The organism is Leptobacterium flavescens, assembly GCF_010671605.1.
Lineage (GTDB): Bacteria > Bacteroidota > Bacteroidia > Flavobacteriales > Flavobacteriaceae > Leptobacterium > Leptobacterium flavescens.
The window spans coordinates 1-115,343 of the sequence record NZ_JAABOO010000004.1; the positions used below are offsets into that span (position 1 = coordinate 1).

Annotated in this window: 124 protein-coding genes, 1 tRNA gene, 1 rRNA gene and 1 pseudogene (1 of these 127 running past the window's edge); 33 read left to right on the forward strand and 94 right to left on the reverse strand. The window is 39.7% G+C overall.

All coding sequences use genetic code 11. The features are described from left to right. Positions 1-13 precede the first annotated feature (13 nt). The 4 genes from rrf (at position 14) to GWK08_RS16090 (ending at position 3,622) form a co-directional block, all read left to right on the forward strand. Positions 14-121, forward strand: a 5S ribosomal RNA gene (gene rrf, locus GWK08_RS16075). Positions 122-264: 143 nt separating this feature from the next. Next, complete coding sequence (locus GWK08_RS16080; RefSeq protein ID WP_163608280.1) at positions 265-1,632, forward strand: Gfo/Idh/MocA family protein; 1,368 nt, start codon at positions 265-267, stop codon at positions 1,630-1,632. Positions 1,633-1,655: 23 nt separating this feature from the next. Continuing rightward, the gene (locus GWK08_RS16085; RefSeq protein ID WP_163608281.1) at positions 1,656-2,744 is read left to right on the forward strand and encodes a mevalonate kinase family protein; all 1,089 of its coding nucleotides are present in this window, start codon (positions 1,656-1,658) and stop codon (positions 2,742-2,744) included. A gap of 5 nt (positions 2,745-2,749) precedes the next feature. Next, complete coding sequence (locus GWK08_RS16090; RefSeq protein ID WP_163608282.1) at positions 2,750-3,622, forward strand: sugar phosphate nucleotidyltransferase; 873 nt, start codon at positions 2,750-2,752, stop codon at positions 3,620-3,622. Here the strand turns inward: GWK08_RS16090 and GWK08_RS16095 are convergent, their stop codons facing one another. The 3 genes from GWK08_RS16095 to GWK08_RS16105 all read right to left on the reverse strand — a co-directional run bounded on the left by GWK08_RS16095 (position 3,623) and on the right by GWK08_RS16105 (position 11,089). Next, complete coding sequence (locus GWK08_RS16095; protein ID WP_163608283.1) at positions 3,623-5,080, reverse strand: glutamate synthase subunit beta; 1,458 nt, start codon at positions 5,078-5,080, stop codon at positions 3,623-3,625. 3 nt (positions 5,081-5,083) lie between these two features. Beyond that, positions 5,084-9,607, reverse strand: a complete 4,524-nt coding sequence (gene gltB, locus GWK08_RS16100; protein ID WP_163608284.1) for a glutamate synthase large subunit — start codon at positions 9,605-9,607, stop codon at positions 5,084-5,086. Between the two features lie 339 nt (positions 9,608-9,946). Continuing rightward, positions 9,947-11,089 carry an acyl-CoA dehydrogenase gene (locus GWK08_RS16105; protein ID WP_163608285.1) on the reverse strand — a complete coding sequence of 381 codons (1,143 nt, stop codon included), beginning with the start codon at positions 11,087-11,089 and terminating at the stop codon, positions 9,947-9,949. 234 nt (positions 11,090-11,323) lie between these two features. On the opposite strand from GWK08_RS16105, the gene GWK08_RS16110 reads away from it, so the two are divergent. From GWK08_RS16110 to GWK08_RS16200, 19 genes are all read left to right on the forward strand, one after another. Beyond that, positions 11,324-12,550, forward strand: a complete 1,227-nt coding sequence (locus tag GWK08_RS16110; protein ID WP_163608286.1) for a Glu/Leu/Phe/Val dehydrogenase dimerization domain-containing protein — start codon at positions 11,324-11,326, stop codon at positions 12,548-12,550. Positions 12,551-12,575: 25 nt separating this feature from the next. Next, positions 12,576-13,907, forward strand: coding sequence for a sodium:proton antiporter NhaD (gene nhaD / locus GWK08_RS16115; protein ID WP_163608287.1), 1,332 nt, complete (start codon positions 12,576-12,578; stop codon positions 13,905-13,907). Positions 13,908-13,954: 47 nt separating this feature from the next. Beyond that, on the forward strand, positions 13,955-14,641 hold the full coding sequence (locus tag GWK08_RS16120) for a MotA/TolQ/ExbB proton channel family protein (RefSeq protein WP_163608288.1): 687 nt from the start codon (positions 13,955-13,957) through the stop codon (positions 14,639-14,641). A 9-nt stretch (positions 14,642-14,650) separates the two neighbouring features. Next, a complete protein-coding gene (locus GWK08_RS16125; RefSeq protein ID WP_163608289.1) occupies positions 14,651-15,037 on the forward strand; it encodes an ExbD/TolR family protein in 387 nt (128 codons plus the stop codon). Beyond that, complete coding sequence (locus tag GWK08_RS16130; protein ID WP_163608290.1) at positions 15,038-15,940, forward strand: energy transducer TonB; 903 nt, start codon at positions 15,038-15,040, stop codon at positions 15,938-15,940. A 14-nt stretch (positions 15,941-15,954) separates the two neighbouring features. Continuing rightward, positions 15,955-17,166, forward strand: a complete 1,212-nt coding sequence (locus GWK08_RS16135) for a bifunctional folylpolyglutamate synthase/dihydrofolate synthase (RefSeq protein WP_163608291.1) — start codon at positions 15,955-15,957, stop codon at positions 17,164-17,166. Between the two features lie 68 nt (positions 17,167-17,234). Then, positions 17,235-17,309: transfer RNA gene (locus GWK08_RS16140), tRNA-Val, on the forward strand. A 292-nt stretch (positions 17,310-17,601) separates the two neighbouring features. Beyond that, on the forward strand, positions 17,602-18,318 hold the full coding sequence (locus tag GWK08_RS16145; protein ID WP_239524941.1) for a hypothetical protein: 717 nt from the start codon (positions 17,602-17,604) through the stop codon (positions 18,316-18,318). A gap of 109 nt (positions 18,319-18,427) precedes the next feature. Beyond that, a complete protein-coding gene (locus GWK08_RS16150) occupies positions 18,428-19,879 on the forward strand; it encodes a serine hydrolase (RefSeq protein WP_163608292.1) in 1,452 nt (483 codons plus the stop codon). 197 nt (positions 19,880-20,076) lie between these two features. Beyond that, positions 20,077-20,577: a Crp/Fnr family transcriptional regulator gene (locus GWK08_RS16155; protein ID WP_204336087.1), complete on the forward strand. Its 501-nt coding sequence runs from the start codon at positions 20,077-20,079 to the stop codon at positions 20,575-20,577. A gap of 76 nt (positions 20,578-20,653) precedes the next feature. Then, complete coding sequence (locus GWK08_RS16160) at positions 20,654-20,947, forward strand: DUF1330 domain-containing protein (RefSeq protein WP_163608293.1); 294 nt, start codon at positions 20,654-20,656, stop codon at positions 20,945-20,947. A 368-nt stretch (positions 20,948-21,315) separates the two neighbouring features. Next, positions 21,316-22,080: a subclass B1 metallo-beta-lactamase gene (gene bla, locus GWK08_RS16165; RefSeq protein WP_163608294.1), complete on the forward strand. Its 765-nt coding sequence runs from the start codon at positions 21,316-21,318 to the stop codon at positions 22,078-22,080. A gap of 153 nt (positions 22,081-22,233) precedes the next feature. After that, entirely contained in the window at positions 22,234-22,674 is a 441-nt protein-coding gene (locus GWK08_RS16170) for a MarR family winged helix-turn-helix transcriptional regulator (RefSeq protein WP_163608295.1), read from the forward strand. 1 nt (position 22,675) lies between these two features. Next, positions 22,676-24,007: a S41 family peptidase gene (locus GWK08_RS16175; RefSeq protein ID WP_163608296.1), complete on the forward strand. Its 1,332-nt coding sequence runs from the start codon at positions 22,676-22,678 to the stop codon at positions 24,005-24,007. A gap of 121 nt (positions 24,008-24,128) precedes the next feature. Beyond that, entirely contained in the window at positions 24,129-24,620 is a 492-nt protein-coding gene (locus GWK08_RS16180; protein ID WP_163608297.1) for a class I SAM-dependent methyltransferase, read from the forward strand. 122 nt (positions 24,621-24,742) lie between these two features. Continuing rightward, positions 24,743-25,984 carry a peptidase U32 family protein gene (locus GWK08_RS16185; protein WP_163608298.1) on the forward strand — a complete coding sequence of 414 codons (1,242 nt, stop codon included), beginning with the start codon at positions 24,743-24,745 and terminating at the stop codon, positions 25,982-25,984. Then, a complete protein-coding gene (locus tag GWK08_RS16190) occupies positions 25,984-26,214 on the forward strand; it encodes a ferredoxin (protein WP_163608299.1) in 231 nt (76 codons plus the stop codon). The genes GWK08_RS16185 and GWK08_RS16190 overlap by 1 nt, the downstream gene beginning before the upstream one ends. 123 nt (positions 26,215-26,337) lie before the next feature. Then, entirely contained in the window at positions 26,338-27,624 is a 1,287-nt protein-coding gene (locus GWK08_RS16195) for a dicarboxylate/amino acid:cation symporter (RefSeq protein ID WP_163608300.1), read from the forward strand. 10 nt (positions 27,625-27,634) lie between these two features. Beyond that, positions 27,635-28,198 carry an HD domain-containing protein gene (locus GWK08_RS16200; protein ID WP_163608301.1) on the forward strand — a complete coding sequence of 188 codons (564 nt, stop codon included), beginning with the start codon at positions 27,635-27,637 and terminating at the stop codon, positions 28,196-28,198. A 20-nt stretch (positions 28,199-28,218) separates the two neighbouring features. Here GWK08_RS16200 and GWK08_RS16205 read toward each other — a convergent pair whose 3' ends face one another. Both GWK08_RS16205 and gldJ read right to left on the reverse strand, forming a co-directional pair. After that, the gene (locus GWK08_RS16205) at positions 28,219-29,493 is read right to left on the reverse strand and encodes a UDP-N-acetylmuramoyl-tripeptide--D-alanyl-D-alanine ligase (protein WP_163608302.1); all 1,275 of its coding nucleotides are present in this window, start codon (positions 29,491-29,493) and stop codon (positions 28,219-28,221) included. 65 nt (positions 29,494-29,558) lie between these two features. Further along, on the reverse strand, positions 29,559-31,214 hold the full coding sequence (gene gldJ, locus GWK08_RS16210; protein ID WP_163608303.1) for a gliding motility lipoprotein GldJ: 1,656 nt from the start codon (positions 31,212-31,214) through the stop codon (positions 29,559-29,561). Between the two features lie 424 nt (positions 31,215-31,638). On the opposite strand from gldJ, the gene porV reads away from it, so the two are divergent. The 9 genes from porV to GWK08_RS16255 all read left to right on the forward strand — a co-directional run bounded on the left by porV (position 31,639) and on the right by GWK08_RS16255 (position 41,142). Further along, positions 31,639-32,790 (forward strand): type IX secretion system outer membrane channel protein PorV, encoded by a 1,152-nt coding sequence (gene porV, locus GWK08_RS16215; RefSeq protein ID WP_163608304.1) that lies wholly within the window; start codon positions 31,639-31,641, stop codon positions 32,788-32,790. Positions 32,791-32,798: 8 nt separating this feature from the next. Next, positions 32,799-33,281 (forward strand): cytidine deaminase, encoded by a 483-nt coding sequence (gene cdd, locus GWK08_RS16220; RefSeq protein ID WP_163608305.1) that lies wholly within the window; start codon positions 32,799-32,801, stop codon positions 33,279-33,281. Between the two features lie 234 nt (positions 33,282-33,515). Next, a complete protein-coding gene (gene pdhA, locus GWK08_RS16225; RefSeq protein WP_163608306.1) occupies positions 33,516-34,514 on the forward strand; it encodes a pyruvate dehydrogenase (acetyl-transferring) E1 component subunit alpha in 999 nt (332 codons plus the stop codon). Positions 34,515-34,519: 5 nt separating this feature from the next. Next, complete coding sequence (locus GWK08_RS16230) at positions 34,520-36,175, forward strand: pyruvate dehydrogenase complex dihydrolipoamide acetyltransferase (protein WP_163608307.1); 1,656 nt, start codon at positions 34,520-34,522, stop codon at positions 36,173-36,175. 98 nt (positions 36,176-36,273) lie between these two features. Then, positions 36,274-37,257, forward strand: a complete 984-nt coding sequence (locus tag GWK08_RS16235; protein ID WP_163608308.1) for a M28 family metallopeptidase — start codon at positions 36,274-36,276, stop codon at positions 37,255-37,257. Between the two features lie 13 nt (positions 37,258-37,270). After that, positions 37,271-37,951 carry an SDR family NAD(P)-dependent oxidoreductase gene (locus tag GWK08_RS16240; RefSeq protein WP_163608309.1) on the forward strand — a complete coding sequence of 227 codons (681 nt, stop codon included), beginning with the start codon at positions 37,271-37,273 and terminating at the stop codon, positions 37,949-37,951. Positions 37,952-37,963: 12 nt separating this feature from the next. Continuing rightward, positions 37,964-38,572, forward strand: a complete 609-nt coding sequence (locus GWK08_RS16245; RefSeq protein ID WP_163608310.1) for a SprT-like domain-containing protein — start codon at positions 37,964-37,966, stop codon at positions 38,570-38,572. A 30-nt stretch (positions 38,573-38,602) separates the two neighbouring features. Next, entirely contained in the window at positions 38,603-39,682 is a 1,080-nt protein-coding gene (locus tag GWK08_RS16250) for a mannose-1-phosphate guanylyltransferase (RefSeq protein ID WP_163608311.1), read from the forward strand. A 5-nt stretch (positions 39,683-39,687) separates the two neighbouring features. Beyond that, a complete protein-coding gene (locus GWK08_RS16255; RefSeq protein ID WP_163608312.1) occupies positions 39,688-41,142 on the forward strand; it encodes a DUF389 domain-containing protein in 1,455 nt (484 codons plus the stop codon). On the opposite strand, the gene GWK08_RS16260 is transcribed toward GWK08_RS16255, so the two are convergent. Beyond that, positions 41,139-41,909 carry an ABC transporter ATP-binding protein gene (locus tag GWK08_RS16260; protein WP_163608313.1) on the reverse strand — a complete coding sequence of 257 codons (771 nt, stop codon included), beginning with the start codon at positions 41,907-41,909 and terminating at the stop codon, positions 41,139-41,141. The genes GWK08_RS16255 and GWK08_RS16260 overlap by 4 nt on opposite strands. Beyond that, complete coding sequence (locus tag GWK08_RS16265; RefSeq protein WP_163608314.1) at positions 41,909-42,646, reverse strand: MlaE family ABC transporter permease; 738 nt, start codon at positions 42,644-42,646, stop codon at positions 41,909-41,911. The genes GWK08_RS16260 and GWK08_RS16265 overlap by 1 nt, the downstream gene beginning before the upstream one ends. 163 nt (positions 42,647-42,809) lie before the next feature. Between GWK08_RS16265 and pafA the strand changes: the two genes are divergently transcribed. Further along, a complete protein-coding gene (pafA, locus tag GWK08_RS16270) occupies positions 42,810-44,504 on the forward strand; it encodes an alkaline phosphatase PafA (RefSeq protein WP_163608315.1) in 1,695 nt (564 codons plus the stop codon). 67 nt (positions 44,505-44,571) lie between these two features. On the opposite strand, the gene GWK08_RS16275 is transcribed toward pafA, so the two are convergent. The 87 genes and pseudogenes from GWK08_RS16275 to GWK08_RS16705 form a co-directional block, all read right to left on the reverse strand. After that, positions 44,572-45,006, reverse strand: coding sequence for a VOC family protein (locus GWK08_RS16275; RefSeq protein ID WP_163608316.1), 435 nt, complete (start codon positions 45,004-45,006; stop codon positions 44,572-44,574). A gap of 56 nt (positions 45,007-45,062) precedes the next feature. Further along, positions 45,063-45,482 (reverse strand): VOC family protein, encoded by a 420-nt coding sequence (locus GWK08_RS16280; RefSeq protein WP_163608317.1) that lies wholly within the window; start codon positions 45,480-45,482, stop codon positions 45,063-45,065. A gap of 25 nt (positions 45,483-45,507) precedes the next feature. After that, positions 45,508-45,966 carry a GNAT family N-acetyltransferase gene (locus GWK08_RS16285; RefSeq protein WP_163608318.1) on the reverse strand — a complete coding sequence of 153 codons (459 nt, stop codon included), beginning with the start codon at positions 45,964-45,966 and terminating at the stop codon, positions 45,508-45,510. A 6-nt stretch (positions 45,967-45,972) separates the two neighbouring features. Continuing rightward, complete coding sequence (locus GWK08_RS16290) at positions 45,973-47,403, reverse strand: formylglycine-generating enzyme family protein (RefSeq protein WP_163608319.1); 1,431 nt, start codon at positions 47,401-47,403, stop codon at positions 45,973-45,975. A 126-nt stretch (positions 47,404-47,529) separates the two neighbouring features. Further along, complete coding sequence (locus tag GWK08_RS16295; RefSeq protein ID WP_163608320.1) at positions 47,530-48,453, reverse strand: alpha/beta fold hydrolase; 924 nt, start codon at positions 48,451-48,453, stop codon at positions 47,530-47,532. Positions 48,454-48,456: 3 nt separating this feature from the next. Next, positions 48,457-48,966 (reverse strand): DinB family protein, encoded by a 510-nt coding sequence (locus tag GWK08_RS16300; protein WP_163608321.1) that lies wholly within the window; start codon positions 48,964-48,966, stop codon positions 48,457-48,459. 25 nt (positions 48,967-48,991) lie between these two features. Next, on the reverse strand, positions 48,992-49,183 hold the full coding sequence (locus GWK08_RS16305) for a hypothetical protein (RefSeq protein ID WP_163608322.1): 192 nt from the start codon (positions 49,181-49,183) through the stop codon (positions 48,992-48,994). A gap of 13 nt (positions 49,184-49,196) precedes the next feature. Then, positions 49,197-50,114, reverse strand: coding sequence for a DUF4350 domain-containing protein (locus GWK08_RS16310; protein WP_163608323.1), 918 nt, complete (start codon positions 50,112-50,114; stop codon positions 49,197-49,199). 33 nt (positions 50,115-50,147) lie between these two features. After that, positions 50,148-51,563: an ADP-ribosylglycohydrolase family protein gene (locus GWK08_RS16315; protein WP_239524943.1), complete on the reverse strand. Its 1,416-nt coding sequence runs from the start codon at positions 51,561-51,563 to the stop codon at positions 50,148-50,150. A 23-nt stretch (positions 51,564-51,586) separates the two neighbouring features. Beyond that, positions 51,587-52,414, reverse strand: coding sequence for a cyclase family protein (locus GWK08_RS16320; protein ID WP_163608324.1), 828 nt, complete (start codon positions 52,412-52,414; stop codon positions 51,587-51,589). Positions 52,415-52,608: 194 nt separating this feature from the next. Continuing rightward, positions 52,609-53,451 carry a hypothetical protein gene (locus GWK08_RS16325; protein ID WP_163608325.1) on the reverse strand — a complete coding sequence of 281 codons (843 nt, stop codon included), beginning with the start codon at positions 53,449-53,451 and terminating at the stop codon, positions 52,609-52,611. Between the two features lie 28 nt (positions 53,452-53,479). Further along, positions 53,480-54,259, reverse strand: a complete 780-nt coding sequence (locus tag GWK08_RS16330) for an alpha/beta hydrolase family protein (RefSeq protein ID WP_163608326.1) — start codon at positions 54,257-54,259, stop codon at positions 53,480-53,482. Positions 54,260-54,262: 3 nt separating this feature from the next. After that, positions 54,263-55,285, reverse strand: coding sequence for an NHL repeat-containing protein (locus GWK08_RS16335; RefSeq protein WP_163608327.1), 1,023 nt, complete (start codon positions 55,283-55,285; stop codon positions 54,263-54,265). A gap of 40 nt (positions 55,286-55,325) precedes the next feature. Continuing rightward, a complete protein-coding gene (locus GWK08_RS16340) occupies positions 55,326-56,195 on the reverse strand; it encodes a DPP IV N-terminal domain-containing protein (RefSeq protein WP_163608328.1) in 870 nt (289 codons plus the stop codon). Positions 56,196-56,368: 173 nt separating this feature from the next. Next, positions 56,369-56,803: an SRPBCC family protein gene (locus tag GWK08_RS16345; RefSeq protein ID WP_163608329.1), complete on the reverse strand. Its 435-nt coding sequence runs from the start codon at positions 56,801-56,803 to the stop codon at positions 56,369-56,371. 130 nt (positions 56,804-56,933) lie between these two features. After that, on the reverse strand, positions 56,934-57,617 hold the full coding sequence (locus GWK08_RS16350) for a LytR/AlgR family response regulator transcription factor (protein ID WP_163608330.1): 684 nt from the start codon (positions 57,615-57,617) through the stop codon (positions 56,934-56,936). Beyond that, on the reverse strand, positions 57,614-58,654 hold the full coding sequence (locus tag GWK08_RS16355) for a sensor histidine kinase (protein WP_163608331.1): 1,041 nt from the start codon (positions 58,652-58,654) through the stop codon (positions 57,614-57,616). Before GWK08_RS16355 ends, GWK08_RS16350 begins: the two co-directional genes overlap by 4 nt. After that, positions 58,635-60,947: an outer membrane beta-barrel family protein gene (locus GWK08_RS16360; protein WP_163608332.1), complete on the reverse strand. Its 2,313-nt coding sequence runs from the start codon at positions 60,945-60,947 to the stop codon at positions 58,635-58,637. Before GWK08_RS16360 ends, GWK08_RS16355 begins: the two co-directional genes overlap by 20 nt. A gap of 130 nt (positions 60,948-61,077) precedes the next feature. Then, positions 61,078-61,479 (reverse strand): hypothetical protein, encoded by a 402-nt coding sequence (locus GWK08_RS16365; RefSeq protein ID WP_163608333.1) that lies wholly within the window; start codon positions 61,477-61,479, stop codon positions 61,078-61,080. 36 nt (positions 61,480-61,515) lie between these two features. Further along, positions 61,516-62,217: a YEATS-associated helix-containing protein gene (locus GWK08_RS16370; protein WP_163608334.1), complete on the reverse strand. Its 702-nt coding sequence runs from the start codon at positions 62,215-62,217 to the stop codon at positions 61,516-61,518. A 44-nt stretch (positions 62,218-62,261) separates the two neighbouring features. Next, positions 62,262-63,005, reverse strand: coding sequence for a hypothetical protein (locus GWK08_RS16375; RefSeq protein WP_163608335.1), 744 nt, complete (start codon positions 63,003-63,005; stop codon positions 62,262-62,264). Positions 63,006-63,040: 35 nt separating this feature from the next. Beyond that, entirely contained in the window at positions 63,041-63,511 is a 471-nt protein-coding gene (locus tag GWK08_RS16380) for a DinB family protein (protein WP_163608336.1), read from the reverse strand. A 9-nt stretch (positions 63,512-63,520) separates the two neighbouring features. Beyond that, entirely contained in the window at positions 63,521-64,489 is a 969-nt protein-coding gene (locus tag GWK08_RS16385; protein WP_163608337.1) for a YitT family protein, read from the reverse strand. 145 nt (positions 64,490-64,634) lie between these two features. Next, positions 64,635-65,267: an NAD(P)-dependent oxidoreductase gene (locus GWK08_RS16390; protein ID WP_163608338.1), complete on the reverse strand. Its 633-nt coding sequence runs from the start codon at positions 65,265-65,267 to the stop codon at positions 64,635-64,637. 160 nt (positions 65,268-65,427) lie between these two features. Beyond that, positions 65,428-68,154: a DEAD/DEAH box helicase family protein gene (locus GWK08_RS16395; RefSeq protein ID WP_163608339.1), complete on the reverse strand. Its 2,727-nt coding sequence runs from the start codon at positions 68,152-68,154 to the stop codon at positions 65,428-65,430. A gap of 14 nt (positions 68,155-68,168) precedes the next feature. Further along, a complete protein-coding gene (locus tag GWK08_RS16400; RefSeq protein ID WP_163608340.1) occupies positions 68,169-68,558 on the reverse strand; it encodes a hypothetical protein in 390 nt (129 codons plus the stop codon). After that, positions 68,552-69,223: an SDR family NAD(P)-dependent oxidoreductase gene (locus tag GWK08_RS16405; protein ID WP_163608341.1), complete on the reverse strand. Its 672-nt coding sequence runs from the start codon at positions 69,221-69,223 to the stop codon at positions 68,552-68,554. Before GWK08_RS16405 ends, GWK08_RS16400 begins: the two co-directional genes overlap by 7 nt. Next, positions 69,220-70,203, reverse strand: a complete 984-nt coding sequence (locus tag GWK08_RS16410) for an NAD(P)-dependent alcohol dehydrogenase (protein ID WP_163608342.1) — start codon at positions 70,201-70,203, stop codon at positions 69,220-69,222. Before GWK08_RS16410 ends, GWK08_RS16405 begins: the two co-directional genes overlap by 4 nt. A gap of 200 nt (positions 70,204-70,403) precedes the next feature. After that, positions 70,404-70,769: a nuclear transport factor 2 family protein gene (locus tag GWK08_RS16415; RefSeq protein WP_163608343.1), complete on the reverse strand. Its 366-nt coding sequence runs from the start codon at positions 70,767-70,769 to the stop codon at positions 70,404-70,406. Between the two features lie 85 nt (positions 70,770-70,854). Beyond that, entirely contained in the window at positions 70,855-71,664 is an 810-nt protein-coding gene (locus GWK08_RS16420; protein ID WP_163608344.1) for a formylglycine-generating enzyme family protein, read from the reverse strand. Positions 71,665-71,806: 142 nt separating this feature from the next. Next, positions 71,807-72,397: a hypothetical protein gene (locus tag GWK08_RS16425; RefSeq protein ID WP_163608345.1), complete on the reverse strand. Its 591-nt coding sequence runs from the start codon at positions 72,395-72,397 to the stop codon at positions 71,807-71,809. A 2-nt stretch (positions 72,398-72,399) separates the two neighbouring features. Then, positions 72,400-72,906 carry an RNA polymerase sigma factor gene (locus GWK08_RS16430; protein WP_239524944.1) on the reverse strand — a complete coding sequence of 169 codons (507 nt, stop codon included), beginning with the start codon at positions 72,904-72,906 and terminating at the stop codon, positions 72,400-72,402. 425 nt (positions 72,907-73,331) lie between these two features. Then, positions 73,332-73,769, reverse strand: coding sequence for a carboxymuconolactone decarboxylase family protein (locus GWK08_RS16435; RefSeq protein WP_163608346.1), 438 nt, complete (start codon positions 73,767-73,769; stop codon positions 73,332-73,334). A gap of 63 nt (positions 73,770-73,832) precedes the next feature. Next, a complete protein-coding gene (locus tag GWK08_RS16440; RefSeq protein WP_163608347.1) occupies positions 73,833-74,408 on the reverse strand; it encodes a Crp/Fnr family transcriptional regulator in 576 nt (191 codons plus the stop codon). A 107-nt stretch (positions 74,409-74,515) separates the two neighbouring features. Next, complete coding sequence (locus GWK08_RS16445) at positions 74,516-75,238, reverse strand: class I SAM-dependent methyltransferase (RefSeq protein WP_163608348.1); 723 nt, start codon at positions 75,236-75,238, stop codon at positions 74,516-74,518. A gap of 1 nt (position 75,239) precedes the next feature. Continuing rightward, a complete protein-coding gene (locus tag GWK08_RS16450) occupies positions 75,240-75,872 on the reverse strand; it encodes a hypothetical protein (protein ID WP_163608349.1) in 633 nt (210 codons plus the stop codon). A 77-nt stretch (positions 75,873-75,949) separates the two neighbouring features. Beyond that, on the reverse strand, positions 75,950-76,519 hold the full coding sequence (locus GWK08_RS16455) for a Crp/Fnr family transcriptional regulator (RefSeq protein WP_163608350.1): 570 nt from the start codon (positions 76,517-76,519) through the stop codon (positions 75,950-75,952). A 14-nt stretch (positions 76,520-76,533) separates the two neighbouring features. After that, complete coding sequence (locus GWK08_RS16460) at positions 76,534-77,976, reverse strand: pyridoxal phosphate-dependent decarboxylase family protein (RefSeq protein WP_204336088.1); 1,443 nt, start codon at positions 77,974-77,976, stop codon at positions 76,534-76,536. A gap of 65 nt (positions 77,977-78,041) precedes the next feature. Further along, positions 78,042-78,953 carry a phosphate/phosphite/phosphonate ABC transporter substrate-binding protein gene (locus GWK08_RS16465; protein WP_163608351.1) on the reverse strand — a complete coding sequence of 304 codons (912 nt, stop codon included), beginning with the start codon at positions 78,951-78,953 and terminating at the stop codon, positions 78,042-78,044. Between the two features lie 113 nt (positions 78,954-79,066). Further along, complete coding sequence (locus tag GWK08_RS16470) at positions 79,067-79,429, reverse strand: DUF1801 domain-containing protein (RefSeq protein ID WP_239524945.1); 363 nt, start codon at positions 79,427-79,429, stop codon at positions 79,067-79,069. 60 nt (positions 79,430-79,489) lie between these two features. Further along, positions 79,490-80,254 carry a hypothetical protein gene (locus tag GWK08_RS16475; protein ID WP_163608352.1) on the reverse strand — a complete coding sequence of 255 codons (765 nt, stop codon included), beginning with the start codon at positions 80,252-80,254 and terminating at the stop codon, positions 79,490-79,492. Then, the gene (locus GWK08_RS16480; RefSeq protein WP_163608353.1) at positions 80,247-80,942 is read right to left on the reverse strand and encodes a hypothetical protein; all 696 of its coding nucleotides are present in this window, start codon (positions 80,940-80,942) and stop codon (positions 80,247-80,249) included. The genes GWK08_RS16475 and GWK08_RS16480 overlap by 8 nt, the downstream gene beginning before the upstream one ends. A gap of 220 nt (positions 80,943-81,162) precedes the next feature. Next, complete coding sequence (locus GWK08_RS16485; RefSeq protein WP_163608354.1) at positions 81,163-81,519, reverse strand: hypothetical protein; 357 nt, start codon at positions 81,517-81,519, stop codon at positions 81,163-81,165. A gap of 53 nt (positions 81,520-81,572) precedes the next feature. Beyond that, positions 81,573-81,926: a SnoaL-like domain-containing protein gene (locus tag GWK08_RS16490; protein WP_163608355.1), complete on the reverse strand. Its 354-nt coding sequence runs from the start codon at positions 81,924-81,926 to the stop codon at positions 81,573-81,575. 73 nt (positions 81,927-81,999) lie between these two features. Beyond that, the gene (locus GWK08_RS16495; RefSeq protein WP_163608356.1) at positions 82,000-83,046 is read right to left on the reverse strand and encodes a helix-turn-helix domain-containing protein; all 1,047 of its coding nucleotides are present in this window, start codon (positions 83,044-83,046) and stop codon (positions 82,000-82,002) included. A 14-nt stretch (positions 83,047-83,060) separates the two neighbouring features. Continuing rightward, complete coding sequence (locus GWK08_RS16500; protein ID WP_163608357.1) at positions 83,061-84,518, reverse strand: amidohydrolase family protein; 1,458 nt, start codon at positions 84,516-84,518, stop codon at positions 83,061-83,063. Between the two features lie 68 nt (positions 84,519-84,586). Continuing rightward, a complete protein-coding gene (locus tag GWK08_RS16505) occupies positions 84,587-85,072 on the reverse strand; it encodes a hypothetical protein (RefSeq protein ID WP_163608358.1) in 486 nt (161 codons plus the stop codon). A 21-nt stretch (positions 85,073-85,093) separates the two neighbouring features. Continuing rightward, positions 85,094-85,648, reverse strand: a complete 555-nt coding sequence (locus GWK08_RS16510; protein WP_204336089.1) for a dihydrofolate reductase family protein — start codon at positions 85,646-85,648, stop codon at positions 85,094-85,096. Positions 85,649-85,650: 2 nt separating this feature from the next. Beyond that, the gene (locus tag GWK08_RS16515; protein ID WP_163608359.1) at positions 85,651-86,517 is read right to left on the reverse strand and encodes a YihY/virulence factor BrkB family protein; all 867 of its coding nucleotides are present in this window, start codon (positions 86,515-86,517) and stop codon (positions 85,651-85,653) included. Positions 86,518-86,570: 53 nt separating this feature from the next. Further along, positions 86,571-86,885 (reverse strand): annotated as a pseudogene (locus tag GWK08_RS19430) (CPCC family cysteine-rich protein); the annotation flags it as partial. 103 nt (positions 86,886-86,988) lie between these two features. Next, positions 86,989-87,489 (reverse strand): hypothetical protein, encoded by a 501-nt coding sequence (locus GWK08_RS16525; RefSeq protein ID WP_163608360.1) that lies wholly within the window; start codon positions 87,487-87,489, stop codon positions 86,989-86,991. Positions 87,490-87,504: 15 nt separating this feature from the next. Next, positions 87,505-88,245 (reverse strand): DUF6090 family protein, encoded by a 741-nt coding sequence (locus tag GWK08_RS16530; protein ID WP_163608361.1) that lies wholly within the window; start codon positions 88,243-88,245, stop codon positions 87,505-87,507. A 160-nt stretch (positions 88,246-88,405) separates the two neighbouring features. Next, positions 88,406-89,866 carry a TlpA family protein disulfide reductase gene (locus GWK08_RS16535; protein ID WP_163608362.1) on the reverse strand — a complete coding sequence of 487 codons (1,461 nt, stop codon included), beginning with the start codon at positions 89,864-89,866 and terminating at the stop codon, positions 88,406-88,408. A gap of 40 nt (positions 89,867-89,906) precedes the next feature. Next, the gene (locus GWK08_RS16540) at positions 89,907-90,596 is read right to left on the reverse strand and encodes a DUF6304 family protein (protein WP_163608363.1); all 690 of its coding nucleotides are present in this window, start codon (positions 90,594-90,596) and stop codon (positions 89,907-89,909) included. 54 nt (positions 90,597-90,650) lie between these two features. Beyond that, the gene (locus GWK08_RS16545; protein ID WP_163608364.1) at positions 90,651-91,094 is read right to left on the reverse strand and encodes a GNAT family N-acetyltransferase; all 444 of its coding nucleotides are present in this window, start codon (positions 91,092-91,094) and stop codon (positions 90,651-90,653) included. A gap of 86 nt (positions 91,095-91,180) precedes the next feature. Further along, positions 91,181-91,762 (reverse strand): GrpB family protein, encoded by a 582-nt coding sequence (locus GWK08_RS16550; protein WP_163608365.1) that lies wholly within the window; start codon positions 91,760-91,762, stop codon positions 91,181-91,183. Positions 91,763-91,792: 30 nt separating this feature from the next. Further along, on the reverse strand, positions 91,793-92,566 hold the full coding sequence (locus GWK08_RS16555) for an alpha/beta fold hydrolase (protein ID WP_163608366.1): 774 nt from the start codon (positions 92,564-92,566) through the stop codon (positions 91,793-91,795). A gap of 52 nt (positions 92,567-92,618) precedes the next feature. Beyond that, positions 92,619-93,335: a DoxX family protein gene (locus GWK08_RS16560; protein ID WP_163608367.1), complete on the reverse strand. Its 717-nt coding sequence runs from the start codon at positions 93,333-93,335 to the stop codon at positions 92,619-92,621. A 14-nt stretch (positions 93,336-93,349) separates the two neighbouring features. Next, positions 93,350-94,168 carry an alpha/beta hydrolase gene (locus tag GWK08_RS16565; protein WP_163608368.1) on the reverse strand — a complete coding sequence of 273 codons (819 nt, stop codon included), beginning with the start codon at positions 94,166-94,168 and terminating at the stop codon, positions 93,350-93,352. Between the two features lie 72 nt (positions 94,169-94,240). Then, a complete protein-coding gene (locus GWK08_RS16570) occupies positions 94,241-94,816 on the reverse strand; it encodes a helix-turn-helix domain-containing protein (RefSeq protein ID WP_163608369.1) in 576 nt (191 codons plus the stop codon). Between the two features lie 15 nt (positions 94,817-94,831). After that, a complete protein-coding gene (locus GWK08_RS16575) occupies positions 94,832-95,299 on the reverse strand; it encodes a hypothetical protein (RefSeq protein WP_163608370.1) in 468 nt (155 codons plus the stop codon). Between the two features lie 172 nt (positions 95,300-95,471). After that, the gene (locus GWK08_RS16580) at positions 95,472-95,795 is read right to left on the reverse strand and encodes a hypothetical protein (RefSeq protein WP_163608371.1); all 324 of its coding nucleotides are present in this window, start codon (positions 95,793-95,795) and stop codon (positions 95,472-95,474) included. Between the two features lie 16 nt (positions 95,796-95,811). Next, positions 95,812-96,171: a VOC family protein gene (locus tag GWK08_RS16585; RefSeq protein WP_163608372.1), complete on the reverse strand. Its 360-nt coding sequence runs from the start codon at positions 96,169-96,171 to the stop codon at positions 95,812-95,814. Between the two features lie 305 nt (positions 96,172-96,476). Beyond that, positions 96,477-96,971: a VOC family protein gene (locus tag GWK08_RS16590; protein ID WP_239524946.1), complete on the reverse strand. Its 495-nt coding sequence runs from the start codon at positions 96,969-96,971 to the stop codon at positions 96,477-96,479. Positions 96,972-97,048: 77 nt separating this feature from the next. Continuing rightward, positions 97,049-97,864: an AraC family transcriptional regulator gene (locus GWK08_RS16595; protein ID WP_163608373.1), complete on the reverse strand. Its 816-nt coding sequence runs from the start codon at positions 97,862-97,864 to the stop codon at positions 97,049-97,051. 213 nt (positions 97,865-98,077) lie between these two features. Continuing rightward, positions 98,078-98,740: a DUF6090 family protein gene (locus tag GWK08_RS16600; RefSeq protein ID WP_163608374.1), complete on the reverse strand. Its 663-nt coding sequence runs from the start codon at positions 98,738-98,740 to the stop codon at positions 98,078-98,080. A 12-nt stretch (positions 98,741-98,752) separates the two neighbouring features. After that, on the reverse strand, positions 98,753-99,685 hold the full coding sequence (locus tag GWK08_RS16605) for a cupin domain-containing protein (protein WP_163608375.1): 933 nt from the start codon (positions 99,683-99,685) through the stop codon (positions 98,753-98,755). Positions 99,686-99,814: 129 nt separating this feature from the next. After that, positions 99,815-100,582, reverse strand: a complete 768-nt coding sequence (locus GWK08_RS16610) for a LytTR family DNA-binding domain-containing protein (protein WP_163608376.1) — start codon at positions 100,580-100,582, stop codon at positions 99,815-99,817. 219 nt (positions 100,583-100,801) lie between these two features. Further along, positions 100,802-102,454 carry a serine hydrolase gene (locus GWK08_RS16615; protein ID WP_163608377.1) on the reverse strand — a complete coding sequence of 551 codons (1,653 nt, stop codon included), beginning with the start codon at positions 102,452-102,454 and terminating at the stop codon, positions 100,802-100,804. An 89-nt stretch (positions 102,455-102,543) separates the two neighbouring features. Then, positions 102,544-103,644 (reverse strand): helix-turn-helix domain-containing protein, encoded by a 1,101-nt coding sequence (locus GWK08_RS16620; RefSeq protein WP_163608378.1) that lies wholly within the window; start codon positions 103,642-103,644, stop codon positions 102,544-102,546. A 115-nt stretch (positions 103,645-103,759) separates the two neighbouring features. Next, positions 103,760-104,653 (reverse strand): sugar phosphate isomerase/epimerase family protein, encoded by an 894-nt coding sequence (locus GWK08_RS16625; RefSeq protein ID WP_163608379.1) that lies wholly within the window; start codon positions 104,651-104,653, stop codon positions 103,760-103,762. Positions 104,654-104,785: 132 nt separating this feature from the next. Next, on the reverse strand, positions 104,786-105,427 hold the full coding sequence (locus GWK08_RS16630) for an HAD family hydrolase (RefSeq protein WP_163608380.1): 642 nt from the start codon (positions 105,425-105,427) through the stop codon (positions 104,786-104,788). A gap of 193 nt (positions 105,428-105,620) precedes the next feature. After that, positions 105,621-106,493, reverse strand: coding sequence for a carboxypeptidase-like regulatory domain-containing protein (locus tag GWK08_RS16635; protein ID WP_204336090.1), 873 nt, complete (start codon positions 106,491-106,493; stop codon positions 105,621-105,623). A gap of 309 nt (positions 106,494-106,802) precedes the next feature. After that, the gene (locus GWK08_RS16640; RefSeq protein WP_163608382.1) at positions 106,803-107,258 is read right to left on the reverse strand and encodes an SMI1/KNR4 family protein; all 456 of its coding nucleotides are present in this window, start codon (positions 107,256-107,258) and stop codon (positions 106,803-106,805) included. A gap of 50 nt (positions 107,259-107,308) precedes the next feature. Then, positions 107,309-108,535, reverse strand: a complete 1,227-nt coding sequence (locus GWK08_RS16645; RefSeq protein ID WP_163608383.1) for a POT-type proton-dependent oligopeptide transporter — start codon at positions 108,533-108,535, stop codon at positions 107,309-107,311. A gap of 25 nt (positions 108,536-108,560) precedes the next feature. Then, the gene (locus GWK08_RS16650) at positions 108,561-109,241 is read right to left on the reverse strand and encodes a hypothetical protein (RefSeq protein ID WP_163608384.1); all 681 of its coding nucleotides are present in this window, start codon (positions 109,239-109,241) and stop codon (positions 108,561-108,563) included. Positions 109,242-109,272: 31 nt separating this feature from the next. Further along, positions 109,273-109,932 carry a helix-turn-helix domain-containing protein gene (locus GWK08_RS16655; protein WP_163608385.1) on the reverse strand — a complete coding sequence of 220 codons (660 nt, stop codon included), beginning with the start codon at positions 109,930-109,932 and terminating at the stop codon, positions 109,273-109,275. Positions 109,933-110,093: 161 nt separating this feature from the next. Then, the gene (locus tag GWK08_RS16660) at positions 110,094-110,525 is read right to left on the reverse strand and encodes a hypothetical protein (RefSeq protein WP_163608386.1); all 432 of its coding nucleotides are present in this window, start codon (positions 110,523-110,525) and stop codon (positions 110,094-110,096) included. Positions 110,526-110,561: 36 nt separating this feature from the next. Beyond that, a complete protein-coding gene (locus GWK08_RS16665) occupies positions 110,562-111,062 on the reverse strand; it encodes a hypothetical protein (protein ID WP_163608387.1) in 501 nt (166 codons plus the stop codon). Beyond that, the gene (locus GWK08_RS16670; RefSeq protein ID WP_163608388.1) at positions 111,059-112,018 is read right to left on the reverse strand and encodes an ADP-ribosylglycohydrolase family protein; all 960 of its coding nucleotides are present in this window, start codon (positions 112,016-112,018) and stop codon (positions 111,059-111,061) included. The genes GWK08_RS16665 and GWK08_RS16670 overlap by 4 nt, the downstream gene beginning before the upstream one ends. Then, positions 112,005-112,454: a hypothetical protein gene (locus GWK08_RS16675; protein WP_163608389.1), complete on the reverse strand. Its 450-nt coding sequence runs from the start codon at positions 112,452-112,454 to the stop codon at positions 112,005-112,007. Before GWK08_RS16675 ends, GWK08_RS16670 begins: the two co-directional genes overlap by 14 nt. 78 nt (positions 112,455-112,532) lie before the next feature. Continuing rightward, on the reverse strand, positions 112,533-113,123 hold the full coding sequence (locus GWK08_RS16680; protein ID WP_163608390.1) for a DUF6985 domain-containing protein: 591 nt from the start codon (positions 113,121-113,123) through the stop codon (positions 112,533-112,535). Positions 113,124-113,218: 95 nt separating this feature from the next. After that, a complete protein-coding gene (locus tag GWK08_RS16685) occupies positions 113,219-113,650 on the reverse strand; it encodes a hypothetical protein (protein WP_163608391.1) in 432 nt (143 codons plus the stop codon). A gap of 12 nt (positions 113,651-113,662) precedes the next feature. Next, the gene (locus GWK08_RS16690) at positions 113,663-114,007 is read right to left on the reverse strand and encodes a hypothetical protein (protein ID WP_163608392.1); all 345 of its coding nucleotides are present in this window, start codon (positions 114,005-114,007) and stop codon (positions 113,663-113,665) included. Then, on the reverse strand, positions 114,004-114,552 hold the full coding sequence (locus GWK08_RS16695) for a TPM domain-containing protein (protein ID WP_163608393.1): 549 nt from the start codon (positions 114,550-114,552) through the stop codon (positions 114,004-114,006). Before GWK08_RS16695 ends, GWK08_RS16690 begins: the two co-directional genes overlap by 4 nt. Before the next feature lie 21 nt (positions 114,553-114,573). Beyond that, a complete protein-coding gene (locus GWK08_RS16700) occupies positions 114,574-115,113 on the reverse strand; it encodes a hypothetical protein (RefSeq protein ID WP_163608394.1) in 540 nt (179 codons plus the stop codon). Between the two features lie 14 nt (positions 115,114-115,127). After that, positions 115,128-115,343, reverse strand: the 3' end of a protein-coding gene (locus tag GWK08_RS16705) for a hypothetical protein (protein ID WP_163608395.1). The gene runs 318 nt beyond the window's last position; 216 of the gene's 534 nt are visible here — the last part of the coding sequence; its start codon lies beyond the right edge, outside the window; its stop codon occupies positions 115,128-115,130.

Genomic DNA, 115,343 nt, shown 5'->3' on the forward strand with positions numbered 1-115,343 from the left:
GCAACAGACGATTTAAGGTGGTTATAGCGATGGGGCTCACCTCTTACCATTCCGAACAGAGTAGTTAAGCCCATCAGCGCAGATGGTACTGGGCAACCGGGAGAGTATGTCGCCGCCTTCTTTGAAAAGCGTTTATCTTTGGATAGACGCTTTTTTTTTGGATAAAATTAAGCTTTCCGACCTATCCCGAAAACTTTCCTTCCTATATTTTCAAAACTTTATATTTTAGATCATATTTTTATATGAAATCTAAAAACCACCGGAATGAACACAAAAAAATCCAGGCGAAACTTTATTAAGAGATCTGCCATAGTGGGAGCAGGGATATCCGTAGCTCCAAGCCTGACCTTTGGAAATATCAATAGTAATAAGAAGGATAAGCTCAAACTGGGGCTGATAGGCGTAGGACTAAGAGGGACTAATCATTTAAAGAATGTCCTTTTAAGAGATGATGTCCTGGTAACAGCCATCTGCGATATAGATCCTGCAAGAATAGATATCTCTCTCAAGGCTATTAAAGAAGCCGGAGAACCGAAACCGGAAGTATTCGGGAAGGATGAATACGATTACAGGAATCTTCTGGAGCTGAAAGATGTGGATGCGGTTATTATATCTACTCCCTGGTTGTGGCATGCCCGTATGGCTAAAGATGCAATGGAAGCAGGTAAATACACCGGCCTGGAAGTTTCTGCCGCTAATACATTGGAAGAATGCTGGGACCTGGTGAACGTTCATGAGAAAACAGGAACTCATCTGATGATCCTGGAAAATGTGAATTACAGGAGAGATATCATGGCGGTCCTCAATATGGTAAGACAGAATGTTTTCGGAGAACTGGTACATTTCAGGTGCGGATATCAGCATGATTTAAGATTTGTAAAGCTCAACGACGGAAAAACAGCCTATGGAAAGGGTGTGGAATTCGGGGAAAAGGGAATTTCCGAATCAAAATGGAGAACACAGCATTCCGTATCCAGAAATGCCGATGTTTATCCTACTCACGGCGTGGGGCCGATCGCTACCATGTGCGATATTAACAGAGGGAACCGTTTCCTGTCGCTTACCTCTAATGCCACCAAGAGCATAGGCCTTCATAATTATATTGTAAAGCACGGAGGAAAAGATCACCCCAATGCCAAAGTAAAATTCAAGCAGGGAGATGTTATTACTTCTACCATAGAGACCGCTACGGGAGAGACCATTATCGTGACCCACGATTGTAACCTCCCGCGCCCGTATTCACTCGGATTCAGGGTTCAGGGAGCAAACGGACTCTGGGAGGTTGATGGAAACCGGATATATATAGAGGGGAAATCTGAGCCTCACAGATGGGATGCAGCAGACGAATGGCTCAAGAAATATGACCATCCTTTATGGCAGAAATATGGAGAGCATGCTACCGGTGCCGGACACGGAGGAATGGATTTCTTTGTGATCCATGCTTTTGTCGAATCTGCAAAACAGAATATTGCACCACCTCTGGATGTATACGATGCAGCAGCCTGGAGTGCTATAACACCGTTGTCGGAACTCTCTATCGAAAATAATGGAGAACCTCAGGACTTCCCCGATTTTACAAGGGGACTATGGATAAAACGCAAACCGTATAACTGGATCAAAGACACTTATTAAAAGTGTAAATTTTACAACTGCCCATGAATAACAAAAGCCGTATACAGGTCCTGGCTCCCGGAAGAACCTGTTTGTTCGGAGATCATCAGGACTATCTGGGGTTACCGGTTATAGCTTGCGCTATCGATAAATACATCAGCTTAAAAGCAGAAGAGAATGAAACATCCCGGTTCAGATTGGACCTGCCGGATATCAACAAAAAAAGAGAGATCGATATAGATCAGACCTTTGAGGTTTTGGAGCATCGCGATTATTTTGCTTCTGCCCTCAAAGTACTCAGAAGGTACGGTTGTATTCCGGATAAAGGCTATGATATTGAGATAAAAGGAGACTTGCCTATCAATGCAGGAGTATCCAGTTCCTCTGCAGTGGTCATGGCCTGGATAGCTTTTCTACTGGAAGCTTTTGGAGCTGATAGGGAAATTACTCCATCATTAACAGCAAGAATTGCCTATGAAGCCGAAGTTCTGGAACACGGAGAACCGGGAGGCCTGATGGACCAATATGCCATTGGTTTAGGACATGTGCTGTTTATCAATACCGGAAAAGAAGCTTCTTTTGAAATTATCGGCGATAGTATGGGCGGTCTTATAATAGGAGAGTCAGGGGTTAAAAAAGAAACTATAGGAACTTTAGGAAACCTGAAATCCCTGGCGTTAAAGGCAATTGATCATATTAAACAGAAAAAAACAGGATTTGAGATCATTAATTCGGATTTCAAACAGTACGAAGAACTTTCCCAATATGTTCCGGACGATCTGAAGCCCTATTTGTTTGCGGCCTTGAAAAATTATTCGATCACAAAAGAAGCCCTGGAAGTATTCGAAACCGATAAACCGGATATGAAAAATATAGGTCGCCTTATGAATGAACATCATGCCATATTAAAGGATATATTGAAAGTAACGGTGCCGCGTATAGATAAAATGGTTGAGAATGCCTTGAAAGCAGGGGCATACGGAGTAAAAATAGTTGGTTCCGGAGGTGGAGGGAGTATTGTTGCTCTGGCTGCTGAAGATAAGCAGGAAAAAGTTATACGAGCCATAATGGATGCCGGAGCCAGGGCGGCATATAAGGTTAATGTAGACCCGGGGGTAAGAATTTTAAAATAAGAAAAATGCATCAGGATCTGATAATACTCGCGGGAGGAGCATCTTCCAGAATGAAGAAAAGCAATATGTCTGCACCCGATGAGAAACTGGCGGCCCAGGCCAACAGCAGGAGCAAAGGTTTAATCAGTATTGACCCGGATGGCAGACCGTTAATGGATTACCTTCTGTACAATGCTAAACGGGCAGGTTATACCGATGTTTATATTGTTATAGGGGGAAAAGAACAACTAATACAGGAGTTCTACGGTGAAAAGAAAAAAGCCAATAATTTTCACGGACTAACCATTAACTATGCTGTTCAGTATATTCCGGAAGGAAGGGAAAAACCCTTTGGAACTGCCGATGCGGTGAGTCAGGCTGTTTCCCAATATCCTGAGCTGAATAACAGGACGTATACGGTTTGCAACAGCGATAATTTGTATTCGGAATCTGTACTTAAGGCGCTGAGAATGACACAAAGCCCGAATGCCTTTATTGCATACGACAGGGATGCTCTTTTATTCAGTACGGAGCGGATAGCGCAATTTGCACTTGCTTCGTTGGATAAAGATGGTTTTCTGGTAGATATTATTGAAAAGCCTGATCCGCAGAAAAGCAAATTGTATAAGGATGATACGGGAAAGATCAGGGTGAGTATGAATATTTTTAAATTTTCAGGACCCATGTTCAATACCTATGTAATCAACTGTCCCGTCAACAAAAAACGCAATGAAAAGGAATTGCCGACCGCACTGCTGAATATGGTGCAAGACCACCCTTCTTCGGTTAAAGGAGTCCCGGCATCAGAGCATGTTCCGGACCTGACCTCTAAAGACGATATCGAACGAATGAAAAATTATATCGATACGCATTACTCCGGATTAAAATGGGATGAATGATCAGGCAGCCGGAAGATCTCCTTCCCCTTTTAGCGGAAGCTCTGAAGTTCCCATCAGATAACGATCTACATAATGAGCTGCTTCCCTGCCTTCGGAGATGGCCCAGACAATCAGGGATTGCCCTCTTCTCATATCGCCTGCTGTAAAGATATTCGGAATATTGGTTTGATAATTATTGCTGTTTACATTACTTCTGTTATCTGTATTTAACCCTAATTGTTCCACCAGTGTTTTTTCAGGTCCTGTAAAACCCAATGCCAGGAGAGCGAGATCGCAAGGCCAGATCTTTTCCGTTCCCGCTTTTTCTTTTAACTGAGGGCGCATTCCGTTTTCACTTACCCATTCCACTTCTATAGTCTTCAAAGCGATCAGCTGATCGTTTTCATCGGTTACGAATTCCTTGGTGGCAATACTCCAGTTCCGGTTACAGCCTTCCTCATGAGATGTACTTGTTTTTAGGGTAAAGGGCCAGAAAGGCCATGGGTTTTCTTTGGTTCGTTCTCCCGAAGGCATAGGCATGATCTCAAAATTAGTTACCGAGAGTGCACCATGCCTGTTTGAGGTCCCTACACAATCGGAGCCTGTATCCCCTCCACCGATCACGATAACATTTTTTCCTTCAGCCGAAAATTTATCTATGGGTTCCTGAAGACCATCTATCACTTCGTTATTATGCTTGAGGAAATCCATCGCCTGAACCACTCCCCGGGTTTCAGAACCGGGTATCGGAAGGTTTCTTTTGTTGGTGGCGCCTCCGCAGAGAACCACGGCATCAAATGCTTTTAGTTTTTCCGCTTTGTAATTCACCCCGACATGAACATTGGTTTTAAAAGTGATGCCTTCTTCTTCAAGAATGGCTAACCTTCTGTCGATAACCGATTTCTCCAGTTTAAAATCAGGGATGCCGTACCTCAATAGGCCTCCCGGTTTCTGATCTCTTTCAAAAACCGTTACAGTGTGCCCGGCCCTGTTCAGTTGCTGCGCTGCAGCCAGTCCTGCCGGACCGGAACCGATTACAGCTGCCTTTTTACCTGTTCTCCTTAGCGGCAATTGAGCTTTTATCCATCCTTCTTTAAAGCCTCTCTCAACGATATATTTTTCAATCAGCTCGATAGAGACCGAAGGTTTTATAATACCCAGGACACAGGCCGATTCGCAGGGAGCGGGGCATAACCTTCCGGTAAATTCAGGGAAATTATTAGTGGAGTGCAGGATCTCCAGGGCTTCCTGCCAGTTGTTTTTGTATACGGCATCGTTAAAATCCGGGATCAGGTTCCCGAGTGGGCAACCACTATGGCAGAAAGGTAACCCGCAATCCATACATCGGGCTCCCTGTTCATTCAGTTGCTGTTTGTTTAATTCTATGGTAAATTCCCTGTAGTTCTTTACCCGTTTTTCAACCGCAATGGTACGTTCTGCTGTTCTTTCAAATTCTTTAAAACCTCCTAATTTTCCCATGATCTAAGCTGATATTAATTCTGTGTTATTCGCGTCTTTTTCGGCAGCCAGGATCTCCAGCGCTTTTTTGTACTCCGTCGGCATTATTTTGATGAACTTTTTATGCTGTTTTCCCCACTCACTCAATATTTTCTGAGCTTTTTGGCTGGAAGTATACCGGTAATGCGCAGTTAGCAGAGTTTTTATTTCTTCCTTGTCCTCATCGGAAAGTGGCTCGAGCTCTATCATTTCCATATTGAGATTACTCTTGCTGTAATCGTTTTTCTCATCAAAAATATAAGCGATACCCCCACTCATCCCGGCCGCGAAGTTTCTCCCTGTTTTACCTAGGATAACCGCTATTCCCCCGGTCATATATTCACATCCGTGATCCCCGATACCTTCCACAACGGCTTTGGCCCCCGAATTCCTCACACAGAAACGCTCGCCTGCTATTCCGTTAATATAAACCTCTCCGGAAGTTGCTCCGTATAAAGCCACATTTCCCGTAATGACATTTTTATCTGCGCGTATGGATGCATTTTCCGGGGTTTTGATGATGAGTTTCCCGCCCGAAAGTCCTTTTCCCAGATAGTCATTGGTATTACCTGTTACTTTAAAGGTGAGTCCTTTAGTGGCAAAAGCACCGAAACTTTGCCCTGCAGAACCGTGGAAATTCAGATTCAATGTATCTTCGGGCAATCCCTTTCTTCCATGGATCCTGGAAATTTCATTACTTAAGATCGCCCCGGTCGTCCTGTCGGTGTTTCCAATGGTAAAATCCAGAGACATCTTCTCTTTTCTGTAAATAGCAGGATGCGCCTTTTTAAGGATCTTAAAATCCAGGACTTCCGCTAATTCATGATCCTGCTCTTCGCAGTTGTATAAAGCGGTATTTTCCTTTACCATCGGTTTGTAAAGAATAGCAGAAAGATCAATGCCTCTGGCTTTATAGTGTTCTATGGCTTTGTTCATATTGAGTTTCTCACTTTTCCCGACCATCTCGTTAATGGTGCGGAATCCTAATGATGCCATGATCTCCCTCAGCTCCTGGGCAACGAAATACATAAAATTGATAACGTGTTCCGGACTGCCCTTAAAGTTCTTTCGGAGTTCGGGATCCTGAGTAGCGATCCCAACAGGGCAGGTATTAAGGTGACAGGCTCTCATCATAATACATCCTGAAGCCACCAAAGGTGCTGTTGCAAAGCCAAACTCTTCGGCTCCCAGCAAACATGCAATAGCGACATCTCTTCCTGTTTTTAACTGCCCGTCACATTCTATGGCTACCCTGTTTCTTAAATTATTCAGGACCAGGGTTTGCTGGGCCTCTGCAATCCCCAGTTCCCAGGGAAGCCCGGCATGTTTCAATGAAGTAAGGGGAGAGGCTCCGGTTCCTCCATCGTATCCGGAAATTAGTATGACATCCGCTTTGGCTTTGGCAACACCGGCTGCAATGGTACCTACTCCTGCTTCCGAAACCAGTTTTACGTTGATCCTGGCTTTGCGATTGGCATTTTTAAGATCGAAGATCAATTGGGCCAGGTCTTCAATGGAGTAAATATCGTGATGTGGCGGCGGTGAAATAAGCCCTACATAGGGAGTTGAGTTTCGTGTTTTGGCAATCTCGTGATTTACTTTAGGGCCTGGTAATTGACCCCCTTCTCCCGGTTTGGCCCCCTGGGCCATCTTGATCTGGATCTCTTCTGCACTACTCAGATAATCTATGCTTACTCCGAACCGGCCGGAAGCTACCTGCTTAATGGCGCTGTTTCTCCAGTTGCCATCCAGGTCTTTGTTAAAACGTCTGGGATCTTCACCTCCTTCTCCCGAATTGCTTTTGCCTCCTATTCTGTTCATGGCAATGGCCAGATTTTCATGGGCTTCCCTACTGATAGAACCAAAAGACATAGCCCCCGTTTTAAAGCGTTTAACGATTTCCGTCCATGGCTCTACTTCCTCTATGGGAACAGGGTCCAGCTCCCTGAATTCAAACATTCCCCTTAGGGTCATAAGCTTTTTGCTCTGTTCATTGATCATTTGAGCATACTGCTGATAACTCTCTGTTTTATTCTGCCTGACGGCTTGCTGGAGTTTTGCAACGGTAGAAGGGTTGAACATATGACGTTCTCCTTTTCTTCTCCATCGGTAATCCCCTCCGATGTCCAGCTTTAATCCCGGATCGGATGAATTTTTATAAAAGGCCTGCTGATGTCTTTTCCGTATTTCTCTTTCAATTTCGTACAAGCCGATTCCTTCAATACGGGAAGGGGTATTGCAAAAATATTTGTTGACAAATGCTTTGCTCAGCCCTAGGGCTTCGAAGATCTGAGCTCCCCGGTAGGAGTGCAGGGTTGAGATCCCTATTTTGTTCATGATCTTGATCATGCCTTTGGCAATAGCTGTATTGAAGTTGCTGATTGCCTCCTCTGTATTTAACCCTCCGGTTTTGTTTTCTTTGGATAATTGCCCTATAATTTCATTCACCATATACGGGTTTACTGCACTGGCTCCGTATCCGAAGAGAGCAGCAAAATGATGAGGCTCTCTGGGTTCGGCCGATTCTATTACGATGCCGATGGCAGATCTTTTTTTACTTTTCCTAAGGGCGTGATGTACATAGGAACAGGCAAGAAGGGCCGGGATAGGAGCATTTTCACGATCTGTATTCCTGTCGGAAAGTATTATAATATTACAACCCTCATCTACCGAGCTGACGATTTCAGATACCATCTCCTCCAATCGCGCTTCCAGGCCGTTGAGACCTTTATCAATACCGTATAGAATAGAGACGGATTTTGCCTTGAAATCGGGATGTTCTATATATTTTATTTTATCGAGATCTTCATTGGAGATCACGGGGTTTTGTATACGAAGTTTTTTACAGTGCTCAGGCGTAATGTTAAAGATATTCCGGTCTTCACCTACGGATAAACTGGTGTCGGTGATAATCTCCTCACGTATACCGTCAAGAGGTGGATTGGTTACCTGGGCAAAAAGTTGCTTGAAGTAGTTGTATAGTAATTGAGGTTTATCCGAAAGTACGGCCAGAGGAGTGTCTGTCCCCATAGAACCTATCGCTTCTTTGCCTTTAGCAGCCATCGGACTTATAACAGTGCTGATGTCCTCCAGGGTATACCCGAAGAGTCTTTGCCTGCTTAGAATATCTGTTTTTTCAACAGGGGTTTTATTCCCGGTATAAGGAACAGACGATAAAGGCAATAAATGTTCGTTTAACCATTCCCTGTACGGATGTTTGGAAACAATGCTGTATTTCACTTCTTCATCTTCAATGATCCTGCCTTCATTCATATCTACCAGGAACATTTTTCCGGGCTCCAGCCTTCCATGGAAAATAACATTTTCCGGTTTGATATCGATGACCCCGGTTTCCGATGACATGACCACATAACCACTTTTTGTAACAGTGTAGCGTGAAGGGCGGAGCCCATTCCTGTCCAGTAGCGCTCCGATATAATTCCCGTCTGTAAACGGAATGGAAGCCGGACCGTCCCAGGGTTCCATGATACATGCATTGTATTCATAGAATGCTTTTTTCTCGTCCGACATGGATTCGTGTTTTTCCCAGGCTTCGGGAACCAGCATCATCATGGCTTCGGGCAGGGATCTGCCGGTTTGAAGCAATAGTTCCAGGACCATGTCCATAGATGCCGAATCGGATTTCCCTTCAAGGACTACAGGAAGTATTTGGGAGATCTTCTCCCCGAAAAGTTCGCTTTTAAAAAGCTCTTCCCGGGCTTTCATCCTGCTAAGGTTGCCTTTAAGGGTATTGATCTCCCCGTTATGACACATATACCTGAAAGGTTGTGCCAGATCCCAGGTGGGAAAGGTGTTGGTGGAAAAGCGTTGATGTACCAGGGCCAGTTTGGTAACCACTTCATCCCTGGTAAGATCTTTATAGTATATACTTATATCCTGAGGCTTTAAGAGGCCTTTATAAATAATCGTACTTGTGGAAAGACTGCTGAAATAAAAATAATCTGCTTCCGAATATCCGGAGCCAAGAACTCTGTGTTCACAGATCTTTCTGGCTGAAAAAAGCCTGGCATTGAATTCGGAATCGGACAAGGAATTATCTTTCTTACGAATAAAAACCTGTTTTATCCGTGGTTCCGACCTGGATGCGATCTCTCCCACACAATCATGATCTACCGGGACATCCCTCCAGCCTATAACTTCCAGACCCTCTTCCGAAATATGAAGATCGAACCATTCCATAAAGATACAAGCCTGATTTTCAGATTTGGGAAGAAAAACCATTCCCACAGCGTAATTTCCGGCTTCCGGTAATTCGAATTCACAGGAATCTTTAAAGAACCGGTGAGGGATCTCAATGAGTATTCCGGCTCCGTCTCCGGTCTTCCCGTCGGCACTTACGGCTCCTCTGTGTTCAAGGCGGACTAAAATATCAAGCGCTTTATGGATGATGTCATGAGTTTTTTCTCCTTTCAGGCTGCAAATAAAACCTGCTCCGCAATTGTCATGCTCAAATTCAGGTGAATAAAGTCCTTGTTTTTTCAGTCTCATATTTTGAATAATTTCAACAAAACTATTTAAAAACATGATAATTATTTAATGAATTTTTAATTATGTTGAAAGAAATTCATTATTATCAAAATAACGTTGTTAAAAATTCAAAAAATGAATTTTAGAAGGCGAAATTTGAGAATTTGTTAAAAAAAGAAGGATGTGCTCTTAATTAAATGGAATTTGATAGGGGGTAAGGGGTCGAAAGAGAAAAAAATAAGGTCAATATGGTGTTTTAATAGGGGTGTGTCTTCTGAAATCCGTTTTTTAATTGCTAAAAGAAATAAAAAAAAGGAGCAATTTTAAATTGCTCCTTTTTATATGATTCTGATCGTATTATTAATCTCTTAATACACTTCTTGAAATTACGATTTTCTGGATCTCGGAAGTTCCTTCGTAGATCTGAGTAATCTTGGCATCTCTCATCAAACGCTCTACGTGATACTCTTTTACATATCCGTTTCCTCCGTGGATCTGTACGGCTTCTACCGTAGTATCCATTGCTACCTGAGAAGCGTATAATTTGGCTACGGCTCCCGAAAGATCATAGTTGCTACCATTGTCTTTATCCCATGCTGCCTTTAACACAAGGTGTCGAGCTGCTTCTATCTGGGTGTGCATATCTGCAAGCTTGAAAGCAATTGCCTGATGATTGCAGATCTCTGTTCCGAAAGCCTTTCTTACTTTAGAATATTCTCTGGCAAGGTCATAAGCTCCGGCTGCAATACCCAATGCCTGAGATGCAATACCAATTCTACCACCCGATAGCGTTTTCATGGCAAACTTAAATCCGAAACCATCTTCCCCTATTCTGTTTTCCTTGGGAACTTTTACATCGGTAAACAATAGAGAGTGAGTATCCGAACCGCGAATCCCCAGTTTTTGCTCTTTAGGACCGATCTCAAAACCAGGCATACCTTTCTCTACGATCAGAGCGTTGATACCTTTATGGCCTTTTTCAGGATAGGTCTGGGCAATAACTAAATACACATCGGCAGAACTACCGTTAGTGATCCAGTTTTTAGTACCGTTCAATAAATAGTGATCACCTTTATCTATTGCGGTTGTTTTTTGCGAAGTAGCATCACTACCTGCTTCAGGTTCAGAAAGGCAGAAAGCACCTATCACTTCACCCGTAGCTAATTTTGTCAGGTATTTTTGTTTTTGCTCTTCAGTTCCGAAGTTTTCAAGTCCCCAGCATACGAGGGAATTGTTTACACTCATTACTACAGATGCCGATGCGTCAATTTTAGAGATCTCTTCCATGGCAAGGGCATAAGAAACGGTATCAAGTCCGCTTCCTCCGTATTCCGGTGAAACCATCATCCCAAGAAAACCAAGCTCTCCCATCTTCTTTATTTGTTCGGTAGGAAACTCCTGCTTTTCGTCTCTTTCGATCACTCCTGGCAGTAATTCTGTCTGCGCAAAATCTCTTGCCGCCTGGCGAATCATCAATTGTTCTTCGGAAAGATTAAAATCCATAAGTTGCTTTATTTACAGTTTTTTTAAAAAAGGAGCTCAAAGATATGCTTTTAATGCGAATTTTTCAATCAAATCCAATTCTTTCTGTGAATATGTAAAAAACTTTTTCGGGAGGCGTTTACATTATTTCTACAAGATATTTAAAAAAAGTTAAAATATTTTTCCACAACATCGAAATTCTGAAGAAAAAGCAGGGGACAATTTTTTATATTTGTCGCTACAGAAATGATTTTAATGAAAGATCTACTTAAGAAGTACGAAGATAAATCCCCAGAAATAGTTTTTAATTGGAAAGATCCGGAAACGGAAGCAGAAGGCTGGACAGTCATTAATTCGTTGAGAGGCGGTGCTGCAGGAGGAGGAACCAGAATGCGCGAAGGTCTTGATATGAATGAAGTAGTTTCCCTGGCAAAGACCATGGAAGTGAAATTTACAGTATCCGGCCCGACTATTGGTGGAGCCAAATCAGGGATTAATTTTAATCCCAGAGACCCTCGTAAAAAAGGAGTCCTGGAACGCTGGTATAAAGCAGTTTCCCCCTTGCTGAAAAATTACTACGGCACCGGAGGCGATCTGAATGTAGATGAGATCCATGAAGTGATCCCAATTACAGAAGATTGTGGAGTATGGCATCCGCAGGAAGGAGTTTTTAACGGACATTTCAAACCAACGGAAGCCGATAAGATAAATCGAATCGGGCAGTTGCGTCAGGGAGTGATCAAAGTAATAGAGAGTGATGAATACTCTCCCGATGTTCAGAGAAAGTATACCGTTGCCGATATGATCACCGGTTTTGGGGTGGCAGAATCCGTAAAACACTATTACGATATTTACGGAGGAAATGTTAAAGGAAAACGTGCTGTCATACAGGGATTCGGAAATGTAGGCTCAGCTGCCGCATTCTACCTTTCCCAGATGGGAGCTAAAATTGTTGCGATCATCGATATAGGGGGCGGACTTATTAAAGAAGAGGGATTTTCCTTTGAAGAGATAAGAACGCTTTTCCTCAATAAGAACGGCAATGCCCTCAAAGCCGACAATCTTATTCCTTTTGAAGAAATAAACAAAAGGGTATGGACCTTACCTACAGAGATATTTGCCCCATGCGCAGCTTCGCGCCTTATTACCAAAGAACAAATATCTCAAATGATAGATGCAGGCCTGGAAGTGATATCCTGTGGAGCTAATGTTCCGTTTGCGGATAAGGAGATCTTCTTTGGTCCTATCATGGAATACACGGATGAAAGAGTAAGTCTTATCCCTGATTTTATATCGAATTGTGGTATGGCAAGGGTCTTTGCATATTTTATGGAACGAAGAGTATCTATGGAAGACGAAACTATTTTCGAGGATACCTCCGATATTATAAAAAAGGCATTGACCAATTCATTCAGGCGTAGTGCTTCCAAAACAAGGATAAGCAGTACCGCCTTTGAAATAGCACTGAAACAATTAATTTAAAGAAAAATAAAACTATCCAAACCTTATGGAAACTATAGTAATCATCGTGTTTGTTCTTGGTTATTTGGCAATAACCCTCGAACATAATCTGAAAATTGACAAATTGATCCCTGCACTTGCCATGATGGCTTTATTGTGGGCTATTATTGCATTGACTCATATGCCGGTTTTTGAAGTGAATGCCGAATTAAAAGAGCTGGAACCGACCCATCTGGATGAGATCCTGCTCCATCACCTCGGAAAGACGGCCGAGATCCTGGTCTTCCTGCTCGGGGCAATGACAATAGTTGAGATCATTGATTATTTTAACGGTTTTGCGACCATTAAAGGTTTTATAAGGACCAGGAGTAAAAAGAAACTCCTGTGGATCTTTACCATTTTAGGTTTTATCCTGTCTGCTATTATTGATAACCTTACTGCTACTATTGTACTTATTACCATATTACAGAAGGTCATCTCAGACAAAACAGTAAGGCTGTGGTATGCCGGACTTATTATTATTGCAGCAAATGCAGGAGGAGCCTGGTCGCCTATTGGAGACGTTACCACTACCATGCTTTGGATAGATGATAAGGTTACCACGATCCAGCTTATACTTCATGTTCTGTTACCATCGCTAGTATGTTTTGCATTACCAACTATAGTGGCGTCAAGATTAAAACCCTTTAGTGGAAATCTGGAAGAAAGCATAGAAGACGATAATGAGAAGAAATCTAAGTTTGGAGGAACCATGCTTTACCTTGGTTTGGGAGCAATTGTTTTTGTTCCTGTTTTTAAGACCATTACCCATTTACCACCATATGTGGGAATGATGCTGTCTTTAGCATTGGTAGCAACTTTTGCAGAGATCTATAGTGGAACCAAATTCAGTGTTTCTCATGTAGATGAAGAAAGTGACGAAGCTGCACATCATAGCCCGGTACATTCTTCATTATCCAAGATCGAATTACCGAGTATCCTGTTCTTCCTGGGGATCTTAATGGCTGTAGCGGCCCTGGAATCTCTCGGACAGTTATTCCATTTTGCCGAAGGTCTTAATGAAGCTATCCCGAATACAGATATTGTAGTGATGCTGCTTGGAGTTGGTTCGGCAATCATAGATAATGTTCCTCTGGTAGCTGCCAGTATGGGAATGTTCTCGGAGGGTATTGATAATCCGCTATGGCATTTTATCGCATATTCTGCCGGAACGGGTGGTAGTATGCTAATCATCGGTTCTGCTGCCGGAGTTGTAGCTATGGGAATGGAAAAAATAGACTTTTTCTGGTACCTTAGAAAAATCACCTGGCTGGCATTTATAGGATTTGCTGCCGGAGCCGTTGCTTTTATATTACTCAGAGATTTTGTACTGATATAATTTAATCCCCAATCTGTCGTTATTAATAAAACTTTTGACCAATAGCTATGTTATTATTACAAGAAGAAGCACAAGAGTTGCTTGAAACACTTCCTGAAGAGAAAACACTTTCCGTAGCCGACCTTATCGTTAATGGTGGTACGGGAAGTATGATTATTATCGGAATATTGTTCGTGCTGTTATTTGTGGCACTTTATATTTATTTTGAACGTACTTTTGCCATTAAGGCAGCGTCAAAGATCGATAAGAATTTTATGAATCAGATCAGGGATCATGTATCTTCCGGAAAACTGGAAGCTGCTAAGATCCTGTGTGCTCAAACAGATTCTCCTGTGGCCAGGCTTACCGAAAAAGGGATCTCCCGTATCGGAAAACCCCTTGACGATATCAATAAGGCCATTGAGAATGCAGGAACACTTGAAGTGTATAAACTGGAGCGAAATGTTAGTATTCTGGCAACAGTAGCCGGAGCAGCTCCTATGATCGGGTTCCTCGGAACAGTAATTGGTATGATTTTAGCTTTCCATCAAATGGCAAGCAGTGGAGGACAGGCGGAAATGGGTTCTCTGGCATCAGGGATCTATACCGCAATGACTACTACGGTAGCCGGTCTGGTGGTTGGTATTATCGCCTATATCGGATATAACCACCTGGTGGTTAGAACGGATAAAGTAGTTCACCAGATGGAAGCAAATGCTGTGGAATTCCTGGATTTACTTAACGAACCTGCTTAATGCATCTCTATGAAATTAAAAGGTAGAAATAAGGTATCTCCCGAATTCAGCATGTCATCCATGACAGATATAGTATTTCTGTTACTGGTTTTCTTTATGCTGACTGCCAATTCGCCCAATGCATTGGACCTTTTGCTACCAAAAGCCAAAGGAAAATCGACCAATACGCAGAATGTGGCCGTAAGTATAAATAGAAACCTGGATTATTATATAGACAGTCAAAAGGTTAATCCGGAATTTCTGGAGATCGAATTAAAAAGAAAATTAAAAGGAGTAGATAAGCCTACGATCATTTTAAGAGCTGAAGAGAGCGTACCTATTGAAAAAGCGGTAAACGTTATGGATATAGCAAAGCAAAACGACTTTAAAGTGATCCTGGCAGTAAGACCTAACTAAATGTCATTTTTAGATACAAGACATAAGAAGAAATCATTTACGTTAACTACGGTATTGTTAACGGCACTGATCATTCTGTTGTTTTATTTCGGTCTTAAGTATCTCGATCCACCGCCGGAAAGCGGAATATCTGTAAACTTCGGAACTACCAACTTCGGTAGTGGAAAAGTACAGCCCAAGGAAAAAATAAGGTCCAAGCCTATTCCCAAACCTATTCAGGAAGAAACCAAAAAGGAAGAAGTCCAGGAAGAAGAGGTAAAACCTGAAGAAGTTGCAGAACCGGAAAAGGTAGAGGAAAAAGCAGAAGATGTGCTTACGGAGGATAATGAAGAATCCATCCGTATTAAAAAACAGAAAGAGGCACAGCGGAAAGCGGAAGAGGAAGCCAGAAAAGCAAAAGCTGAGGCAGAGAGGAAAGAAAGAGAAAAGAGAGAAGCTGAGGAGCGATTAAAGCGGGAGCAGGATGCCAAAAGAAAAAAACTCGATCAGTTAATGGGCGGGTTAAATAAATCTGATGGCGATGCTACCGGTAGTGAAGGAGACGATAACAGACCGGGCGATAAAGGAAATCCTGATGGAGATCCGTATGCCAGTAGTTATTACGGAACTCCCGGAAGCGGAGGAGGTGGCGTAGGTTACGGCCTCAACGGTCGCTCTCTGGTGAGTAGAGGAAAAGTACAGCAGGAATGTAATGAGTCAGGAACGGTTGTAGTTAAAATAGAAGTAGACAAATCTGGAAAAGTAATAAATGCGGTCCCCGGAGTTCGGGGAACTACCAATAATCATCCCTGCCTTTTGGAGCCTGCTAAAAGAACTGCTTTTATGCATAAGTGGAATTTCGATTCCAAAGCTCCTTCACGTCAGATAGGTTTTGTTGTCGTGAACTTTAAGCTGGGAGAATAAACTTCATTTACCCCATGAACTATCAGGAAACTATTAATTGGATGTTTGGCAGGTTACCTATGTACCAACGTCAGGGAAAAACTGCTTTTAAAGCAAAACTGGATGGTATCCAGGGATTTTCTACCTACCTGAAGCATCCCGAAAAGAAATTCAAATCAATTCACGTGGCGGGAACCAACGGAAAAGGTTCTACCAGCCATATGATAGCCTCTGTCCTGCAGGAAGCAGGCTATAAGGTAGGTTTGTATACTTCTCCGCATTTAAAGGACTTCAGGGAACGGATAAAGATAAACGGGAAGGAGATACCCGAGGATTTTGTAGTGAACTTTATTAAGGATCACAAAGAGTTCCTGGAGCAGCATGAACTTTCCTTTTTTGAAATGACTGTCGGGATGGCCTTCGATTATTTTGTAGAAGAGGAGATCGATATTGCTATCATTGAAGTGGGGCTTGGCGGTCGCCTGGATTCTACCAATATCATTATGCCGGAATTATCGGTTATTACCAATATAGGGATGGACCATATAGATCTGCTTGGAGATGACCTCTCTCAGATTGCCCTGGAAAAAGCGGGTATTATTAAGCACAGGACCCCTGTGGTCATTGGAGAATATCATCAGGAGACGTTCCCGGTATTTGATGAGGTGTCCAGTATAAATGAAGCTATGATGATCCTGGCAGAGGATATCGAAAAAGAAAGCTATCCGACAGATCTTACAGGGAAGTATCAGCAAATGAACAGCAGGACTGCAGTAGCTGCGATCCGTCAACTGGAAGGATTTACCATTTCGGATGATCATATAAAAGAAGGGCTTCTTCACGTAGTCAGGAATACAGGACTTATGGGAAGGTGGCAGTTATTGAGTATGCAACCCAAGGTTATTTGCGATACAGCACATAATAAAGAAGGCCTGAAATGGGTGATGCAGCAGCTGGAAGAAGAATCCAGAGAAGAGCTTCATGTGGTTTTGGGAGTAGTAGGTGATAAAAACCTGGAAGATATCCTTCCGTTATTCCCGAAAAATGCAAAATATTATTTCTGTACACCGGATATTCCAAGAGGACTTAAGGCAGTAATTTTAAAAGAAAATGCATCGGTTTTTAAGCTGGAAGGAAGTGTATTTGATTCGGTTGCAGAGGCTTATGAAAACGCCTTGAAAAACGCGGCAAAAGAAGACCTGATCTATATCGGAGGAAGCACTTTTACAGTAGCCGAAATTCTTTGATTTTTTTTGCTTTTTATTTTGGTTGATTGAAAAACTGTCCTATATTTGCATCCGCAATCACGCAAGAAGGGCGATTAGCTCAGTTGGTTTAGAGCACCTGCCTTACAAGCAGGGGGTCGTAGGTTCGAATCCTACATCGCCCACATCACAAAATCCCGTTAGAAAACTAACGGGATTTTTTTATGCCCGAACCGCAGGTTTAGCTGCAGGGTGAAGGGCATAAAAAGTCCAGGCAAACAAGGTTTGCCCTGGGATTTTGGATGAGCATTGCTCCTCCCAATGGTAAGGATCTATGCTTTACACTTCACCACGCTTCCAGTCGCAACGAAATTAGCAGTAATGTGAAAAGTCAGTTGACTAACCAAAATAAGTATTTACTCATTTAAACTTTTTTAAAGATTAACTAAATTAGATTTGAATTTTAAACAGAGGATTTTGAAAAAATCAATGAAACATATTTTTCTGATCATATTTATTTTCGTGTTTTTGGGTTGTGATTCCAAAAACGGTAATGCGAGTTCAAAAATTTGGAATGAGAATCCAAAGAAAGAGGTTAAGAAAAAACTAAGTGGAAAAGAAATTGCGGTTGAATTGGAAAAATTAGATTATTTCAACTTAACTGACGAATCTGAATTGGATGTAGTTAAGACTGGCTTTGAAAAATCGTACACGGATTTGAATTTCTTTCAAGGACCAATGAGAGAAGAAACATTTAGTTTTATGGATTATCGCTATCATTGGGTGGATTGTGAAGAGCTTTTTGAGATAGGTGGATTGATAAAATATTTAAATCAAATCAAACCGACCTTCGAAAAACTTGGACTCGAATTAGAATTCGGCAACGAAAAGAGTGAGCAAAGTGAAAATAGCTGGAAGCACACCATCGAATTGAATGGAATTGAATATATAGCATTTGATGGACAGTTTTCTGACCTTGATTGGGGAATTGCCTATATTAATTTCATAGAGATGTTGAACGCTGAGCTAAGGAGACAAAATTCAAACGAGCAGTTTTATCCAATAAATTGTGGTAATGATGGAATGTTTGTTTTGTTAACACTAAAACAACTCAACTTTATAAATTGGAATTATCCAATTGACGATGAACATCCTACTACATTGAGTGCTTGGAAAGCTAAAAATGGATTATAAGAACTGCTACTAATCATGGCTGAAATGTTGTAACCTATTAAATTACCAACACTGTAACAAATCATCAATCACATTGTCTTTAACACTGAATATCTAAAGTCAATATGCGATGAAAAACTTCTTCTTTTACCTCTCTATTCTGCTGACTCTTACCAATTGCTCCAACCAATCGGAAAAAGATAAAAAGCTCTTGGAGGAAAGAATTCTTAGGCTTGAGAATGGCCTCCAGCCCAATCTTCAAATACATAAAGACAGTATACAGGAAATACAGCATTTTAATATTGAAGACAGGATGAAAGAATTAGGGGTTAATGGGTTGAGTATTGCAGTAATTAATAATGGAGTTATAGAGTGGGCTAAAGGCTATGGGGTTACAGATACCACTGAAAATCGAAAAGTGACTACTGAGACCATGTTCCTGGCAGGATCCATTAGTAAACCTGTGGCTGCTACAAGAGCCCTTCAGCTTTATGAAAACGGAGCTCTTGATTTGGATGCCAATGTTAATGACTATTTGGTGAACTGGAAATTACCCGATAATGAGTTTACATTGGAGGAAAAAGTTACAACACGCAGGATATTGGACCACTCTGCAGGTTTAACTGTATGGGGATTTCCGGGCTATGAAAGAGGAGAAGATATTCCCAGTACTCCTGAGATTTTAGATGGTAAAGGAAATACAGATTCTGTTCGTGTCTACAAAAAACCTGGAGAAAGTTGGCGGTATTCCGGAGGTGGTTATACCATAATGCAACAAATGATAGCCGATATTGAAGAAAGACAATTTCATGATGTTATGCAGGAGCATGTGCTGGATCCATTGGGAATGACAAAAAGTACATACGAAAATCCACTTCCTGAAAAGTACCACGATCTTGCAGCAACAGGATATTATACTGACGGATCTCAGGTGAATGGAAAATGGCATGTATATCCGGAAATGGCAGCAGCAGGATTATGGACAACTCCTTCTCAATTGGTGATATGGGCAAAAGAGATTATGGAAGTTTACCAATCACAGGAAGATGGATTAATAAAGGCTAAAACAGCAAATGAAATGCTCACACTCAGCACAGATAATTACGGTTTGGGGATTGTTGTTGAGGACCACACCTTTGTTCATTCTGGAGCAGATGCAGGTTTTAGAGCTCAGCTAGTAGGTTGGAAAGATCATCCTGTAGCTTATGTAATAATGGTAAATTCAGAGAACAGCGGTGCTATTTTTAGAGAAGTGTTACTAAGTATTGTTAAAGAATACGAGTTACCCGGAGTAGAGCCCAGGACCAGGATCATTAGAGAGCAAACTACAGATAAACTCAAACAATTTGAAGGTACATACGATTTTCCGGAACGTGGTGTTGCAACGCTAAGCGTGAATGAAAATGGGGATGGATTACAGTTTACAGGAGGTCCTTTTGAAGATAGGATAATACATTTACTCCCGGAGGAAGACTTTAAATTCTTTAATAAAAATTCGGGGGTTTATTATACTTTCCGGCATAATGGAGATGAAATTACAGGAGTTGAATTTTCTATTCTGGAAGGCAAAAGGGTTAAATAGGTTTCTTAAATTAAAACAATATTATAAAACTCCACACCTGGTGAAGAACCACTCAGGAAAGTACCTCTTGGTTATAATATTTTACAATATCAGGAATAGATACTAGCGCATTAAGGGGTTAGTTTTTACTTAAAAAAGCACTATTTTTATGTTAAACAGAATGAGGATATGGAATTTTCACTATATCCAATAGTTGTATGTCATTAACAAAACAGGTGTTTAAAGTGAAAACAGTTGAAGTCAAAAAAGGACAGATCTTACAGCACGCAGGAGACACAGGCAGTTTGGTTTATGAGGTTGTTTCGGGATTGCTGAGGAGTTATACTATAGACCAGAAAGGAAAAGAACATATATTTATGTTTGCGCCGGAGGGCTGGATTATTGCTGATGCAGTTCAAACGAACGAACCTTGTGAGTTTTTTATTGAAGCACTTGAAGATTCAACCATAATAATTAGAGATAAAGACCTTGGTCAAGCAACATCAAATATACAGGCGATCGCTAAACGTATGTTGGTTCTTCAAAGACGTGTTATTATGTTAATGAGCTATTCTGGTTTACAACGCTACGAGCATTTTATACGAACATATCCCGATTTAACTCAGCGAGTTCCTCAAAGAATGATTGCTTCTTACCTAGGCATAACACCTGAAGCCCTAAGTAAGGCTAAAGGAGATAAAATCCGATCTTCATCGTAATCCTTAATATTTATTAATGCACAGGACTGAGGTCCAAAATACTTTTGTCTTATTAATAATTAATAAAACAGAAGTCATGAAAGCATATATGCTAGCATTTGTAAGAGTAAACGATTTAGAAACTTTTAACCGGGAGTATATTGAGAAAGCTGTCCCGATAGTCGAACGTCACGGAGGGATAACAGTGGCAGTTGATGAAAATCCGTCTACTATTGAAGGAACTGTGCCTGGTGGACGTGTTGTAATTGTTGAATTCGATTCAAAACAAGCTGCGGAGAATTTTTACAATGATCCCGATTACCAGCCAATTAAGGCATGGCGTCAACAGGTTAGTGAGAGTGATTCAATCATTTTTGAAAAGGGTTTCTAATCTGGAAACGGTATACAATATTGTATAAATTAATGACGGTTTGGGTGTTATCCCGAACCGTTTTTGCTTAAAAAAAGTACTATTTTTATACCTGTATAATTAATCATATTTAGAAATATAAAACTGCTATTTCAGGTAACGGCATTCTTTACCTGGATGGTTCCCAAACCCAAAGAAAAGGAGTTAAAATTGATGTGGAGGTAAAACCAACAATAAACGTGCTTAGGCAGGGAAGAGATGAAGTCCTGGAAAAAGCAATTGAGTTACTGTCCGAATAAATAGGAGGCTTTATATTCTGACCGAGATAGAAAAGAGGTTGTAATAGATATGTAGCTATATTTGATAATCAAATACAATTGCAGGAATTAATGTCAAAATCAAGGATAAATTTTATAAGAAGATCTCTTCTCTTATTAATGATCTTAATCGTTTTTCAAGGATGTGTATCCGATAAAAAAACATCATACAGCTTTGAGTCTGAAATTTTAAAGCTCAAACAACTGGATAAAAACCTCTTTACACACATCTCCTATTTGAAGACTGATGATTTCGGAAAAGTAGCCTGTAACGGAATGGTGTATTTTAATAAGGATGAAGCCATCGTTTTTGATACGCCTACAGATGATGAAGGTTCTGCAGAACTGATAAAATGGATTGAAGAAAAACAGAAAAAGAAGATCAAAGCAATTGTGGTCACCCATTTTCATAATGATTGCCTGGGCGGGTTAAGGCAATTCCATAATGAAGGAATAAGATCCTATGCCAGTAATAAAACCATAAGCACGCTAAAGAATAATAAGGAAGAAGTATTGCCCCAACAAGGTTTTGATGAAAAGTTGGAAATCGAAATCGATAATAAAGTTGCTTATGCAAGATTCTATGGAGAAGGCCATACCAAAGACAATGTGGTGGGTTATATCCCTGATAAAAAAGCACTGTTTGGTGGCTGCCTGATCAAATCCATGAAAGCAGGTAAAGGCTACCTGGGTGATGCCAATACAGCCGAATGGTCGGAAACCGTTAGCAGAATCCGAAAAGAAATACCCGATCTGAAAGTTATCATTCCCGGTCACGGCAACAGCGGAGGGACAGAACTACTGGATTATACCATTCAAATGTTTGAGGAATATTAAGCTTTTTACCAGACCGGATAGCTCACAATGGTCTTGTTAACCACATTATATCCTTAAATTCACGATTACATTTTACGTAAAACTAATGTTAAACTACTCACGGTATTTGTTTATAATTGATATATCAATTATTTTTGTATCAAATAATAATATATGGATTTACCTTCACCCTCTGCAACAGTCTTTCATGCTATTGAAAGCACCATAAAAGAATACAGAAAGTTTTCGCAAAAAAAACTCTCGAATGCAGTTAGTGATATGACAATAGATCAGGGACTCGTACTGGCATTTCTGGACAGATATCCCGAAATGTCACAAAAGGAAATAGCGGCACTGGCCTTTAAAGACAATGCCTCCATGACCCGTATGATCAACTTAATGGTAAAAAAGGAATATTTAGAGCGATCGATCAACAAATTAAACCGAAGGAGGTATAAACTCGAAATAACTCCCAAAGGTAAAAATGTCCTTAAAACTTTAACTCCTATTGTTCTCGACAACAGAGAAAAGGCCCTGGAAGGAGTAACAGAAGAAGAATTAATTCAGTTAGAAGCAACCTTAAAAAAAATAAAGTCAAATTGTAATAAACCTTAAAATGAAAAAAATCAATTCATCAATCATCATCTTATTTTCATTACTTCTCTGGTCAAGCGGGAACTTATCAGCCCAGGAGAACAATACCGGCCTGAGTTTAAAACAAGCGATCGTTATTGACTCTATCGGGAGCATACTTCAGTCGAATTATGTCTTTCCTGATGTGGCGGATAAAATGGTCTCAAAAATGAAGAACAGCCTGAAAAACGGATTGTATAAGTCGATTAAAGACCCCCGGAAACTTGCAGATAAACTCACCGAGGACCTCAGATCTATCAGTCATGACAAACACCTTCGGGTTATATATGATCCTGCAAGGGTTGAGGCCCGGAAAGCGGTAAGAACAGCTCAGGACAGTATTGAATTTATGGAAAGAAGAGTGAACAGAATGAAGCGCGAGAATTTCGGTTTTAAAGAAGCGAAGATCCTGGATGGCAATATAGGCTATCTGAACCTTAAGGCTTTTATGGACCCTCAGTATGCCGGAGAAACCGCTGTGGCAACCATGAATTTTTTAAGCAATACGGATGCTTTAATTATAGATCTCAGGCAAAACGGAGGGGGATCTCCGAAAATGATCCAGTTAATCACCAGCTATTTATACGGACCTGATCCGGTACACCTGAATAATTTTTACTGGAGACCGACAGATACTCATACACAGACCTGGACCTTACCGCATGTAAGCGGAAAAAGAAATCCCGATGTACCGGTGTATGTCCTGACCAGCGATTATACTTTTTCTGCTGCCGAGGAATTCAGTTATAATCTGAAAAACCTTAAGAGAGCTACCCTGATCGGAGAAACTACCGGTGGAGGAGCACATCCCGGAGGGGTTGTTAATGCTTTGGAAGGGTTTATGGTATGGGTGCCTTCCGGAAGAGCGATCAACCCGGTTACCAATAGCAATTGGGAAGGAACGGGAGTTACTCCTCATATTAAAGTTTCATCGGACCAGGCCCTACAGCTTGCGCAAATAAAAGCCCTGGAGCACTTATCTGAAAAAGCCAAAGATCCTGAGGCAAAATTCGCATACGACTGGAGTTTAAAAGCTCAGAAAGCCATGATGGAACCGGTAAATGTAGAACAAAGTATTCTCCGGTCTTACACAGGTAAATACGGAGAGCGCCAACTTAGTTTTGAGAATGGAAAATTGTATTACAAAAGAGGCTCCGGAAAAAAACATAAGCTTACACCTCTTAGTCAAAATGAGTTTATGGTAGAGGGGATACCTTACTTCAGGCTGAGGTTCTTATCGGAAGATAAGCAGGTGGTGGCTGTTGAAGGACTCTACGATAACGGCAGAAAAGATAAAGACCAAAAAATAAAATAACCATTTATAGGGTCTTATGTGAAAAAGGAATCCATTCAGGGTTCCTTTTTTTTATTTGTAAAAGATTTTTCTGCATTATTGAAAATAATATTTTAGCTTCCAGTATCCGAATCTGCAGAAGATGAAAAAACAAACAGTTGGGAGGAAGTTGGGTAAAATGCATTATGTGCATCGGTCTGCCGTTTCCTATTTGGCGAAAGAGCAACGGGGAACCCTGACTAAAGCCCTGCAATTAATACCGGAAGATACCGAATGGAACCTGGCTAAAGTCTCCCTTTTAAATGATAGCGTATCACTATTGTATTACAAAGGCTTCGATACCGAGCTCTTTCCGGTCCTGACCTCTTCTCTTATCATAAAGTTGGATAAAAAAGAGGTGAAAAGTATTGATTATGAAAAAAGAGAGAACCCTCCGGTACTCCACAGAAAAGAACTCTTCCTGCCTCCGGATGACCCCAGGATTGGGGAACTTGCCGCTGTTACATGCTTTTGCGAAGAAAAAGGTCTTTTTAAACAGGCTTCTTATATCGGTACGATAAGGAAATGGGAACAACGGTTAAAAGAGTATAACTACAAGGTGGAAGGGATGAGAATAGTGCTGATTGGGGATTAAAAGAGAAATAGGAAGAATCCGATTAGGAATTCTTTGGAGGTTTGATGAAATAAACAATGAGATTTGTCATATTTTAAAATGCGAAAACAAGGTACTTTTGCCGGCTAATTTAACCGGAAGTTATGACAAGTACAGGCAGGATAGAGTTGATGGCGCCGGCAGGGAATTTTGAATCTCTTCAGGCAGCAATAGATAACGGAGCCGATTCTGTTTATTTTGGAGTAGATCAGTTGAATATGCGTGCCCGGGCAAGCATTAATTTTACTATTGAGGACCTGCCCGAAATAGCACGCCGTTGCACGGAGAAGAACGTACGCACTTATCTTACTTTAAATACCATTATTTACGATCATGATCTGTCTATTATAAAAACACTTCTGGATGCTGCTAAAGCTGCCGATCTTACTGCGGTAATAGCTATGGACCAGGCGGTAATTGCCTATGCCAGGCAAATAGGAATGGAAGTACATATCTCTACTCAGATCAATATTACCAATATCGAGACGGTAAAGTTCTATTCGCTTTTTGCCGATACCATGGTAATGAGCAGGGAGTTGAGCCTGAGACAGGTGAAGAAGATCTGCGAACAGATCGAAAAAGAACAGATCAAGGGGCCTTCCGGGAATTTGGTGGAGATCGAGATCTTCGGACACGGTGCCCTTTGTATGGCAGTCTCCGGAAAATGTTATCTGAGTTTGCATTCTCATAATTCGTCTGCAAACAGAGGGGCCTGCAAGCAGAACTGCAGAAAGAAATACAGTGTTGTTGATCAGGAGACCGGTTTTGAAATGGAACTGGATAACGAATACATTATGTCGCCTAAGGACCTGTGTACATTGGATATCCTGGACCAGGTAATAGATACGGGGGCAAAAGTACTGAAGATAGAGGGTAGGGGCAGGGCTCCGGAATATGTGGCAAAGGTTATCAAAACCTACAGAGAGGCCATTGATGCTTATGAAGAAGGAGCCTACACCGAAGAAAAGGTGGGGCTGTGGATGGAAGAACTCAAAAAGGTGTACAACCGGGGTTTCTGGAATGGTTATTACCTGGGGCAGAAACTGGGTGAATGGAGTGATGGCCCGGGATCTAAAGCTACACAAAAGAAGGTGTATGTCGGTAAAGGAGTTCATTTCTTTCCAAAACCGGGAATTGCAGAATTTAAAATTGAAGCCTACGACATTAAACTGGGAGATACGATCCTGATCACCGGCCCGACTACAGGTGTGGAGGAATTCGAATTAAAGGAGATGATGGTCAATGACGAACACCTGGAAATGGCCCAGAAAGGAGATTCCTGTACCATCCCGACCGGGTTCCGTGTGCGTCCTTCCGATAAATTGTATAAAATAGTTCAGGAGTAATGGTGGTTGTAACTCTTCAGCGTAATAAATGTATAGGCTGCAACTACTGTGTGGAAGTGGCTCCCGGGCAATTCCGGATGTCCAAAAAAGACGGGAAATCAGTATTGCTGCACGCTACCGAGAAAAAGGATTTTCACACTTTAAAATCTCCCGATAATACCATTTTTGATGCCTGTTCTCAGGCGGAAAAAGCATGCCCGGTAAAGATCATTACTTCCAAAATGGTCTGATCGATCCTTCGTTTTATCAACCCTAATTAACATAAATCCCGCAATTTGTGAGGATTAAAGCATTTTTTTAACGATCCGCTTTTTAATTAATTTCTATATTACATCAGAATTTAAAAAAGTGTTATGAAAAAACTGGCCTTGCACTGGAAGATCCTGATAGGAATGGTATTGGGTATTATTATCGGATTGATCTTTGCAAAACTGGATTGGGGTCCGCAATTTATCAAGGAATGGGTAAAACCCTTCGGACAGATATTCATTAATTTACTGAAGCTTATCGCCATTCCGCTGGTGATCGTTTCCCTGGCCAAAGGGATTACGGATCTGCGAGATCTGGCAGCGCTGTCACGGATAGGAGGAAGGACCATCCTTATTTATCTGATGACCACGGTTACCGCGGTGATATTGGGGTTGTTTCTCGTGAATTATTTTCAACCCGGTTCTAATGTAAGCCCGGAAACACTTACAGAATTGTCTAAGGATTATACTTCGGATATGAGCAGGAGGCTGGATGTGGTGGAAAGCCAGGAGCGAAAAGGACCACTTAGTTTTTTAGTAGGCCTGGTGCCCTCTAATGTGATTGGAGCGGCAGGAAATAATGCCAATATGCTTCAGATTATTTTTGTGACCGTGTTTTTCAGTATCAGTCTGTTGTTGCTTCCTGCAGATCGTCAGAAACCTATGAAAAAGTTAATAGATGCAGGAAATACAGTAATGATGAAAACAGTAGATGTCATTATGCTGTTTGCGCCCTATGCGGTACTGGCGTTGCTTGCCTCTCTTATAGTAGAAACTACGAATGGAGAGTTGTTTGTAGCTTTACTCAGCTATTCCGCATTGCTTATGTTCGGAATGCTGATATTGGTACTACTCTATGCACTGATCGTTAAATTATTTACCAAAAAGCCTTTCGGTTTTTTCCTGAAAGGAATGTTCCCGGCCCAATTGGTGGCCCTGAGTACGAGTTCCAGTATGGCTACCCTTCCGGTAACCATGGAATGTGTGGAAGATAACCTGGGAGTGGAAAAGGAGATCAGTAGTTTTGTGTGTCCTGTCGGGGCAACGATCAATATGGATGGTTCCAGCCTGATGCAGGCCATTGCTGCTGTTTTTGTCTGTCAGGTGCTTGGACATGATCTCAGTATTGCCGATCAGCTGACTATTGTCCTGACCGGTACCCTGGCCTCCATAGGAGCCGCCGCAGCACCGAGTGCAGGAATTATTATGCTGGTGATCGTTCTGGAATCTGTAGGTTTCCCATCGGAAAAGCTAGCAGTGGCCCTGGCCATGATCCTTTCGGTAGACAGGCCTCTGGATATGGGGAGAACGGTAGTAAATATTTCGGGCGATGGTTTTGTGTCTGTTCTGGTAGCTAAGTCGCTTGGGAAATTAAAGAAAATAAAAGCTTAAAAATACGAACATGTCTGGATCTAAGAGAGTAGGTTTTACTGCCATGAAAGAAGGAACAGCGGAGGATTTCAAGATCATTGCTGCCAACGATCGGGAAACGGCAGGAGAATTACCCGAACGGCTGATAGAGCATCTGAGGGAAATGGCTCATGATGATGGAGCTTACCGGATAAGCAGGTTGGACCATGTACTTCAGTGTGCTACCCGTGCCTATAGAGACGGGGCTGAGGAAGATTGGGTGATCGCTGCGCTCTTTCACGATATCGGGGATGTGCTTGCACCTTTTACACACGGACAGGTGGCGGCAGAGATCATCAGGCCTTTTGTAAAAGAAGAAGTAGCCTGGGTGGTACGTAATCACGGAACTTTTCAAATGCACTATAATAAAAGTCTTTCAGAAGAAGAGCGCAGGAGCAGGGATAAGTTTAAGGATCATCCTTATTATCAGCTGGCAGTTGATTTCTGTGAAAAATGGGATCAGAACTCCTTCGATCCGGCCTATCCGACCGAAAGACTGGAATTTTTTATCCCGCTGATCAAAAAAGTATTCGGAAGACAGCCTTTTTCCAGCTGAGAACGAGCTTAAAAGAACTACTAAAGTATATCTAAAATACGCTCCAGGGCCATCCCTCTCGATCCTTTAATGAGGATAGTTGAATTGTCGGGAACCCTGTCCTTCATAAAATCCCTGAGTTCCTCGTAGCTTTTAAACTTCCTTAAAGAAGTATTTGTATCAAAGAAATTGACCCCGACCAGGAAAACTTCTGTGTTTTCCAGTTTTTCGGCCATCTCGGCTATCTTTTGATGCTCTTCTGCTGCAGAACTCCCCAGTTCGAACATATCGCCCAGCAAGGCTGTTTTTTTAGTTCCCGACAATCCTGAAAAATTCTCCAGGGCAGCATTCATACTGCTGGGATTAGCATTGTATGCGTCCAGGATGATTTTGTTGGAATTCTTATTGATGATCTGTGAACGGTTATTCTGAGGAGTATAGGACTCTATGGCCGCTTTGATCTCCGGCAGGGGAATATCGAAGTAAGTCCCTATACAAACGGCAAGGGCAATATTGTTGTAATTATAACTCCCGATAAGGTGAGATTCGATTATTTCGTCTCTCACTTCCAGTTTTACAAAAGGATCCGCACTCAGAAGAGAAATATGAACATCGGCCTGACCTCTGTGATCAAAACCAAATTTTCTGGAAATGTCTTTTAGTTTTTCACTTTGGATGGGATCGTCGTTATTGTAGAATACAAAACCGTTTTCATTTATTAAATGATCGTACAGCTCGCTTTTTCCACGGATCACACCTTCCACACCTCCAAAGCCTTCCAGGTGTGCTTTCCCGAAATTGGTGATACAGCCGTAATTGGGTTCGGCAATACCGCATAGAAATTCAATTTCTTTCTGATGATTCGCACCCATCTCCACAATCCCGAATTCCGTAGTCTTGTCCATAGACAATAGGGTAAGAGGTACTCCGATATGGTTATTCAGATTACCCAGAGTGGCCGTAGTTTTGAATTTTCTGGAAAGTACGGAATTGATAAGCTCTTTGGTGGTGGTCTTACCGTTACTTCCGGTAAGGCTCAATATTGGGATGCCCAGGTGTTTTCTGTGAAAATTTGCAAGTTGTTGTAAAGCGGTCAGAACATCATCAACAAGCAGGATCCTGTCTGAGGTCTTATACTCGGCTTCATCGATCACAGCATAAGAAGCTCCTTTCTCCAAAGCCTGCCTGGCAAAGGTATTACCGTTAAAATTCTCGCCTTTAAGCGCAAAAAAGATGGTGTTTTCCTCTATCTTCCTGCTATCTGTCGATATGGATCTTTTTTCGAGAAAAAGAGAATGTAATCCTTCTGTATTCATAGAGCTAAAAGTATAAAAAAAAGCCCTGACGTATCAGAGCTTTTTTTAAATATTTTATCGCAATTTTATCCTCTCGGACTCTTTCTTTTCTTGGCTTTGGAACCTACTCTGGACATGGCGCATCTAAATCCTATGTAATCTGTTGCCATATACTGAGGAAGGTATCTTCTCTGTGCCGGATCTAACCAGTATGCACGATCTCTCCAGGAACCACCTTTATACACTCGAACCTCGTCATCAATTAATGTCGTTCTGGCTTTCTGATCGTACTCTCTTACCAGGTTTCCTAATGAATCCCTGCTTACCTTGTGCTTAGGAGAGTTATACATACGCTTGGTATCCTGAGACTCATCTTCTTCGTCAGCAAATCTGTCGAAGTATCTTGTAGAGCTGTAATCTCCGTCTCTGAATCCTCTGTTATCACTCTGAGAGAAGTTAGGACGTAAATAAGCATCTTCTTTAGTGATCGCTACAGTTGCAAGCTCTCCCGGAAGGTCTCTGGCTACAATTCTACCGTTTGGCAGGGTATCGTAAACAATAGAATCTCCCGAAACGATAGCTACCTTACCGTCTTTTCCGATAGAGGTCTTTGTATAAACGTTTCCTCTATAGTAGTTAAAGTCGTTTGCTTCGTCATCTACTATAGGACGATATACATCGGCAACCCACTCGGCAACGTTTCCTGCCATATCGTAAAGACCAAGATCATTTGGAGGATAGGACTTTACCTGAGCGGTAATATCTGCACCGTCATCAGACCATCCTGCAATTCCACCGTAATCTCCTTTTCCTTGCTTAAAGTTAGCAAGCTGGTCTCCTCTGGAAACTCTTTTTCCGGAACGGGTATATTCTCCTTTCCACGGGTATTTCTTTCTACCTCTGTAGTTGTTGTATTCTCTTTGTCCTGCCTGAGCCTGAGCTGCATACTCCCATTCTGCTTCTGTAGGTAGTCTGTAGTCCGGAAGAATGATACCGCTGGTCTGCTTGGCAAAGACATTAGTTGAATCGTTTTTAGAACGTGCTTTCCCCTGTAAGGAATCTATTTGCCCGCTATAGGTAGCACTCGGATTCTGTAAATATGCTCTGGTACTAAACCCGCTTCCTTCAACATCACCTTCAAGTACGGCATATTTTGTTCCTGATTCTATATAACCTTCTCTTTCGAGTACCGCCTCGTTTACACGGTCAGTACGCCATTCACTGAACTGAACCGCCTGTACCCAGTTTACCCCTACTACAGGATATTCTGCATAAGCCGGATGGCGCAGGTAATTGTTGGTCATTACTTCATTATACCCTAAACGGTTTCTCCATACAAGGGTATCCGGTAATGCACCATTATATATGTTCTTGTATCTTGGGTTTTCCGGTGGATATACTTTTTTAAGGTAATCCAGGTATTCCAGATACATTACATTAGTAACTTCTGTTTCATCCATGTAAAAGGATTGCACGTGTTGTTGTGTAGGTGTATTGTTCCAATCGTGCATGATGTCGTCTTGTACCCTTCCTTTTGTAAAGGTACCCCCTTCAACAAAAACAAGTCCCGGAGCCGTTTCCTGTTCTTTGAAGCTCGTGTTGTATTGAAAACCACCGTCTTTGTCGTTGATTTTCCAGCCCGTTGCTCTGGATGTGTTCTTGGAAGTAGATTTTTTACATCCTACTACGGTTGCGGCTACCATCACGAATAGCAATAGCTTTCTAATTGAATTAATTTTCATAGAATTAAGATTTGAGTGTCTAAATTTGCGACGCAATATAGCAATTAACAGCATAATTTCAACTTTTTCACCTGAAATCTATAGCAAACGCTCTTTAATCAGGACGAATAACATGCTAAGAACGCTAATTTTTGCACTTTATTATCCTTGATTTAAAAAATAAGACCGCATTTTAGTTAAAGCCCTCTTTTTAAAATAATATAGTTTACTCCCGATCGTTTAGTAAACAAAAAGTAGATCAGTGGCATCAAATGGAAATTGATCGAGAATTGAAGTTAAGATGCTTGCAGGAAAAAAAGAAAAAGATATATTTACACAAGAAAATTGTTAAAAAATCGTTAACCTAATTATTGTATTCTCGGGATTCTGTAAAGAATCCTGCGAAAATGATGATTTAAGTTACAGTCTAAATCTAAATTCTTACATGAAAAAAATACTATTTTCATTTGTTTTGCTTGCTTTGGTAATAAATCAAGCCCGGGCTCAGGAAGAGCAATCCAGAGTAATAACCACAGCTGTTCCCTTTTTGCTTATTGCAGGTGATGCAAGAGCATCAGGAACAGGAGATGTTGGAGTTGCTACTTCGCCTGATGCTTACTCGCAGCAATGGAACCCGGCAAAATATGTTTTTGCAAAGAAGCAGATAGGAATAGGAGTGAGTTATACGCCTTTCCTGGCCGAACTTGTAAATGATATTTCTTTATTACAGGCTAATTTTTACAAAAGAAACGAAAGAAGTGCCTTTGCGTTTAGTCTTCGTTATTTCGGTTTGGGGGAAATCGAACTTAGACAAAATGCCAACGATCCCGGAGAGATCGTAAAGCCTAATGAGTTTGCTTTTGACGGATCCTATTCCCTGAAATTAAGTGATCGCTTTTCCATGGCGGTAGCCGGACGTTATATACGCTCGAACCTGAGATTACAACAGGTAGATGCCAATGCACAGGCGGGAACCACTTTTGCAGTGGACGTTGCAGGATACTATCAATCTGAAGAGATTGCCTATAATAATTTTGACGGAAGATGGAGATTCGGATTCAATATATCCAATATAGGTCCCAAGATCAGTTATGACGAAGGTGGACAGGAAAACTTTATCCCTACCAACCTGAAATTCGGAGGTGGTTTTGATTTTATTTTTGATGAATCGAACAAACTGGCCATTTCTACAGAATTCAATAAACTACTGGTACCTACTCCGCGGGATTTTGACAACGACGGAGATATCGATGCCGAAGACAATGAGGAATATCAGAATATCAGCTTCTTTAGCGGTATTTTCGAATCCTTTGGGGATGCTCCCGATGGTTTTAGTGAAGAATTAAAGGAATTTACATGGGCTTTAGGTGCAGAGTATGTATATCAGGATGCCTTTGCCTTAAGAGCAGGTTACTTTAACGAAAGTGAAGATAAAGGGGCAAGAAAATTCTTTACCCTTGGTGCAGGTTTTCAGTTTAAAGCCGCTACTATAGATGTTTCTTATCTGTTCTCTTCATCAAGTGTTAGGAATCCTTTAGAAAATACTTTAAGATTTTCTCTTACCTTTAACCTCGGAAACGATTTTCTCGAGTTTTAAAATTATAGATGAAAGAACTTAAAATAACAACTTCTTTTACCGTTTATGAGCAGTTGGAAGAATTACCGGAAGAGATACTTTCGCTAATGCAAAAAGCGGTAGAGTCAAGACAAAAAGCTTATGCTCCTTATTCTGAATTCAGAGTGGGAGCAGCTTTGCTTTTAGACAATGGGGAAGTAGTACTGGGAAACAACCAGGAAAACGCCTGCTATCCCTCCGGTCTGTGTGCAGAGAGAGTTGCTATATACCATGCCGGAGCCATATACCCGGATGCCAGGATCACCGCAATAGCTATTACTGCGAGCTCAGATAATTATGAGGTAAAAGATCCGGCACCTCCTTGCGGTGCCTGCCGTCAGTCGATTGCAGAATACGAAATAAAACAGAAACAACCCATCCCGATCTACTTTATGGGAAAAAGCGGAAAGATACTCAAATCGGATTCGGTAAAAAATTTACTTCCGCTTACCTTCGACAGTTCTTTTCTGTAAGGACTTTTGCCTTTCAAACCCTTATTCTATCAACGCTTTTAAAATTTTAACAAAAATAGATTATAAAAATCTGTATTCGTTTTTTCACTTTTATTTAAAGTGTTACTTTTGTTATTCGTGTTTTTAAATAATGAATTGATTAACCTTTGTTTTGGCCGGTAAGGTGTGATTTTTATACAGTTGAAAATCACTGGATTGGCGGGAACAACATCTAGCACCTAAACAAAATTGTAGATGAAAAAAGTTACTAAAGAGGTTTACCTTAAATGGTATGAAGATATGCTCTTCTGGAGGAAGTTTGAAGATAAGTTGGCGGCTGTGTATATCCAGCAGAAAGTAAGAGGGTTTCTTCACCTGTACAACGGACAGGAAGCCGTACTGGCCGGTTCTCTTCACGCAATGGACCTTTCCAAAGATAAAATGATCACCGCTTACCGTAACCACGTTCAACCTATCGGAATGGGAGTAGACCCCAGAAAGGTAATGGCTGAGCTTTACGGAAAAGCAACGGGAACATCTCAGGGACTGGGAGGATCCATGCACATCTTTGCACCCGAAAACGGATTTTACGGGGGGCACGGGATCGTAGGAGGACAAATACCTTTAGGTGCCGGACTGGCTTTTGCCGATAAATTTTTCAACAGAGATGCCGTAACCCTTACTTATATGGGAGACGGGGCAACCAGACAAGGATCGTTACACGAAACCTTTAATCTGGCTATGTTGTGGAAACTACCTGTTGTTTTTATTGTTGAAAATAACGGTTATGCGATGGGAACCTCGGTAGAGCGTACAGCTAATCATACGGAAATATGGAAACTCGGACTCGGTTATGAAATGCCATGTGGTCCGGTAGACGGGATGAATCCTGTTAAAGTAGCCGAAGCCGTTAGCGAAGCGGTAGAAAGAGCAAGAAGCGGAGGTGGACCTACTTTCCTCGAAATGAAGACCTATCGTTACAGAGGACATTCTATGTCTGATGCACAGCACTACAGAACCAAGGAAGAGGTTGAAGAATACAAGAAAATAGACCCGATCACTCAGGTACTGGATATTATTAAAAAAGAAAAATACGCTACGGATGAAGAGATCGCAGTGATCGATCAGCGAGTGAAGGATCTGGTAAAAGAATGCGAGAAGTTTGCAGAAGATTCGCCATATCCGGAAAAGAATGTCATGTATGACGTAGTATACGAGCAAGAAGATTATCCATTTTTACCTCATAAATTATAAATATCATGGCAGAGATCGTAAATATGCCGAGATTAAGCGACACCATGGAAGAAGGTGTGGTGGCAAAATGGTTAAAAAAAGTTGGAGATAAAGTAGAAGAAGGTGATATCCTTGCCGAGATCGAAACCGATAAAGCAACGATGGAATTCGAATCCTTTCACGAAGGAACTTTATTATATATAGGAGTTCAGGAAGGTGACGGAGCTCCGGTAGATACACTTTTGGCAATTATAGGAGCTGAAGGAGAAGATATTTCCGGGCTTTTGAACGGAGGAGCATCTGCCGAAGCACCCAAGGAAGAAGCAGCTCCTGCTGCGGAAGCCAAGGAAGAGCCTAAGGCTGCACCTCAGAAAGCGGCAGTAATACCCGAAGGTGTTGAGGTTGTGAAAATGCCTCGTTTAAGTGATACCATGGAAGAAGGAACCGTTGCCAGCTGGTTAAAGAAAGTCGGAGATACGGTAGAAGAAGGTGATATCCTTGCCGAGATCGAGACCGATAAGGCCACGATGGAATTCGAATCTTTCTATGCGGGAACCCTTTTACATATAGGAATTGAAGAAGGAGGAACAGCTCCGGTAGATGATGTACTGGCTATTATTGGCCCTGCAGGCACAGATGTAAATGCTGTATTGGCTGCAGTTAATTCCGGAGGAACCAGTAGTCCGGCAGTTGCAGAAGAAAAAAAAGAAGAAGCACCGAAAAAAGAAACAGCGGCAGTAGCACATTCAGGTGGTGGTGGAACAGGAAGTAGTAGCGGAGGAAGGATCTTTGCCTCTCCTCTGGCTAAAAAGATAGCTGCCGAAAAAGGAATAGATCTTTCTCAGGTAACCGGTAGCGGAGAAAACGGAAGGATCGTTAAGAAGGATGTAGAGAACTTTACACCGAAAGCACAACCTGCAGCAGCACCTGCAACGGAAGCACCTAAAACAGAAACGGCCAAGCCGGCTGCCTATGTGGCTCCTTTTGTACCTGCAGGAGAAGAAAGCTTTGAGGATGTTAAGAATTCCCAGATGAGAAAGGTGATTGCCAAGCGTTTGGGAGAATCCAAATTTACAGCACCTCACTATTACCTTACTATCGAAGTAAATATGGATAATGCAATGGCTTCCAGAAGTCAGATCAACGCATTGCCGGATACCAAAGTGTCCTTTAACGATATGGTGGTAAAAGCATGTGCCATGGCACTTAAGAAACATCCGCAGGTAAACACTACCTGGAACGGAGATTCTACAAGATACAACCACCATGTAAATATTGGTGTGGCGGTTGCAGTAGATGAAGGCCTGGTAGTACCTGTACTGCGCTTTACAGATCAGATGAGCCTGACCCAGATAGGGGCACAGGTTAAGGATCTTGCAGGAAAAGCCAGAAACAAAAGGATCACTCCGCAGGAGATGGAAGGAAGTACTTTTACGGTTTCCAACCTGGGAATGTTCGGGATCGTAGAATTCACCTCAATTATCAATCAGCCTAATTCGGCTATCCTTTCTGTGGGGACCATTGTTCAGAAACCTGTGGTTAAGGACGGACAGATTGTAGTGGGGAATACGATGAAAGTTACACTGGCGTGTGATCACAGAACAGTAGATGGTGCCACAGGGGCTCAGTTTTTACAAACCCTGAAAGCTTATCTGGAAAACCCGGTAACCATGCTGGCCTAAGAATGATTATCTAAAAGTTAATTCATATATAAAGCATCCTGTTTATCGGGATGCTTTTTTTATCTTTAAGCGTTTTAATAACCAATAAAATTATACCCATGAAAAAAATATTTCTCCTTTTGTTGATAGCGGTTGTCGGATGTAAATCTACCGATGTGGCAGTTTCCGACTCTGCAAACAATGCGGTTAAACAAGGATCGAATAAAGCCGTTGCGAATTTCTCCAAGGAATCCTCGGTAAAAGCAATTATGGAATTTCTGGCTTCGGATAAATTAAGCGGACGGGATACAGGTTCTGAAGGAATTGAGGAAGCTGCTGCTTTTATTGAAGGCAAATTCAAAGCAGCCGGAATAAAGCCATACTTCGATACCTACAGGGATAATTTTGAGGTAAAGGGAACAAAGGCTTTTAATGTAGTGGGGTATCTTGAAGGGAACGATCCTCAGCTTAAAAACGAATTTATCGTTATCGGAGCACATTACGATCATATCGGAAAAGGTAAGGAAGTAAATGGCGATGTTATTGCCAACGGAGCCAATGATAATGCTTCCGGTACTACGGCAGTTTTGGAACTGGCTTCTTATTTCGGTAAGAAAAAAGGAAATAAAAGGAGTATCATTTTTGCGCTTTTCTCTGCGGAGGAAAAAGGTTTACTCGGATCTAAACACCTGGCTAAAAAATTAAAAAATGAAGGTTTAAACCTGTATTCGATGGTTAACTTTGAAATGATCGGAGTGCCTATGGTCGGAAAAGATTACCTGGCCTATGTAACCGGTTATAAAAAATCGAATATGGCCGATGAATTCAATAAGTATGCAGGTAAGAAACTAATAGGTTTCCTTCCTACGGCTGAAGGCTATAACTTGTTTCAGCGTTCCGATAACTACCCGTTTCACGCAGAATTCAACGTGCCTTCTCAGACCGTATGTACTTTCGACTTTACCAACTTCAATCACTATCACCAGGTAGGCGATGAAGCTTCCTTAATGGATTTTAAGCATATGGCACATGTTATCAATGAAATGATCCCCGTATTGGAAGGGATGGATGCCGAAAAGACCAAAACAATCCGTTATAATTAATAAATAGACCTAAGTGAAGAATATTATTGTTACCGGGGCCAGCAGAGGGATAGGTTTTGAGCTGGTAAAACAGCTTGCAGATGCCGGACATAAGGTACTGGCACTCTCCAGAAATGATAAACCCGTTAATGAACTGAACCATCCTAATATCAATTGCTTTTCCTTTGATATCTGTGATCCGGAGGATATTGCGAAACTAAAAGATTTTATCGATCAGCAATGGAAGCAGGTAGATATCCTGATCAACAATGCAGGAAGGTTATTGTACAAAGCTTTTGATCAGATAAGCCCGGCAGAATTTGAGGAGGTGTACAGAGTGAATGTTTTTGGGGTGGCCGAACTTACAAGGCAGTTGCTTCCCTATATTCCTCAGAGCGGGCATGTAGTAAACATAAGCAGTATGGGAGGAGTACAGGGCAGTGTTAAGTTTGCAGGCCTGGCAGCCTACAGCTCATCCAAAGGGGCATTAATAACGCTTACCGAACTCCTTGCAGAAGAGTATAAGGAAACCGGCCCGGCTTTTAATGTACTGGCCCTGGGAGCCGTTCAGACCGAAATGCTGGAGGGGGCTTTCCCCGATTATAAAGCCCCGCTGAGCGCAGAAGAAATGGCAAATTATATTTTTGATTTCGCATTGAACGGAAATAAGTACTATAACGGAAAGCTACTGCAGGTTTCCAATAGTACGCCTTAATCTTTCAGCTCAATGCAGGAGATCCTTTATAAATACCTTCCGGAAAGAGCTGTAAACCCCAGCTTCGAACTGATAAAGACAAACCGGGTCCATCTGAAGATCGTTGACGACAGGGTAACCAGGCATGGCGATTACAGAAGAATGCCGGACGGAATGCATCAGATAACCGTTAATGCTTCCCTGAATAAATACAAGTTTCTCATCACCCTGGTGCATGAGATAGCTCATTTGGTGGCTTTTGAAAGATATGGTCGCCACATTAAACCTCACGGCTCCGAATGGAAAATGACCTTTCAGTTGCTGATGTTACCTTTTATCAATCCGGAAATATTCCCTTCGGATCTTCTGCCTTTGGTGGCCAGTCATTTCAGAAACCCGAAAGCCAGTAGCGATACCGATGCGGTCCTTGCACTGGCACTAAAACAATATGATCCTGAAAATGATAAAAATTATATCTTTGAGATACCCCCTGGCAGTTTGTTCCGGCTTTACAACGGGAAAATATTTAAAATGGGAAATAAGCGGGTAAAACGCTATGAATGCATGGAAGTATCTACAGGTAAAATTTATTTATTTAACCCCAATGCTGAGGTAGAGCTTTTAAAAGTAGAAGATCATTAGTAAAAACCAAACAAACTAAACAGTTAAAAGATGAACAAGAACTATTATGCTATACTTATGGCAGGAGGAGTGGGATCGAGGTTCTGGCCTGTGAGTACTTCAGATTTCCCCAAGCAGTTTCACGATATGCTGGGAACCGGAGAGACCCTTATTCAAAAGACTTTTCATCGCCTTGCCAAATTAATCCCCGAAGAAAATATTTTTATCCTGACCAATGAAAGATATAATGATCTTGTTCTGGAACAATTACCAGGAATTTCTCAGCGCCAGGTAGTCCTGGAACCGGCAATGCGAAATACTGCTCCCTGTATCCTGTACGCTTCCCTGAAGATACAGAAGGAAAATCCGGATGCGGTTATGATCGTTGCACCAAGTGATCACTGGATAGAGGATGAAGAAGCTTTTAGTAATAATATCAAAACCTGTTTTGATGCCTGCCAGCAGTCTCCGATCCTGGCTACATTGGGTATTCAACCTACCTTTCCGAATACCGGTTATGGATATATAGAATATGAAGACAGCGGGGACGAGGATATAAAAAAGGTAAGCCAATTCAAGGAAAAGCCTACCTATGAAAAAGCAAAAGAATATCTTGAACAGGGGAATTATCTGTGGAATGCCGGGATCTTTATGTGGAGTGCATCTACCATTGTAAACGCTTTTAAAGAGTATCAACCTGAGTTATTTGCTCTTTTTAATAAAGGAATGGACCTCTACAATACAGCCGATGAGGCTGATTTCATCGAGGAAAATTACCCGAAAGCCGAAAATATTTCTATTGATTATGCTATTTTAGAGTTTTCCAAATCTATTTACGTACTTCCTGCTTTGTTTGACTGGAACGATTTGGGTACCTGGGGCTCCCTTTATGATAAACTGGATAAAGACAGTGATAAGAACGCTGTTGTAAATTCCAGAATTATCGCCGATGATGCCCGGGGGAATATGATACGCACGTCTAAAGACAAGATCGTAGTTGTTGACGGGATTGAGAATTATATCATTGTCGACAAAGAGGATGTATTGCTTATCTACCCGAAATCTAAGGAGCAGGACATTAAGAAGGTCCTGCAGAATGTGAAGACAACTTTTGGAGATCAATACACCTAGGCATTATGGAAGAAAACAAACCGATAGACAACCAGCAGGATACGAATTCAAGTGAAAATGTAAAAAAAGACCTTTCCGGTTTGGTAGGGAGTTTGAAAACCTTTTTTAAGGAACTCCTCGATATCAGAAAAAATACAGATCAACAGGCAACCATTGCATCCATAGTAGATGATATTCCGTTTAAAGGGCATACATCCTGGATCCTGATCTGTTCTATTTTTATTGCCTCCGTTGGTTTGAACGCCAATTCTACCGCGGTAGTGATCGGAGCGATGTTAATTTCCCCACTTATGGGCCCCATTCTCGGAATGGGAATGTCTTTGGCCATCAACGATATTGATACCTTAAGGCGCTCTCTGAAAAATTTCGGGGTTATGGTGGGACTGAGTGTCCTGACAGCATTCTTGTTTTTCAGGTTTTTCCCCTTAAGGGATGAATCCTCGGAATTACTGGCCAGAACAGCTCCCGATATCAGAGATGTTTTGATTGCCTTTTTCGGGGGATTGGCACTGGTAATTGCCAGAGCTAAAAAAGGAACCATTGCCAGTGTTATTTTCGGAGTGGCAATTGCCACGGCCCTGATGCCTCCTTTGTGTACCGTTGGTTTCGGGCTGGCAATAGGGAACCTGGAATATGCAGGGGGTGCGATGTATCTCTTTATTATCAATACCATATTTATAGCCCTGGCTACTTTCCTGGTGTTAAAACTCCTCCGGTTTCCGATGGTGCGTTATGCCAATTCTGCCAAAAGAAGACTTATTGCCCGGATAGCTTCTCTGGTAGCCTTTGTGGTAATGATCCCTGCCGGTTATACCTTCTATAAGGTTTTTCAGGAATCCCTTTTTAAGAACCAGGCCAAACAATTTATTTCAGAAAATATCGAGACCTATCAGTTTGCTGCAGGAGGAAGGTTCCTTGAGAACTTTACCAGTATGAAGTACACAAATAATCAGGATTCTTCTGTAGAACTTGTGTTTATGGGAGATGAAGCTATTCCGGATAATGTGATAGAAACCTGGAATGCGCAAAAGAATGCCTATTCCAAACTGAAGAATACCGAATTGAAGATAGTACAGGGGGGAAGGGATGACTCCGAAGAGAAATTTAATTTTGTCAGCGAGCTTTACGAAACCAAGAAGGAAGAACTGGTAACCAGGGAAGCACAGATAAGAGTGCTGGAAGAAGAGGTGGCCAAGCTGAGCAAATTGCCCATGAATAAGATCCCTTTTGATGAAATAGCCGGAGAAGCCAGGATCAATTATGTAAATCTGAGGAAAATAGGATTCTCATCGGTTATAAAAACGAATTTTAAATCGGTTGATACCGTGGCGGTCTTTTTAGTAAAGTGGTCCGATAGTATTCCTGACAAGGTAGTTACGGACGATCAAAAACGACTAACCGACTGGTTAAAGCTGAAACTGGGTACCGATAAGATACAGATAGATAAAATGGAAGATTAATTGCGGTCTTCTTCCTGATACATGACCCTTACCTTTTTAAACAGTTCTGATGAATACACAAAATTGGTAACGGCCTCATTATCGGTCTTAAAGATCTCCTTATTACTGCCTTCCCAGGCTTTGTGACCGTCTTTAAGGAATACGATCTTCTCTCCGATCTCCATTACCGAATTCATATCGTGGGTATTGATGACCGTGGTAATATCGTATTCTTTGGTAATTTCCTGGATAAGATTATCGATCAGAATAGCTGTTTTAGGATCCAGACCCGAGTTGGGCTCATCGCAAAACAGGTATTTGGGATTGTTAACAATGGCACGGGCAATAGCCACCCGCTTCTGCATTCCTCCGGAAGCTTCGGAAGGGAATTTTTTATGTGCATCGGGGAGGTTAACCCTTTTAAGTACAATATCTACACGTTCTTCCATCTCCTCCTTAGACATATCGGTAAACATCTTAAGGGGGAACATCACATTCTGTTCTATGGTCATAGAATCAAAAAGTGCACTTCCCTGGAATACCATGCCCATTTCTTTCCGGAGATCCCGTTTTTCATCATCGGTCAATTGCGAATATATTCTGTCGTTATAGCATATCTTTCCTTCTTCAGGCTGGAAAAGACCTAAAAGCGATTTCAGGAAAACCGTTTTCCCGGAACCACTCTGCCCGATAATAAGATTGGTTTTCCCCTGATCAAAACAGGTAGAGATCCCTTTTAAAATATGGGCCTCTCCGAAGGACTTATGTAAATTTTCAACCAGAATCATTAGCCTAACAACATTTGGGTTAAAATATAATTCAATATAATGATCACAATACTCGTCCACACAAAGGAAGTTGTACTTGCTTTACCTACTTCCAGGGCTCCCCCTCTCATAAAATAACCGTGAAAAGAAGGAATCGTTGCCAGGATAAAGGCAAAGACAAAGGTCTTTGTAAAGGCGTAGAAAACGTGATACATATCAAAATCGCTTTGCAGCCCCTGGATAAATTCGGCACTGGTACTGTAACCGCCGAATACCCCGGCTACCCAACCTCCCAGGATCCCGAAAAACATTCCGATAGAGATCAGGAAAGGATAAATTAGCAAGGCGATGATCTTTGGAAAAACAAGGTAGTTTATAGAATTTACTCCCATCACTTCCAGGGCGTCTATCTGTTCGGTTACCCTCATGGTCCCGATACTGGATGTAATATAAGATCCTACTTTACCGGCCATAATGATGGATGTAAAGGTAGGAGCGAACTCCAGGATGATAGATTGCCTGGTAGCAAAGCCTACAAGGTATTTGGGAATTAATGGATTATCGATATTTAATGCGGTCTGTATGGCGATTACTCCTCCGACAAAAAAGGAGATAAAAACCACAATCCCCAGGGAGTTAAAAATAAGATCGTCAATCTCTTTAAGAATGAGGTCTTTCATGATAGACCACTTGGTAGGTTTTCTAAAAACCTCTCCGATCATTAAAAAATAACGGCCAATGTTTTCCAGGTAATTCATGTAATAAAATAGAGCCACTAAAGTATAAAAAATTATTATAGTGTTTTTAACCTTGAATTAAAGTTTTTCATAACAGAATCAATTACATTTGCTAAAACTTGAAAACAGAAAATCCGCATCTCTTTTTGGCGGATACGCATTTGCAATAACAAAAAACAAACTGATGAAGAAGTATTTTTTAGCATTTTTCAGTATTGGGATATTTGCTGTAGGAATAGGGCAGGAGAGAGTATCACTCATAAAAGAAGGAAGAAGAGGTTCCGAATCGGGACTGGAAACTTATTCCAAGGCTAACAGGCCTAAATTGGTAGTGGGAATTGTTGTAGATCAGATGAGATATAATTACCTGACCCGTTTTTGGAGTAAATATGGTAATGGCGGATTTAAAAGGCTGATCAACGAAGGCTTTAACTGCAAGAACAACCATTATAACTATATCCCGACCTATACTGCACCGGGGCATGCTTCGATCTTTACAGGAGCTACTCCGTCCTCTCACGGGATCATTTCCAATTCCTGGTATGATAAAACTAAAGATAAAACCATCTATTGTGTTGCGGATGACAACTACAATCCTGTAGGAACCGATTCCAGAGCCGGGAAAATGTCGCCGGTAAATATGACTACCACTACTATTACCGACGAATTAAGACTGGATACTCAAATGAAGGGAAAGGTAATAGGAGTTGCTATTAAAGACAGAGGAGCTATCCTGCCGGCAGGACATGCAGCCAATGCGGCATATTGGTTTCACGGAGAAGACGAAGGTGCCTGGATTACGAGTACTTACTATATGAAGAACCTGCCTAAATGGGTAAGGGACTTTAATGCTTCGAATGCAGCTGAGAAATACAAGAAAGACTGGACCACTTTGTACGATATCGATACATATGTGGAGAGTGGAGCAGATAAGAACAATTTTGAAGGTTTGTTCAAGGGACAGGAAGCAGCGGTGTTTCCGCATAAATTACCGGAACTCTGGAAAGAGAACGGAGGCTTTGATATTGTTAAGTCCACGCCTTACGGAAACAGCCTGACCACAGATTTTGCTATTGCAGCTATTGAGGGAGAGCAACTGGGAGCCGATGAAATTACCGATTTCCTTACGCTAAGCTATTCCAGTACCGATTATGTAGGCCACAAATACGGAGTGAACTCCAAGGAAGTTCAGGATACATATCTGAGACTGGATAAAGACCTGGAGCGCCTGTTAAAAGAACTGGATAATAAGATAGGTAAAGGAGCTTATACTGTTTTCCTGACCGCCGATCACGGAGCCGTGGAAGTTCCGTCATATCTACAGTCGGTAAAGATCCCCGGAGGATACTTTGACGGAAGGGCTTTTTACGACAAAGTAAAGACCTTTGCAAGTGCCAGATTCGGAAGGGACGATCTTATTAAGAATGTTTCCAACGGGCAGATATTCCTGAATCATGAAGCTATAAAAGAACTAAAGCTAACCGCCACCGATGTGGAGCAGGTAATCGCCGATGAGATATTGAATTACGAGCATATCAAAACAGTTTATACTGCTCACCAGCTGTTGGGAGCGGGATATACGGAAGGACTTCCTCTCCTACTACAAAACGGATTTAACCGTAAAAGATCGGGAGATGTGCTTTTTGTACTGGAGCCTTCTGTAATTTCTTATTCCAGAACGGGATCCACCCATGGTTCGGGCTTTAGTTACGATACTCATGTTCCACTGTTGTTCTTCGGAAATTCTATTCCAACCGGAAGCACAGCACAGAAAACAACGATAGATGATATAGCTCCGACCCTGGCTAATCTACTGGGAATTTCCTATCCTAACGGAATAACGGGAGATCCGATCTATCAGTTGACGGATGAACATTAAGAAAGAATAATTCAAAAAAAAGGCTGTAACTTGAAGTAATTACAGCCTTTTTTATTTTCAGGAGAGCTTATTTCTCATCCTGATTATAACCGTAATTGACCATCCACTGGATCCCGAATTTATCGGTAAACATACCGAAATAGGCATCCCAGAACGTTCGCTCCATGGGCATGGTTACTTTTCCGCCATCAGAAAGCCTGTTAAACAGATCTGTAGCTTCTTCTTCACTGTCGGTATTGATGGAAATAGAAAAGTTATTTCCCACCACAGTAGATTGCCCGAAAGCTTCCGAACTGTCACTTCCCATTAGTACGGTATCCTTTCCAATAGGAAGGGAAACATGCATTATTTTTTCTGCTTCGCTGTCCGGAACGGGATATTCCGAAGGCATTTCTTTAAAGCGGCCCATGAATTGAAATTCACCTCCGAAAACCGAGCGGTAAAAGAGGAAAGCTTCTTCACAAGTACCGTCAAATGTCAAATAAGGATTGATAGCTGCCATAATATTAGATTTTAAGTGTGTTTATACTGTTGATGAACTTTACATTGATATAGATCTTATTTTACATTTCCCTGTGCATCCAGAGGTAAATAAGGGTTAAACGCAATTTCCCATAAGTGACCGTCGGGATCTGCAATATAACTACTGTAGCCTCCCCAGAAAACCTCCTCCGGCCTTTTAACGATCTTTACGCCTTTAGATTCCAGTGAGGCGATTAATGAATCAACCTCTTCCTTTGTCCGGGTATTGTGCGCCAAACTAAAGCCTTTAAAACCTTCTCCTCTGTGATCTACCCCTGCATCTTCTGCAAGCTTTTCGGTAGGGTAAAGGGAAAGGAGAATTCCGTTTAATTCAAAAAAACTGATACTCTCATTACTGCTGTCTGTTTTTTTCCATCCGAGTTTTTCTTCATAGAATTCTGTGGATGTTTTCAGATCGCTGACCCCCAGGCCGACAATCGTTAATCTTTGCTCCATCGTATGATCTGTTATTGGTTATATTCTATTTTTTAAAATGTAGTTTCATCCCTTCATGTGAATCGGAAAAACCAAGTTTTTTATAAAATTCCAGGGCTTTGGGTCGTTTTTTATCCGTGGTCAGTTGCAGGAGGTGAGCGCCTCTTTCCCGGGCTCTCTCAATGGCCCATTTAAACAGTTGTTCCCCCAATCCCCGATTTCTGTATTCTTTTTTTACACGTACAGCTTCTATCTGTGCCCGTACCCCGCCTTTGTAGGTCAGATACGGAATAAAACTCAGCTGCAATGTTCCGATAACGCCATTCTCATCAGCCTCCACAACGATCAATTCCTGATTGTCATCTTTGTTTATCCGGTCGAAAGCTTCGTAATAAACTGCCGGTAGCGGTAAACGGAAATCTTCCCGCTGTTTTCCCAATTCGTCGTCTGCCAGCATGGCAACGATATGAGGAATATCTTCTCTGTTCGCTTTTCTGAATATCATCTCCATTTATTTTGTAGCAGATCTCCCTGCCCTGTATCCATATGCTATAGACCTCGGGCCTCCGGACCAGGCACCGTAATATCTGTATCCGATAGGGGAATGCGGATTAAAATCGGAATATTGGGTCCCGATCTGATAATAACCTCCGCCCCTGTATCCGAATCCGCCTTTTTCATCATCGCTGTCCGGCCAGTCGGGATTGGTAGCATGCCCGAAATCCAATCTGCCATCACCATGACTCCCTTTAAAAGCCCTTCCGATAGGATTTCCTATGGTAATGACCTTTTCCCAAAGGCTTCCGCTCAAATCCATTACCCAATAATAAGAAGCACCGAAAACAGCTCTGTTCTCATCATTCATCGAGCTTTCATCAAAACCATTGGCCATGATCAATTCGGCTTCAGGAGTAACATATCTTTCCAGCAGATCGTAATTATTCGTTCCCCATACAAACTCTGCGGGAACAGGCTTTGAAGGTCCTCTTGCCGCTTTTTCATATTCCAGCTCGGTTAGAGGCCGGAGTGCAGCCCAGTCGGTATAGGCCAGGCCATCGGTAAAACTCAGATAGTTCATCGGCCTGGAAGGGTTGTCAGCTTTGTACTTCCCATCCTTAAGTCGTATCCCTCCCCGGTGCTCGTAATAAGTGCGTCCGCCAAGAGGAGACCTGGTATAGGTCCAGCTTTCCGGAAGCGTATTTAGAAAAGCGGCATACTGCCCCTGTGTAAGCTCGTATTTCATGATATAAAAGGCATTGAATCCTTTAGGGAAATCGGCAGGAACGGGTCCCTTCTGATCTCCGTTATAAAGTTCATTTTCACTCCAGTAGTAGAGTGCGTTTTGTTCCGGTGCTACTGGAATGGCACTTTCCGATGATATTTTGATCAATCCGTTGGGATTACCACTTGCATCACTTTTGTAAAAAGCGGCTTTTTTAAGAGCAGCTTCATCCGGGCTCCCTAAAGTGAAGGCACCTTCCGGAATATAGACCATTTCGATGGCATGAACTGAAAGCCCGTTTAACTGGGTATTGTTGATCTTCCTGTCTCCCGAATCGATCAGGATCTGGAGTTTGAGGTCTATATTCCCCCTGTATGTTTTTGAGGGATAAATAAAAAAGCCCAGCCCGTTTTCGGAAACCTCAATAAGCGGAGACGCCGCTGTATCTGTTCTGTTGAGAAGTATTTTATGTCCGGACGCCTTTAACTTTACATGATTGTTCCAAAAGCCTCCGTATTTCATAAATACCCAGACGGCATCGTGGTTCTTCCGGTTGTTCCAGGAGTTTTTCCATTTGATATCGAAATTTACGCTGAGGGGAGTAGCAAGGACATCCGGCCGGTTCACTACCCTGATATTTTCTATGGTGAGATCGGATGCTTTCAGGTGGCAAAAACACATCAGAGTGAATGCTACCGGAATAAGAAACCTGATTTTCATATTCGTACTTTTTGGTATAGTTGTTTGTTGATATGATCTCCACTACCCGAAAGGCAGTTGATCAAGATCCTATTAAAGTACAAAATCGATCAGCTTTAACCTGATAAAGCAACGTTAAATTTCCCGCTAGTTTTCCAGCGACTTTAAAAAAGCGCCTATTCGCCCGAAATACAACTCGGGTTGTTCCAGCCATCCGTAGTGAGCGGCATCGGGCAGGAAAACAAGTTCGGAGTTCTTAAAGACCGAATGAGAGAGTTCACCCACGCTCTTATGGATGATGTCATTTTCACCCTGAATAATGAGTACGGGCTTTGAAAAGTTCTTCAACTGTTCTTTGCAATCAAAATCCATACTTCTCAGATCTTGCCAGATCAATTGATTGATCCTTGAATTTCCCTGGGTCAATCTCTTTGCCACAGCGTTAACAAAAGACTTGTCATAAAGATAGGCCGGAGCCAGGTACTTTCCTCTTTGCAGCAGGGCATGATAGGTCGTATCGCCCCGGGCTATCCTGCCAGCCCAGTAATTAAGGGAATCGCGTTCTTTTGAGGACAATCTGGAAGTAATATTCAAAGTAGAAAGCAGGCTGAGGTCCACCCCGCCTGAAGAAGACAGGATAAGGCCTTTTACGTTCCCAGGATGCTTAGAACTGTAATAGGAAGCCAGCATTCCGCCAAAAGAATGCCCTAGGATGACCCATTGATCGATCTTAAGATGTTTTCTGAGGATTTCCATATCTTCTACCATCAGATCCATGGTAAGGGTACTCGTATCTGTTTTGGCAATTTTCGATTTTCCCGTGCCTCGCTGATCGTAAATAATAGCCATATTGGAATTTCCTATTTCACCGGCCAGGGAAACAAATCCTTCACTGTTCATTCCGGGTCCTCCATTGATAATAAGAACGGGTTCCCCTTTTCCAAAAGTTTTAAAGTGGATAGTATTTCCTTCAGAGACGATATTGTATCCGTTCTGAGAGAATGATTGATACGGAAAAAGAAAACCTAATATTATTGGAACAACTATACCGGAAGAAAATTTAAATTTCATCTTTTATGCTTTTTGAAGTAAAAAGGTAATTTGCGCCAGGTGATGATCGTCGTGCTCTGCCACAAAATACGCCAGATCTGTCATTTTCATCGGAGTGCCCAAACGCGGATGCAGAGCTACCTTATCCAGATCGACTTCTTTCAGCTTTCTCAGAAAACTTACGATCTCTGCACGGGAGGAACTGAATTCGTCTATCAGATCGGGAATAGTTCTTTTATCATGATCGGTTTGATGTGTCCTGGTATTTTCCAGATCGGCACCCACCAATTCCTTTTCTCCGGAACATATCTGTTCCATTCTGCCCATCCAGAGGGGCTCCAGATCTATAAGATGACCTATCTCCTTTTTTATGCTCCACTGCTCCGGAGTACTGCTACCGGTATCCTCTTTTACCTCTTTAAGCTTATGAGAGAGACGCGCAGGAGTTCCTTCCAGTCGCTCGATTATGGTAGGGAGCAGGCCGTTATCTTCTATACGGGCAAATTTCCGTTCAAACCATTTTGTTCTTTTCATCTTTTTTAGCTGATATTATTGTTCTTTAATACAAATTACCATTCGAATCTTTGCGTTTGACCTTGTAATTAACTTTAAGCTTTCGCAACTGCTCGGAACGCTCCTGATCTGAGATATTCTCTTTTCTTTTGAGTATTCTCAGATTTTGTAAATGTTCTTTTAAAGTTGCTTTTAAATGCGCTTTTCTTCCTTTTGAATGTAAATTAGTTTCGGGCATAATTATTTTAATATTATTCCTCAAGCCTGCCATCCAGCCAATGGATGATATTGAGGAGAAGTTGATAATTCTCGGGAGCGATCTCATTGTTCATTCCCATTTTTCTTCTCTGTGGTCCCGCCAGTTGAGCGGAAAACATAGCTGCTTCCCCAAAAGCAACAACCTTTCCCTTTCCGAAAATCTTAAAGGCTCCCTGGGACCATCCTTTTACACTCTGCCTCCGGGTCCTTTCGTTAAAGACCCAGGCGGTATCGGGTAAAAAATTAACGTAGTTTTCGTCTAACAGCAGAATAGGCTTTGCATCTTTGGGAATCTTAAACGCCTGGCCTGTAAAACTCACTACCTGTTCCAGTTTTTCTTCCTTATTTCGTCCTTTGGTGATCACATTATCTGCCAGTGTTCCTCTTTGCCTGCTGAAAAAACCAGGTCCTCTGGAAACCGTATCGAAAGCAAACCCATTGGTGAATTCAAAATCAAAAGCAGCGGCAAGGTCCTTGGCTGCACCTCCCATAGGCATATGATCGGCAATCAGGAACAAGCTTCCACCCTCGGCTACCCATTGCTTTACCGCTTCGATCTCCGCCTTACTAAAAGCAGAGGGATTGGGTAAATACCAGTTACGGACATTAATCTCATTTAGGGCATTAGATATAACGAGGATCTTTCCTTTGGAGAGCTCCTTTTTGTTAAATGCTCCTTTGTAAGCTTTGACCTTATAGCCATCTCTTTCCAGAAGCCTGGAAAAAGCCGTGTAGCGTCCGTCTTTGGTATGAAAATTATAATGCCCTTCGTCTATAAAAACCACCGGGCCTTTTTGTTTTTGATATTCCGTTTTGTGAATAGGTGGATTATAGGTAGTATCAGCTACCTGCTGGGCATGGATACTGCTGAAGAGAAAACAACAGATCAGGATCAGGATTGGTTTTTTCATTATTGTATGCTTAGGTTGCTGTAAGTTAAAAATTTATTCTCTGGCCGGAATGACAATTAACTCTTTGTTAGGGATATACCATATATCTTTTTTAAGATCGATCCCGCCTTTCATTTGTTCCTGTATCACCCGGTCAATAACGTATACACCCTTTTTTGCCATTTCGGGAAAACTGTCCACGCCTTTTGGAAAGTTTTGTCGTGTTCTGTGAATATTGAATTTTTCCGAAAATTTCCTGTCAAAAGCTTTCTCCACACCTTTCTTCCCATGAATAAATCCCAATAAACCTCCCCAGGTAGCAGTCGGATTATCGGAATCCCAGCCTGCCAGTGTTCCGATGCGGATCGTTTCCTTTATATCTCCTTCCCCGTAAAAAAGACTGACAAGACTTGCAGCAAAATTGATCCCTGCAGCAAAACAACCGTTGCAATACAATTTCCGGGAGCTTATATCATAACCATCTGCCTGTTCCACCTGATATCTCTTATAAATTTCATCTCTTAATGTTTCCCAGGGTAGACCGGCATTATAAGCTTCCTTAACAAAATCGTACATCGCGGCGGCATAGGAATGATCAGGCAGGCGTTTACGGGCTATATCTGCCAGGGACAGGATCTGATCCTTTAATTTTTCATCCTTGTTTATATCCGGTGCCAGGGAATACATGATCACATAAAATTCGGATATCCAGGCAGCATTTTCCCGGGCTGATGTGCGTATGGGAAGATATGCCATTTTTAAGGCAATATCCGGGCGGGTCGGAGCAAAGAAACCAAAGATCTCGGTAGTAAGCTGAGCATCTATCATCTCTGTATTAGGATTCTTTTCCGGATCGGCTGTTCCGGGCGGGAGAGTACCTTTCCTCATCAGATCGAATGCGGCCTGATTGGAAACCCATAAATAATTTTCTTCCTCCGTTTTAATGTGTTTTAACCAACCATCACGTATTTGCTGAGGTGTTAGAATGCTTGTACGATACGTGTATAAAAGATGCTGATACATATATTCTATATCGGTATCATCATCAGCTCCCCATAGCTCGTTTTCGTCTTTAAAAACAAAATCGATAACAGGAGATATTTTACTGGGTTGACCTTCACCCCAGATACTCGGTTTATCGGCTTTGCCCCAGTCTTCCCTGGTGTAGAAATCGCCGGTTTTGATCTCTCCGATATTCCCTATTTTATCCATTTCTGTTATCAGACCCGTCCAATTGGCTATACACTGGCCCAGCCAGAAACCCTCGAGCTTGTCCAGATATTCGCTTCTGGAGATCTGCCGATCTGAAGTTTTCGGAGTGTATTCGTTGTATTTCAGATGAGGGTCGAACAGGGCATTACCCGAACTTAGCGGATCTTGTTCCTTGGATTGCTGCTCGCAGGAAAACAAAAAAGGGAATGCCATAAAAGCCATTCCCCGTAAAATATATTTGTATTTACTTTTTTTCAAACCGGTTGCTTGTCTGGTTGAAGCTATTTAAGGATCGCAACAATCCGTAAAGGACCTCCCGATCCTCCTTTGATCTTGATCGGCAGGGCGATCACCTGAAAATCATTTTCGGGTAGTTTGTTGAGGTTGGTCAGGTTCTCAAAAGCCGGAATATCCTGTGTCATCAGGCTTACATGGCTTTTAAAAAACTCGGATTGACCGTAATCTATGCTCGGGGTATCAATACCGATAGCGTTTATTTTCCTGTTGTTAACCAGCCATTCGGCTGCTTCCGGATCCAGGCCGGGGAAATGAAGAAGCTTCAGGGCATCGGGTCCTCGCTGATCTGTTCCCAGGTACTTTACTTTATCCGGATAGAATTCCGAATAGCCCGTTTGCAGCAGGACAATACTTCCATCCGGGATCTGAGAATTGTGCTTGGCCTCCCAGTTTTTAAAATCCTCGATGCTGATAAGATAATCCGGGTTATTCTTAGCCTGAGCACTTACATCTATTTTTATAGCGCTTCCGATGAGTTTTTCCAGGGGGATCTCATCAACCGACTGACGGTTCTCTGCAAAATGAATAGGCGCATCAATATGGGTTCCGCCGTGTTCTGCAGTAGCAAAATTATTGGCAGAATAATAAAACCCTTTATCGGTTTGTCCTTTGGCAACCACATCCAGTTCAAATTCCTTGGCCGTTACCCAGTAAATAGTCTCTTCGGAAAAAGAGTGAGTAAGATCTACGATCTTTCCATCAAGAGAAAGGGTAGGAGTTGGTGGTAGCGGACGCCTGGCCTCTTCCGTATTGCTGTTACATGCTGTTAACAGAACCAGACTTATTAGACTACATACAGTTAGTGTTTTCATATTTTAGTTTTTTGGTTAATGAAAATTATGTGTAATTAACATTGAGATATTTATTTTTCTGTTTGGGTACGTAGAATTCCCTCCTTCTGATAAAAATACGAATTTGCAGAATAGCTAATGGAAATTTAACGCTAAGCGAGGATAAAATCTCGGAGCTCAATATTGTATGTCTGATTATTTTTTATTGCGCCGGCTTAGCGATACCTTCCGATCTTCCTGACTAATCTTTTTTCGAATTGTTTTATGGCCTTTTCCCTGAAATCCTTATCCGAAGTCGAACGAACAAATTTATATACATTTACTAATCTTAAAACAGACTCCTCCTCATTTCCCATAATCTGTATTTCGGCAAAAGAAGTTTTAAAACTGATGGTATCCTGTGTTCCTAATTTCCGGGGATCAAGGATCAGGGCAAGAGTATCTGTCTCTCCCTTGTAATGAAAGACATTAGATTCTTCGTTAAAGTCGATCAGTCCGTTATATTTATTAAGCCGTCTTATTTCCTTTAACTGTACCATATTCAGGCGGGAGATCAGTTCCCGTCTGGAGAAGTCAAAATGGTATTCCTTGTCGATACCTACGTATTTTTTCGGATGACGGGGAAGTGCAGTTGTTGCCATAAATGCCAGGCATGAAACAAACACAAGAGCTTTGGTCAGTATAGGTTTTAAACTTATCTGAACTTCTTTTTTTAATAGATGGTAGGAAAGAAGAACAGAAACAAGAGCAATAAGGTCTGTATAGTCCACGGTCCTGTAAAGAGGAATTCCCCAATAATTTGCGGAATCAATAAAAGCTTGTGAAAATTCGCTTTTCCACCAGATAAACAACAAAACTGTAAATATGTGGATGTGTCTGGTAAAACGCGGAAAGAGTAAACTGAATAGAAAAGGAAAGGCAAAAAGCCCTGCAAAATCCGAAAGTTTTCCGGTAACCGCATTGTGGAAATAATCTTTAAAGACCCAATCGTTAAGAATGAGTAAAAGCAGGCTTGTCAGGAATACGGGGTTTGCAATTTTACTGTTTAACTTTTTCAATCTTATACGTTTAAAGAAATTAAAAGTACTAATTTCTGAATTTATTGAGGAAAGACCTGACAATATCCCAGTTATCTTCAACCGTATTTCCTACGCGCTCCTCTACCAACATAGAAGAGCCATGGACTCCGTTTTCCGCAGCATAGGTCTGGTGGCCGTGTTGATTGGCAAGGTCGAACTGGGCTTTTACGCTTTCTATTTCCATTTCCCCCGGAGGCCTTAACAATAAGAGAGGTGTTTTTAAACTTTCAAAATAGGCATCAGGACGGCAATCTTTTAAAGGGCCTCCCGAAGCAGGTGAAAAAGCCAGTACACCACTTATTTTATCCTGATTCTCATGGGCGAGTTTAATAACCAAAGTACCACTATAACTACTTCCCCATACAATTTTACTTCCTGTATATCCGGAACCTTCAATAAAACTCAGAGCAGCTTCCAGATCGGGATAAGCATCGCAATAGCCATAGTTGTTTATAGAAATATTAGCCACGGTCCGGTTATAACTACCGTAGGTCTGTCCTCCCCGTCTCTGATCGATCGCTAAAACATTAAAGCCATCTTCCAAAAGGACCGGAATTATAGAATTGTATTCTCCTCTGGCATTGGAACCTCCCTGATGGAAAAGCATAATGACCGGAGCTTCTTTATCCGATCCGTACAGATCTCCTGCTATTTTAAGGCTGTCAGCAGTGTAAAAACTGATCTCCGTACTGCTTTCTTCTTTACTCTGTTTTTCAGGCTCAGCCTGTTTACAGGATACGAGGATACAAAGGATCCCGATTCCGATAAGTACCGTATTTTTCATCATAATTTAAGTATTGAATTTAAGTTTATTGTTGTAAATAAGCTTCCGGATTGCTACGATAAGGAGGATTGATCCCAGTCCTCCCAAAATATAAAGCCAGATGGCTTCTATACTATTATTTCTCTCTTTCCGGGTATCAGGCCTGTTTTCCGAATAAGCGTCGTAATCAAACAATATGCTTTTGTTTCCGGATTCATCAACCCTGGTTATTCTTGGGCCGTTATTCCCGTTCTTATTCTTATACTCCAGGATATAGGCATCACCTGCAAAAAAATCGACCCCCGTAGGAAACCAATCTCCTTCAGATCTGTAAAAGGTTTGGGTTTGCCCGTTTTCAGTTATTTTAATAATACGTTGCCCGGCCAGTTCGGCTACATACATATATCCGTCACAACCTTTGGTAAGACCCAGTAAAACATCATTATGAAAATCCCTGGGTCTGTCCAGTCTGGAGATAAGGTCTCTTGCCATAATTTCAGCTTTCCCACTCTTATCGATCTTCAGAAGGATCCCGTTATCAACACCTTTGTCAGGAACATATATATTTTCCTCTTCGTCAACATAAAGGCTCTGAGCGGCTTCCAATCTGTGATTACTGTGTTTGACGATCTTTCCGGCAGGATCGCGTTTCCAGATATACTTTTGATAATTGAAATACACGTTCCCGCTAAGAGCGACATCACAATTGACTGAAAATTTACTTCCGTCTTCCGTTCGAATCAGGGTTTCGGTTCTCCCGTCCGGATAGATACGAATAAGAAAACCCTCCCGGTCACCTTTCCCCACGTATTCGGCCAGGAGATTACCTTCCTTATCCAACATTACCTTATGACTATGGGTGTCTTTTAGTAATGCGGTCAGCTTTCCGTCCTTTGTTAATTTCCATATGGTCCCGTTCCCGTTGTGAGCGAGATCGGCAAAGTAAATATTACGGTGTTTGTCTACTACTATACTCCATGAAGGATGCGCATAAAGCCCCTGACTTAAAAACAGTAATCCGATAAATATCTTAACGATTGTATATTTCATATTTGGTTTTTAAGTTGAAGTAAACCGACATATCTATTTCTCAATCCAGTTTTAGTTCACATATCTCATAATTGCCGTTCCTGAATGCCGTGATCAGTAGTTTTTTACCGTCAGGCGACCAGTTTGGCAGGGTGTCACCGTCATTGTTGTAGGTTATTCTTTGCTGATTGCTTCCGTCGGAATTCATAATATAGATCTCCGGTCTGCTGTTTTCCATAGAAGTCACATAGGCTATTTTCTTCCCGTCTGCAGACCAGGAAGGACAGAAATTGTGTTTTGGCCAGTTGGTCAGGCGTTTTTTACCCGAACCATCCAGATTAATGCGGTAGATCTCATCGTCTTTGTTATCGGTTTCATGGCGGGAAAAGAACAGCAGGGATTTGGCATCGGGAGACCACCTGGGGTATAAATTTCGATGCGGATAAATGATCAGAGCTTCCAGGTTCTGCCCCTTGTTGCTTACAATACGGATATCGGAAGTTCCATCACTTTTACCAGATGAAAAGGCAATATATTTTCCATCAGGAGAATAGCTTGCAAAGATAGGTTCTCCTTCCATTTCAGGAAGCTGCAGCTTTGTGATTTTTCCTGTTTTGGTTTCAAGTTCAAAAAGCTGAAAACGTCCGTTTTTATTGGACTCAAAAAGGATCTTTTTACCATCCGGATGCCAGAAAGGTCTCCTGTCGTCATGAGTATTCGAAGTCAGGCGTTGAAGATCACCTCCGTCAGAAGCCATAAGATATAGCTCCCAGTTCCCGTCCCTGTTGGATTCGAAAATAATCTGTTTTCCGTCAGGAGAGTAGCTGGCATAGCGATCATCGGCTTTATGATGAGTAAGGATCTTTTCCTTCTGAGCAGTGGAAGAGATCGTACCCATAAAAATTGCCAGATAAAGAAGAAGGATCTTCATTGCCGCTTATTTTAATGGTTCAGGTTGACTTAAAATTAGGTATTCCTTTTTAAAAAGAGCGTTAAAGGATTGCCAACAACTGTCAAAACCCTACGGAAAGATCATGATCCTTTTAATAAGTTTCAAAATGTCTGTTTTTAAAAGAAAGTGATTAAATTGAATATGATGAGAAGTTAACTTTCCAGAAAATCTTTAAGGTTTCCGCTTATAAAATACTTCCATCCGTTTAAGCAACTATCCCTGTTAAATTCGGGAACATCCGATGTGAAGTCCTGAGTTACCCTATGTGTTAACCGAAGTTTACTTCCTCCTTTTTGTTCAAATAATTCGAAGCTTACAAAAGAATCGCCTTCGTAGCCTTCATATTTCCAGTTATAAACGATCTTTCTGGGAGCATCGGCTTCGGTGATCTCCCATAAATGAAGAAAATCCCGTCCCTCACTATGTACATTGAATCGTGTTGAAAAACCGACCTCGGCTTCAAACTCCTCAATATTTTCAAAAAACCATTGCTTCATAAGGGGAAGCTGAGTTATGGAATCCCATAGTTCATCGATGGATATTTTGAAAACCTGTTCCACAATTACCGGTTGATCAGTAGTTTTCATAGGTTTCTGAATTTAATATTAGATTGAATAATATCAATATGAAGCTTAAAGATACTAATTCGGATATGGAATTTTAAATGACGGCTTTACTTTTTTCAGGATTTTGAGAGTTGCATTACACAGATTATCTTCAGTAAGGATATTTTATATGTTTTAGAAATTTATTCTTGTAGACTTTCCCGACAGGTAAAGCTTCATCGGAAATGAACACCTGATTCCCTGATATTTTATCTATTTTATCAGTGTTGATGATGTAAGAGCGATGTATCCTCACGAAATTTAAATCGCTTAGTTTCTCTTCCCAATTCCTTAAACTGTCCAAGATCAGAATAGATTTTTCCGGAGTCACCACTTTTACGTAATCTACTTCAGCTTTAAGATAGAGAATATCATTTGTCGAGATCTTATGAACTGCTTTGTCTGCATATAAAAGCAAGCGTTCTTCCGGTTGTTTTCCTTCCATCCGAAGCATGTCGCGGGCCCGGCCAATGGCTTTCAGGAAACGCTCATAGGAGAAGGGTTTTACCAGATAGTCAAGAACATTTTCTTCAAAGGCCGGTACGGCATAATCGGAATAGGCGGTGGTGACAATTACCTTTGGCGGCCTGGCAATAGTCTTTAAATAGGACAAGCCGCTTAATTCCGGGAGTTGAATATCGAGAAAAAGAATATCTGCCTTGCGCAACAGTTCATAGGGAATATCCAGTCCGCTTTCGTAAACCCCTATACAGCTTATAAAGGCAGTCTTCTCAATATAGGTTTGTAAAACCTCCTGTGCGGATATTTCATCTTCTAGGATCAGGCAGTATATCATAGTTGTAATTGAAGTGTTACTCTGAAAATATTTTGTGTATCATCTATGTTGAGCTTGTGCTTTTCGGGATAGAGGAACTGTAATCTTTTTTTGGTATTTGAGATCCCGATCCCGCTTTGCTCCCAGTTTTTATCTATGTCTTCAGCCGATTTTTTACTGAACGGATTTTCACAATAAAAATAGAATTGCCTGTTTTTTAAAGTTACACGGATCTTTATCGGGTGCCCGGAACCTTTTAGAAGGCTGGTGTATTTAAATGCATTTTCGAGGAATGAAATGATCAGGAGCGGGGCTATCAATTGTTCATCATCATCCAGTTCTATATTCAGATCTACAGCTATTTTACTGGCAAGCCTGATCTGCTGCAGGCTGATATAATCTTTAATATGAGCGATCTCCTTTTTAAGGGGAACCCGTTCCTTTTGTGTCTGTTGAAGGATATAACGGAAATTATCCGATAGTTTCAGGATCATTTCCGGGGTTTTATCATCCTTTTTCAAAGCGCTTGAATATATGGTGTTTAAGGTGTTAAAAAGGAAATGAGGGTTGATCTGGGCCTTCAGTCCTGATAATTTAGCTTCCTGTTCTTTTCTGCCTGCTTCTTCCAGGGCCTGTTGAGTTTTATAAGTGTCTTTTATTGCAAAGAGCACAAATGCAAACAGGGAAAGGATAATGTAAGTGGAAATATAGCTGAGAGAATAAGTCCAGTAAGATGCCGTATGGGTACCTCCGAAGAGATAGTTGTGAATACTGAAATTGAGGTAACCGGTGGCGCAAAAGAACAGAAGGAGAAAAACCATTGTACTCCATTTTTTTCCGAGGGGAAAGAAGAAAAAATAGGAACCGTAAAAAACGATCATACCAAAGAACAGATCATTTAACTGACTGTATAAATGAAAAGGAGAATTTGCCGGGCCAATCGACTTTAAAAAGGGGTACAGAAAATAAATTAGCCAGAAAGCAATATGAAGAAAGGGCTCCCGCATGAATACGCTTACCTCCGGATTATTCCTGTAATTAATCGATCGGTGCTTCATTATACCTTCTGTTTTTCCTGTTCCTTGATCTCAGTTTACTTTCAAACAATTTATAATTTATACTGACTAAAAAGTTCCGCCTTTGCAATTCGATATCCCATACGGTATGCTGACTAAGGTTTAAGCTCCTACTATTGTTTTCAAATACATTCCTGTTCAATACATCTACCAGCCTGAAAGCTGTTGAAAGCCTCTTTTCAAAAAAGCTTCCCTGTACAGCCAGATCCAACCGGTTCCTGGGCGCCAAAAAATTAAAAGCCCGCTGTTGCTTAAAATTATAAAGATAAGTGATATCTGCAGTAATCCTCTTTCCGATATTGAATGTGTTTTTAAACTGAATGTTCGAAGAAAAAAGATCATGCCAGCTAACATTGATGTTCCGGTTAATTTTTGTGTAATAGTAATTGGAAGTCAGCCTGGACCTCCAGAAAGGGGCTATTTTGTAATTAAAACTGCTTTCAAATCCCAGGGAATTGAAATTTCCTGCATTTTCATAGCGGAAGACTTGCCTGTTGTTTTCTGAGGATTCAGTCCACAGAATAACATCTTTCCGATGTCTGTAAAAGACTGTGAGGTTCAGATTGAGTTTTTTAGAGTTCTTCTGATAAGACAATTCAATATTATCACTGAATTCAGGAGTTATCCCGGGATTGTACTCCCATATAAAAAGAGGGCTTACGATCTGAAATGCATTTAACTGATGGAAATCAGGCCTGGATACACGTTTGCTGTAACTGAGGTTAAGAGTGTTCAGATAATTGATCTTATAAGAAAAATGAAAGGAAGGGAAAAGATTGACAAACTTTTGCTTGTTTCGAAACCCTTCAGCCCTGATCTGAGAATCCGAATAAAAGTACTCAAAACGCAGACCTGTTTGAAGGGTGAAATTTTTATGAGCCAGTTTTAGCAAGCCATAGATACCCCATAATTCTTCATCATAACTAAAACTATTGTCTGAGGCGCTGCCATTGGAGGGATCTAATAAACTTCGGCTGTCCAGTATCTGAGAGCTCCTTACCACTCCGGCTTCTGCGAGAAGTTTACCGTTTAGCGGAAGCTTATAATCGGCTGCTATAGACTGGAGGACAAAATCTTCTGTCAGGAACTGATCGAACTGAAGGATACCGTCTTCAAGATCTCTTATGGGATAGTCATTGTTACTAATGTTGGTGTGGTAATCCAGCTCTAGAAAGTGATCTTTTTTGTCAAATTTTAACCGGTAATTAGCATTGAGGATAGTTATATAATGAAAATGACTGCTTTCTCTCAGATATTCATAATCATCGCGATCGGTTACATCAGTATAAGAAGATAAGTTTGAGGAGGTATGTGAATCATCTGTAAAGTTGAATTCTACCGAGAATTCATGCCTGTCTTTAACAAAGAGATCAAGACCGGACGAAATCCTGTAAATAAGCCCGTCTGTTTTATAGGGAGTGAAAATATTTTCGGTGTTCCCGTCATTGAACAAGCGCCTTATAGTTTGGTTATTGGTAATGTCGCTTTCCGCCCGGGAGAGACTCCATCTGAAATTAGCAAAGGGAAGCCTGTAATTTCCATCTGTACTCGTTCTGAATCTTCCCCCTGTCCCTGCAGAGCTGTTCAGGCCTAAACTCAGCCCGGGATCATTTTGCTTTTTTAGCTTAATATTAATGATCCCCGATAAGCCGTCAGCCCTGTACTTTACGGAAGGCGATGTAATGATCTCCACACTCTCCACAAGGGATGCCGGGACCTGTTCCAGCAGTTCAACTGCATTCAGGGAGGAAGGTTTCCCATTGATCAATAGACGAACATTGTCATTCCCCCTTAGAGATAAAGTGCCGGTACCTATATCGGCCTGTATTTCCGGGATCTGATCGAAGGCTTCCAGAGCATTTACTCCGGACTGCTGAATATCGCTCCCCAGGTTGATTATTTTCCGGTCTGTTTTAAACCGGGTCAGAGTACGCTCTCCTTTAAGTACAACTTCATCAAGATTATTTATATCGACTTCCAGTGTAAACAGAAGATGGAGCGGGTCTTTAATTTCCGAAAAAGGAAGCTTTAAACTTTTATAACCCAGAAAGCTAAGTTCCAGGTGAGTAAAAGGAGCAGTTGTTTTAAGCTGAAAATTACCTTCCTCATCTGTGGAAACTCCATCTATAAGCCTTGTGCCGTTGTAAATGGTTACGGTGGCATAGGCAATTGGCTCCTGATCCTGCTTATCGATTACCTTGCCTTTTAAATGGGTTTTCTGGGAGAACAGAGAAATGCTTAGGAGGAAGAACAGTAAAAAAAACAGGGATTTCATTTTGATCGTATTTTGATTGAATACTCAAAAATGAAACATAGGGGAATAGGATAGAATTTTAATCTGTAAACATACCCAACCGATCTGTTAAATGATTTTTAGTCGAAAGCTGATGCCTCTAAGGATTTATTTACCTTGAAAAAATAATTATAAAGAGGATAATTATATAGAAAATGACACCAAACATACGTGCTGTTGTCATTTGCCACAACTTTTTGTTAAAACCGTACTTTTTAAACCTTTCCGATTCCATATCAATATGATCTTTAGATGGTCCCATGCGGTGATTAAAACCTACAGGTAATAAAAAGTAAATGATCCATTCATCCCATGCGAGAAGTTCATTTTCTCTTTTCTCCTTTTGCTCAAGAAATAGCTTATACTGTTCTTCAACCTGCTCCAATTCCTGATCCTTTAAATTTCGTGTGGAAAGTTCAGATTTTGCCCTTAAAACCTTAGAATTATCTTTTGAATTTTTTATGACGTATAGTAATTCGACGTTGGAATATCTCTGAATTTTCTTTTCCCTCATAGGTAGTGATAATGCTTATTGAAAGTTGAATAAACCTTACTTTTTAGTTAACATTTTTCCTTTATGGGTAAGCCCCCAGATGGTCTTTCCGTCCTGGCGGGTCAGTCTTTTGGCAGCTCCTTCTTTTTCCATTTCCTCGAGGAGAGATCGTACGACTCCAGTGGTGGATTTTAGCTCCTTGGTAATGCCTTCAAGCGTTCTGAATTTATATTTCCCGGTAAAAGCATTGACCACCCCGTCTATTTGATCCTGAGCATCATCATCGGCCATTTGGTGTTGCGACCTGAAACCGGCCAGATCGATCTGAGGTTCTGTTTGTACCTCTTCTTCTTCAATTTCTGCCTCGTTAGATACCAGCAGATCTACTTTCTCTTCATTTTCCTGTACCTGGCTTAACGCCTGGTCGGCCTTATTTCTGGTGTTCTCAATATCTTTCAGGATCTTATCGCCTATGGTATTGATAAAGCGATCTGAAAAATACCCGGCCACAAAACAAAAACCGGCAAAGACAAAATAATTGATAGGATCGTAATCGTCTGTATGCCTGATGAGGTCGCTGGACATCATATTCAACAGAAGAGGCACCAGAATAGCAGCTCCGATCCCACTGAGCAAATGCCGGAGCACCTCCCATTTTTGGGTGATCATTCCTTTGTAATACAGAAGAAGATAGTTGGTAAGTCCCGCCAGCCCTCCGATAGCGACTATCAAAACGATAAGGATAGAGATATGATTCATAGCATTTATTGTTTTAGGTAAGGAGGGGAGTACTAATTTAAGGATTATTTTGCTTTATCACTTTTTAAGTAATCCAGACTCTGGTTAAAGTATTTTAGCATGGATTTGTTTAGAAACTTTTTGTACTCAGTATTTTCTTTTCTTTCAACAGATAACCAGGCCATGGCATATGCAATTATCTGTTCAGGCAAGTATCCCTGACTATTCATTTCCCAACCGAATCCGGCTCCTCCTGTATTTGTTGAAAAATTGAATCTGGAATTACCCAGAAAAACACCAAACCCATAAAATATAGCGGTCAGATCGGTTAAAAACTCATCATTTTCTTCAATTCGATTCTCTCCTAACAGAATTTGATGAGCTAGTTCATGGGAGATTGTTGAGATCATTGAAATAGGATTTTTAAGTTGCCCTCTTTCGAGTGAGATTATTGTTTCTTTTTTGTTTTTTTCAAAAGTTCCCGAAGCACTTTTCCATTTACCGTTTATATCTGCAGGAGTAGAGAGAATACTACCATCCTGCATTTCTATTGGTTGATCTGAAAACAATTGCAGTTTTATATCGACATCCCGAATATCCATTAATTCCATAGTGACTTCTAGAATAAACTCGGCATCTTCTTCAATTCCGGTAAAGGCTCTATCGTAAAAATCAATAGTTGGTGTAACAGTTCTGATTTCCTGAAAATGATCTTCACCAAATTCAGCCCGAAGCCAATTCAGATCAAAATCGATCCACTCCTTATCTTCTGCAGTAATGGGTAGTTTAGTTTTTTTGCTCCAAAACATTTTCATGAATAGTTTAGATCTTATCTTCTTTTATATTAATCCCAGATCAAAGGCCGTTTAACTCCCAGTGTTCTGAGGTAAGCAAGCATTTGACCTGTATGAACGGCTTCGTGATAGGCAATTCTATTAAGGTAATCTCCCAGTTTTTTGTTTTGATTGACTTCACTCCGGTCGATCCGGATATTCTCCAGATCGGTTTCATCTAAACTTTTTATCATCATAAGGAATTCCTCCCGGTAGGATTCTGCAAAGTCCAATTCGTTCTTCAGGTCGCTGTATTCCAGATTCTCCCAGGGAGAAGGGTAATCACCGAGGTTTCCTCTCTTTTCAATGATCTGATGAAAGAGGTGTTCTCCCTCCAGGACGTGACGTATCATTTCTATAACAGACATGGCTTTCTCGTCGGGTTTCCAGTGATAATGCTCTTCTGGAATCCCTTCCCACAGTTTAATACTTCGTCTTCTGATCTCGGAAAAGTTAAGCAGGATCGTTTCTATGGCGTTCATTCAGTTTACTTATTTTAAAGGTCTTTTTTTGATCATGCCCCCTTTTGCGTCTTTTATACTATGCATGACAATAAATGCATCTTTATCTATCTTATCGACCTCGGTCTGTAGCTTGGACAACTCAAGTCTGGTAAGCAGGGTATATACGATATCGGTCTTTTTTAAAGGCTCTCCTCTGCCTGCAAACCCTTTTTTCCCGTAATACAAAGTACAGCCTCGGCCCATTTTTTCTATTATGGCAAGCCTGATCTCCTCGCTTTTTTGAGAAATAATGGTCACTCCCACATATTCCTCAACTCCCGTAACTACAAAGTCTACCGTTCGCGATGCTGCCAGATAGGTAAGGATGGCATAAAGTGCGATCTCCACAGAAAACACATAAGCGGCGACGGCAAAAATAATAATATTGAAGATCAATATGACATCCCCAATGGTAAGGATGGTGATGCGCCCCACAAAAACGGCAAGAACTTCAGTACCATCAATAACAGAACCTCCCCGAACTGCCAGTCCTATACCCAGACCCAGGAAAAAACCACCGAAAAGGGCGATAAGCAATTTATCGTCGGTTACAGACGGAAAGGGAATAAAATGTATAGCGATAGCCAGGAGAATAATGGCCACGATGCTTTTTATAGCAAACAACCGGCCAATTGTATAGAAAGCCAGCGCAATAAAAGGAACATTGATAAGGACGATCAGAATGGAAAGGGGTATACCGGTCAATTCGGCTGCGATCAGGGAAATTCCGGTTACTCCGCCGTCGAGAAAAGAATTGGGAAGTAAAAAACCGTTTAATCCGAAACTGGCCGACAGTATTCCCATAGAGATCATAAAACTATCTGACAGAAAGTGCCTGAGTTCAACTTTGGTGTTCTGGATCTCCTTTTCAAACTGTTTTGAAGAAGGTAATGTGTCCCGTTTTTTAAACTGTCGCTTGACTGTTTCCGTAACGATATATTTAAAAATCGGATTCATTTTATCTTTTAGTATTATCAGAATTGGAAAATAGAGACAAATCTAAATGGAAAGCTCTGGGATTCCGGAATCAGCCCGTTGTACTTAAAGATAAGATTTTTATTTGAAGTTCGTGCAAAGTCTGGGTTAGAGCGATTCTTTCTATTCAATATATTACGGCGGGAGTTTTATGAATATAAGTTTTCTCTCTTAGTATTTTCAATATAAAATGTGCTACATCTTTTCGTGAGATCATTTTAGTCAGAACATAACTGCCTAAATCCGGTCCGTGGCGGTATTTTGTTCTTTTCTTCCCATTGGTGAGCTGACCGGGACGAAGGATGGTCCATTCCAGATTACTTTGCATAATTAATTTTTCCTGTTTGGATTTATCTCTGAAATAGAAAAAAAGAATAACAGGGATTACAAACAAAGTATAGTACAAACCAAGCCTGAACCTGCTATCTCTAATCCCTAAAGAGGTGATGCAGATGAATCTGCTAAGCTTCTTTTTTTTCATTGCAGTAATGATATTTCTTGTCCCTTCAGATAAGATGGTAGTTTTAATAAAAAATTTTTTATGCCCCAGTGCAGATAGTACAGCATCCTGTCCTTCGACGGCAGCTTCCACATTTTCAGAATTCAGAACATTCCCTTTTAATACCTTTAAGTTGGGATTTTCGAGCTTCACTTTCGCAGGATTACGGACCATTGCCGTAATACAATGACCTTCTTCAAGTGCCTGAGCTATCAACTGACGCCCTGTTTTCCCTGTTCCGCCAATGATTAGAAGATTCATTTTATTAAAATTAGGATTCTAATGCTAATCTCATAAATTTTAAAATACGATAAAATGTATTTTGACCGAACTGTTGAATACTATGGATAGAATGTAGCTAAGAACTATGCATGTTTTACTTATCATTCTATTTCGGACTGTGTTTCTATATTCCAGAACATTATCTCCACCTATTAACCCTTTCAGCTTTGTCCTGAAACTGGGAAGCAAGTGAATTTATCCTAGATTTAAGAAGTAATTTACGTCCTTCTATTGTTCTGGTATAGATTAATTCGCAAGGTCCTACTATCTGTGACCATTGATCTCTGAAATATTCTGAAGACCGTTTTTTCTTTCCTATGATTTCCGGTACCGAATGATAATCTCTTTGTGAGAAAACCTTCAGGAAAAAACTTTTTCGAATTATTAAATATCTGGGATTGTTGGGAGGAGCTATTATTTCCTGTAAAGATTTAATGAAGACCGCTTTCTCATAAGTGGTTCCACCTTCCAGATGACAATAGATAGCTCCCCAATCATCAATATGAGAAACTACGGTAAGCTTAGATCGATTTGTCCGAATAGCCCGGATGGCAGTTAAAGATTTCAGAAGGCTTTTTCCTATTTGACTAATATCTTTAGAAATATCCCTATACTTAATATACATTCTTAATGTCGTGTAAAATAATCTACCAAAGAGCAAGGTAGAAAATACACCAATGATGAAGAGCCAGTTAAAAAGTTGATCAGGATTTTTAATATGTCTTGTTAAGTGAATAAATTCTTCAAAAAGTGTTTCCCCGTATGCCAGAAGTAGTGAACTTAGTATAGCTACCATATTGGCAATAGTTTTGTTATAATACATGGATTTTACCTTGTTATAACTCTGTTCTTCCGGGAAAGGTACTTTTATTTCTTCTATGAGGAGAGAACCGGTTTTTAAAGCTTCTTTCCATTTTTCCTTAAGTAAATCTCTCCTTTCTGCGTTAATAAACATTTTATTATTTATCTCTTCAATTTCTTGTATACCTGTTATTTTGTCCGGAAGTTTGAGGCGTCCAATACCATTTTCAATTCTCGCTTCTTTCTCAAAAGAAACTCCAACGAAAGCACGGAATCGTCTCTTTAAAAGTTGAATGTCATTTCCTCCGTCGAAGACAGTAGGGTCAACACAAGCGAGATGCCAGATGTTGGCTGCTTTATCCATATTTAACCTGTCTGTACGTATGGCTCGCCCTCTCATTTGATTAGACTGCACATAAGATCCCACAAAACTGGCTAGAATAAGTGAGTTAATAGAAGGCGCATCCCAACCTTCTCCCAGCAGTGATTTTGTTCCGGTTAAAACTTCTATATAACCTTTCTCAAACAATTGGGTGATGATGTGAACAATATGATGTTTGAATTGATCAGAAGAATTAATAATTAAATACTTCTGATCATAGGAAAGTGGATTAGCGGAAATTTTACTGATTCCATATTTGCTGGCTATTTCTCTAAAGGAGGCAAGAGCTGTTTCTGGAATAATAACCAGAGATCCTGATAATACTCCAAGCTTTATATGGAGAGAATTGTTTCTCCGTAATTGCTCAAAAATGGGGACAACTCCGATCTTGTCTAATTCAATTTCACTTTCAGGATGTTGAACCAGATATTCTCTTCTGATATAATCGGTGAGAATAACCATTCTCAGATTTTGCTTGAGTTGATTATACTCAAAATCAACAATCGTCTTAATACTTTCTAATTTGCTGATACTGGAGCTTAAAAAACTATTTATTTTTCGATTATCAGTAAAATTTACGGTACGTCTTTCCAGTACACCATTTCTCTTAAGTTTATTAATAAGTGCTTGTTGATGATCTTCGTACTTACTAAAACTTTTTGGAGAATTAAAGAGATAAAAGGTGAGAAGAGTTTCCATCCACTCATAATTCAGTTTGGGAACGGAGAATTTTGCGCTACCAATAATTTCCAAATGCTCCTCTCTCAATTTTGTACCGGCTGCATGGAGAAAAATGAGTATGGCTGAATAAGATTCAAGATTGCTGTAAATCCACTCAAGATGTTGATCAGGTATTTTATAAACTTCGTATTGTTCGAGTGCCTCAATGAGAAGTTGATCTGTTTTGATCTCATTGAATAATTTTTGAGCTCTTTGCCGATGAATATCTATCTTCTGTACTTCTACAACTGTTGGCTGAGAGAAAAACACGTAATCCTGATGAGGACAAAGATCATCTTCAATCACTAGTTCCGGAACAGATATTTCAGTATCAACAGGGCCGTTGAGATCAAGGTAACGTTCCCATTCAGAATAGGAAACATCATAAGGAGGAGTAGCTGTCAATCCAACTACTGTGGGTTTTAATTCATTTTTGATTGCGTTAAGTGAGTTCCACCATGCATTTTTTAAATGATGAGCCTCATCTACAACTATGACTCCTAAGTTTTGAGATTTAAACCGCTCAATAACTTCCCGGGTTTTGAAAAGGGAACTTCCATTACCGTTCTCTTCATTACCATTTTCTTCCTCGTTCTCCTCTTGTTCCTGATCGGGATCTTTTCCAGTACAAGCTGCATGGAGCCCTTGATAGGTTGCCACAGTGAGGAATTTAGGATTGTGAATATCCTTTGAGATCCAATCAGGTTTTTGATCAACTTGTATGAAGAGTTCACAGAAGCGTTTAACCCATTGATTCCTAATGGCAATTGTTGGAGCTAAAATAAGAGCAGGTTTATTAAGTCGAAGAGTAACTTCCAGCCCCAGAACTGTTTTTCCTGATCCCGGAGGTGCCACTATATGAAGATGATCATCACTAAGATGTTCTTCTAATTCATCAAGTACTCTTTTTTGATATTTTCTCCAGTTATATTTGAATTTTATGTCGGAAGGAAACTGTTTCAAGCGAATATTTTTTATTAAGAAGTTCTTTTTAGAGATCTGATTGCCAATATCACATTTATCAGAAAGATCAGGATAGAGAGGACATATAACAGAGTCCAGAAATCATATGCATAGGAATAAAATCTTATGGAAAATAAATAGACAATAAATACGATCAGTTGTAAAACAAGAAGAAACGGATTGATCTTTAATTTAAAAATAAATAATATCATATAAACCAGTATGATAAGTGGCCAGGTAGCCCAACTTGCCCACCATAAATAATTGGTAATATCCCAGGCCCATCCTACTGTTTTATTGATCCCGTAAGTCCCAATGTTTTTATCGATCAGGATACTGAGGATAAAGAGGAAAAGAAAAACTAAAATTGTTATTCCTCGTTGACTTTTTTTATTCTTTACCATTCTATTTCCGATCGGGTTTCTACATCCCAGAACATTCCGTTTCTGAAATTACTGATTACAAAATCGAATATCCCTTCTGCCGATTCTTCGGGGGAAAGCCTCCCGCTGGTATCGTCTCCGGAAATCATGGTCCGTACCCAGCCGGGATGAATAACTGCAACTTTGTATTTGCCTGAAAAGCGATTGGTAAGCAGTTTTGTATACATATTCAGGGCTGTTTTGGACATTCGGTATGCCGGAGAACAGGACGAAACACAGGGTCCTATCGCTCCCATTTTGGAAGAAATATTGATCAGTTTGGCTGAATCGTTCAATAGTGGAATAAGGGCTTCCGTTAAAAAGATGGTCCCGAAGAGATTGGTTTCAAAAGTAGTTCTCAGACTTTCTTCCTCCGGAAGCATATGGTTCAGATCAGGCCCTATACCCGCATTATTGATAAGGAGATCTATTTGCAGGTCCTTGCTGATAAGAAGGTCCTTAAAACTCTGAATGCTGTTATTTTGAGTAAGGTCAAGTTTATAAGCCTGAAAGGCTTTATCCGTAATTCCGTGAACTTCACCATTCCTGCTTGTTCCGATGACCTGATAATCGTTTTGTAGAAATTTTTTTGCCAGGGCAAGACCAATACCCTGACTCGCTCCTGTTATAAGTACGGTTTTTTTCACTGTTTCTTCTGAATTAAATGTTTAAGATCTATTGCGATATTTCCTTTTTTATACCCGCTTTCCACATAACGGTGTGCTTCGGCCGTTTGTTCCAGGGGATAGGATCTGTCAATGACTGCTTTTATTTTACCTTCCTCCATTAGCTGTGCCAGGTAATCCAGGTCTTCAACTTTGTATTTTGCCAATTGAGAAATTACCTTTTTATCTTTTAAGAACATCCCTTTTATCACTTTGGAAAGTACAGGTGTTGCCATGATATAGCGCCCTTTGACTTTTAGTGCCCTGATACATGCCGAAAAGGAACTTTTGCCCACCAGATCAAAGATAATATCATAGGTTTCCTGCTTTTCGGTACAATCTTCCCTGCTGTAGTCTATAACGTGATCTGCGCCAATAGAGCGCATCATTTCCAGTTTTTCGGCACTATCGACTGCTGTTACTTCCAAACCGAAATATTTGGCCAGCTGAATGGCAAAACTGCCAAAATTACCTCCTCCACCAATGATAAGTATCTTTTCTCCTTTTTTTGGGTCTGCTTTTCTCAGGTAATGCAATGCATTGAGTCCGCCGGTTGGAATAATTGCGGCTTTGTCAAAACTGACTTCTTCCGGTTTTAAAGCGATGGTTGCATTGCCCGGCAGGCAAATATATTCTGCATAGGCTCCCATTCTAACTGTGGTTGCCGCGAAGACCGGATCGCCCGTTTTGAATCCGTTTACTTTGTTACCCACAGCTTCAATCACTCCGGCCAGTTCCTGCCCGAGGACCTTTATCCTGGGTTTAAAAAAACCGAACATAAGCCGTAAAGGAAGCCAGTATAAGAGAGGGAATTTAAAAGCACGTATTTCACAATCGCCGGCAGTTACCGTAGTGGCATGCACCCTTATAAGCACCTGATGCTCTTTGGGAACAGGCTTTTTTACCTCTTTAAGCTGAAGTACTTCCGGTGGCCCGTATTGGTCAAAAACGATTGCTTTCATCAGGTTGAGGTTGGTTGTATTAAAGGTTCATTTAAACCTGATGTAATTTATAAAATTAAATCTCAGAAACCTTGAAGCTTAGTAAAGTTTATACATCCTTTATAAAGCACTTTTAAAATTTGATAAAGGAGTAACTTTGATTTGATAAATCTTTTGTTGGATTTGTTAATGATTTGATTATTAATTAATGGTATTCGTTCTTAGTCATTGAGATCCTTTAGCTTTCTTTCATCACTGATCTCTCCTTCAATATTGTAATAGGCCACGATCTGCTCTATGAGTCCGTCTTTTGGGAAATACCATTCGCTTACTTCCAGTTTAAAATCGCCCTGAACAGCTGTATATCGTACGCAAGCCCGGTCCTCGTCGTAGATCTCATCGTGTAATTCAAAGCGATGACCCAGGAATTTATCCCTGTTTACTGCTACCAGATCGGTATATGCCTTTTTGCCGTCGATGGTGCCATACGGACTCGTATGACTAAAATTTTCTGTGATGGGAAGATTGTAGAAATCGCCTTCTTCCCAGGCTTTAAACCATCTTTTTACTAATTCCCGAAGTTCCATTTTTGACAGGTTTTTGTTTTTTAAGTTAGGGATAAAATTTTAAAGGATTGGAGATGATAAAGCATTTTTTGATATGTCATTTAGATTATTTCTTTTTCCTCACTACCCTAAACCCGATAGAAAATCCCCATAATTGCGGTTCGTGCTCCCTGCGGGTAGAGGAGAGAGCATTCCCAGCCCCGTAATACCAGCTTCCACCGCGAATAATTTTTGATATTCCTTCGGAAGGCCCGATAGGATCCGTTACTTCAGTTACCGGATAAGGCGCATACCAATCGGATACCCATTCCCAAACATTGCCGTGCATATCGTATAATCCCCAGGAATTGGGTGGGTAGCTGCCTACCGGCATAGGATGTTCCACATATTTCCCCTTTGCAGAGTAGTCCGATGCGATATCGGCATTATAGCTGGCCAGGCTATCCGAAATACGTTCCCCGAAGGAAAAAGGGGTAGATGTTCCGGCCCGGCAGGCGTATTCCCATTCGGCTTCTGTTGGTAACCTGAAATGATCGGTTTTGGATAAGGTATTAAGTTTTTCGAGGAACCCCTGTATGTCATTATAGGAAATACTGACTTTAGGATATAGCGGGTCTTTAAGATGAAAAGGGGAGGGCTTTTCGGGATGAAGTTCTACAGTACCCATTATTTCCTGCCATTGCTCCTGGGTTACTTCTGTTCTGCCTAACCAGAAATCATGGGATATATTTACTTTATGAAGGCTATCGACAGAACCGGCTTTTCCCATATAAAAATGCCCTTTTGGGATCTGTACAAATTCCATTCCCGTGATGGGTTCGGTCCATGTAAATTGTGTTTTTTTCTGCTCATAACCACATGCCGTAAGAAGTAAAAAAAGAATGTAAATAGATCGTCTCAACATATTTTTCACCATATTATAGACAAAGCACTGTCAGAGGTAAAAGAAAGCATTTATAGTAAAGGGCGGACATATTAAACATCTTCTTTCAGATATAACATCCGTCCTTATAATCCAAAGTTAACCAATTAAGCTGAGCCCCTTATCTTAATCATTATCACTTTCTAGGGAGTGACTCTTCATTGCCCGATATATTTTCTAATTTTTCAATAACCGGCAGGATGTATTTTTCATATCTTTTTATTCCGATCTTCCTGGCAAAATACAAAACAGCAAAAAGAATAAGCGTGGACAGGTGTGCGGTTATTTTTACTGCTAATGTATCATTATTTAAAGCACCCAAAAAAGCAATGTTAAAAGCAAGGGTCAACAGTATTATAAATATGAGCATATACCTTTTAGGAATGAGCAGTTTTCTCTTTAATTTTTTAATATGCCATTGAATAAAACTCTGGTTATTTATATTGATCTTCTCATTTATCAGGGGGAAACTGCTTAAATAGAGCGGAATTAGCAGGAACAGGACTGCAATTATAATAAACAGCACGGATAAGAAATTGTAAATATTGCCAGAGAGGCGAGTTATCATCGAAAACAGTGCAAAAGCAAAAAGAAGAGGCACAAAAATCCTTTGAAGGCGAGCTACCTTTTCCATTTTATTCAATTGGTAAATTAACCTGTCGATGTCCAAGGGTTTAGGATTCTCTTCCTGCCATATTCTTTGCCAGTTTTTTATTTCTTTGTCCATAATTATTTCATTTTTTTAGACAGGGCTTTTTTTATCCTGTTAATCCTGACCCCAACATTAGAAGTGCTTATTCCAGTAATATCTGCTATTTCCGAGTAACTGTTTTCCTCTAAGAGGAGACCAATAATTATCCTGTCTATTTCCTTTAAGGAAGATATTGCTTTATACAGGCGATTTACTTGTTCTTCATGATCGGAATATTCATGTTCTGCATTTTCCGTGATAATGTTCTCGGATTTTAAATCTCTGCGAAATTTATCTGACCTGTTTCTTTTATGAAGATACTGAAGCGCAGTATTTGTTGAGATCCGATAGATCCAGGTATTTATGTTGCTTTCTTTTCTAAAAGAATTGAGATTATTCCAAACTTTAATGGTGATCTCCTGAAACAGATCATCAGCATCGATATGATTTCCTGTAAAACCAAGGCAAATGCGATAGATCTTATCTCTGGATTCCTGATAAACTTGTTTAAAATAACGCTCTTTTTCATTCATAAATTCCAACAAAACTACCTTTTTAAGGCTCTTTTACAGAATTAATTTTTTGAAACCTTATGAGAACCAAAATTAAAAGACCAATACCGATCCCCGAGAGGGAACCATATAAAAAATCGGGAATTTCTGTATAATACCGGACCATTTGCGCAAAAGAAACGAATAAACTTCCTGAAATAAAAAGAATGAAAGCATTTCTGTTTTGTTTTTTCATTGTATAAAGAATTACTTTAACCTTTAGATCATGGAATCTTAAGATTATTACACTTTACGGAAGTTTTATTTATTAATTGTTTTCTTTTATGCTTCCAATTCTTTAATGTCATGTTGGAGATACGGTAACCATTACATGGATCAACCCGAAGAGCACAGCTGCGAGTAACAATCCCTAACCAAAACTCACACTTCCGATATTAAACACCTTCCTTAAAATTACATCAACCAATGGGTTTACGGGTGCTAATAGCGATCCTGTTCCAGGAATTGATAGCTACAATGGCCATTATGATCTGGGAAAAGTAATGCTCATCAAATTGTTCCATAGCCTTTCGGTAGGTTTCATCGCTTAATCCGTTCTGGTGAATAAGCGTTACCTCTTCTGTCATTTGAAGGATGATCCTTTCTTCTTCGGTAAACAGGCCGGATTCCTTCCAGGCTTCCAGTAAAAAGATACGTTGAAGGTCTTCTCCGTATTTCATGGCATCTTTGGTATGCATATCTATACAAAAAGCACATCCGTTAATCTGGGAGGCCCTGATCTTGATAAGTTCGAGGTGGGTCTTGCTCAATTTACCCTGTTGCAGATAATTTTCCAGGGCATACATAGCTTCATAAGCAGATGGCTCTGCAGCATCTATTTGAATTCTTTTTTCCATTGGTGTGTCATTTGAATTTGATACAAAATTACCTTTCGTTCAGCCAAAAAAACTTAAGCTGGTTTAAGAACGCTTTTTGTTTCTGATTTCACTAACGTATTCGGGGGTTAACCCAAGGAAGGAAGCGATAAGATACTGAGGAACCCTTTGGGCAAATTCCGGGAAGTGTTCGGTAAAATGAAAATACATTTCCTCTTTGGAAAGGTCGTGTATATACTTCATTTTCATCAGGGAGGAGCCATAAGAGATCTGGTAGATAATTCTGAAATATTTTTCGAGCTGTGGAAATCTGATCAGAAGCTCCTGCTGTTTGTCATGTGTAATAGACAGGACTTCTGTTTTCTCAACGGCCTGGATATAGAAATCGGTTGGGGCTTGGCGAAGATATGCCAGATTATCTGTTATCCACCAGTTTTCAATGGCAAACTGAACGGTTCGTTCCGTGCCCTTGCTATTGATAAAATACATATGGAGGCAGCCGCTTAAAACAAAATGATTGTACGTGCATTTAGTACCGGCCTCCATCAGGATCTCTTTTTTGCCGAGTTTATGAAAGTCAAAAAATGTCATTATTTCTTCAAGGTCATTCTCATTGACTTCCGTAAACTTGCTGAGATGCTCAAAAAATTGTTTTGACATTTTGTATTCGATATGCCTGACCAAGATAATAAGTATAATGCTATTTTGAACCAGGACGGCGGGAGAAAATAGTCAACCTCCCACCATTCCTGATCATAGCTGTTGATTTACAAGACTCCCTCTTTCTTAACGGCCCTGATACACATAAATGAGGGGAATTCGTTTAATTCGGCATAATGTTTCGGGTCCAGTTTTTCGAACTCCTTAAGGGGTTTGGGTTCTATGAACTTTTCGATATAAAAACCGTTTTCCAACAAAGGAGCAATACACTGTTGTAAAGGTCTTCTGTAGCTGTGTACTTCTACGGGTTTTCCAAAGCCCGACCAGGTGCATTTTACCGGTTCGACCTCAAAGTATTCGGTCGATTTGAAATAGAGGTAATTGAAAAACGGATGCTCCATAGAGATAACCAGCTTTCCGCCGGGTTTTAAAAGCCTGCAGAACTCTTTAATGGTCAGATCCCATTCTTCAATATAGTGCAGCGCCAGGGCACATAATACCATATCAAAAGAGGCATCGGAAATCATCCCGATCGGATCGCTCAAATCGTGCACGAAGAAATGTCCGGAGCCTTTATTTCTCTCCTTGGCGTATTTTATCATTTCCGGACTGATATCGAAACCGGTTACGTCTGCTCCCTGCGATATCAGTATCTCTGCATACTTCCCGGGACCACAGGCCGCATCGAGGATCCTTTTGCCATTAATATCCTCCATCAGTTTTAAGGTATTCGGGCGATCGTAATAGGCATTATGAGGCTTGTGATCGATCATGGAGTTATAACTTGCGGCCAGATCTTCATAAGCCTGTCTGATCTTTGCTTTGCTCATATTATTCAGATTTAATTAGGTAAAATCCAGCGGATAAGATCCAGGCAGCCAGGCTGAAAGTAAATATCCTAAAGCCTGTTAAACTGGTAAAAACAAAACCTGTCAGGGCACCGATAGCGGCAAATACCAGAATGAGGATCCCAAAATATCCTATCCATTTCGGAGACCTGCTTTTACTTATTAAAAGTACAGAATATATTAAGATAGCCAGACAGCAACCGGCGATAAAAATATAATCCAGGGAAGTGTTTACCGCAAAACTAAAACTGGATATAGGTTTTAAAACCTCAGCCTTTTCCTCCAGGCTATTCGAATATTTACCGAGGAAGTAGGGGAGTGCCAGACCATTTAGTAAAGCGGCGAACATAGCAGCGATCAGGCTGAATGCCATGATGATAAATGCGAGGATTGAAACTCTGGAACTCTCCATCAATTTGTTAGTGAGCCCGTAGAAGCCGAAAAGAACGATGGGAAGGCAAAAGACCGCCAGAGAATGAGCAATCGTAATGACTCCAGTGATCTCAACAATACGTTGAAGGCTACCTCCCGAAGGATGTAATACCATGGTGGCGATGATTAATAAGGAACCGGAAATAAGTGAAATTCCTGTGCTTTTGTGGAAATGATCTTTCATTGATTTTCTTTTAGGATTGAAAACCAAATATCAAAAGTTTTTACAGCAGCAGCACTTGATCCAAATCAAGAAATCCTTTAGCCTTTTGAAAAGCGATTCCTTACCCTGCTCAGGGTTTCGGGGGTTATTTTCAGGAAGGAGGCAATAAGTTTTTGAGGGAATTTGCGTATCAACTCAGGTCGGTTCTCCATCAGATGAAGGTATTTTTCATCCGGAGTGTATTTACGATCAAAGAAGTCAATGCGGGAAACCGAATGCTCCAGGATCTTACCCATCTGGAGGAATGTCTGGGAGAGGGCGATAAGCTTGTGAATAGATTCTATCGTCAACTCATAAACAGATGTGTTTTCATAAGACTGGATATAGTACCCGGAAGCTTTTTGTAATGTGAAACTCTTATGATTCAGGACCCATTCATTGGCGACGTTCAGATCGATGATATTTTTGTTCATATCCGAATCGATCTCATATTGATATAGCGCCCCGCTAATGATAAAACACAATGAAGAACACACTTCTCCTTTGTTCAGCAGGACCTCGTCTTTTTTAAGCTCCCGAAGCCGGAGTTCTTTCTCGAGGAATACCAGCTCTTTCTCCGAATAGCTTCCGGTCCTGCTCAAAGATTCAATAAGGGGATTGTGCATCATTTTAGACTATAATTCTATTTATCTGATAATTCATCAACTTTCTCCTGTATAATTCGGAGCAAAAGATCCATTTGCTCTAAATGGATCCTGAAGATCACCACTGCCACCCGTATCCAGAAAATACCATCAACCGTAGTTGAAGAAAGGAATATACGGCCGTCTGTCTGTATGGCCCGGATCAGTTTTTTATTAAACTCATTGGCATCTCCACCGGAAGGGATATATCGGAACATAGCCACTGAAAGTTCCGGTTCCGGCCCTACTTCAAAGCCTTCGGTCTGTTTAATTTTATCGTAAAAATAACGGGTTAGCAATAACTTTTCCTGCAAGGCCGCCCTGAAAGGTTTTAAACCGAACAGTTTCAGAGGTAACCACAATCGCATTCCCCTGAAGTGTTTGGTAAGCTCGGGAGATATATCTGCGGGAGAAACTTCTTCAATCGCATCGACCGTATCCTGCATATAATCTGCCAGGTAATGAAATGCTTTAAACAGTTTTTCTTTGTTTTTTATGAGGATACACCCTGTTCCGAAAGGCAGAAAAAGGGTTTTATGAGGGTCCAGGGTAATGGAATCGGCTTTTTCTATTCCGCGGAACTTAGGATCCATGCCGGCTACCAGTTTAAAGAAACCTCCGTATGCCGCATCGACATGAAACCACAGATTGTATTTCTCTGCAATTGCCGCAATCGGGTCTATAGGATCTATGGCTCCGGTATTGGTGGTACCAAAAGATGCATTGATAAAGAAGGGTTTCAGGCCTTTTTCCTTATCGCTCAGAATAGCTTTTTCGAGTTCGGTTACGGAGAGCCTTAACCCTTTATCCAACGGAATGTATCTTAACTGCACTTCGGAGAGTCCGGCAATGCGGATAGCTTTCTGAATGGAATGATGTGCCTGTTCCGAAAGATAGATCACCGAGTTTTCGATATCCCTGGCCTTAATGCCATAGGCTTCTCTTGCTGTAACGATGGCAATGAGATTAGCAATGGATCCTCCCGATGTTAGATTCCCAATGGCATTTTCGGGATATCCCATCAGCCTGCACATCCAGCGAATAAGCATATTTTCCAGGCGTACTGCCCCCGGAGCCGTAAAAAATGCACCCGCATAGCGATTGCTGATAGCCGCTATATAATCGCCAAGCGCCGATGGATAGAGTCCGCCACCCGGAATATACCCCATATGTCCGTTGGAAGCCGGGTTGATCCCTACCAGATCGATATTTGCCTTTGTACTTTCCAGGAGGGAGGTAAGGTCTGTTGCCTCTTCGGTAATATCCAGTTTATAAAGACTTTTTCCGTTTTCTTCGGAATGATAAAAGGCTTTGGATGTATCCAGTGTATTGATAAAAGTATTGGCGTAATCTAAAACTTCGGAATTCCATTGGTCTCTCTGATCCTGACCGGGATCCAGAAGCTGTGATGTTTTTTCAAGTTCTTTGATTTTATCGATCATAGTAATATGAAGGAATTAAAATAATAAGGTTCCATTGCCGGTGAATGCATTTAATTTCAGATCGTTCACTTTACAAACATATTCAGAATATCGGATAAGTCGGTATTGTTGCCATTAAGCCTCCTGAAATTGTCGTAATAACTATCGGTTATGGGATAGAATTTTTCTGCCTGTTTGGCTTCCGACCAGCCATCTTTTATAGATTGCAGGGCTTCCGGGTTCTTTTCATGCAAGCTTAGAAACAGGTCTGAGATCTTTTCTCTATCTGCTTCGGTTAATTTGTTATTGATCAATACAGGGCCCAGGGGGATCTCTTTGGAGATCCAGAGAAGCCTGGTTTTGTTTAAAAGGGTCGAATCGGCCTGAATCTGTTTAAAATATTCATTGCTTCCTATGGCACAGATATCGGCTTCTCCTGCTGTTAGCTTATTGAAGGTGGAGGTATGATTGCCTCCGTAGCTCACTTCTTTAAACTGTTTGGTGGGAGATTTTATGCCAATGGAGCTTAACAGCAGCCTGGGCACCAGATTCCCGGAAGTGGACCCTTCGGTAACAAACATCATTGAAAGGCTGTCAGCATGTTCTTTCAGGCCGTTCAGATCGGTTATATTGTCGCTATTGGTTAGCAATACGGTCTTATAATTATCAACTGCATCCTGTTTAACTTTTAAAGTGACTATGGGCTCCATATTCTTATTATCGAGGGAGAGCAGCAGATATCCCAGAGTATTGATCAGTGCAATATCGACTTCATCCGATTTTATCCCTTCAATAAAGGAAGTGACATCCGGATAACTCTTTACATCAACCGGCTGATTCAGTAAGTTTTCCAATTCTACGGACAGGGGTTTCAGGTTATCGATCCTGTTGTTTGTTGCATAGGTATAGGTAGCAAGTGTGAGCGGTTTTTTATCGCTTTTGCAGCTTGTCAAACCAATCAGGATCGCTATTAAAAAGATGATCTTGGCTTTATTCATTTTGTTTATTTATTGGTACTAAGTTAAGATGTTATTCCTTATCCGGATCTATGCTCCCAACAGCGGGAGGTGTTTTATTTTGTGGTAGGACAGCGCCATGGAAATACAGTGTTTTAGTTCTTTTTCCGGGATCGTATCTTCCAGTTTGAGCACAATTGCCCTGTTTCTCTCAAATTCCAGTATATCATTATAGATCGTTCTAAAAGTAGGGACCAGCCTGGAAGTACATTGAAAATATAATGCGTATTGATCGGGTTTGTTTTTTTCCAATCTATTCTGATAGTGCTTCCTTTTTTTACAAGGAAACTGGGTTCTCCCCATTTCAGGGTTTCCTCTATATCTGTTATTCCTTCTGCTTCTCCTGCGGTTTCCAGGATAAGCTTTCTGAGTTCAAGCATTTTCTTCCGAACCGGATCGGGATAATTCTCGAAGATCGGTTCAACTTCAGGGCTTGTTTTTATACTCAGGTTTTTCATGGAATCAGATTGTGCAATTAACAAACAAAGCGCTTATTAACGGATGCCTAAAGCTAGTCATTATTTTGAGTAGTTATTCCGTATTTTTTTGGACTCTATAAGTGACTTAATTTTTGATAAGGATTCCTTTATTTTTCCATGGTTACTTTTTGCATTCATTAAATCAATCTTCCGTTCCATTTCACTAAAATCAGCATCAGGATAAAGCTCAATTAGTTGTGAGAAGTATATATCAATTCCTTCAGCAAATAATGTTTTCCCTTTATCAGAAAAAGCTTCCTCATTGATTGTTTCGTCCAGATAAATGTTATAATTACCTATTAAGGTCTTTACGTTGAAATTAAGCCTGTTTTGTGTTATAGTTGAATTAGGATCATCTGAACTGGCTAGGATGTTATCATTTCCAAGTTTAAAGTATCTCAATTGCAAGCCTAGCCCAAAATGCCATACTTTTAGTAATTCTATATCGTATAGATACTTGTCCTGAACATCTCTTATCCTATACACATTATTCATGTCCTTCCATCGGTCAAAAAACTCATCTGCTACTTTATTTCTGTGCTTAAGACCTAATTCTTCATCGTTTAAAACAATTTCATAGTTCTGGTGATCGGTCAGCTTTTCTACAATTATTCTGGTTTCCGGATCACTTATGGAAGGAAGTTTTTCATCATCTTCATAACCATAATTCAATTCAAGTGTAATTGTTCTATAATCATTAACATCCCAAAATCTTTTCTCCAATGGGAACTCATGTTTTTCTGATTTACAACTCAACACCATAAAACTGATAAGAACAGGGATAATAGTTTTCACTTTAATCATTTAATGTAATTTTTGGTTCTTTAAATTCCGAAAGTAAATTTAATAAACTATCAACAGTCTTCTGATACTTTTTCTGTTCACTAAAAACATAGCTATGAAAGGTGTCATAGTCATATTTTTCTTGAAACTTTCTTTCCTCCAACCAAGTAGATGATATTAGCTCCCGGATTTCATTTTTAGAAGAATGTTTTAGATTAGAGATCCTGTACTTTAGTTTCCGTGCGTACAGTTCTGTGATCTTAAAATGATAGATCTCATGATCAAGTAATTGTTTGTTATTTGAATGTGTATCATAAACAAAAGACCTGGAAGGATGAAATAAAGCCTGAATACTTACGGAATCGTCATAAATTTCACTCTTAATTGTTGTTACAACGTATGCAAATCGTTTATTCCCATATAAAGACTTTTTAAAAAACTCAAGCCCTCTAAAATTTTTGAATGTTATTTGATCTACTCTATCATAAGTAATCGGGCTTTCGTAGTTTAAAAAATTAACTCTAATAAGGATCATGAAGGCAATGGCAAGAGGGAGAAGTATCAGAAAGCTATATTTAAGGAATTTTTTAAACTTTTTGAGCGGAGTTTTATTGCCTTTCTTATTCTCTTTAATGACAATAACTAATTGGTATAAAACAGGAGAGAAATAAAGTCCTAGAAATAAAATAACAATTAAGATATCTTGCATTTAGCTTATTGGTTTATAATTACCCATATCTTCCTGGTTAAAACTAATCATTATTTTCTGAAAATTCTCATACAATCATAGTTTTTGTAATCTTTTTCTTCGTTTTTTGGTTTTTGGAAAATTATAAAACCTTTGTAGCAAAATGCTTCAACCCATACCATAAAAAAAGCGCAAGTCCCTACACTTGCGCTCTTTAAGCTGTTTTATATAAATACAATTGCTAGGCTACAGCCACTTCCGGTTTGTGCAAACTGACAACAGTTAATACTGCCGCTCCGTTGATCCAGTAGTAGTAAGCATCCAATCCTTCAAATCCGAAGGCAAAAGGAGTTATTATAAATACTATCGCTACCAAAAAGTCTACCAATAGGTGGATTTTATAAGGAATAACGCGAATTACTCCGGTTTGGTGGTCAGTTAACAAGGTTAAAATAAATGCTGCAATTCCCGTTCCTACGGATAGTTGTAATGCTAAAGGGTTAGAAGTTCCCAATCCCAATAGGAAAGGAAGACCGATTAAGGCCACTGCAACAGGATAATCTAAAAAAGCGTGTATCTGTTTTGTTACAAATTTCATGATATTAAATATTTAAATTAATAATGATTGATTTTTTAGTGGTTTATATGTGATTATTCTGCGTCAAAATATTCTTCCTGTATCACTTTTCCTTCTTCATTCCATTTTCTGAGGATGATCTCATGCCAGAAAATTTTGCTCCCGTCTTTCATATTGAAATCAAATGTAAATTCCGAAGCAGACATCCCGCCGTCTACTATAGAATTGTGATGTGTGATACCGTTTACGGAATCGATTGCTCCAAGGAACCCTTCCATCTTTTCAACCATTTGTGATTTGCCGTTTGTCGTTACCCTGCGATAATCGGATGTGGTAGCATCTTCTGCAAAGTATTCCTTTACGGCATTCACGATATCTCCCTGTGATACCATCTTGTCTATCCTTTGAACCTGTTCCTTAATATTCATTGTGCACGATGTTTAATTTGACAATGCAAAGATGGGAAGAGGGATCGGGGAAGGAGCTACAAAAAATGCCCTATTAATTGTACTTTTTGACCAGAAAGTCGGAAGGTGTCTGTTGAGTGTGATTTTTAAAGAAGGAAGAAAAATGGTTGGCCTCTTCAAAGCCTAGCTGATATGCGGTTTCATGAATAGATTGACCCTCACCGAGTAGTTTCTTACTCGTTTTGATGATCTGCTGCCTGATAAGCTGGCCAATGGATATCTGAAGCTTATCCCTCACCTTTTTGGAAAGGGTCTTGTTGGAGATATACATCTTTTCGGCGTAGAAATCCACATTACGCTGACTGGCATGAAACTCCCGGATCAGCAAAAAGAGTTCGTTCAGAAAAGTATCTTCCACCTCAAAGGCCATATCTTTCCTGAATTCAAAAGGTGTCTTTCCCGTATTCTGTTTAAACAGGCGGTTAAAGTAAGCAGGGTCCTTATAGCCGAAATCATAGGCAATTTCCTGAATGGGCTTATCGGTAAAGGCGATATCTTTTTGTATCTGAGTGAGCCTCTTATTGGCCAGAAGGCCTTTTATGGAGAGCCCGACCTTATCCCTTACCAGGGAATGAACGTGCTTACTGCCCGCTCCGATCAGGGAAGCGATATCCTCATTGGAAAGGTGGTTCTTGTATTGCTGATCGATAATGTCTTTGGTGTCAAAAATGATCTGATATTCATCTGCACTGGCGTTAAATGGATTTTGCCAGTACCATTGGTCGGAAGAAATATCCAGGATGTTCTTGGGCTGGTCTATGATCGTATCCCTGATATATCTCTGGCAGTCCGAGCATTCGGAGAAATTGATATACCCCAAAGAGATCATATGCTTAAAAAGAACACGAACACTCTCATTCTTAAAGAGATCTTCATTTTCGAATTCAATTTTCCGGACCAGGAAATCATCGGAGAGGAATTTGATGTATTGGCCCTTTTCCAGAAAGATCAGGCGGTCGTCCCAATCGTCGTAGTTCTTAAAATCGACCTGTATGGCTCCGTTTCCCTTTAAAATATGAAGCATGGTGTACTGGTTGATGAAGTACACTTTATTTAATTCCGGTATGAATTTATCTACCATGCAACTATTATTTGCTAAGGGTTTTTAGATTGGTCGTTATCCTTAACTATTTCTTTTTCAAATTCTTCAAATTTACTCTTTAATTTTTTGAGTACCCCCGATTTATCATTTTCCACCAGGAAGGAATAGCGGATCGAATTAAAAACAATACTTTTGATCTCCTCATAGCTAATATCGGGTACATATTCGATTAACAGCATGTACTGATTAATAAGATTGGTCCTTAGTACTCCTTCATCATCCGAAGAAATACAGATAGGGACATTGTATTTTCTGTATGCGTTGATCGGATGATCCTTTGTGTTGGTTTCCAGGATGACCTCATTACTTTCCAGGTTGATCTCTACCGCACGTCCATTCTTATTCATAAAGCGAAGGACCTCCTCGTAATTATCTTCCCCGGTGATATCCACTCCATGTCCTATCCTCATTGCTCTTGCCGTTTTTAAGGCTTCATTTATATGAAACTTCAGATCAGACTCTTTTACACTTCCCTTTCCCGGAACCAGTTCTCCGGCATGCAGGGAAATATTAACCTGGGGATATTTCTCATGCAGAAAGCCGAACATTTGCATATGGGTGCTGTAGTTTTTCAGGGCATTGGCATTATCCTCCGGAGCTACAAAGTTCACTCCAACCACATTCTCCGATAAGGTGGCTGTTTCGAATGCCAGGATCAGGCTTCCGAATATTTTTGGCTGGTTTGCAGAGATCCGGAGTCCGTATGTCTGAAATTTCAGGTCAATTCCGTGTTTATTGGTCCGTGTGTAAAAATTATCCAGAGAATCTGCATTGGCCTTTGCCCATTTGCTGATATTGTTGTCTTTAAAGTGAGTGTAAAGATCTGCCAGTTTTGTAAGGAGTGCCCTGTTATCGGAATCCCATTGACCTGCATCGGCAAATTTTGCAATACTGTCGTTTATATTGGGAGCTGCTATCATGGTCTCCAGATAGGAAATATTATCTGCAGCTGCCCTTCTGCATATTTCGGAAAGCAATTCGGATTCATAACCGACAAAGGCGGGATCGAATTTGGTAAAGGTGCTGAAAAACAGGTCATGCCCGTCCCTGTTATTTTCCTTATAATTTCGGACGGACCAGTTATCGATGATGGAATCTTTTTTATCCGGCCTGTTCTGCAACAGCGTATTTATAAGTACAGCGGAAGTATCGCCTTGTAGTATGGCTTTTTCCCTGTTAGAATAAAGCTGATAAGTAAACGGATTTATATAGCAACTATCGTTAATTGCATTCTGGATAAATTCCTCTGCATAGGGTGTTCCGTTGGAGTGATGGTGAATATCACCTCCTTTGGGCATTTTGGTGAAAAAATGCTTTAATTCTGATGGATCGTCTTTTATACTGTTAAAATAAATTCCTGTTTTTTCGGAGAGTTCCGATACAGTGAGATCTTTCTTTTCAGCACATGAAAAAAGTATCAGGCTGAGGATAAGAGTTAGTATTTTCTTCATGATTGCATTAAAGCTAATCAATATTTATGGAATAAGAACTTCTCAATATCGGATGTTTGCAATTTTCTTTATGAATCAATTTTTCGTTTATAATTCTGCCCACTTTTAAATGCACAAAACACAAGCCATATTAATAATACCAGTTGAATGATCATTAGAATGTCAAAAGCATTATTCCATCCGTTTCCGGTATTTTCAACAGTCTCATTGTTTAAGGAATGTTTCATCATTCTTGCGGATTCTCTAAGAGAGCTGATATAGGAGATCAGATAGCTTAAGATCAGGATCAGGCTAAGATTGGAAATCAGGAAAATAAGATTTGCAATCCTGTTTTTAAAATTCCGGCGTAACATTCTGATCAGGTAGACTCCAAAAAATAACAATGTTCCAATAAAAATCAGAAAGTAACTGTTTGCAATAACAAAATAGGTGTCGTGAACATTTATGTCTAATGTTGAGCTGGGATGGAGATCATGGATGCCAAATACCAAAATATCTAGAATCAGTATCAGGATCAGTACACCGATCAGCCAAAATATTTCTTTTTTATTCAAATCCTCTTTGTTATAAATTTTTTACTCCTTTTTTATCTCATAGGTCAGTTCTACCATCCCATCTTTGTAGGCCGTAACATCTCTTAGGTGTAATAGCTGTTCCTTCCCCACATGGTCGAAAAACAGGATTCCGTCCCCCAGAATTACCGGCATCATGGAAATAACAATATCATCTGCCAGGTTTAAGCGGATAAAATCCTTGGTAAGTTCGGCTCCTCCAACCATCCATATATTCTTATATCGTGGTTTTAAATGTTTGTTTACAAGATCGCTCAGATCACCTGTATAGAATTCTACACTTGTCTTGTCGGTAGTCAGCTTTCTGTGGGTCAGTACCACAACCGGGACCTCTCCGTAGGGCCATCCGAGTTCCAGGGCATGTTCGTAGGTTTTGGAACCCATCACATAACAATCGATGCTGTTAACAAAGTCGGTAATTTGCTCCTGAGTAAGGGTAACACCCTTCTCATAGGTGTCAGTCGATTGCATCCAGGAAACATTCCCGTCTTTTTTGGCAATAAAGCCATCGAGACTGGAAACCATATGGATCGTTATTCTGGAAGTGTCTGTTTTCATCTTTAGTTACTTACTTCTACATTCCTGATCTCTATTGCATTTTTGTTGGGTAGAATTTCATACCCTAATTTACGGCTTATCACCTTAACAAAAGATGCCCCAAGAAAGATAATTTGGGAGGTGTAGTACACCCAAAGCATCAACAAGGCTAAAACACTTGCCGAACCAAAGGTGGTGGAAATATGACTGTGGCCGATATACATTCCTATCCCGATCTTCCCAAAAAGAAATAGCAGGGAAGTGAAGGATCCCCCGGCCAGTGCCACTTTCCAGTGCACTTTGGCATCTCCCAGGAATTTAAACATCAAAGCAAAAACAACGCTAAAGAGGACGAATGACACTATATGTTCATAGATATACGATAGCTTATAGGTACTGTGGAGACCGGCAGTATGCTTTATTAAAAAGCTGTTTACCGCAGTACTGCTCAACATGATAAATACGAGTACTATCAAAAGGATAAAAGATGTCAGGTGTTTTGAGAAGTATTTCAGAACACTGCTTTTAGGTTTTGCCTTAATATTCCAGATACTGTTAAAGGAATTGTGTATCTGACTGAACATTCCGGAAGCACTGAGCGCCAGGGTTACAAACCCTATAACGGTGGTCAGGATATTGTTGTGATTTGTATGCTGATTTTTAATGATATCCTGTATCTGCGCCGCAGCATCGCTCCCCAGTGTGTCTTTTAACTGACCGAATATTTCCCCGGCAACAGCCTGTTTCCCGAAAAACAAGCCCAGAAGGGAAATGATAATAACGATCATCGGTAATATGGAAAACACCACATAATAGGCTAATGCTGCTCCTTTCTGAAAGGTGTTACTGTTAAAAAAATGACTGAAGACTGCTTTAAAAAGCTGAAGCATATAAGATTGTTTATTAAAATTAGTATTATTTTTTATGTTCCAGGGATGCTTAATTATTTAATTTTCCTGCTTTCGGTAAACCAATCTGAGATATAATCAACCAGTTTGAGTATTTCCGGGATATCCGATTTATTATCCAATCTGATCAGATCATCAATTCTCTTTAAATGGCTCTTAATTTCAGAGCTTTCATTTTTTATTTTACTCAGGCTTTTTTCCCATTCAATTCTATATTGTGTTAATGAAAACTCTTGATTGGGGCCACCATAAACTTTATCTGCATCGCAATCATCCTGTCCGTCATCTTCCCAGAAACAAATTACACAAATATCCCAGGCGCATCTTTCCGAAAGTGTTGGATATCCACAGGAGGGACATGTATTTCCAGGCCTTTATAATTATTCCTTCTATCTGCACCCTTTAGTTTTGAAAGGTGTTTGTTAAAATACGTTCTTCGTGTAAATAAATTTGTCATTTATCCCTTTTGGTAAATTCCATGGTCCAGTTGGTTTCCCATTCGTTTTTGCGTTTGTCATAATAAGCCTGTTCCCATAATGCTGTATCCGGGCTATGTTTTTTCCAGCGAAAGCGTAGTTTGTACTCTTTTCCCTGATAGTATTCTTTTCCGAAGAACTCTCCGATCCCATCCTTAAACCCACCGACTACCTGTTCCTTCAGATAGTTTTCAGGACTGGCAGTGTCGGCCCAGTAAATAGTCCAGATATTTGTTTTGGGATCGACCATTCTGATGCTTAGTCCGATAAATTCATCCCCGAAATGGGAGGATTTCATCTCGTCCATCAACCCTAATCCGTTAAGAATGGATTTTGTTTCCATTTCGGCGGTAAACTCGATCCACTCCGTACAATCACTTAACCGCTCTTTTAATCTTTTGTTCAGGACAGACCATTTTCCAAGCAGGAAATTAAAATCTCTAATCTCTATAACAGGTGGGTTTGGTTTTGCACTCATACTTATATGCCGGTATTAGCCTTTATTGTTTTTCATCAGAACTTCCAGGAGTTTTGATGTTTCTTTTGTCATAACCTCGTACATCTCACTTTGAAATTCAAACAGTTTTAAACTTTCTACCAGGGAATTGTGGAATATCCTGAATTGATCTGACTGAAGATTCTGATCATAAGGTTTTGAACCGGTGATCTCTTTATTCGATAAACCGTTTAAGTTCAGCAGATCGAAAGTCTTTTTTATTTCCTGCTCGTAGAGGGCCACATCTTCAATTGTGGAAGTTTCATAATACAAATATTGATCGTGTATATTTTTAAGCTGTAGTATAGCGGCTCTCTTGTGTTCGGGGAACAGAGCAAGGTTCCCGGTGGTGATCAGATCCTGAATGGTATAGGCATTTGTGTAGAAGATCCTTTTTGAGACATTCAGGGTCTCTATTTTCTGGTTCAGAAGTTCCGGGTCCGAACTTGTCGAGTTGTAATAATCGATATAGTCGTAAATCAGTTTCTTTTTTAAATTACCCGTGCTATCGAGCGATCTTAGCTTTGACAAATCGATCCTAAGTTCGCCGATAAGTCTTTTTTCATATGCTTGCTGTTGAGCTACCTCTTTCCTGTTTTCATTCCAGTTATTGACCTGAATAGCTATTAAGATGCCGATAACGACAAGAAAGATCTCACCAACGGCGTAAATAAGGTATTTTGTGATTTTGTTTTCAGATAATAGCTTTGATCGTATTTTTCTAAAGAATGTTGCCATTTTGCAATAGTTTTATATAAAAGCTAACGACCTGGTAAATGGCTCGTCGCGGGATCTTCAGGAAATATTCTATTATAATTTAAAGATAGTAAATTGACCGGAATTCCGTTTATCCCATATCATTGTTTGACCTGTCTTTTATTTCCCGGGCTGAAAACTTTTATGGTTCCAGGCTGGCTCTTATCAGCTCTTCCAGTTTTTTATCGCTTGGCCTGGGGGCATCCTCGTTTATTATTTTTCCAGCCTTGTCAAAAAGCAGGTAACGCGGAATTGTCTTAACCTCATAGTTCTTATAAAGATTGGATTTTTCCCAGTTGGCAATGATATAACTGTGTTCTTCATTGGCCAGCTTTTCCATTTTTGAAGCCCTTTCCCAGGCAGCATAATCTTTATCGATCGAAATTTCAATGATCTGCAATTCGTCTGTTCCGAATTTCGATTTCAGATCTTTCAGATATGGCATCTCTCTCCGACAGGGAGAGCACCAACTTGCCCAGAAATCAATAAGAACTACCTTGTCTTTGTGATGTGCCAGGATCTCATCGAAAGTAAACTCGCTGTCACTCACCAGATTTGTCAGGATACCGATATTTCTGTTGGACCGGTTTAGCTTCTTTTTGTTTGAATTAAGACCGGATAAAACAGCAGCCCATTTATCTTTGATCTCTGTATTTGTGTTGATGGAATTAAACTTGTTGAGATAGCCTTCAAATTTGTTTTTCTCTACAAAAAAGATGCTTCTCAGGTAAGAGTCCAGAACAGCCAGTTTACTATCTTCCTCTAAAAGTGTTTTGTTTTCCGCGATAAAATCGAACTGAACAGAATTCGGAACTCTCTTTTGCTGTCTGAAATACTCATAAAGAACCACAGCTCTCAAATAACCGATATATGCTTTATTCTTTAGCTGTGTTTTATCATTTAAGCTTAATCCCAGACTTTGGATATCCAACTTTTCGTTTTTGTTGTTAGCTTCCCTCACCTTAGCTGTTGCCAGCTTTATTTGCTGATTTAAGCGGGCGCCGGTGTAAAAGTCGCTGGATATTTCCTTTCTGTTTTTTAGGCTGTCCAGGAGCTCCAGGGAATTATCGTATATTTTTTCAGGATCCCAGCCGGCGGGTGAAAAGCTTTCGGAAGAACTAAATTCAATAGCCTTATTACTGATGTTTTTCCGGTAAAGCAAATAATCAAAATTGAGCTCGGCCCATGATCTTTCGCCATTGGTGATTTTAAACAGGGGATAATCTATTTGTCTTGATGGGCTGATTTGCAGTTTTTCTACATCGATAAGCATGCTATCTCCTTTTTGAAGCTCTACTTCATAATAGAACAAAGTAAAAGGGTCACCGCCTACAATTTTTACCGGGCTTTCCGTTGGGATCGCGGTAAAGGTCTTTTTGTGCTCTTTTCCCAGATAGATCATATCGGGTTTATCCTGCATCTCATTGACAAAAAGGTTGGTGAAAAATGATTGCAGGCTGTCATTTACGCCAATTACCACCTCATTATTCTTCTTTGGCTTTTCTTTTTTTGCAATGGGCAGGTCGGGAGTACTTTCTTTTTTGTTTTCCTCTTTGCAGTTAGAAAGGACAAGCAATAATAATAGCGGGAAGAGTTTTTTCATTGGTTTGTATAATGATGTTTAATTTTTTGTAATTATAGCTTCATCCCCTGTATCCAATATTTTTTCTCCTTATCTCAAATTCTTCACAACAATAAATTTCCTGGACAAAACTATCAGCTTTATTTAATTTAAAGAACTCAAGTTTGTTTTTAACTTTAACATATTCTTTCTTCTGATTTTTGAAGCACAGCATATCTCCAAATATCGTTTTCCCATAAGGGCTATAATCCGAATAGTTACATCCAAAACAGTTGTTAAATCTGTATCTGGGCGCTATTTGTTTTTGAATTTCATTTGCCGCGTCTTCAAAATCATAATCTACTGCAACAAATTTTTTGCCAAACATGTTCAAATTTAAAGACACTTGAAGGTCTTCAATCATACCGTTTCCTATATTTTTTCCTATTTGGACCTTCATTTCAAGCTCTTTCTGAAGAACTTCCTTTGTTTCAACATCCCTCAGGAATAATGGAAAATAAACAGTTATACTGCAATCACATAATTCATAAACAAATCCCTGACCAGAAGAAATCTTATTTAATGAAAACCGTTCTAATTCAGCTTTTGAATAACTATCATAATCTAATAATTCAAAGTCATCAAAAGAAGTACCTTCAAATCTAAATGAACCAAGTTCAAAACTCAGGTATTTAAAATCGTTTTTTATAACAATTTGTGATAAGCCAAATTTGTTTTCGAAAACCCCATTGTAGGAAACTTGATTTTTCATTTTCAAATGGTTATCTGCAAATTTACAGATGCCTGTTTTTAAGTGATTCGTACTTTATTTTTTCAATTCCATATGTAAAATAGGATATGGTTTTCCCAGAGAGTCCAGTTCGGAGCGCTTTATTGTTTCAAAGCCGTAGTGATGATAGAAGCCTACTGCCTGTTCATTCTGCTCATTGACATCTACCTTATTTACCTCCATGTTTTTAATGGAATAATCCAATAAGGACCTCCCGATTCCCTGTCCGCGATAATCAGGATGTATAAAAAGCATTTCCAGGTTCTGATCGGCTACCCCAAGAAAGCCCATAATTTCTCCTGCCTTATTTCTTATACACCTTAATTCAACAGCATCCAGATATTTATTCAGGATAAGGGGTTTAAAATATTCAATATCCCCTTCCTGTAAAAAATCATGAGTAGCCCGAACCGAAGCTTCCCAGACATCTACTACCTGCGGGTATTCGGTTTTATTGATCGTATCTATTTGGTGATTCATTGTTTTAGTGAGTTGTTTAAAACTATACAATTCCCGTTACAAAAGAAAATACTTCTTAAACTTTGGAGTTTAGATAATTGTAAGTGTCAGCTTTTTATTTCGTTTATCAGATCTATTGTTTCCTTTATAAAATCAGTTTTTCCTAATACGTAAGCTCCCCGGTCATTTTGGAATTCGGAAGCTAATTGAAGTTTTAATTCTTCGTATTGCCTGGCTCTTTCTCTGTTGCTCTTTAGATAATCCCGAAAGTATATTTGATCCCACATAACATTTTCTTTGGGGCACATATGTATGTGATAGATCTGCTCCTTTTTGCCTTCCAGATTATAACCTTTTCCAAAAGACATATACGCATCTATATTTTCCCGCTCAGGGACCTTGAAGTAAGAATATCCCAAATCTTCGAATGGCTTGATAACACTTTTACTAAATAATAACTCCTTGGGGATCTCTATCATGATATCGATATATGGTTTGGACCTGATTCCCGGGATAGAAGAACTTCCAAAGTGTTCAATTCTTAAAATAATTTCCTTCTCTACATTAGAAATAATCCTGGTTTTCTCCTTTTCATATATGCCTGTCCAATCAGGATTATGTTCTACCAGCTTAATCGGAAACAACTTATTCCATTCTTCTCTGGTAAGGTCTTTTAAAGTTCGTTTCATAATTAATTTTACTATTATGTTTTGCTGCTATTACTCCCCGTCAGTTTTTGGCTTTTTAGCAAGGAATTTTTTAGCCTTTAAAACAAACTCTTCCTTATTTTCACCTTCATGGGCACCGTGGGAAACATCGGGTAGGATCCAGATATCGGAATTACTAAGGTTCTTCTTTAATCTGGCAACTTCGTCGAAATCCATCCCTTCATCATCATCGCCCATCATGATCAAAACCTCCGCCTGTATTTGCTGAATCTCTTTATCGCTTAGATATACCACATAATTCTGGAACTGATGCAATATCCCTCTGATATGCGCATCACTTGCATGCAGTTCTTTTAACCAGGGAAAGTCATCCAGGTTCTCATAGGTATAGGTTTCCAGGTAATGGGGGAAGTCATTGACATTCCATGTTCCGACTGCTCCAATGGTTACCATGGATTCTATCAGGGCAGGATTGATCAATGCCAGCTGATAAAGGACATCCCCGCCAAAACTAAATCCAATAGCTTTGACCTTCTCCAGTTTTAAATACTGAATTAAAAAGTTAAGGTCTTCGGCAACAGCTTTTATAGATAAGTCTTCTTTAAAAACTTCCGATCTCCCGTGCCCGGTCAGATCGATCAGATATACTTCGTATTCCTTTTCAAAATCGGAGACATAGGACTTCCAGGACTTCGATGACATACTGTAGCCATGAAGCAGGAGTAAAGATTCTCCTTTTCCGTATACTTCGTAATAGATCTTTTTTCCGTTCACCAGGGCAGATTCCGATTTTTTAGGCGCCTGGGAGAAAATATTAGTTGACATAAAAATTAAAATTATTAAAAAGGTATTTTTTTCATTTTGGTTGTATCGATATTTATTTCTTCGCCCCTTCATAGACTTCCAGGCATTCATTTAAGCTCCGGCCTTCCGTATGGATGCATTCGCAAAAATTGAGTCCGGCCGTTTCATTTTCAGTGCCGATAAACTGCTTCTGGCATTCAGACTGAGAGTTTCTGGGCATTACCTCATGTCCGTAAATAAAAAAGAGAATAACAGCACCAAAAGTGGCTGCAACTCCTGTAAAGAAGAGAAAGGGGAATTTATTACTGTATTTTTCAGGCTTCCCGAGGAGAACAGGCTCGGAAAACTTTTTAAAGGGTAAGATGAATTTTACCCGGTCGTAGTTCCAGAGGAGAATATACAGATTGGCAAGCACCATTAAAGGCGAAGTAACAATAGAGCCGTCAAAACGAACTGCAAATGAAAGAATACAGATATTCAGGATAATTGGAAGATATAACATGGCTCCCAGGACCACCGTTCTGGGGATCAATAAAAGAATGGCCGCACCAAGCTGAGCAATTCCGATAAAGGTGTAATAATAGGATGTATCATGCAGAGCTTCCAGATAATGACCCATCGGGTGATTGGCAGACAGGCCGCTCGCAAAGCGTTCGCCTATAATTTTGGTCAGGCCGGAAGGAATAAAACCGAGTGCCAGTGCAAACCGACAGAAAATGGAAAAGTACCAAAGCCATCTGTTTTGCCTGGCTTGTGAGTGGATCTGATCAAGCTTGGATGAAATACTCATATTATTGGTTTGTTTTAGCCGTTTGCCTTTTTGATGATGAATTGTGTTAGCGGATTATCTTCCTGCCCTAATTTATGAACTATCTGGTAATGATTAAGCTGTTCGTATTCATAGTATTCTAAAGGAGCCTTTGAGTTGTTTTGAGTGTATAAACTCCTGGATTGCTCAATAAAAAAATCGGTTTCTGCCGCCCCTACACTTAAGAGGACAGGACATTGCAGAACAGATAGATCCTTGTTTGAAACGCTGAACGCATCCACATCCTTTTCAGATAAATTCAATACTTCGTTTAAATAGCTATTTCTAATAGGATCTAAATCGAAGATACCACTTAAACTGCAAATTCCACGAATACCGGTTCTCAATCCCTCATTCATTAAATAAGCCATTAAAGCCAGATGCCCGCCAGCAGAGTGACCCGAAAGGACCATGGCGTTGGGATCTCCGTTGTATCGTACCGCTTCTTTTCGAATCCAGTTTATAGCGCTTGTTATATCGCTCAGAAGCGTTTCCATGTCCACAGTTGGGATAAGCCTGTAGTTAACAATGCAGACAGTAATATTGCTCTTTACGAAGGGCTCTGCTACAAAACTATAACTTTTTTTGTCTAATGCCCGCCAGTATCCTCCGTGTATAAATACGTGGATGGGAGAATCGCTGACATTGGACGGGAAGATATCCATTGTTTGCAATGCAGCTTTTCCATAGTGCCGATCTAAATGATTGCGGTAGCTTTTTTTGACCCTAACGGATTCATTCTCATTAAAGTCCAGAAATTCCTGAAAATCCGGATGGCGTGATCGAAGTTTTAACTGGTTATCAGGGGTCATCATTTTTTAGCGGATTGGTAATGGTTTTAGGTGTGATTATTTTGTAAGATAATAAAGATTCTGAAATAGAATATACTACCTTAAAAAATTGATCCTGGGAATATATACCACATCTTTTTCATTACTGATCCTAAGTGTGTTTATCGATATGTAAAGTAAATTTATAAAATACATTACTCCAATAATGCGAAGAGTGAAGCTGATGCTCAGATCCTCTATAAAGCCGGTTTTTGTAAACAGAAACAGCAAAAAAGGAATAAAAAAGAGCATTATTGTCCAGCTTATCTCAAAATTGATCAGATCCCTTCCCAGCTTGTTGATGTTCTTTATTTTACCTTTCCTCGATGTCCATAAAATAAAAGGCACTAAGATCCCGAGTAGTGGGAAAAACAGAAAAGTCAGAGCGGATAAATTCAGGAAAACCAGATATTTTTTATCCTCTTTTATTGCCCAGTCGATCAGCTCATCAGGATTTACGTTCAATGCATCTGATAACCGTTTTAAGGTATCTCCGCTTGGCCTGGTCTGATTATTTTCAACCCTTTGGATTGTTCGCAGGCTCAAGCCTGACTCCTCGGAGAGTGCTTCCTGAGACATTCCTTTCCGGATTCTTAACTCTTTTAATCTTACGGCCAGATTATTGTTATCCATTTGTTCCAAATATAATTATACGGTTACGGGTTTTCTGTTTTTCATCACTGCCAGCGTTATTGAGCCTATTAAAAAGCCCGGGATGATCTGAACGAGGGCTCCGTAAATCACCTGATTCAACAGTGCCTGTGTCCAATGATCAAAATAAAGACCGTAGTGAGTTCCGATTTCCCACCTGGTATCGATCCACCAAAAAACAAAGACCGGAAATCTCGAAACCGGTGAAAATATGATCAAACTCAAAAGCAGTATCAGGTATGATCGTTTTTCCCTGTATAATTGAACTCCCCAATAAACCGCAAATGCCAAAGTTAGCCAGAGAAGTCCGATAATGAAAATGACATTTTCGGGAAATCCTGCAAGTTCCAGAAAAAAGCGGATTGGAGTGACGAAGAAGGAAACAATAATTGCTTTTTTAGCAAGACCAAAAGCGTGTTTATATATTTTCCCCCGGCTTGATGATTTTTCTTCTGTTTTATCCAATGTACAGGTGTTTTAATTGTTTGAAACAAATGTACACCGGGCTCCGGACATTGATGACGTCATGTGGGTGACAATTTTATGACATCTGCGCCAGGGATGATAGAAACTGATAAATAAGCCCTCTTTTGCTGCTGTGGAAAGTACTAAGGAGTTAGTTTTGTTAGCAGTAATTTTATTTTGGCTCCAGGCTCATTACATAATCGTAACTCTCATCCAGGAGTTTTGCCACATTGTCTGCATCTTCCATCATCTCATTAGTGATCAAAATATACCCCTGCATTACAGAATTATAGGATTTATAGATCGTGGTGTTATACTCTTCCATATATTTTTTCTGCACTTCTTTTGAAAACCGTATCCCTATCTCACCGGCTTTATTGAATAGTGAAAACATATATCCGTTGGCTGAAGTAAAAGGCATGGTTTTTCCCTTGCGTTCAAAACGCGGGCATTTGGACACCAATTCGTCGTATACTTTTAGTTGCTCTTTCCACATAATTGTTGTTTTATTATTATTCTACTCCCTGGCCGAACTGAAGCAAATATCCATTACAATCGGTAATGGCAAATTCCCTCATACCATAATCAAAGGTCTCGATCGGATACGAAATATCAACTTTGTCTTTTAACTCTTTCCAAAGGTCATCAACCGGATTAGTAAAGATGTAAATACTACCGGTCATGACCGGTTTTTGATCCTTACCTTGCCCAAAACGACCAGAGAACATTATAGAAATATCATCCCGCTCAACACGGGCCCAGTCGTCATTCATACGCGATTCGCATTTGAATCCCAATACACTCTCGTAATACTTAATAGTATGGTCCATGTCGTCTACCTGAAGCATTGGGGATAATCCTTTTAGTCCCATGTTATTATTGATTTTATATTATTTGCTATTGCGCCTGTTTAAGGTTGATGATCAGATCTGTATTTCTGCCAAATGTCTTTTCGTATAAGGCTTTTGTCCTAATCCGTTCGATATTCATAACCAATACAATCGATGCTATAATTTTCCTCATATCGTATTTCCAAATTACTGCCAGGGGTTAACAGAAGAGCAGCAGCGGGCAATATGCACTTGCTTTCAGATAACAAGATACTTAATTAAACACAAAAACGGCCCGGGCAGGCACCCAAGCCGTTACTGTTTTTATAGATTACAGAGCGTTCTGTTTAATTCGGGGAATGTAAACCGATCCTGTTCCCTTCCGTATCCAGAAACATGGCAAAGTTGCCGTTTTCTTCATCGATCAGGGTTTTGGGAACCTCAATTTTTCCGCCGTTAAGCTCCACCTTATCCAGGATAGGTTGAAGATCATCTCCTCCATTAAGATATATAATTACCCCGTCGGCTGAGGGTTGATAGCCGTCTCCCTTAACGATCACTCCCGAAACCATCTGACCTTCGGATGGGAATATCCCCATTTTTGTACCTTGCATATCGATCTCTTCAATTTTAATGTCTAAAATTGTTTGATAAAACCCGACGGCTCTTGAAAATTCTATGGCGGGTATTTCAAAAATGGAAATAAAACTTTTCATATCATTGGTTGTTTGCTGTTCGGTTGAGTTAAGTTTTTGTGTTTCTGGATTAACTTTATTCGGCTTGTTGCAAGCCATAAAACTAAAGGCAAGCAGTGTGGAAGCAGTTAATAGTATTCTTTTCATTTCCTCCGGTTTAAATTGACAATACAAAATTAAATTACCGGTGAGGGGTGAAATTGTAAAAATGCGACACTTCCGGTCTATTTGTAGAAAAGGGAGGAAAGGGTCATATTTTCATTATCCAAAAATTCTTTCGGATTAATTCCTGTAAACTCCTTAAAATCTTTGATAAAATGTGCCTGATCGTAATATTCGCTTTCATAAGCAATATTGGTCAGGTTTTCTGTCTTTTTGTTGAGTAGCATTTTTAGGGCGCTTTGTAATCGGATCACCTTACCCAACTGCTTTGGACTAATACCAATTTGCTTGGTAAACTTTCTTTCGAGTTGCCTTCTTTTGGATAAGTCTTCTTTGAGAATTGTATTTATCGATGCACTTCCTTTGGTAAGCAACAGGGCATCGATGGTTGTTTTTACAATATTGTCAATAGTTGTTTTATCATTCAGTTTAGCTAAAAGAAAACTTTCTATGATCTCTATTCGCTGACTGGTATCTGCTGCCTGAATTATTTTTTGCTCCAGCGCTTTGGTAGTTTTTTCTCCGAACAATAATTCTATAGGTGTTTCCTTATCGGCCAGGCTCTTAATAGGTATAGTTACAAAATTGGCAAAGCCGTAAGGGTAAAAGCGAATGGCAAATGTATTGACATATCCTGTAGGTTGGATATAAAAAGGCTCTGTAATTTGCCCGAGTACCATGGAACGGGGTTGCAGGATAAATTCATCTTCGGAAGTGAAACGTTTTATATCATCGCCCAGAATAAAGGCCATCTCAATACATCCATCCGGAATGATCCGTTGTTTTTGTGAATCATTTTCGGCGGGAACTTCTAAAATCCAGTAACAATTGACAAGCGATGCCAGATCCGGATGAGGTTGAAATGTCTGATAGTTCATTTATTATGGTTCTTTAACAGTTAGACTCTACGCCCTGCGTAGTGCGCAGCAACTGGTTTAAAGATATAATATTAATCTGTGATTGCCGGAAGTATGTATTCTCTAAGGATGTCTCTTGCCTGATTTCCTTTTCCGTTTTTGATACGGGCCCAAATGGAAAATCCTCGAGGGTTATACCGACAATAAAGGCAGTCTCAGCCTAATTGATGCTGTCTAACGGCTTAACTCATCTTTAATTAACTTCATTACATTATTAACCTGATTTTGTGCATACTTATAATTTTTAATATGCCGGTCGGTTTCATTAAGGGTGTATGCGCAATAATTCTTAATCTCAATGCCATAGAAGTAATCGGGATCTGTTGTCCTTAATTCTGTCATATCAACCTTTGAGATCAGCATGGGGAAATAATTCTCATCCAGGGCCTGGAGAAAGTTGATCTGCATATTATCGATCGATTCATACATTTGGAGCAATCGCATCAGTTCTCTTTTGGTTTGTTCAGAATCGATCAGTTTAAGATCGCCGCTTTGCAGCAGGGAAGTCAGGGTGAAATTGTCCGGTTTGAAGAAATCATAACTTCCGATCTCCAGGATATGACTTAATACACTGTCTATAGGGGCGGTTCGCTTAATTAGTTCCAGGGATCTATACAGAGTTTCACTCTTAATTTCATTGTTTTTAATATTGTTGACCAGCTTTAGACTATCGGTTTTCAGGTCATTTTTTATATCAGTCAGATAGGCTATTTTCTGCTTCCTGTTTTTAATCGTATCTGCTAAATTGTTAAACCAGAACGCAATGGTAATCCCTATAATTACGATCAGAAGTTCTATAAAATAGTTAGCCCAGCGTCGTTTTGTTTTCTTTTTCATATCCTGTGCATTCTAATTTGATCCCTTTACCTGACTCAGGTCATAACGTTTATAGAATTCATGCTGTTTTTCTAAAAGATCCAGATACGATTTGCCTTTTATGTAATCGCTGTTATCACCAAAAAGAATAATGATACCTTCCAAAGGCTCATCATAAGGATTGTACAAAACATGCTTTACGTAGGGGCCTATAAAAACACTCATCCCGGGTTTTAGCTCCACTTTATCGTCTCCCAGCTCGGCACGGCCTTTCCCTTTGGTAATAATAAACAGATTAGGTACCTGCCCTTTATCGAGTCCGCGTTCGGCATTTGCTGCCTGTTCGGGTCCGATACTGAACCATCCGATCCTTTTATCTTTCATAGTGTACAATCCAACGTGATCCACACCATGAGTGGGAAGGGATCCGTCTCTGTTAAAGTAGGTGATCTCGACAGCATCTTTTTTCCAGAAATGCTCCATGACCTCATAGGCCAGTGCATCCTCTCCAATGTCACTTCTATGACCCTCCATATCGCGTATATTTAAACCTACGATATCCGATCCGTACGATTTAGCTGAAGCGGAGGCAGCGGTCCATACTTTGTTGTAGATATTGAGCAGAACCTTTTTATCGGCAAAATGAAAGTACCATGTCAGGGAATCCGGCTTGCCTTTTTTTAGAGTTACCTCATGCGGCCCGAAGTTATGAAAGGTATATTGTTTGTTTTTACCGACGAGATAAGCCGATTGTTTTCTTTTAGAGCTTACGTGCCACCAATCATCACCTATCCTGATACCAAAACTTACACTATGGGCCATATGATCTGTTTTATAGGATTCTACAAAACTCTGCAGAATATCATGAGTGCTTTCATTTTGAGCTTTAACCCCGGAAAGACAGATCAGGCTAAAAAGGGAACAAAACAGTATAGTTTTTAGCTTTAAAGAAGTTATAGTTTTCATTGTAATTATGATTTTAGATTAAGGAAATTTTAAAATTGTTTTCAATAAAATAAGCTCATAATTTTCTCCTGAGAGCCATGTAAACAGGCAATTGTGGTGAAAATCTATAATTTGTGGTGAAATCAGAACCTAGCCAAAATTCTTTAGGTCGCGAAGGGTTTTTAAAACGGAATTTTTATAGGATTTTGAAACAGGAATTACCGTATTCGACGGGTCAAGGAACAGGCTCATTTCCTGATTTGACCCCTTAATGGCATTTACATGAAGCAAGTTTATCATATAGGACCTGTGGCACCTTTTAATTGCATCAGAATTGATAGAATCTACCAAACTGTGAAGGGAAGAACGTATTAAAAAGGTTTTTAACTGGTCTTGTTCGAGGAAATGGAGTTCCACATAATTATCCTGAGCTTTTCCGTAAAGAAAATTAGAAGCGGCCAGGGTGATCTGATCCTTACTGCCCTGCCCCTTAAAACTGATAAGTTGCCCGGAACCGACAAACTCCTCTTTTGTGGTTAGAATATGCTCTATTTTATGCTGTAACAGGCGATACTGAAAAAAGAAAAATGTGCCTATTATTGGAAAGATCAATACAGCAGAAGTATTGACCAAAAAACCCAGGTAACTCTGTACTGAAAAATCATGCCAGTTCCCCAGAATGTTATAAAGAAAAAAAGTTACGGTGCTTAGTAATAAAAGGGTCCAGATGCTCCAGAGTATAATTCCTTTACGATCTACAGTCCTGAGAAAAAAGGAACGCAAAACAAATTCATTAAAAACAGAAAATATAAAAACCGCGATCCCAAACTTTGAGATCTCAAATAAAAAAGCCAGGGTATATTCATGGTTCGGGTTGTAATTATCGATACCAAAAGGAAGAAAAAAAACGAGAAACAAATAAAAAAACACAGCTATGCTAATACATAAGCTGAGTTTATATTTTGAAGAGTTGTAAAAAGAAAAATCGTTTTGGTTCATTGCATTTTACCTGATCTTTTAAAAGGTAGAGGTGTTTTATGCAACTAATTTAGCGAATACAAACTCAAATGGAAAATCTTTCAGACGGATCAACAGTTAGTTGGCCCCCGGACAATCTCAATAAACCGGATACATAATTCACTCTACTTTTAACAAGGAACCTATCTGACCATCTTTATTGATCACCACCTGGTTTTTAGGATCCAGCAGAGGATATCCGTCAACCATAAACTGATACGAATAGTTACCGGGCTCCAGCTGTATGGTAGTCGTCCAGACCCCATTTTTCTTAAGTAGGGGAGTACTGGAGGAACTCCAGTTATTAAAAGACCCGATAACAGAAACCGATGAAGCCCACAGATAATCACTAAACACAAAGGTTACATTCCCCGTAAGTTTATCGGAAGTCAACAGGTGGATCGTATTTAAGATATCCTTGTTTTCAGGATCTATGGTTAAAGCTTTTTTATAATACTCAATGCCTTCTTCCTTATATCCATGCCGTATGCAATGGGCAGCATAGCTTTTTTGAGCCCTGAACGATTTCGGATAAGCCAGGGCAATAGCTTTTAGCAAGCTTTTTTCTTCAGCAAATTTTTTTCTCCATTTTAATTGCATCGCAACAAAACTCAACTGCCCTTCATTTATAAGCGATGTGTTTATTTGGGTACTATTCGGAAAAAAGAACGCTTTAGCACCCTCTTCATAACCGTTCTTTAATATTGATAGCATTAGTTTTTCATCGGCACGGGTTCTCATACTGTTTTTAAGCATATCGAATTCCGGAATAGTGTCTTTAAACAGATAGTCAACCAGTTTGGGAAGAATACGAAGCCCTTTGTAACTGTTGACAAAGAAGACCATTCCTTCATTTTTATCAGGATATATCATGGCAAAAGCTTTAAAAGTACCGTTATCTCCCCACTGCCATAAATACTTTCTCCTCGGCGACTTTTGTATTCCCCAGCCCAATCCCCAGGATAAGGAATTACTTATTTCAATTTGTGGCTTCTCCATTTGCCTGTAAGTGCTTCTTTTGAGCCCTTTTCTTTGAAGAATGGCCATCATTAATTTTGCATAATCCGTAGCCGTTGTCTGCAAAGAAGAAGCAACCACAGGTTTTTCGGGACGCCAATTGGGTTTGGAAGATCCCGTATAATCATGAGGAGAGGCGAAGTTTGTTTTAAAACGGTCCTCCCATGTAAAACCGGAATGATCCATGCCCAAAGGCTTAAATACCAGGTCTTTCATAAACTCATTTACCGGCTTTTGCAGAATATGTTCAATCACTCTGGCCAGGTACACATAACCTTCTCCCGAATATTGGAATTTAGTTCCCGGATCGTGCATCAACTTAAGTTTTCCTCTTCTCCAGTTAGGTAATCCACCGGAATGGCTTAAGATCATTCGGGCGGTAATTTGTTTATGCCTCTCATCATCTTCCAGATCCTTATTTTTCAGGTATCCATATAAGGGTTTATCCAGGTCTATTTTCCCTTGCTCTACCAGTTTCATAACGGCATATGCAAAAGCAGGTTTGCTTAAGGATGCGGCACCAAATACCGTATTGAGCTTTACAGGAGTTTTAGTGTCGTTGGATGTGACCCCGTGATGACTCAGATCTACTTTCCCGTCTTTTATCACAGCGATAGACATGCCGGGAATAGAATATTCTTCCAGTAAATTATCGTAAAAACCGGTATTGTTAGTTTGCGGAAAAACAGAGATCGCTGCCAGAAAAAAGAAAGAAAAGAAAGATGCTTTTTTGGGAGAAACAGAAGTTAAAATCATAGTGTAAAAGTTTTTTTTCAAAGATGATCAAATAAGCTCTTAGAAACAGGAAATCCCTGTGGTAACAATTCCCAATGGAAGAATTGGGACTATTTGTCGAATTGTTTTTTATAGCTGAGGGGAGTTAAACCGGTTTCTTTTTTAAAAACCCTGTAAAAGCTGCTCTTGGAACTAAAACCGCATAAACTGCCAATCCCGATAATGGAGTACTTTTCCAGTTCTTTCGATCTTAAATTTTCCCTGGCCTCGTTTACCCGGTGTTTATTGATCAGATCGTAAAAAGAGACATTCAGGAAATTATTTAAAAAATGTGAGAGAGTTTTTTCTGAAGTACCCAGTTTTTCAGCAAGATCACTTAGGGTCAGATTTGGGATAAGATAGGGTTTATCAGTTTCCAACAAGGACCTCAGTTTTTCATTCAGTTTGTTAAAGTCCTCCGAAGCACCGGACAGCTGTTCTTTATCCTGAGTCAGGAATTCCGGAATGAACAGGGTGATCTGCCTGATCCCGTAATAAGCCAGATAGAACATAGAAACGATAAGTAAGATCACCGTGATATATCCGTCCCACTCAACCCTATAATTAAACAGGAACTCACTTAGCGTAAAAATAAAGTCGATGACGATCACGCCGAAAAAGGTAAACAGGAAAATATTCAGCCATAAAAAATGTCGCTGACCCAGGTGAGAATAAAGATGCTTGAGTTTCTTTTGAACCTTGTGGAGCAAAGCCAGGGAGAGGATAAAGTACAAAACCCCGTAAGAATCTTTAAATAAGGTGATCATAGTCAGATTGGCACGCTTAACATAGTTAAAAACATCCGGATCTGTGAATAGATTGATCAGGTTGGGGAGGGTGAAAAAAACAAAATAAATAATGGTGGGAATAAAATGCCAGATATTTTTCCTGAAAAAAGAACGCTCGTAAAAGAAGATCGATTTTACATAGAGAAAAACCAATACCGGTAAAAACATCTGAGAAATGTTGATAAAGGGGTAATTGAGAGAGGAGAGGAGTTTCAGCTCGTTTAAATTTCCGTAAAAATGAAGAAAAACGGCAAGTATAAATACCCAAAAGGAAATTAATATCCTCTGCGGAAGCTCATTTTTTTTGGTTCTGATCAGGCTGAAAATGATAAAGCCACAAAGAACAACCCCAACAATTAAAACAAAACTGATCAAATGCTTCATAACAGAAGGTAATAATTAGAAATCATCATTAAAGAGCAGTGATACAACATTTTGTTACAGTTTAATAAAAAACTAAAAAATCTCAGAGAGATTGTTATAAATATTATTTCTCCTCTCAGAGATACTTCTGCAGGTTCCTTTTAAAATAATTAGCGCTGAATGCAGCACTTTTTAATGAGTTTTCAGTATAGTTGCCTCCCTGTTCTATATAGTAGAATTGAAGCCCCGAAACTGTAGGGTCGGGCATAATCTTATGGTAATTGATAGAACCATTTCCTAATTCCGTATAATCCCTGGATTCTTTATGCATATCCTTAATATGCCACATAACGAAGCGCCCCGGCTGTTTTGCTATTATTTCGGCAGGAGTTGAATTCGAGGAATGCATCACCCAGTACATATCCAGTTGAAGTTTTACCAGCGAAGCATCGGTCTCTTTCATCACTATATCATAGCCGGTTGTTCCGTTCAGATCGTCAAAATCAAATCCGTGATTATGGTAGGCCAAGGTGAGTCCGGCTTCGGAAATTTGTTCACCTATCAGGTTCAGCTTTGATGCGGTGCGTTTAAACCCGTCAACCGTCCTTTGATCCGGATCAAGCCACGGCCAGGTTATATATTTACTGCCAAGAGTTAAGGCACCTTCGATACATTTTTCCGTATAGTGTTTAATTTTATCATCCGACTGAAATAAATAGTCCGAAAAGGCGTAATGCCCGCTACTGATACTTAGCCCGAGATCGTCCAGAATGCGTTTGAATTCTGAGGCTTTAAAACCGTAATAGGTTCCTTTTTCCGCATCGAATCCGTAATGTTCAAAATCTTCGTAGCCCATTTTCTTCAGGGCTTTTAAGGTGGCAACCGGATCTTTTGCCATTTCATCCCTGATAGAAAAAAGCTGATAGCCCAGTTTAAATTTAGGGGAGGAGGTAAAAGATAAGAATGAAAGTGGTAAACAGCTTTGTGCTCCGACTGTTCCGCTTATTTTAATAAAGTCCCTTCGAGTCATATTAGAGGTTGTTTAACGCTAGTCTGAGCCTGTCCTTTTGTAAGCTTAGCTCTTAAAGTTAACAAATAGAAAACGAATGGGAAGAGTTCTTTAGGTTATATAAAGAACAGATAATTACAGGATGTTTTCCGCTCAGATAATTTCTTTAAGATCTTTAAAACTATCAATTATGTAGTTTGGCCTTTGTTTTTCTAATTCTTCTCTTGTATTGTTTCCATAGGTAACACCACATGTATCCACATGGGCTCTTTGCCCCATTTCGATATCAAAAACGGTATCACCAACTACCAAACATTCATTTGGTGAGTAGTTATATCTGTTCATTATTAGATTGACAATGTCGGGTGCAGGTTTTTTATTTTTTGCGTCTTCTTCACCGCCGACGAATGAAAAAATATCATAGATGTTTTGTCTTTTAAGGATCCTGACTAAAGCTTCTTTTCCTTTGCTTGACGCAACTGCCAGGTTTATTCCTTTTTGATGAAAATCTAATAATGTGTCTTTAACATTGTCAAAAAGAGAAATAGTATCCAGGACAATTTCATTGTAATGTTTGCGATAAACCAAAGTTGCTTCCTGAATTGAACTGTCATCGAGTAAAAGAGCTTTTTCGAAAGTGGTTTTTAAAGGTAAGCCGATCAGACTCTCGATTAGTTTTTCATCAAAGTCCCTGATGTTAAAACTATTGGCTACAAACCTCATTGTTTGCAGGATACTTTCTTTGGTATCGGCCAATGTGCCATCAAAATCTAAAATAAGAGTTCTGTATTTCATTTTTACAAATAGCGTAGAACGATGAGTGGCTAATTTAATAAATAAAACTACGGATGATTACTGATCGACATGCATAGTCCTGTAGTATGTCGCTTTAGTTAATATTTTTATTATTCATAAAACGTTAATTGCTTATTTTATGCATTACTATCGCTAAACATTATTTTAAAGTTACCTTGACAGAGTACTCCTTTTAATTACGTCTTTCTTCTCTTTGCCTTTTAAAGAGATAAGTGACTTCAATTCCGATCCCTATACTTAACTCGTTAAAATCATTCACCTTATAATATTTCATAAACCCATATATATTTCTGTATTGCCTCTTTATTTCTGCATGATACTCGCTTAGGTTTTTATATACAGAAGTCTTAGCAGAAACAGACATATAAAAAGGCGGCCCGATCCATGCCTTCAAACCTAGTGTTACTCCGTAAGAATCTATGATTTTTTCGGTGCTCATAAAATCAATCGAACTAAAACCAACAATTGTGCTTATTCCATGAAAATTTAAACTTGCTTCTATTGAGTATGCTGATAGATCTATATTATTATTAAAATCCAGGTTGCGATAAGAGGTATTAATATCAGCGTTAAAGCCACAACTCACAAATAGATGATGTAAATTGAGATGTACATTTAAAAACCGATTGTCCCTCAAATTTGTTTGATAACTGATCTCACTTTTTAAAGTAGGAAGGTTAAAAAAATCGGGAAAAGTAAAAATGAATTGTCCACCAAGCGGATTATTTACAACTCCGCTATTTAAATAGAACCCTATGTGTTGCTTATCAAACCAATGTATAGTACAGTCCTCTTTTAATAAGATTTCCAGTTTTCGTTCAGCTCCAATTTTATAATTTACCGTTTGAAATCCTAAATATGAAATGGTCAAAATATTTAATGAATCAGGAACCGTGATTTTAAAATTTCCATCAAAATCTGTTTGAACCCCTATTTTGGTTCCCTTGACAAGCACAATAGCTCCTGGAATCGGTGTTTTATCACTTTTGACCTTAACTGTTCCATAATATTCTTTTGATTGACTGAAAGTAATACCTGTTATCATTAACACTATTAGAAGTAGAATTTTTCTCAAAATAGATTGGTTTTAAAGTTACCCGAAACTAGGTTCAATCTGAATTTTAAAAAAACTACATTGAGTGAAGTATGGATTTAAATGAGTAAAGAAGATCTTATACGTTTGAATTCTTTTGTGTACAATTCTTAAGCAAAAACAGATTCCTTCTTATCTAATATTGAAACCCTCGTTTTATTCAGTTCTATTTTTTAGATATTCTGAAGGTTGTCCACTCCAACCACATCTGATACATTCTTCATCGTCAAATTCATGCTTGCAATAGGAATATAAAGCTCTTTAATATTCATTTTCCATCGTTTTGTCGATCCAGTCTATGAAGTTTGTCCAATTATAATTTGGGTCTGATTCGATGTCGTTCGAGTTATGGTCAAAAATCACGACGGGAAATTCAGGTTCGGGACTACGATTATCAAAACACCAAAAATCACCATTATCATATCTGAATGGTGTTAGGTGCTCAGGAAATTTTAGATCGGAATAATCTTTTAGGATTTCCTCTAAATTCAGATTTGGCCCTAGTTCCTTATTCGCCCAGCCAAATCCATCAAAGGAAAAATCACCTAAGGGAACCTCACTACAATATTTCAATTGAAAGTCAATAAATGATTTCGGGAATTTACAATTGTATTTTTTGATCAAATCATTTAGATCCGATTCATTCGGTTTTGGTAAATGATCTGGGAATGCAGGTTCTCGTTCAGAATATTTTGCTTTTATATCTTCAAATGTCATTTTTTAGATTACGGTTAGAGTTTGATATTCCAATGAGTTCTGATAAATGATTAAGACTGATTGTGTACTGCTGCTGTTGATAATTTTTTGCTTATAAGTGTATATATAACTAACCCAATACCTATAACGCTCATGGCAATCATTCCGATTTTGAGTGCAAGTATTGGTTTGGAATAAAGCTCCTCGCTAAACAACCCTACCAGAAAAGAAAAAAGACGGGTAGGAACAAATGCTAAACTAACAATTATTGCCAGGTATTTTGGATTGGTATATTGAGTGAGAATTGAATGGATTATTGGTGCAATATGAATTTCCGAAATACTTAAAAATAACAATGATATCATATAGATAATTAAATGTTGCTCAGAAGGTGTTTCCGGAATCAAAAAGAGTATTCCATAAGAAACAGCCCCAAAAAGAAAGCCAATTGTCAGCTTTACGAATTGATTGTTATAAAAATAAGACCAAAGGATAATCGCAATAATACTTACCGGGATGGTAAAGGCTGAGTCTAATGCAGACAAAACACTTTGTGAAATATTCAATGTTGAATATTCACTAAACTTCTCTTGCAGGTCAAAATACCTGGCATAAGACACTTCGTATAAGGCCCAAAACAATGCAACAAGAACAAAAGCGATTGAGATCTTTATTATTCTTTGACCAATACCAATATGGTTCTCTGTTTCCGGTATTTTATCTTTATCCTTTGATAATAAAGGGAAAATGAGGGAAAGTAACATTAACACTCCCGCGATCATGAACCCTATATTCCAACCAAACATCTGACCGAGATATCCAATCAAAAAAACACCTAAAAAACTTCCAATATTTACGGCTAAGTAAAATATAGTAAATCCGGAATCTAAAAGTTTAGTCTTATTTAAGTAGAGTTTTCCAAAGTGAGAAATTATGTTCGGGGTATAGAACCCTGTACCTAAAACCACAAGTGCAATTCCAAGATATAATCCGGCTGTTGATGGGATACATAAACAGAAAGTTCCCATTGCCTGTAAAATACCACCTATGAGTATTGATTTCTTATTTCCAATGACCAAATCGCCCAGTAAAGCGCCCAGGATCTGTGAAAAAACAATTGAAGCCATAAACCAACCATAAACTTTTAAAGCTTCTCCTGTAGACATTTTTAAGCTTTCTCCAATCATATAGAGAACAATCAGGGAGCGTAATCCGTAGTATGAAGCTCTTTCAAATAACCTTGAAGATGAGTATAGAAAAGTATATTTATTGTGAGATTGATTTACGATTCTTTCCATATTGTTTTATTATCTATTATGTGCCCTATTGCTGTAGATTGTAATTAAGCTTCATTTTACTCTCTACCTGTTCTAATATTTGGGAGCTAGCGGGAGTTTCCTCCAGATAGTTGTCCGCATCCTTAATGATCTGTTTCAGATCCTTTAGGCTGAGGTAATCCGGATGATAGACCTCTGAAATTACGGCATACTGATATTCCTCGTTGTTTTTTGCAATATGGAAGCCGTAGATATAGATCGCCAACTCAGACGGAGCAATACCACCCATAAGTTTATATACCTCCGAAAACTCATTTGAAGGTGAAATTTTGCCTACATAAATACTCTTCTTTTTAATTTTCCACTGCTGTTGTTTAAAAACAGCGCCGATAGACTGACCCTGCAGGATCTTTGTATGCTCTTTTAGAAAAACACTATCTACGGCCTTTGGATAATGAACCACTGCAAAAGTCCTTGTTGTTTTTTTATCGCCTTCAGTGCTATACAGGTCCGATACTCTTATTTCAGCATTGTTGTTAAGGACCTTGATACCGTAGCTTCCGAATTTCATTTTAATTCGTTCACTGTTAAGTAATCCGGGAGATAAAATAGAGTCCTGGGAAACCGTAGAAGGCTCCGGCTGACTGTTTTTGTACTTGCAACTACTTAGCCCGAAGGTTACAGTAAGCAGCAGGGCAAGTGCGAGTAGATAATGTTTTCTTTTCATTTTTTTAGGTAACAGCAGTGGTTTTCAGGAACTAAAATGAGCGTTCCTGTTTTTTTATTCTTAGATCCATAAAAACCCCGATCCCGATAATCAACAAGGCAGCCGAGAATACTCCGATCTTGATGGTGTAATCTATATTAGCCTGAACAACAAAACCAAAGGCAAATGCAAGTGCAAAACCTGCAGTCCGGGTGGTGTAATAATTATTTGGTACAAAATGCAATTTGTTTTTCAGGTATTTTCCGAATTTACTTAATTTCTGTTTGAATAATTCGTTGCTAAACGACGGTACTTTTTCCAGCTCTAAATACTGAATATAGCTTTCAATTGCCTCAATCTGCTGGGGGTTTAAATCCTTTTCTTTTAGTTTCTGTAAAAGCGCTATAAAATTTTCAAAGGTTTTAATTTCCGAACTTTCAATGGTTTTGGAAAGCTTTTTTTTCAGAAAGATTATAGTTGCCTTTAAATCGCTTGTTTCCGTAACCGAATTCGGTCCGATCAATTCGGTCAACTCTACATCTAATGCATTTGCTATCCTTTTTATCGTTTCGCCTGTTGGTTCCGATTCATTGTTTTCAATTCTCTGGATCGTTCTTAAACTTACCCGCGATTCATCAGCTAAATATTCCTGAGACATACCTCTGACCGCTCTTAATTCCTTTAATTTTTTTGCTAAATCTTTTGTTTCCATTTCAAATAATATTTATTGTTTCAGCAAATGTATTTCGGAAACATACTTTTATGTTGCGTCAGCTTAACGTCACCTTTACGTCATGGGTTATAACGGTTTTGTAAAGCTACTGATTATGCGTTTTATACGTTGATTTATGCCTGCCTTCCGAAAGGTAGGGTTTAATCACTGACCTTTATATTTTTCTTATTCATTAAATAAATTACCCTTCCAAAATACATAATAAATGGAATCCCGGAGCCAAATGTTATTGCAAACAGAAAGCTGTCATATTGTATGGTAGAATAAACAACTCCAATAAATGCAAGTATTATTAAAACAAGCCCGAAATAGATCATTGGTTTTTTGTCCGATATTTTTTTATAAAAGAGGCTAACAATTAAAATCATTTTCCCGATTAAGGAAATTACTGCAATCATTATAAAGCCAATCTCGAAAGGATATTCACTATTGATCTGAAAACCATTTTTTATCAGATATGGAATGCTAATAAATTCAAACATGGCCATAATTCCGTAACCGTGCCCATCCGGCACACCGATCAGGATTAAAGAATTCAGGATGATGGTTATTATTATGGCTTTTTTTATCAATTTGTTTAGTTTTTTGGCTTGTGGATAACTACTTTTTCAACTTGCTGCCCAGAGTATCGACATTAATTCATTAAACAATTCTTTAGGGGGGAAGTCAAATCTACTGGTTTTTTTGAAAAAAGCCCTGGCGTTTAGATCACTTCCATTTTTTATCAATTCAAATGCTGTTGACTTATCGATTTCATAAATTTTGGAATCAGACACTACTTTTATTTGATTTCCTGCATATTCTATGTCATTCAATTTTAGAATTTTGCTTGGATCAATATGGGAGTTGATGGTTAATTCCATTATTTCGCTCTGATCTAAATCAATTACCTTTTTACAGCTTTGTCTATATATTAATAGAATAACGGAAAACAATATTGAACCACCGCTGACAAAAACACTGATCGCATATAGGTTTTTAATTAAAGTATTGTTCGGAAACCAAAATGAAATAAAAAACAGCAACATAAATAATGCGAAAATCAACAGCGATAAGTTTAAATACCGGTTTGCTTTTTTTAATTCGGATGTAACTATGTTGATTTTCATAAAACTTTTTCATTTAACTTGTTTCCTAGCTCAAATATATCTTCCATTCTTGCAATTGAGACTACCCAGTATTCCGGAATTCCGTTCAGTCCATAATAGATCCCTGCTAGCCCTCCTGCAATTGCAGCTGATGTATCGGTATCGTGTCCTAAATTGATAATTGATAATATGGTATCTTCATAACTCTCTTTTTTAAGAAAAAACCAAATACTTGACTCAAGTACTTCGATTACGTATCCCCCCGATTTCAAACTATCGACGGGTACTTCCCTAATATCATTTTGGATTATATTCACAAAGTGCTCTCTTTCTTGCCCGGAAAATTTCATTTCCTCCCAGAATCTTACAATTTCAATCCTCATCTCTGAGTAGGCCTCGGTTTTCTCTTTTCCTTCCAGTAGTTTCTCTGCAATCTTCAGGTATATTAAACAACTCATAGCTGCTCTAATATGCCTGTGTGTTAGTGCTGAGACCTCCCATATAATTTTAAATTGCTCGGTTATAGGCCGGTCTTTTATATAAAACAACAAAGGAAGGATCCTCATTAATGAGCCATTTCCATTATCGTATTCATCCCCATAGTATTTTAGCATTTTTAATTCCTGCAATTCGCCATCTTCGATTATCTTTTTTAATCTTGAAATAGCTCTTGAGGTTGTCATTCCAATATCGAAGACTTCACCTCGTGCGGACCAATATGCTTCTTCCTTCCATTTAATGAACCTTTTTGAAATGTCTTGCAAATCGTAACCATGTAACAATGATTCTGCCAGGCAAAATGTCAATGAACTGTCATCAGACCATGTTCCTTCGGGCTGATTATAAGTTCCATATCCGACCATTCCTTTTGCGGGATTTGAAGCCATTTTATCTCTGGAGCTAAATTCAAACGGAACCCCAACGGCATCTCCGATTGCTACTCCAAACAATGCATCTGTAACTTTATTTGATTCCATCTTTTATTTGCCCGATTAGTAATATTATAAAACTTGAAAGCCAAAGTATAAAACCAATCCCAACAATAACATCGGCATTTAATCCACCCTCGTGAACGGGAACTTTTCTGATTCCGATCGTAAATAGTCCAAACGTAATTGTTAGAAATGATATTCCAGTTTTCAGTTTTAGATTTATTTTTCTAAAGATCAAATTTCCAAAATAAAGAAAGTTCGCAATCCAGGGAAGTCCCAAAAAAGGGTTAAATTCAAATACTCCAACTATACCAAATATGAGCCCAAATACTCCAATTAGCCAACTCCCAAAGAATATTGGAGTTATCAGGGAGATTCCATATAGAATCATTGATTTTTCTTGGTAGGTCAATTTTGTATATTTCTTGAACAAATTATTTGATTTTATTATGATTCCAAAAAGGTGCTTTCCAATAACCATCAGAACCACAATAAATAGTAATCATGGTTGTACACGGTACTTTTACTTCCAAAACTCCCACCATTTTTTTCGAGGCTTCTACATCTGTTCATAGACTTTTTCCCATTTCATTTGCTCCTGTTCCGCAGTTCCATTGTCATGATAACAGTTCCAGTGATTAAGTGATTCCTCCGCAAGCCCAATCTTCACGACTCTATCTTTGTGCATCATTACTCCAACGCCATGTTCATTATCCCAGGAGCAACCTAATTCAAAACCAATGTATGCATAACCCTCTTTTTCACTATCCATTATATGCAAGAAAGCAACTCCCAGATTATTTTTATAATCCTCTACACTATTTATTTCAGGCATGAAATCCTCGTAAATTTCTTTTGCATTCGGATAATCGCTTAAAAGCCCGTTTAATAAAGAATCACGAACCAATTCCGAGTTCTTTTTCAAAAACTTAATGGCATTGAACTGCGCTTGAGATAAAACATGAGCAGAATCTGCAGATTCTCCAATTATATGAGTTTTGATTGTTCCATCAGATTCTTTTTCAGAGTCTTTTGAGCCATAAAATCCATTTCGACTTTCAAACCCTCTCCAGGCGGATAGATTTATCCAGCCATCATAATCTTCACCAATAATAGTATTTGGTTGTATTTCTGTGACTTCTTGGCTCATTTCTTAAATTGCTTACAACGGTTTCATGCCCTATTTTTTTCTGACTTTAAAGACAACAATTTATAGGAAATATACTATGTTTATTTGCCTTTGAGTTACCCATCTATTGAAACTCCTATCTGTTTATTGTTTTCGAAATAGACATTAAAATAATAGTTCTGCCCTTCTTTTTCCTGAAAAGTCAGTTCAAATCCGTTTTCCTCGACAGAAATTGCTTTTACATCAAAATGATCTTCAATGGATAGAAATTCCATTTCTGCATTGTCATATTGCTCTTTGAGCGCCTTTTCTGCTTCAGATCTTATTTGTGTTTCGTTATTTAAAGCATTGAGTAGAACTTGCTTTTGAGTTTCTGAAATCCCATTTTGATCTCCTTCAATCAGGATCTCAATATCGGAGCCTAGAAATTTTCTGAGGACCTGCCAGTCAACTTTATTCCCCCGAACGCTAACACTCTCTATTTCTCCGAAATCCGGATCGGTTATTTTTATTTTTTTACTGCCAAATAGTTTTCCGAATATCCCCATTAAGTTATCTTTTTAAAGATTGCATTTTTCTTTTAACCTTCTTATCGCCATAGGTACCTGTTCCCGGTCATACATTTTAAAAAGAACATTATAGCTATCTTCTCGGGTAGCTATTTCGATACTGCCTTTTTCCTTTTTCCATTGCCCAACGCCGTGACCTGTCAATAAATCTATGATTGCGGTAATTAAGCCCGAAAACCATGGAATTTTCCCTTTATTGAATTTAATTTCTTTGACTTCATCATACTTCATTTTTTTAATCATGAAGTTCTGTTTTCCATTAATTTCAAACTCTTCTTCCATGAATACTATTTCAATTCTTGGTGATCCCTGAAGGATTAAGGTTTCATTACTCATTGTTCCCATTTTGCAATTAATTCAATCACACCGTTCTTAATTCCGTCATAGTATTTTTCTTTTCTAAATTCGGGGATCATAATATTATCGATGACACTTTTACATATCTCATCAGTCAGGATCAGTTGAGTTCCGCTGCCTGTCGAAATTCCAATTTTCCTTTCAGGTTTGCTTAATAGAATTACAAGGCCATTATCTTTTTCGGCAGTCCCAATTCCCCAATAATTTCCTAAATCCGTGGCCATTTTTTGTATATCGGAATAGGGTTTTATGCTATGGATTGTTACAACAACTATTTGACGCGTTGTTTTTAAGTTATAATCATAAAGAATGTCTGATAGCTCCTTTCGCTGCCCGGGACTGAATATGCTGTCATAGTCATTAACTATCTGACCTTTAAGCTTCGTATTTCGAAATTTCTCAACTCTTGAGAAATCAAATTCAATAGTGGATGATGCTTTGGTTTCTGTTTCCTGAGCAATACCCTTGAAAGAAAGCAGGTTTAAAGCCAAAAAAAGGATTAATATTTTAGTTCCGGTTTTCATTTTGCGTATTGTTGTACAGAGTTATTCTTTGTATAATTCCAGATTCTCAATATCAAGTAGTAAATATTCTTTGATTCCCTTTATAAAATCGAAAACAAAGGCCTTTTCAATGCATTCCTCTTCATCTGGTGTACAAAAATTCATTTGCACTCGAACAATATCGTAGTTCCCCCTTTTCATTGCATAACTATTGGTAATCACAAATGTAAAATCAGTGTCAGCACCTCTGGTTGGAGGTTTTAATTCGTGGCACTTATTTATCATTTTTTGAATAAAATTAAAATATCGATCGTTCTTTTCGTTTTCCGATCCTATTTTTAAATCAAGATGCGTTTTAAGATGTCTATTACTGTCTTCTCCGTGATATGTAATTAATTCGGCAAAGACTTCTTTGTTTTCAGTCTCAACCAAATGTAGTAAATCCATAACCTGGATTTCGGCATCATCATATTCGTTAGAGTTAATTTCTTTGTCATTTAGATCATCTCTGCCATATATACTCATTTCATAGAGCATAACCGCAAGTATAATGATGATTGCAACAACAGCGGCGATAGTCATTATTAAATTCTATTTTAATTTGTAAATACTGTTCCAAATATTATTATCAAAAATCCACTTAAAGAGAAAATATAGTCCGCCGGTCTTAACTTTCTTCCATCCTTTGGGTCAATCCGATTCGGGTCAAGTCGTAAAGAAGTTACTATAAAATTATCACCGTAGATCCTTTTATTTATTAGATTAAAAATGAATGACGTTAAAACTGTCAATGGCAGGGCTTTTAACCATAT

Excerpts from the sequence above, each read along its gene's own strand:
- GWK08_RS16300 (WP_163608321.1), bottom strand. The coding sequence starts at position 48,966 with ATGAAAAGAACAAAATGGTTTGAACGGAAATTTGCCCGTATAGAAGAT.
- GWK08_RS16500 (WP_163608357.1), bottom strand. The coding sequence starts at position 84,518 with ATGAAGAAAATACTAACTCTTATCCTCAGCCTGATACTTTTTTCATGT.
- GWK08_RS16400 (WP_163608340.1), bottom strand. The coding sequence starts at position 68,558 with ATGGTAAAGAATAAAAAAAGTCAACGAGGAATAACAATTTTAGTTTTT.
- GWK08_RS16290 (WP_163608319.1), bottom strand. The coding sequence starts at position 47,403 with ATGAAAATCAGGTTTCTTATTCCGGTAGCATTCACTCTGATGTGTTTT.
- GWK08_RS16380 (WP_163608336.1), bottom strand. The coding sequence starts at position 63,511 with ATGAACGCCATAGAAACGATCCTGCTTAACTTTTCCGAGATCAGAAGA.
- GWK08_RS16630 (WP_163608380.1), bottom strand. The coding sequence starts at position 105,427 with ATGAAATACAGAACTCTTATTTTAGATTTTGATGGCACATTGGCCGAT.
- GWK08_RS16385 (WP_163608337.1), bottom strand. The coding sequence starts at position 64,489 with ATGAATCCGATTTTTAAATATATCGTTACGGAAACAGTCAAGCGACAG.
- GWK08_RS16475 (WP_163608352.1), bottom strand. The coding sequence starts at position 80,254 with ATGATTAAAGTGAAAACTATTATCCCTGTTCTTATCAGTTTTATGGTG.
- GWK08_RS16545 (WP_163608364.1), bottom strand. The coding sequence starts at position 91,094 with ATGAATCACCAAATAGATACGATCAATAAAACCGAATACCCGCAGGTA.
- GWK08_RS16585 (WP_163608372.1), bottom strand. The coding sequence starts at position 96,171 with ATGGGACTAAAAGGATTATCCCCAATGCTTCAGGTAGACGACATGGAC.
- GWK08_RS16695 (WP_163608393.1), bottom strand. The coding sequence starts at position 114,552 with ATGAAAACCGGAACTAAAATATTAATCCTTTTTTTGGCTTTAAACCTG.
- GWK08_RS16295 (WP_163608320.1), bottom strand. The coding sequence starts at position 48,453 with ATGAAATTTAAATTTTCTTCCGGTATAGTTGTTCCAATAATATTAGGT.
- bla (WP_163608294.1), top strand. The coding sequence starts at position 21,316 with ATGTCAAAATCAAGGATAAATTTTATAAGAAGATCTCTTCTCTTATTA.
- GWK08_RS16355 (WP_163608331.1), bottom strand. The coding sequence starts at position 58,654 with ATGAAGCACCGATCGATTAATTACAGGAATAATCCGGAGGTAAGCGTA.
- GWK08_RS16470 (WP_239524945.1), bottom strand. The coding sequence starts at position 79,429 with ATGAAAAACCTGAGTATAAAAACAAGCCCTGAAGTTGAACCGATCTTC.
- GWK08_RS16635 (WP_204336090.1), bottom strand. The coding sequence starts at position 106,493 with ATGATAACAGGTATTACTTTCAGTCAATCAAAAGAATATTATGGAACA.
- GWK08_RS16465 (WP_163608351.1), bottom strand. The coding sequence starts at position 78,953 with ATGAATAAAGCCAAGATCATCTTTTTAATAGCGATCCTGATTGGTTTG.
- GWK08_RS16180 (WP_163608297.1), top strand. The coding sequence starts at position 24,129 with ATGAAAAAACAAACAGTTGGGAGGAAGTTGGGTAAAATGCATTATGTG.
- GWK08_RS16525 (WP_163608360.1), bottom strand. The coding sequence starts at position 87,489 with ATGAGTGCAAAACCAAACCCACCTGTTATAGAGATTAGAGATTTTAAT.
- GWK08_RS16370 (WP_163608334.1), bottom strand. The coding sequence starts at position 62,217 with ATGAATCATATCTCTATCCTTATCGTTTTGATAGTCGCTATCGGAGGG.
- GWK08_RS16280 (WP_163608317.1), bottom strand. The coding sequence starts at position 45,482 with ATGGAGCAAAGATTAACGATTGTCGGCCTGGGGGTCAGCGATCTGAAA.
- GWK08_RS16125 (WP_163608289.1), top strand. The coding sequence starts at position 14,651 with ATGAAATTAAAAGGTAGAAATAAGGTATCTCCCGAATTCAGCATGTCA.
- GWK08_RS16085 (WP_163608281.1), top strand. The coding sequence starts at position 1,656 with ATGAATAACAAAAGCCGTATACAGGTCCTGGCTCCCGGAAGAACCTGT.
- GWK08_RS16535 (WP_163608362.1), bottom strand. The coding sequence starts at position 89,866 with ATGAAAAAACTCTTCCCGCTATTATTATTGCTTGTCCTTTCTAACTGC.
- GWK08_RS16375 (WP_163608335.1), bottom strand. The coding sequence starts at position 63,005 with ATGTTTTGGAGCAAAAAAACTAAACTACCCATTACTGCAGAAGATAAG.
- GWK08_RS16460 (WP_204336088.1), bottom strand. The coding sequence starts at position 77,976 with ATGATCGATAAAATCAAAGAACTTGAAAAAACATCACAGCTTCTGGAT.
- GWK08_RS16365 (WP_163608333.1), bottom strand. The coding sequence starts at position 61,479 with ATGAGGGAAAAGAAAATTCAGAGATATTCCAACGTCGAATTACTATAC.
- GWK08_RS16090 (WP_163608282.1), top strand. The coding sequence starts at position 2,750 with ATGCATCAGGATCTGATAATACTCGCGGGAGGAGCATCTTCCAGAATG.
- GWK08_RS16350 (WP_163608330.1), bottom strand. The coding sequence starts at position 57,617 with ATGATATACTGCCTGATCCTAGAAGATGAAATATCCGCACAGGAGGTT.
- GWK08_RS16605 (WP_163608375.1), bottom strand. The coding sequence starts at position 99,685 with ATGAAAACTATAACTTCTTTAAAGCTAAAAACTATACTGTTTTGTTCC.
- GWK08_RS16265 (WP_163608314.1), bottom strand. The coding sequence starts at position 42,646 with ATGAATTACCTGGAAAACATTGGCCGTTATTTTTTAATGATCGGAGAG.
- GWK08_RS16590 (WP_239524946.1), bottom strand. The coding sequence starts at position 96,971 with ATGAAAAGAATACTATTAACTGCTTCCACACTGCTTGCCTTTAGTTTT.
- GWK08_RS16345 (WP_163608329.1), bottom strand. The coding sequence starts at position 56,803 with ATGAAAACTACTGATCAACCGGTAATTGTGGAACAGGTTTTCAAAATA.
- GWK08_RS16260 (WP_163608313.1), bottom strand. The coding sequence starts at position 41,909 with ATGATTCTGGTTGAAAATTTACATAAGTCCTTCGGAGAGGCCCATATT.
- GWK08_RS16410 (WP_163608342.1), bottom strand. The coding sequence starts at position 70,203 with ATGAAAGCAATCGTTTTTGACCAATACGGGCCACCGGAAGTACTTCAG.
- GWK08_RS16675 (WP_163608389.1), bottom strand. The coding sequence starts at position 112,454 with ATGGTTATTGGAAAGCACCTTTTTGGAATCATAATAAAATCAAATAAT.
- GWK08_RS16600 (WP_163608374.1), bottom strand. The coding sequence starts at position 98,740 with ATGAAAAAGAAAACAAAACGACGCTGGGCTAACTATTTTATAGAACTT.
- GWK08_RS16650 (WP_163608384.1), bottom strand. The coding sequence starts at position 109,241 with ATGAAAAGAAAACATTATCTACTCGCACTTGCCCTGCTGCTTACTGTA.
- GWK08_RS16485 (WP_163608354.1), bottom strand. The coding sequence starts at position 81,519 with ATGAAATTTGTAACAAAACAGATACACGCTTTTTTAGATTATCCTGTT.
- GWK08_RS16510 (WP_204336089.1), bottom strand. The coding sequence starts at position 85,648 with ATGAAAACAGACACTTCCAGAATAACGATCCATATGGTTTCCAGTCTC.
- GWK08_RS16665 (WP_163608387.1), bottom strand. The coding sequence starts at position 111,062 with ATGAAAATCAACATAGTTACATCCGAATTAAAAAAAGCAAACCGGTAT.
- GWK08_RS16645 (WP_163608383.1), bottom strand. The coding sequence starts at position 108,535 with ATGGAAAGAATCGTAAATCAATCTCACAATAAATATACTTTTCTATAC.
- GWK08_RS16655 (WP_163608385.1), bottom strand. The coding sequence starts at position 109,932 with ATGGAAACAAAAGATTTAGCAAAAAAATTAAAGGAATTAAGAGCGGTC.
- GWK08_RS16550 (WP_163608365.1), bottom strand. The coding sequence starts at position 91,762 with ATGAAACGAACTTTAAAAGACCTTACCAGAGAAGAATGGAATAAGTTG.
- GWK08_RS16255 (WP_163608312.1), top strand. The coding sequence starts at position 39,688 with ATGGAAGAAAACAAACCGATAGACAACCAGCAGGATACGAATTCAAGT.
- GWK08_RS16440 (WP_163608347.1), bottom strand. The coding sequence starts at position 74,408 with ATGTCAAAACAATTTTTTGAGCATCTCAGCAAGTTTACGGAAGTCAAT.
- GWK08_RS16680 (WP_163608390.1), bottom strand. The coding sequence starts at position 113,123 with ATGAGCCAAGAAGTCACAGAAATACAACCAAATACTATTATTGGTGAA.
- nhaD (WP_163608287.1), top strand. The coding sequence starts at position 12,576 with ATGGAAACTATAGTAATCATCGTGTTTGTTCTTGGTTATTTGGCAATA.
- pafA (WP_163608315.1), top strand. The coding sequence starts at position 42,810 with ATGAAGAAGTATTTTTTAGCATTTTTCAGTATTGGGATATTTGCTGTA.
- GWK08_RS16570 (WP_163608369.1), bottom strand. The coding sequence starts at position 94,816 with ATGGATAACAATAATCTGGCCGTAAGATTAAAAGAGTTAAGAATCCGG.
- GWK08_RS16250 (WP_163608311.1), top strand. The coding sequence starts at position 38,603 with ATGAACAAGAACTATTATGCTATACTTATGGCAGGAGGAGTGGGATCG.
- GWK08_RS16595 (WP_163608373.1), bottom strand. The coding sequence starts at position 97,864 with ATGAACTATCAGACATTTCAACCTCATCCGGATCTGGCATCGCTTGTC.
- GWK08_RS16685 (WP_163608391.1), bottom strand. The coding sequence starts at position 113,650 with ATGGGGATATTCGGAAAACTATTTGGCAGTAAAAAAATAAAAATAACC.
- GWK08_RS16615 (WP_163608377.1), bottom strand. The coding sequence starts at position 102,454 with ATGATTTTAACTTCTGTTTCTCCCAAAAAAGCATCTTTCTTTTCTTTC.
- GWK08_RS16205 (WP_163608302.1), bottom strand. The coding sequence starts at position 29,493 with ATGAATACAGAAGGATTACATTCTCTTTTTCTCGAAAAAAGATCCATA.
- GWK08_RS16445 (WP_163608348.1), bottom strand. The coding sequence starts at position 75,238 with ATGAGCAAAGCAAAGATCAGACAGGCTTATGAAGATCTGGCCGCAAGT.
- GWK08_RS16560 (WP_163608367.1), bottom strand. The coding sequence starts at position 93,335 with ATGAGTATTTCATCCAAGCTTGATCAGATCCACTCACAAGCCAGGCAA.
- GWK08_RS16195 (WP_163608300.1), top strand. The coding sequence starts at position 26,338 with ATGAAAAAACTGGCCTTGCACTGGAAGATCCTGATAGGAATGGTATTG.
- GWK08_RS16190 (WP_163608299.1), top strand. The coding sequence starts at position 25,984 with ATGGTGGTTGTAACTCTTCAGCGTAATAAATGTATAGGCTGCAACTAC.
- GWK08_RS16235 (WP_163608308.1), top strand. The coding sequence starts at position 36,274 with ATGAAAAAAATATTTCTCCTTTTGTTGATAGCGGTTGTCGGATGTAAA.
- GWK08_RS16490 (WP_163608355.1), bottom strand. The coding sequence starts at position 81,926 with ATGAATATTAAGGAACAGGTTCAAAGGATAGACAAGATGGTATCACAG.
- GWK08_RS16515 (WP_163608359.1), bottom strand. The coding sequence starts at position 86,517 with ATGCTTCAGCTTTTTAAAGCAGTCTTCAGTCATTTTTTTAACAGTAAC.
- GWK08_RS16150 (WP_163608292.1), top strand. The coding sequence starts at position 18,428 with ATGAAAAACTTCTTCTTTTACCTCTCTATTCTGCTGACTCTTACCAAT.
- GWK08_RS16160 (WP_163608293.1), top strand. The coding sequence starts at position 20,654 with ATGAAAGCATATATGCTAGCATTTGTAAGAGTAAACGATTTAGAAACT.
- GWK08_RS16155 (WP_204336087.1), top strand. The coding sequence starts at position 20,077 with ATGTCATTAACAAAACAGGTGTTTAAAGTGAAAACAGTTGAAGTCAAA.
- GWK08_RS16335 (WP_163608327.1), bottom strand. The coding sequence starts at position 55,285 with ATGAAATATACAATCGTTAAGATATTTATCGGATTACTGTTTTTAAGT.
- GWK08_RS16095 (WP_163608283.1), bottom strand. The coding sequence starts at position 5,080 with ATGGGAAAATTAGGAGGTTTTAAAGAATTTGAAAGAACAGCAGAACGT.
- cdd (WP_163608305.1), top strand. The coding sequence starts at position 32,799 with ATGAAAGAACTTAAAATAACAACTTCTTTTACCGTTTATGAGCAGTTG.
- GWK08_RS16580 (WP_163608371.1), bottom strand. The coding sequence starts at position 95,795 with ATGTGGAAAGAGCAACTAAAAGTATACGACGAATTGGTGTCCAAATGC.
- GWK08_RS16245 (WP_163608310.1), top strand. The coding sequence starts at position 37,964 with ATGCAGGAGATCCTTTATAAATACCTTCCGGAAAGAGCTGTAAACCCC.
- GWK08_RS16120 (WP_163608288.1), top strand. The coding sequence starts at position 13,955 with ATGTTATTATTACAAGAAGAAGCACAAGAGTTGCTTGAAACACTTCCT.
- GWK08_RS16530 (WP_163608361.1), bottom strand. The coding sequence starts at position 88,245 with ATGGCAACATTCTTTAGAAAAATACGATCAAAGCTATTATCTGAAAAC.
- GWK08_RS16230 (WP_163608307.1), top strand. The coding sequence starts at position 34,520 with ATGGCAGAGATCGTAAATATGCCGAGATTAAGCGACACCATGGAAGAA.
- GWK08_RS16200 (WP_163608301.1), top strand. The coding sequence starts at position 27,635 with ATGTCTGGATCTAAGAGAGTAGGTTTTACTGCCATGAAAGAAGGAACA.
- GWK08_RS16340 (WP_163608328.1), bottom strand. The coding sequence starts at position 56,195 with ATGAAGATCCTTCTTCTTTATCTGGCAATTTTTATGGGTACGATCTCT.
- GWK08_RS16275 (WP_163608316.1), bottom strand. The coding sequence starts at position 45,006 with ATGGCAGCTATCAATCCTTATTTGACATTTGACGGTACTTGTGAAGAA.
- GWK08_RS16305 (WP_163608322.1), bottom strand. The coding sequence starts at position 49,183 with ATGCCCGAAACTAATTTACATTCAAAAGGAAGAAAAGCGCATTTAAAA.
- GWK08_RS16170 (WP_163608295.1), top strand. The coding sequence starts at position 22,234 with ATGGATTTACCTTCACCCTCTGCAACAGTCTTTCATGCTATTGAAAGC.
- pdhA (WP_163608306.1), top strand. The coding sequence starts at position 33,516 with ATGAAAAAAGTTACTAAAGAGGTTTACCTTAAATGGTATGAAGATATG.
- GWK08_RS16480 (WP_163608353.1), bottom strand. The coding sequence starts at position 80,942 with ATGCAAGATATCTTAATTGTTATTTTATTTCTAGGACTTTATTTCTCT.
- GWK08_RS16105 (WP_163608285.1), bottom strand. The coding sequence starts at position 11,089 with ATGGATTTTAATCTTTCCGAAGAACAATTGATGATTCGCCAGGCGGCA.
- GWK08_RS16555 (WP_163608366.1), bottom strand. The coding sequence starts at position 92,566 with ATGTCAACTAATATTTTCTCCCAGGCGCCTAAAAAATCGGAATCTGCC.
- GWK08_RS16330 (WP_163608326.1), bottom strand. The coding sequence starts at position 54,259 with ATGATGAAAAATACGGTACTTATCGGAATCGGGATCCTTTGTATCCTC.
- GWK08_RS16185 (WP_163608298.1), top strand. The coding sequence starts at position 24,743 with ATGACAAGTACAGGCAGGATAGAGTTGATGGCGCCGGCAGGGAATTTT.
- GWK08_RS16690 (WP_163608392.1), bottom strand. The coding sequence starts at position 114,007 with ATGAGTAATGAAACCTTAATCCTTCAGGGATCACCAAGAATTGAAATA.
- GWK08_RS16450 (WP_163608349.1), bottom strand. The coding sequence starts at position 75,872 with ATGAAAGATCATTTCCACAAAAGCACAGGAATTTCACTTATTTCCGGT.
- porV (WP_163608304.1), top strand. The coding sequence starts at position 31,639 with ATGAAAAAAATACTATTTTCATTTGTTTTGCTTGCTTTGGTAATAAAT.
- GWK08_RS16390 (WP_163608338.1), bottom strand. The coding sequence starts at position 65,267 with ATGAATCTTCTAATCATTGGCGGAACAGGGAAAACAGGGCGTCAGTTG.
- GWK08_RS16540 (WP_163608363.1), bottom strand. The coding sequence starts at position 90,596 with ATGAAAAATCAAGTTTCCTACAATGGGGTTTTCGAAAACAAATTTGGC.
- GWK08_RS16625 (WP_163608379.1), bottom strand. The coding sequence starts at position 104,653 with ATGACTCGAAGGGACTTTATTAAAATAAGCGGAACAGTCGGAGCACAA.
- GWK08_RS16420 (WP_163608344.1), bottom strand. The coding sequence starts at position 71,664 with ATGGTGAAAAATATGTTGAGACGATCTATTTACATTCTTTTTTTACTT.
- GWK08_RS16425 (WP_163608345.1), bottom strand. The coding sequence starts at position 72,397 with ATGGACAAAGAAATAAAAAACTGGCAAAGAATATGGCAGGAAGAGAAT.
- GWK08_RS16640 (WP_163608382.1), bottom strand. The coding sequence starts at position 107,258 with ATGACATTTGAAGATATAAAAGCAAAATATTCTGAACGAGAACCTGCA.
- GWK08_RS16135 (WP_163608291.1), top strand. The coding sequence starts at position 15,955 with ATGAACTATCAGGAAACTATTAATTGGATGTTTGGCAGGTTACCTATG.
- GWK08_RS16130 (WP_163608290.1), top strand. The coding sequence starts at position 15,038 with ATGTCATTTTTAGATACAAGACATAAGAAGAAATCATTTACGTTAACT.
- GWK08_RS16495 (WP_163608356.1), bottom strand. The coding sequence starts at position 83,046 with ATGGTAGATAAATTCATACCGGAATTAAATAAAGTGTACTTCATCAAC.
- GWK08_RS16320 (WP_163608324.1), bottom strand. The coding sequence starts at position 52,414 with ATGAAAACACTAACTGTATGTAGTCTAATAAGTCTGGTTCTGTTAACA.
- GWK08_RS16360 (WP_163608332.1), bottom strand. The coding sequence starts at position 60,947 with ATGAAATCCCTGTTTTTTTTACTGTTCTTCCTCCTAAGCATTTCTCTG.
- GWK08_RS16285 (WP_163608318.1), bottom strand. The coding sequence starts at position 45,966 with ATGATATTCAGAAAAGCGAACAGAGAAGATATTCCTCATATCGTTGCC.
- GWK08_RS16310 (WP_163608323.1), bottom strand. The coding sequence starts at position 50,114 with ATGAAAAAACCAATCCTGATCCTGATCTGTTGTTTTCTCTTCAGCAGT.
- GWK08_RS16080 (WP_163608280.1), top strand. The coding sequence starts at position 265 with ATGAACACAAAAAAATCCAGGCGAAACTTTATTAAGAGATCTGCCATA.
- GWK08_RS16670 (WP_163608388.1), bottom strand. The coding sequence starts at position 112,018 with ATGGAATCAAATAAAGTTACAGATGCATTGTTTGGAGTAGCAATCGGA.
- gltB (WP_163608284.1), bottom strand. The coding sequence starts at position 9,607 with ATGAGACTGAAAAAACAAGGACTTTATTCACCTGAATTTGAGCATGAC.
- gldJ (WP_163608303.1), bottom strand. The coding sequence starts at position 31,214 with ATGAAAATTAATTCAATTAGAAAGCTATTGCTATTCGTGATGGTAGCC.
- GWK08_RS16110 (WP_163608286.1), top strand. The coding sequence starts at position 11,324 with ATGAAAGATCTACTTAAGAAGTACGAAGATAAATCCCCAGAAATAGTT.
- GWK08_RS16620 (WP_163608378.1), bottom strand. The coding sequence starts at position 103,644 with ATGAAGCATTTGATCAGTTTTGTTTTAATTGTTGGGGTTGTTCTTTGT.
- GWK08_RS16175 (WP_163608296.1), top strand. The coding sequence starts at position 22,676 with ATGAAAAAAATCAATTCATCAATCATCATCTTATTTTCATTACTTCTC.
- GWK08_RS16565 (WP_163608368.1), bottom strand. The coding sequence starts at position 94,168 with ATGATGACCCCTGATAACCAGTTAAAACTTCGATCACGCCATCCGGAT.
- GWK08_RS16415 (WP_163608343.1), bottom strand. The coding sequence starts at position 70,769 with ATGGAACTTCGGGAATTAGTAAAAAGATGGTTTAAAGCCTGGGAAGAA.
- GWK08_RS16455 (WP_163608350.1), bottom strand. The coding sequence starts at position 76,519 with ATGATGCACAATCCCCTTATTGAATCTTTGAGCAGGACCGGAAGCTAT.
- GWK08_RS16435 (WP_163608346.1), bottom strand. The coding sequence starts at position 73,769 with ATGGAAAAAAGAATTCAAATAGATGCTGCAGAGCCATCTGCTTATGAA.
- GWK08_RS16700 (WP_163608394.1), bottom strand. The coding sequence starts at position 115,113 with ATGACTATCGCCGCTGTTGTTGCAATCATCATTATACTTGCGGTTATG.